The 115,343-nt window shown below is 72.5% G+C and carries 100 protein-coding genes and 3 tRNA genes (1 of these 103 running past the window's edge); 76 read left to right on the top strand and 27 right to left on the bottom strand.

Features of this window, described 5'->3' with window-relative positions:
* Positions 1-5: 5 nt before the first annotated feature.
* The gene (gene pabB, locus ACT3TZ_RS01570; RefSeq protein WP_444581633.1) at positions 6-2,021 is read left to right on the top strand and encodes an aminodeoxychorismate synthase component I; all 2,016 of its coding nucleotides are present in this window, start codon (positions 6-8) and stop codon (positions 2,019-2,021) included.
* Here pabB and ACT3TZ_RS01565 read toward each other — a convergent pair.
* The gene (locus ACT3TZ_RS01565) at positions 1,940-4,201 is read right to left on the bottom strand and encodes a bifunctional alpha,alpha-trehalose-phosphate synthase (UDP-forming)/trehalose-phosphatase (protein ID WP_444581632.1); all 2,262 of its coding nucleotides are present in this window, start codon (positions 4,199-4,201) and stop codon (positions 1,940-1,942) included. The two genes, pabB and ACT3TZ_RS01565, sit on opposite strands and share 82 nt — an antisense overlap.
* Before the next feature lie 288 nt (positions 4,202-4,489).
* On the opposite strand from ACT3TZ_RS01565, the gene lysA reads away from it, so the two are divergent.
* The 20 genes from lysA to ACT3TZ_RS01465 all read left to right on the top strand — a co-directional run bounded on the left by lysA (position 4,490) and on the right by ACT3TZ_RS01465 (position 25,099).
* A complete protein-coding gene (gene lysA, locus ACT3TZ_RS01560; RefSeq protein WP_444581631.1) occupies positions 4,490-5,905 on the top strand; it encodes a diaminopimelate decarboxylase in 1,416 nt (471 codons plus the stop codon).
* Between the two features lie 94 nt (positions 5,906-5,999).
* Positions 6,000-7,361: a homoserine dehydrogenase gene (locus ACT3TZ_RS01555; protein ID WP_444581630.1), complete on the top strand. Its 1,362-nt coding sequence runs from the start codon at positions 6,000-6,002 to the stop codon at positions 7,359-7,361.
* Between the two features lie 5 nt (positions 7,362-7,366).
* Positions 7,367-8,425 carry a threonine synthase gene (gene thrC / locus ACT3TZ_RS01550; protein ID WP_444581629.1) on the top strand — a complete coding sequence of 353 codons (1,059 nt, stop codon included), beginning with the start codon at positions 7,367-7,369 and terminating at the stop codon, positions 8,423-8,425.
* A gap of 19 nt (positions 8,426-8,444) precedes the next feature.
* Entirely contained in the window at positions 8,445-9,356 is a 912-nt protein-coding gene (gene thrB / locus ACT3TZ_RS01545; RefSeq protein WP_444581628.1) for a homoserine kinase, read from the top strand.
* Between the two features lie 411 nt (positions 9,357-9,767).
* The gene (gene rho / locus ACT3TZ_RS01540; RefSeq protein WP_444581627.1) at positions 9,768-11,867 is read left to right on the top strand and encodes a transcription termination factor Rho; all 2,100 of its coding nucleotides are present in this window, start codon (positions 9,768-9,770) and stop codon (positions 11,865-11,867) included.
* A 194-nt stretch (positions 11,868-12,061) separates the two neighbouring features.
* A complete protein-coding gene (gene rpmE / locus ACT3TZ_RS01535) occupies positions 12,062-12,280 on the top strand; it encodes a 50S ribosomal protein L31 (RefSeq protein ID WP_444581626.1) in 219 nt (72 codons plus the stop codon).
* Between the two features lie 96 nt (positions 12,281-12,376).
* On the top strand, positions 12,377-13,462 hold the full coding sequence (prfA, locus tag ACT3TZ_RS01530; RefSeq protein WP_444581625.1) for a peptide chain release factor 1: 1,086 nt from the start codon (positions 12,377-12,379) through the stop codon (positions 13,460-13,462).
* Positions 13,459-14,403: a N5-glutamine methyltransferase family protein gene (locus ACT3TZ_RS01525; RefSeq protein ID WP_444581624.1), complete on the top strand. Its 945-nt coding sequence runs from the start codon at positions 13,459-13,461 to the stop codon at positions 14,401-14,403. The genes prfA and ACT3TZ_RS01525 overlap by 4 nt, the downstream gene beginning before the upstream one ends.
* A 12-nt stretch (positions 14,404-14,415) precedes the next feature.
* Positions 14,416-15,540: an L-threonylcarbamoyladenylate synthase gene (locus tag ACT3TZ_RS01520; RefSeq protein WP_444581623.1), complete on the top strand. Its 1,125-nt coding sequence runs from the start codon at positions 14,416-14,418 to the stop codon at positions 15,538-15,540.
* Entirely contained in the window at positions 15,537-16,718 is a 1,182-nt protein-coding gene (locus ACT3TZ_RS01515; protein ID WP_444581622.1) for a glycosyltransferase family 4 protein, read from the top strand. The genes ACT3TZ_RS01520 and ACT3TZ_RS01515 overlap by 4 nt, the downstream gene beginning before the upstream one ends.
* Positions 16,715-17,413: a hypothetical protein gene (locus ACT3TZ_RS01510; RefSeq protein WP_444581621.1), complete on the top strand. Its 699-nt coding sequence runs from the start codon at positions 16,715-16,717 to the stop codon at positions 17,411-17,413. The genes ACT3TZ_RS01515 and ACT3TZ_RS01510 overlap by 4 nt, the downstream gene beginning before the upstream one ends.
* A 248-nt stretch (positions 17,414-17,661) precedes the next feature.
* Positions 17,662-18,450, top strand: a complete 789-nt coding sequence (gene atpB / locus ACT3TZ_RS01505) for a F0F1 ATP synthase subunit A (RefSeq protein WP_444581620.1) — start codon at positions 17,662-17,664, stop codon at positions 18,448-18,450.
* Between the two features lie 70 nt (positions 18,451-18,520).
* Entirely contained in the window at positions 18,521-18,751 is a 231-nt protein-coding gene (atpE, locus tag ACT3TZ_RS01500) for an ATP synthase F0 subunit C (protein ID WP_444581619.1), read from the top strand.
* Positions 18,752-18,762: 11 nt separating this feature from the next.
* Positions 18,763-19,308 carry a F0F1 ATP synthase subunit B gene (locus ACT3TZ_RS01495; protein WP_444581618.1) on the top strand — a complete coding sequence of 182 codons (546 nt, stop codon included), beginning with the start codon at positions 18,763-18,765 and terminating at the stop codon, positions 19,306-19,308.
* 28 nt (positions 19,309-19,336) lie between these two features.
* On the top strand, positions 19,337-20,152 hold the full coding sequence (locus ACT3TZ_RS01490; protein WP_444581617.1) for a F0F1 ATP synthase subunit delta: 816 nt from the start codon (positions 19,337-19,339) through the stop codon (positions 20,150-20,152).
* A gap of 83 nt (positions 20,153-20,235) precedes the next feature.
* Positions 20,236-21,861 carry a F0F1 ATP synthase subunit alpha gene (gene atpA / locus ACT3TZ_RS01485; RefSeq protein ID WP_444581616.1) on the top strand — a complete coding sequence of 542 codons (1,626 nt, stop codon included), beginning with the start codon at positions 20,236-20,238 and terminating at the stop codon, positions 21,859-21,861.
* Between the two features lie 62 nt (positions 21,862-21,923).
* Positions 21,924-22,835, top strand: coding sequence for a F0F1 ATP synthase subunit gamma (locus ACT3TZ_RS01480; RefSeq protein ID WP_444581615.1), 912 nt, complete (start codon positions 21,924-21,926; stop codon positions 22,833-22,835).
* A 59-nt stretch (positions 22,836-22,894) separates the two neighbouring features.
* The gene (gene atpD / locus ACT3TZ_RS01475; protein WP_444581614.1) at positions 22,895-24,370 is read left to right on the top strand and encodes a F0F1 ATP synthase subunit beta; all 1,476 of its coding nucleotides are present in this window, start codon (positions 22,895-22,897) and stop codon (positions 24,368-24,370) included.
* Complete coding sequence (locus tag ACT3TZ_RS01470) at positions 24,367-24,642, top strand: F0F1 ATP synthase subunit epsilon (protein WP_444581613.1); 276 nt, start codon at positions 24,367-24,369, stop codon at positions 24,640-24,642. Before atpD ends, ACT3TZ_RS01470 begins: the two co-directional genes overlap by 4 nt.
* Positions 24,643-24,658: 16 nt before the next feature.
* Positions 24,659-25,099 (top strand): DUF2550 family protein, encoded by a 441-nt coding sequence (locus ACT3TZ_RS01465; protein ID WP_444581612.1) that lies wholly within the window; start codon positions 24,659-24,661, stop codon positions 25,097-25,099.
* 37 nt (positions 25,100-25,136) lie between these two features.
* On the opposite strand, the gene ACT3TZ_RS01460 is transcribed toward ACT3TZ_RS01465, so the two are convergent.
* Both ACT3TZ_RS01460 and nucS read right to left on the bottom strand, forming a co-directional pair.
* Positions 25,137-26,369, bottom strand: coding sequence for an N-acetylglucosamine-6-phosphate deacetylase (locus ACT3TZ_RS01460; protein WP_444581611.1), 1,233 nt, complete (start codon positions 26,367-26,369; stop codon positions 25,137-25,139).
* Positions 26,370-26,476: 107 nt separating this feature from the next.
* Positions 26,477-27,184, bottom strand: a complete 708-nt coding sequence (nucS, locus tag ACT3TZ_RS01455; RefSeq protein ID WP_444581610.1) for an endonuclease NucS — start codon at positions 27,182-27,184, stop codon at positions 26,477-26,479.
* 177 nt (positions 27,185-27,361) lie between these two features.
* Between nucS and ACT3TZ_RS01450 the strand changes: the two genes are divergently transcribed.
* The 3 genes from ACT3TZ_RS01450 to ACT3TZ_RS01440 all read left to right on the top strand — a co-directional run bounded on the left by ACT3TZ_RS01450 (position 27,362) and on the right by ACT3TZ_RS01440 (position 30,553).
* Positions 27,362-28,492 carry a hypothetical protein gene (locus tag ACT3TZ_RS01450; RefSeq protein WP_444581609.1) on the top strand — a complete coding sequence of 377 codons (1,131 nt, stop codon included), beginning with the start codon at positions 27,362-27,364 and terminating at the stop codon, positions 28,490-28,492.
* Positions 28,489-29,586 carry a hypothetical protein gene (locus tag ACT3TZ_RS01445; RefSeq protein ID WP_444581608.1) on the top strand — a complete coding sequence of 366 codons (1,098 nt, stop codon included), beginning with the start codon at positions 28,489-28,491 and terminating at the stop codon, positions 29,584-29,586. Before ACT3TZ_RS01450 ends, ACT3TZ_RS01445 begins: the two co-directional genes overlap by 4 nt.
* Positions 29,587-29,665: 79 nt before the next feature.
* Positions 29,666-30,553: a tetratricopeptide repeat protein gene (locus tag ACT3TZ_RS01440; RefSeq protein WP_444581607.1), complete on the top strand. Its 888-nt coding sequence runs from the start codon at positions 29,666-29,668 to the stop codon at positions 30,551-30,553.
* 115 nt (positions 30,554-30,668) lie between these two features.
* On the opposite strand, the gene glgB is transcribed toward ACT3TZ_RS01440, so the two are convergent.
* From glgB to glgX, 3 genes are read right to left on the bottom strand one after another with little or no spacing between them, the layout of a single operon-like run.
* Entirely contained in the window at positions 30,669-32,900 is a 2,232-nt protein-coding gene (glgB, locus tag ACT3TZ_RS01435) for a 1,4-alpha-glucan branching protein GlgB (protein ID WP_444581606.1), read from the bottom strand.
* Entirely contained in the window at positions 32,893-34,989 is a 2,097-nt protein-coding gene (locus tag ACT3TZ_RS01430; protein WP_444581605.1) for a maltotransferase domain-containing protein, read from the bottom strand. The genes glgB and ACT3TZ_RS01430 overlap by 8 nt, the downstream gene beginning before the upstream one ends.
* Positions 34,989-37,295: a glycogen debranching protein GlgX gene (gene glgX, locus ACT3TZ_RS01425; protein ID WP_444581604.1), complete on the bottom strand. Its 2,307-nt coding sequence runs from the start codon at positions 37,293-37,295 to the stop codon at positions 34,989-34,991. The genes ACT3TZ_RS01430 and glgX overlap by 1 nt, the downstream gene beginning before the upstream one ends.
* A 250-nt stretch (positions 37,296-37,545) precedes the next feature.
* Between glgX and ACT3TZ_RS01420 the strand changes: the two genes are divergently transcribed.
* From ACT3TZ_RS01420 to ACT3TZ_RS01375, 10 genes are all read left to right on the top strand, one after another.
* Positions 37,546-38,604, top strand: a complete 1,059-nt coding sequence (locus ACT3TZ_RS01420) for an AAA family ATPase (protein WP_444581603.1) — start codon at positions 37,546-37,548, stop codon at positions 38,602-38,604.
* Between the two features lie 11 nt (positions 38,605-38,615).
* The gene (locus ACT3TZ_RS01415; protein WP_444581602.1) at positions 38,616-39,512 is read left to right on the top strand and encodes a DUF58 domain-containing protein; all 897 of its coding nucleotides are present in this window, start codon (positions 38,616-38,618) and stop codon (positions 39,510-39,512) included.
* Positions 39,499-39,972 (top strand): hypothetical protein, encoded by a 474-nt coding sequence (locus ACT3TZ_RS01410; RefSeq protein WP_444581601.1) that lies wholly within the window; start codon positions 39,499-39,501, stop codon positions 39,970-39,972. The genes ACT3TZ_RS01415 and ACT3TZ_RS01410 overlap by 14 nt, the downstream gene beginning before the upstream one ends.
* On the top strand, positions 39,963-40,985 hold the full coding sequence (locus tag ACT3TZ_RS01405; RefSeq protein WP_444581600.1) for a vWA domain-containing protein: 1,023 nt from the start codon (positions 39,963-39,965) through the stop codon (positions 40,983-40,985). The genes ACT3TZ_RS01410 and ACT3TZ_RS01405 overlap by 10 nt, the downstream gene beginning before the upstream one ends.
* On the top strand, positions 40,985-42,007 hold the full coding sequence (locus tag ACT3TZ_RS01400) for a vWA domain-containing protein (protein ID WP_444581599.1): 1,023 nt from the start codon (positions 40,985-40,987) through the stop codon (positions 42,005-42,007). The genes ACT3TZ_RS01405 and ACT3TZ_RS01400 overlap by 1 nt, the downstream gene beginning before the upstream one ends.
* The gene (locus tag ACT3TZ_RS01395; protein ID WP_444581598.1) at positions 42,004-42,969 is read left to right on the top strand and encodes a hypothetical protein; all 966 of its coding nucleotides are present in this window, start codon (positions 42,004-42,006) and stop codon (positions 42,967-42,969) included. The genes ACT3TZ_RS01400 and ACT3TZ_RS01395 overlap by 4 nt, the downstream gene beginning before the upstream one ends.
* The gene (locus ACT3TZ_RS01390; protein WP_444581597.1) at positions 42,966-44,174 is read left to right on the top strand and encodes a cysteine desulfurase family protein; all 1,209 of its coding nucleotides are present in this window, start codon (positions 42,966-42,968) and stop codon (positions 44,172-44,174) included. Before ACT3TZ_RS01395 ends, ACT3TZ_RS01390 begins: the two co-directional genes overlap by 4 nt.
* Positions 44,171-45,262: a tRNA 2-thiouridine(34) synthase MnmA gene (gene mnmA / locus ACT3TZ_RS01385; protein ID WP_444581596.1), complete on the top strand. Its 1,092-nt coding sequence runs from the start codon at positions 44,171-44,173 to the stop codon at positions 45,260-45,262. Before ACT3TZ_RS01390 ends, mnmA begins: the two co-directional genes overlap by 4 nt.
* Entirely contained in the window at positions 45,259-46,374 is a 1,116-nt protein-coding gene (locus ACT3TZ_RS01380; RefSeq protein WP_444581595.1) for a hypothetical protein, read from the top strand. Before mnmA ends, ACT3TZ_RS01380 begins: the two co-directional genes overlap by 4 nt.
* Before the next feature lie 194 nt (positions 46,375-46,568).
* Positions 46,569-46,928 (top strand): hypothetical protein, encoded by a 360-nt coding sequence (locus tag ACT3TZ_RS01375; RefSeq protein WP_444581594.1) that lies wholly within the window; start codon positions 46,569-46,571, stop codon positions 46,926-46,928.
* A gap of 118 nt (positions 46,929-47,046) precedes the next feature.
* On the opposite strand, the gene ACT3TZ_RS01370 is transcribed toward ACT3TZ_RS01375, so the two are convergent.
* Positions 47,047-47,541: a GNAT family N-acetyltransferase gene (locus tag ACT3TZ_RS01370; protein WP_444581593.1), complete on the bottom strand. Its 495-nt coding sequence runs from the start codon at positions 47,539-47,541 to the stop codon at positions 47,047-47,049.
* 119 nt (positions 47,542-47,660) lie between these two features.
* Here ACT3TZ_RS01370 and ligA point away from each other — a divergent pair, with 119 nt between their 5' ends.
* The gene (gene ligA, locus ACT3TZ_RS01365; protein ID WP_444581592.1) at positions 47,661-50,180 is read left to right on the top strand and encodes an NAD-dependent DNA ligase LigA; all 2,520 of its coding nucleotides are present in this window, start codon (positions 47,661-47,663) and stop codon (positions 50,178-50,180) included.
* 18 nt (positions 50,181-50,198) lie between these two features.
* Here ligA and ACT3TZ_RS01360 read toward each other — a convergent pair whose 3' ends face one another.
* The 5 genes from ACT3TZ_RS01360 to ACT3TZ_RS01340 form a co-directional block, all read right to left on the bottom strand.
* On the bottom strand, positions 50,199-53,930 hold the full coding sequence (locus tag ACT3TZ_RS01360; RefSeq protein ID WP_444581591.1) for a hypothetical protein: 3,732 nt from the start codon (positions 53,928-53,930) through the stop codon (positions 50,199-50,201).
* A gap of 64 nt (positions 53,931-53,994) precedes the next feature.
* On the bottom strand, positions 53,995-54,363 hold the full coding sequence (locus ACT3TZ_RS01355; protein ID WP_444581590.1) for a hypothetical protein: 369 nt from the start codon (positions 54,361-54,363) through the stop codon (positions 53,995-53,997).
* A 4-nt stretch (positions 54,364-54,367) separates the two neighbouring features.
* Positions 54,368-56,626: a RecQ family ATP-dependent DNA helicase gene (locus tag ACT3TZ_RS01350; protein ID WP_444581589.1), complete on the bottom strand. Its 2,259-nt coding sequence runs from the start codon at positions 56,624-56,626 to the stop codon at positions 54,368-54,370.
* Positions 56,605-57,459: a rhomboid-like protein gene (locus tag ACT3TZ_RS01345; RefSeq protein WP_444581588.1), complete on the bottom strand. Its 855-nt coding sequence runs from the start codon at positions 57,457-57,459 to the stop codon at positions 56,605-56,607. The genes ACT3TZ_RS01350 and ACT3TZ_RS01345 overlap by 22 nt, the downstream gene beginning before the upstream one ends.
* 58 nt (positions 57,460-57,517) lie before the next feature.
* Positions 57,518-57,745, bottom strand: coding sequence for a hypothetical protein (locus ACT3TZ_RS01340; protein ID WP_444581587.1), 228 nt, complete (start codon positions 57,743-57,745; stop codon positions 57,518-57,520).
* A 234-nt stretch (positions 57,746-57,979) separates the two neighbouring features.
* On the opposite strand from ACT3TZ_RS01340, the gene gatC reads away from it, so the two are divergent.
* The 4 genes from gatC to ACT3TZ_RS01320 all read left to right on the top strand — a co-directional run bounded on the left by gatC (position 57,980) and on the right by ACT3TZ_RS01320 (position 62,291).
* On the top strand, positions 57,980-58,279 hold the full coding sequence (gene gatC / locus ACT3TZ_RS01335; RefSeq protein ID WP_444581586.1) for an Asp-tRNA(Asn)/Glu-tRNA(Gln) amidotransferase subunit GatC: 300 nt from the start codon (positions 57,980-57,982) through the stop codon (positions 58,277-58,279).
* The gene (gene gatA / locus ACT3TZ_RS01330; RefSeq protein ID WP_444581585.1) at positions 58,276-59,781 is read left to right on the top strand and encodes an Asp-tRNA(Asn)/Glu-tRNA(Gln) amidotransferase subunit GatA; all 1,506 of its coding nucleotides are present in this window, start codon (positions 58,276-58,278) and stop codon (positions 59,779-59,781) included. The genes gatC and gatA overlap by 4 nt, the downstream gene beginning before the upstream one ends.
* Positions 59,727-61,289 carry an Asp-tRNA(Asn)/Glu-tRNA(Gln) amidotransferase subunit GatB gene (gatB, locus tag ACT3TZ_RS01325; RefSeq protein ID WP_444581584.1) on the top strand — a complete coding sequence of 521 codons (1,563 nt, stop codon included), beginning with the start codon at positions 59,727-59,729 and terminating at the stop codon, positions 61,287-61,289. Before gatA ends, gatB begins: the two co-directional genes overlap by 55 nt.
* A 219-nt stretch (positions 61,290-61,508) precedes the next feature.
* Positions 61,509-62,291: an acetoin reductase gene (locus ACT3TZ_RS01320; protein WP_444581583.1), complete on the top strand. Its 783-nt coding sequence runs from the start codon at positions 61,509-61,511 to the stop codon at positions 62,289-62,291.
* Positions 62,292-62,430: 139 nt separating this feature from the next.
* Here the strand turns inward: ACT3TZ_RS01320 and ACT3TZ_RS01315 are convergent, their stop codons facing one another.
* From ACT3TZ_RS01315 to ACT3TZ_RS01305, 3 genes are read right to left on the bottom strand one after another with little or no spacing between them, the layout of a single operon-like run.
* The gene (locus ACT3TZ_RS01315; protein ID WP_444581582.1) at positions 62,431-63,270 is read right to left on the bottom strand and encodes a transglutaminase family protein; all 840 of its coding nucleotides are present in this window, start codon (positions 63,268-63,270) and stop codon (positions 62,431-62,433) included.
* Between the two features lie 4 nt (positions 63,271-63,274).
* On the bottom strand, positions 63,275-64,195 hold the full coding sequence (locus tag ACT3TZ_RS01310; protein WP_444581581.1) for an alpha-E domain-containing protein: 921 nt from the start codon (positions 64,193-64,195) through the stop codon (positions 63,275-63,277).
* The gene (locus tag ACT3TZ_RS01305) at positions 64,189-65,844 is read right to left on the bottom strand and encodes a circularly permuted type 2 ATP-grasp protein (RefSeq protein ID WP_444581580.1); all 1,656 of its coding nucleotides are present in this window, start codon (positions 65,842-65,844) and stop codon (positions 64,189-64,191) included. The genes ACT3TZ_RS01310 and ACT3TZ_RS01305 overlap by 7 nt, the downstream gene beginning before the upstream one ends.
* Before the next feature lie 168 nt (positions 65,845-66,012).
* On the opposite strand from ACT3TZ_RS01305, the gene ACT3TZ_RS01300 reads away from it, so the two are divergent.
* Genes ACT3TZ_RS01300 through ACT3TZ_RS01290 form a run of 3 tightly spaced genes read left to right on the top strand, consistent with a single transcriptional unit; the run spans position 66,013 to position 67,300 of the window.
* Positions 66,013-66,186, top strand: a complete 174-nt coding sequence (locus ACT3TZ_RS01300) for a hypothetical protein (RefSeq protein WP_444581579.1) — start codon at positions 66,013-66,015, stop codon at positions 66,184-66,186.
* Positions 66,186-66,857, top strand: coding sequence for a hypothetical protein (locus ACT3TZ_RS01295; protein ID WP_444581578.1), 672 nt, complete (start codon positions 66,186-66,188; stop codon positions 66,855-66,857). Before ACT3TZ_RS01300 ends, ACT3TZ_RS01295 begins: the two co-directional genes overlap by 1 nt.
* On the top strand, positions 66,854-67,300 hold the full coding sequence (locus tag ACT3TZ_RS01290; protein WP_444581577.1) for a hypothetical protein: 447 nt from the start codon (positions 66,854-66,856) through the stop codon (positions 67,298-67,300). The genes ACT3TZ_RS01295 and ACT3TZ_RS01290 overlap by 4 nt, the downstream gene beginning before the upstream one ends.
* Positions 67,301-67,424: 124 nt before the next feature.
* On the opposite strand, the gene ACT3TZ_RS01285 is transcribed toward ACT3TZ_RS01290, so the two are convergent.
* Positions 67,425-68,294 (bottom strand): helix-turn-helix transcriptional regulator, encoded by an 870-nt coding sequence (locus tag ACT3TZ_RS01285; RefSeq protein WP_444581576.1) that lies wholly within the window; start codon positions 68,292-68,294, stop codon positions 67,425-67,427.
* Positions 68,295-68,371: 77 nt separating this feature from the next.
* On the opposite strand from ACT3TZ_RS01285, the gene ilvD reads away from it, so the two are divergent.
* The 8 genes from ilvD to cimA all read left to right on the top strand — a co-directional run bounded on the left by ilvD (position 68,372) and on the right by cimA (position 79,626).
* On the top strand, positions 68,372-70,204 hold the full coding sequence (gene ilvD / locus ACT3TZ_RS01280) for a dihydroxy-acid dehydratase (protein WP_444581575.1): 1,833 nt from the start codon (positions 68,372-68,374) through the stop codon (positions 70,202-70,204).
* 232 nt (positions 70,205-70,436) lie between these two features.
* Complete coding sequence (locus ACT3TZ_RS01275) at positions 70,437-72,194, top strand: acetolactate synthase large subunit (RefSeq protein ID WP_444581574.1); 1,758 nt, start codon at positions 70,437-70,439, stop codon at positions 72,192-72,194.
* A gap of 3 nt (positions 72,195-72,197) precedes the next feature.
* A complete protein-coding gene (ilvN, locus tag ACT3TZ_RS01270; protein ID WP_444581573.1) occupies positions 72,198-72,752 on the top strand; it encodes an acetolactate synthase small subunit in 555 nt (184 codons plus the stop codon).
* A gap of 97 nt (positions 72,753-72,849) precedes the next feature.
* On the top strand, positions 72,850-73,881 hold the full coding sequence (gene ilvC, locus ACT3TZ_RS01265; protein ID WP_444581572.1) for a ketol-acid reductoisomerase: 1,032 nt from the start codon (positions 72,850-72,852) through the stop codon (positions 73,879-73,881).
* 204 nt (positions 73,882-74,085) lie between these two features.
* A complete protein-coding gene (gene serA / locus ACT3TZ_RS01260; protein WP_444581571.1) occupies positions 74,086-75,690 on the top strand; it encodes a phosphoglycerate dehydrogenase in 1,605 nt (534 codons plus the stop codon).
* Between the two features lie 120 nt (positions 75,691-75,810).
* Positions 75,811-76,854, top strand: a complete 1,044-nt coding sequence (locus ACT3TZ_RS01255) for a 3-isopropylmalate dehydrogenase (protein WP_444581570.1) — start codon at positions 75,811-75,813, stop codon at positions 76,852-76,854.
* A 44-nt stretch (positions 76,855-76,898) separates the two neighbouring features.
* Entirely contained in the window at positions 76,899-77,996 is a 1,098-nt protein-coding gene (locus ACT3TZ_RS01250; RefSeq protein WP_444581569.1) for a branched-chain amino acid aminotransferase, read from the top strand.
* A gap of 10 nt (positions 77,997-78,006) precedes the next feature.
* On the top strand, positions 78,007-79,626 hold the full coding sequence (gene cimA, locus ACT3TZ_RS01245; protein ID WP_444581568.1) for a citramalate synthase: 1,620 nt from the start codon (positions 78,007-78,009) through the stop codon (positions 79,624-79,626).
* A 43-nt stretch (positions 79,627-79,669) separates the two neighbouring features.
* Here the strand turns inward: cimA and ACT3TZ_RS01240 are convergent, their stop codons facing one another.
* Positions 79,670-79,987 carry a putative quinol monooxygenase gene (locus tag ACT3TZ_RS01240; RefSeq protein WP_444581663.1) on the bottom strand — a complete coding sequence of 106 codons (318 nt, stop codon included), beginning with the start codon at positions 79,985-79,987 and terminating at the stop codon, positions 79,670-79,672.
* A 71-nt stretch (positions 79,988-80,058) separates the two neighbouring features.
* Between ACT3TZ_RS01240 and ACT3TZ_RS01235 the strand changes: the two genes are divergently transcribed.
* Positions 80,059-80,598: a glycine cleavage system protein R gene (locus tag ACT3TZ_RS01235; RefSeq protein ID WP_444581567.1), complete on the top strand. Its 540-nt coding sequence runs from the start codon at positions 80,059-80,061 to the stop codon at positions 80,596-80,598.
* 29 nt (positions 80,599-80,627) lie between these two features.
* Here the strand turns inward: ACT3TZ_RS01235 and ACT3TZ_RS01230 are convergent, their stop codons facing one another.
* From ACT3TZ_RS01230 to ACT3TZ_RS01220, 3 genes are all read right to left on the bottom strand, one after another.
* Positions 80,628-83,174, bottom strand: coding sequence for a DEAD/DEAH box helicase (locus tag ACT3TZ_RS01230; protein ID WP_444581566.1), 2,547 nt, complete (start codon positions 83,172-83,174; stop codon positions 80,628-80,630).
* Between the two features lie 61 nt (positions 83,175-83,235).
* A complete protein-coding gene (locus tag ACT3TZ_RS01225; RefSeq protein ID WP_444581565.1) occupies positions 83,236-83,760 on the bottom strand; it encodes a hypothetical protein in 525 nt (174 codons plus the stop codon).
* Between the two features lie 32 nt (positions 83,761-83,792).
* A complete protein-coding gene (locus ACT3TZ_RS01220; RefSeq protein ID WP_444581564.1) occupies positions 83,793-84,788 on the bottom strand; it encodes a 3-methyladenine DNA glycosylase in 996 nt (331 codons plus the stop codon).
* A 239-nt stretch (positions 84,789-85,027) separates the two neighbouring features.
* On the opposite strand from ACT3TZ_RS01220, the gene ACT3TZ_RS01215 reads away from it, so the two are divergent.
* The 8 genes from ACT3TZ_RS01215 to ACT3TZ_RS01180 all read left to right on the top strand — a co-directional run bounded on the left by ACT3TZ_RS01215 (position 85,028) and on the right by ACT3TZ_RS01180 (position 90,435).
* The gene (locus ACT3TZ_RS01215; RefSeq protein WP_444581563.1) at positions 85,028-85,780 is read left to right on the top strand and encodes a YceI family protein; all 753 of its coding nucleotides are present in this window, start codon (positions 85,028-85,030) and stop codon (positions 85,778-85,780) included.
* A 63-nt stretch (positions 85,781-85,843) separates the two neighbouring features.
* On the top strand, positions 85,844-86,620 hold the full coding sequence (locus ACT3TZ_RS01210) for a fumarylacetoacetate hydrolase family protein (RefSeq protein WP_444581562.1): 777 nt from the start codon (positions 85,844-85,846) through the stop codon (positions 86,618-86,620).
* A 68-nt stretch (positions 86,621-86,688) separates the two neighbouring features.
* Entirely contained in the window at positions 86,689-88,224 is a 1,536-nt protein-coding gene (gltX, locus tag ACT3TZ_RS01205; protein ID WP_444581561.1) for a glutamate--tRNA ligase, read from the top strand.
* Positions 88,225-88,298: 74 nt separating this feature from the next.
* Positions 88,299-89,030, top strand: a complete 732-nt coding sequence (locus ACT3TZ_RS01200) for an HAD family hydrolase (protein ID WP_444581560.1) — start codon at positions 88,299-88,301, stop codon at positions 89,028-89,030.
* Positions 89,031-89,099: 69 nt separating this feature from the next.
* Positions 89,100-89,171, top strand: a tRNA-Gln gene (locus ACT3TZ_RS01195).
* A gap of 36 nt (positions 89,172-89,207) precedes the next feature.
* Positions 89,208-89,280, top strand: a tRNA-Glu gene (locus ACT3TZ_RS01190).
* Positions 89,281-89,370: 90 nt separating this feature from the next.
* Positions 89,371-89,443: transfer RNA gene (locus tag ACT3TZ_RS01185), tRNA-Glu, on the top strand.
* A 122-nt stretch (positions 89,444-89,565) separates the two neighbouring features.
* On the top strand, positions 89,566-90,435 hold the full coding sequence (locus ACT3TZ_RS01180) for a universal stress protein (protein ID WP_444581559.1): 870 nt from the start codon (positions 89,566-89,568) through the stop codon (positions 90,433-90,435).
* A gap of 34 nt (positions 90,436-90,469) precedes the next feature.
* On the opposite strand, the gene ACT3TZ_RS01175 is transcribed toward ACT3TZ_RS01180, so the two are convergent.
* Both ACT3TZ_RS01175 and ACT3TZ_RS01170 read right to left on the bottom strand, forming a co-directional pair.
* Positions 90,470-92,101 (bottom strand): N-acyl-D-amino-acid deacylase family protein, encoded by a 1,632-nt coding sequence (locus ACT3TZ_RS01175; RefSeq protein ID WP_444581558.1) that lies wholly within the window; start codon positions 92,099-92,101, stop codon positions 90,470-90,472.
* A gap of 112 nt (positions 92,102-92,213) precedes the next feature.
* A complete protein-coding gene (locus ACT3TZ_RS01170; protein ID WP_444581557.1) occupies positions 92,214-92,960 on the bottom strand; it encodes an IclR family transcriptional regulator in 747 nt (248 codons plus the stop codon).
* Positions 92,961-93,153: 193 nt separating this feature from the next.
* Here ACT3TZ_RS01170 and leuC point away from each other — a divergent pair, with 193 nt between their 5' ends.
* The 7 genes from leuC to ACT3TZ_RS01135 all read left to right on the top strand — a co-directional run bounded on the left by leuC (position 93,154) and on the right by ACT3TZ_RS01135 (position 100,611).
* Complete coding sequence (leuC, locus tag ACT3TZ_RS01165) at positions 93,154-94,599, top strand: 3-isopropylmalate dehydratase large subunit (protein WP_444581556.1); 1,446 nt, start codon at positions 93,154-93,156, stop codon at positions 94,597-94,599.
* Positions 94,600-94,614: 15 nt separating this feature from the next.
* Positions 94,615-95,229, top strand: a complete 615-nt coding sequence (gene leuD, locus ACT3TZ_RS01160; protein ID WP_444581555.1) for a 3-isopropylmalate dehydratase small subunit — start codon at positions 94,615-94,617, stop codon at positions 95,227-95,229.
* A gap of 151 nt (positions 95,230-95,380) precedes the next feature.
* Positions 95,381-96,706 (top strand): UDP-N-acetylglucosamine 1-carboxyvinyltransferase, encoded by a 1,326-nt coding sequence (murA, locus tag ACT3TZ_RS01155; protein WP_444581554.1) that lies wholly within the window; start codon positions 95,381-95,383, stop codon positions 96,704-96,706.
* Positions 96,707-96,713: 7 nt separating this feature from the next.
* Complete coding sequence (locus tag ACT3TZ_RS01150; protein WP_444581553.1) at positions 96,714-97,289, top strand: hypothetical protein; 576 nt, start codon at positions 96,714-96,716, stop codon at positions 97,287-97,289.
* A 10-nt stretch (positions 97,290-97,299) separates the two neighbouring features.
* The gene (locus ACT3TZ_RS01145) at positions 97,300-98,334 is read left to right on the top strand and encodes an NAD(P)H-dependent glycerol-3-phosphate dehydrogenase (RefSeq protein WP_444581552.1); all 1,035 of its coding nucleotides are present in this window, start codon (positions 97,300-97,302) and stop codon (positions 98,332-98,334) included.
* A gap of 13 nt (positions 98,335-98,347) precedes the next feature.
* On the top strand, positions 98,348-99,463 hold the full coding sequence (locus ACT3TZ_RS01140) for a D-alanine--D-alanine ligase family protein (RefSeq protein WP_444581551.1): 1,116 nt from the start codon (positions 98,348-98,350) through the stop codon (positions 99,461-99,463).
* Positions 99,464-99,672: 209 nt separating this feature from the next.
* Positions 99,673-100,611 carry a hypothetical protein gene (locus ACT3TZ_RS01135; protein WP_444581550.1) on the top strand — a complete coding sequence of 313 codons (939 nt, stop codon included), beginning with the start codon at positions 99,673-99,675 and terminating at the stop codon, positions 100,609-100,611.
* A 33-nt stretch (positions 100,612-100,644) separates the two neighbouring features.
* Here the strand turns inward: ACT3TZ_RS01135 and ACT3TZ_RS01130 are convergent, their stop codons facing one another.
* Positions 100,645-101,151, bottom strand: coding sequence for a DUF3515 family protein (locus tag ACT3TZ_RS01130; protein ID WP_444581549.1), 507 nt, complete (start codon positions 101,149-101,151; stop codon positions 100,645-100,647).
* A gap of 92 nt (positions 101,152-101,243) precedes the next feature.
* Between ACT3TZ_RS01130 and ACT3TZ_RS01125 the strand changes: the two genes are divergently transcribed.
* Together ACT3TZ_RS01125 and thiL are read left to right on the top strand one after the other, a co-directional pair.
* Positions 101,244-101,636: a Fur family transcriptional regulator gene (locus ACT3TZ_RS01125; RefSeq protein ID WP_444581548.1), complete on the top strand. Its 393-nt coding sequence runs from the start codon at positions 101,244-101,246 to the stop codon at positions 101,634-101,636.
* A 357-nt stretch (positions 101,637-101,993) separates the two neighbouring features.
* Positions 101,994-102,977, top strand: a complete 984-nt coding sequence (thiL, locus tag ACT3TZ_RS01120) for a thiamine-phosphate kinase (RefSeq protein WP_444581547.1) — start codon at positions 101,994-101,996, stop codon at positions 102,975-102,977.
* 28 nt (positions 102,978-103,005) lie between these two features.
* Here the strand turns inward: thiL and ACT3TZ_RS01115 are convergent, their stop codons facing one another.
* Positions 103,006-105,252 (bottom strand): potassium transporter Kup, encoded by a 2,247-nt coding sequence (locus ACT3TZ_RS01115; RefSeq protein ID WP_444581546.1) that lies wholly within the window; start codon positions 105,250-105,252, stop codon positions 103,006-103,008.
* A 201-nt stretch (positions 105,253-105,453) separates the two neighbouring features.
* Between ACT3TZ_RS01115 and ACT3TZ_RS01110 the strand changes: the two genes are divergently transcribed.
* Positions 105,454-106,518: an NAD(P)-dependent alcohol dehydrogenase gene (locus tag ACT3TZ_RS01110; RefSeq protein WP_444581545.1), complete on the top strand. Its 1,065-nt coding sequence runs from the start codon at positions 105,454-105,456 to the stop codon at positions 106,516-106,518.
* Between the two features lie 106 nt (positions 106,519-106,624).
* Here the strand turns inward: ACT3TZ_RS01110 and ACT3TZ_RS01105 are convergent, their stop codons facing one another.
* Complete coding sequence (locus ACT3TZ_RS01105; RefSeq protein WP_444581544.1) at positions 106,625-107,359, bottom strand: HAD family hydrolase; 735 nt, start codon at positions 107,357-107,359, stop codon at positions 106,625-106,627.
* A 43-nt stretch (positions 107,360-107,402) separates the two neighbouring features.
* Entirely contained in the window at positions 107,403-107,597 is a 195-nt protein-coding gene (gene rpmB, locus ACT3TZ_RS01100) for a 50S ribosomal protein L28 (protein ID WP_444581543.1), read from the bottom strand.
* Between the two features lie 368 nt (positions 107,598-107,965).
* On the opposite strand from rpmB, the gene ACT3TZ_RS01095 reads away from it, so the two are divergent.
* The 7 genes from ACT3TZ_RS01095 (at position 107,966) to ACT3TZ_RS01065 (ending at position 114,524) form a co-directional block, all read left to right on the top strand.
* Positions 107,966-110,206, top strand: a complete 2,241-nt coding sequence (locus ACT3TZ_RS01095; RefSeq protein ID WP_444581542.1) for an ATP-dependent DNA helicase RecG — start codon at positions 107,966-107,968, stop codon at positions 110,204-110,206.
* 6 nt (positions 110,207-110,212) lie between these two features.
* On the top strand, positions 110,213-110,902 hold the full coding sequence (locus tag ACT3TZ_RS01090; RefSeq protein WP_444581541.1) for an RsmD family RNA methyltransferase: 690 nt from the start codon (positions 110,213-110,215) through the stop codon (positions 110,900-110,902).
* Entirely contained in the window at positions 110,899-111,414 is a 516-nt protein-coding gene (gene coaD, locus ACT3TZ_RS01085) for a pantetheine-phosphate adenylyltransferase (protein ID WP_444581540.1), read from the top strand. Before ACT3TZ_RS01090 ends, coaD begins: the two co-directional genes overlap by 4 nt.
* A gap of 39 nt (positions 111,415-111,453) precedes the next feature.
* On the top strand, positions 111,454-112,074 hold the full coding sequence (locus ACT3TZ_RS01080) for a YceD family protein (RefSeq protein ID WP_444581539.1): 621 nt from the start codon (positions 111,454-111,456) through the stop codon (positions 112,072-112,074).
* The gene (rnc, locus tag ACT3TZ_RS01075; RefSeq protein WP_444581538.1) at positions 112,071-112,823 is read left to right on the top strand and encodes a ribonuclease III; all 753 of its coding nucleotides are present in this window, start codon (positions 112,071-112,073) and stop codon (positions 112,821-112,823) included. Before ACT3TZ_RS01080 ends, rnc begins: the two co-directional genes overlap by 4 nt.
* Before the next feature lie 3 nt (positions 112,824-112,826).
* On the top strand, positions 112,827-113,792 hold the full coding sequence (gene mutM / locus ACT3TZ_RS01070) for a bifunctional DNA-formamidopyrimidine glycosylase/DNA-(apurinic or apyrimidinic site) lyase (RefSeq protein WP_444581537.1): 966 nt from the start codon (positions 112,827-112,829) through the stop codon (positions 113,790-113,792).
* 99 nt (positions 113,793-113,891) lie between these two features.
* Positions 113,892-114,524 carry a response regulator transcription factor gene (locus ACT3TZ_RS01065; protein WP_444581536.1) on the top strand — a complete coding sequence of 211 codons (633 nt, stop codon included), beginning with the start codon at positions 113,892-113,894 and terminating at the stop codon, positions 114,522-114,524.
* 12 nt (positions 114,525-114,536) lie between these two features.
* On the opposite strand, the gene ACT3TZ_RS01060 is transcribed toward ACT3TZ_RS01065, so the two are convergent.
* Positions 114,537-115,343 carry the 3' portion of a sensor histidine kinase gene (locus tag ACT3TZ_RS01060; protein WP_444581535.1) on the bottom strand. Its footprint extends 318 nt past the window's final position, so the window shows 807 of its 1,125 coding nt (coding positions 319-1,125); its start codon lies beyond the right edge, outside the window — the gene reads right to left on this strand; the stop codon is at positions 114,537-114,539.

Below are 115,343 nucleotides of genomic sequence, written 5' to 3'. Positions count from 1 at the left end.
GGTCGATGAGCGGGGCATCTCCGCAGGCGGTATCGGCACCCGTGGCGCGGTTCGACGATCTCAGGGCCGGGACCTCCCTCGTGTTCGGCAGTGTCCGTGAGCACCTCCTCGCCCACACGCCCGCGGAGGTCCTGCCCGTCCTGCGCGCCGCACAGGCCGCCTCCGAGGCTGGTCGATGGGTGGTCGGCGTCGTCACCTACGAGGCGGCGGCAGGGCTGGACCCCGATGCCCGCGTCCACGACCCCGTGCCCGGCCTGCCGCTGGTGCACCTCATGGTGTGCGAGGCGCCGGATGCCGAGCCGGTGCCCCTCGAGGAGCAGCGGCTCGGGACCTGGCACGCGGGGCCGTGGCGCGCGGACCTGACGCCGGCCGAGCACGCCGAGCGCGTGGCGCGCGTCCACGCGGCGATCGCCGCGGGCGACACCTACCAGGCCAACCTCACCACGCACCTGCGCACGCGGATCGACGGGGACCTCCGGCCCGCCTACCGCGACCTCGCGCGGCGCCAGCAGGGCGCCTTCTGCGCGCACCTCGACCTGGGGCGATGGCAGGTGCTCAGCGCGAGCCCCGAGTGCTTCGTGCGCTACGCGGACGGCACGATCAGCGCGGTGCCGATGAAGGGCACGGCCCCGCGCGGCCCGGACCCCGAGGCCGATCGTGCGGCGCGCGAGGCCCTGCGGCGCAGCGCCAAGGACCACGCCGAGAACGTCATGATCACCGATCTGCTGCGCAACGACCTCAGCATCGTCGCCGCGACGGGAACGGTCGAGGTCCCCGCGCTCCTGACGGTCGAGGAGTACCCGACGCTCTGGCAGCTCACCTCGACCGTGCGGGCGCGGCTGCGGGCCGACGTCGGGCTGCCCGAGATCCTGCGGGCGCTGTTCCCCTGCGGCTCGATCACGGGCGCCCCCAAGCTGTCGAGCATGGCGCTCCTGCGAGAGCTCGAGGCATCGCCGCGGGGGGTGTACTGCGGAGCCATCGGGTACCTGGCCCCGGGAGGCCGGACGGGCAGCTTCTCCGTCGCGATCCGCACCGTGCTGGTGGACACCCGCTCCGGCGACACGTCGTACGGGGTCGGGGGAGGGGTGACCTGGGCCTCGACGGCCCGCGGCGAGTACGAGGAGCTGCTGGTCAAGGCGCGGGTGCTCGGCGAGCTCGAGCCCGCGGCCGTGGGCCTGCTGGAGACCCTGGCGGTGGACGGCGGCGAGCCCCGCCATCTCCGCGCGCACGTCGAGCGCCTCCGCGCCTCCGCGCAGGAGCTCGGCATCCCGATGGACCCGGAGGCCGTCACCGCGGCGATCCGAGCTGAGGCCGCCGCCGTAGCGTCGCGGGGCGCGGAGCCGCCCGGAGCGATCACGGAGCGCGCCACGGCGGACGACGGCGTTCCGCGCCAGGACGCCGCCCCCGGCGCGGACGAGGAGCGGCTCGTGCGCGCCTGCCTGCACCCGGACGGTCGCCTCGAGGTGACGAGCCGCCCGGCGGGCACCCCTGCCGTGCCGGCGCGCCTGGCGATCGACGACGTGCCCGTGGATCCCGGCGCCCCCGCGGTGCGGCTCAAGACCACCGACCGGCGGCACTACGAGCAGGCGCGCGGCCGGCACCCGGCAGCCGACGACGTGGTCCTCCTGGGCCGCGACGGCCATGTCACCGAGACGAGCATCGCCAGCCTCGCCGTCCTGCTGGACGGCACCTGGTGGACGCCGCCGGTGGCCGACGGCTGCCTTCCGGGGGTCGGCAGGGCCCTGGCGCTCGCGGGCGGGCGCCTGCGGGAGCGGTCCATCACGGTCGCCGAGCTACGCGCCGCCGAGGCGGTCGCCGTGGTCAGCTCCGCCCGGGGATGGCGTTCCGCGGTGATCGTCGACCCTGCCATCGAGGTTGCTGCCGAGGCCGCCGTCGAGGCGCCGTCAGCGGGCGACCGGCGGCCGACCGACGGCGACGGTCACGACGGCGCGCCCTCGCGGCGGGCGTCGAGCACCGCCCGCAGCACGCGCTCGGCCTCCTCCGGACCCTCGACGCGGTAGCTCGCCGCGGTGTCCCCGCCGCCCACCTTGATCGCGACGTCGTGCTCCCCGGAGCGACCGAACACGGTCTCGTCGGTGACGTCGTCGCCCAGGTACAGCCAGGCGTCGGCCGCGCACGCCCGGGCCAGCGCCTCGATCGCGACGCCCTTGGAGGAGTCGACCACCGAGAACTCCACGACGGCCTTGCCGGGGGTGATCTTCGCCTCCGGCAGCGAGCGCGCGTACTCCAGCGCCGCCTCGGTCGCGTTGACGGCCCCGCGACCCTTGGCGCGACGGGTGTGCAGCACGGCGGCGGCTGGCTTGACCTCGACGTCGGCCCCGGGGTACTTCGTCGCGATCGTCTCCAGGGTGCGGGTGATCGAGGCGAGCAGGGAGGCACGCTCGGGGTTCATCGACAGCGAGGCCGCGTCGAGCATCCCCGCATCCATGGTCGAGGGGAGCGTGCCGATCTCCGCGCCGTGGCTGCCCACGAGCACCACCGAGCTCGGCATCTTGGTCTGGCGGTCGAGGTCTCCGAGCGCCCGCCCGGACACCAGCGCCACGCTCACACCCGGGAACTCGGAGAGGTCGCGCAGCGCGGCCAGCGAGCGCGGGCGGGCCTGGACCGCGTCACGGTCGGCCACGATCGGGGCGAGCACGCCGTCGAAGTCCGAGGCCACCAGGATCCGCGGGGTGCGCGCGAAGGCGCGCAGCGCGGCGTCCAGCGTCCCGGGCTCGGGGTCCTCGCCCTCGGGCAGCCGGATCACGGGAGCAGACGGCACCTGGGCGGGACGTCCCGTGCGCTCGAGGTCTGCGAGGAAGGCGGAGGCCCAGGCCTGCACGTCGTGGTCCAGAACCTGGCGGCGCAGGGAGCGCATGGCCTGCTCCTGCTCGTCCTCGGGCATCGACAGGGCCTGCAGGATCGCGGTCTTGAGCTCGTCGATGTCGTGGGGGTTGACGAGGATCGCTGCCCGCAGCTCGTCGGCGGCGCCCGCGAACTCCGAGAGCACCAGCACCCCGCGCTCGTCGGGCCGCGAGGCCACGTACTCCTTGGCCACGAGGTTCATGCCGTCGCGCAGCGCCGTCACGAGCACCACGTCGGCGGCACTGTAGAGCGCCGTCATCGCGGTGCGGTCGAAGGACCGGTGCATGTAGCTGATGGCGGGCCGGCCGATGGGGGCGTGGTCGCCGTTGATGCGGCCCACGGTCATCTCGACCTCGTCGCGCAGGTGCTTGTAGGCGTCGACCCGCTCGCGCGAGGGCGTCGCGATCTGGACCATGACGACGTCGCTGGGATCGATCGCGCCGTCGTGGAGCAGCTCGCCGTAGGCCTTGAGGCGGTGGCGGATCCCCTTGGTGTAGTCCAGGCGATCCACGCCGAGCACGATCTTGCGGGGGTGCCCGAGGTCGGCGCGCAGCTTCTCGGCGCGCTCGATCACCTCGTCCTCCTGCGCGAGCGCGTTGACGGCCTCGGTGTCGATGGAGATGGGGAACGTCTTGACGGTGACCTCGCGGGCGGGCTCCGAGCCGATGCCCGGGACCGTCACGACGTGCTGGTCGTTCTGGTAGCCCAGCAGCTGGCGCACGCAGGACAGGAAGTTCTGGCTGTCGCGCTCGCGCTGGAAGCCCAGCAGGTCCGCGCCGAGCAGCCCTCGCAGCACCTGGTTGCGCTTGGGCAGCTGCGCGAACAGCTCGAAGGGCGGGAAGGGGATGTGGTCGAAGAAGCCGATCCGCACATCGGGCCGCGCGGTGCGGATCATCTCGGGGACCAGCTGGAGCTGGTAGTCGTGCACCCAGATGGTGCCGCCCGGGGCGGTCACCGCCGCGGCCCGCCGCGCGAAGCGCTGGTTGACGGTCACGTACGCGTCCCACCAGGTGCGATGGAACTCCGGATCCGCGATCACGTCGTGGTACAGCGGCCAGAGCGTGCCGTTGGAGAAGCCCTCGTAGTACTTCTCGATCTCGTCGCCGCTCAGCGCGACCGGGTACAGCTGCATGCCGTCGGCGGCGAAGGGCTCGGCGGCCTCGCCCGGGGAGCCGGGCCAGCCCACCCAGGCACCGGAGTCCACGTCCCGCATGACGGACTCCATCGCGGTCACGAGGCCGCCGGGGCTGGTCACGGACTCGACGGTCCCGTCCTCACGGGTGCGCCGATCGACGGGCAGACGGTTGGCGACGACGACGAGATCGTGAACGGCCATGCGGGGCTCTCCTCGGGCAGGACGGCGGGGGCGGACGCGCTCGGCGAGTGCGCCACGAGGCTATCAAGCAGCGCAGGCGGGCCCGCACGCGCGGACCGTCCGGTCGTGCATGGGCGCGGGGGCGTCCCGGATGCTCCGGCCGGGCGGCGGCGTCGGTGCCCGTGCCGTGGACGCGCTGTTCGAGGGCACGGACGGTTCGCATAGGGTCGTCCGCGTCCCGTCGGTCCCGGGGGCGCGCAGCGCCCGACCCGCCCGCGCCACGGCCCCCCCGATCCCCAGGAGTTCCCCATGCGTGCCCACGAAGCCGGTGCCCTCCACGGCAACGACGCATCCCCGAGCTGGCTGCCCTACCCCCGCGACGTCAACGCCCTGCTCCCGGGCCTGTGGTCCCACACCACCGAGCGCGGCGGCGACGGCGCGCTCGAGGTCGGCGGCGTGAGCGTGCGCCGCATCGCCGAGGAGGTCGGCACACCCGCCCTCGTGGTCGACGAGGCCGACTTCCGTCATCGCGCCCGCGAGTTCCGCGACGCCTTCGCCCGGGCCTTCGCCCCGCTGGCCGGCGCCAGCATCTACTACGCCGGCAAGTCGTTCCTGGCCACCGGCGTCGTCCGCTGGGTCGAGGAGGACGGCCTGGGGCTGGACGTGTGCACCGGCGGCGAGCTGACCGTGGCCCTGCGGGCGGACTTCCCGCCCGCCCGCATCAACCTCCACGGCAACAACAAGTCCGACGATGAGATCCGCCGGGCGCTGCGCGTGGGCGTCGGACGCATCGTCATCGACTCCCTCGTCGAGATCGAGCAGGTCACCGGGATCGCCCGCGAGCTGGGTGTCGTCGCCCCCGTGATGATCCGGGTGACCACCGGGGTCGAGGCCCACACCCACGAGTTCATCGCAACCGCCCACGAGGACCAGAAGTTCGGCATCTCGATCCACTCCGGGGACGCCCTGGAGGCGGTGCGACGCGTCCTCGAGGTGCCCGATGCCCTGGACCTGGTGGGGCTGCACTCCCACATCGGCTCCCAGATCTTCGACGTCAGCGGCTTCGACGTCGCCGCGCGGAGGGTCCTGCGGTTCGTCCGCGACGTGCGCGACACCCTGGACCGCACGATCACGCTGCTGGACCTCGGCGGCGGGTTCGGCGTCATGTACAACTCCCAGCACACCCCCGCCGAGCCCGCGCACCTCGCACAGGGCATCGCCACGATCGTCGCCCAGGAGTGCGCCGAGCTCGATCTCGAGGCGCCGCACCTCGCCTTCGAGCCGGGCCGCGCGATCGCGGGTCCCTCGACCCAGACGCTCTACACGGTGGGCACCGTCAAGGACGTCGCCCTCGGCGGCACGCGGCACCGGGTGTACGTCTCGATCGACGGCGGGATGAGCGACAACATCCGCACCGCCCTGTACGACGCCGACTACTCCTGCCTGCTCGCCGGCCGCGTCTCGGACGCCGAGCCGACGGTCGTCCGCGTCGTCGGCAAGCACTGCGAGAGCGGGGACATCGTGGTCAAGGACGAGTACCTCCCGGCGGACGTGCACCGCGGGGACCTGGTCTCGGTGCCCGTGACCGGCGCGTACTGCTACTCGCTGGCCTCCAACTACAACCACGTGCCGCGCCCCCCGGTGATCGCCGTGTCCGACGGCCGGATCCACACCCTCATGCGCCGTGAGAGCGAGGACCACATGCTCGCCCTCGACGCCGGGTGAGATGCCCGACGCGCAAGGACATGTTGGGGCGGGCGCTGCCAGGCCCTCGGCTACCCTCGGTCGCGATGACCGACCCGGAAGGACATCTGTGGACATGAGCTCGACTGGACCCCTCGCCGCGAGCGGGCGACCGCCGCTGAAGGTGGCCGTCCTCGGAGCCGGCACCGTCGGCGTCGAGGTGCTGCGCCTGCTGACCACCCAGGCCGACGACCTCGCCCAGCGGGTCGGGGTCCCGCTGCAGGTGATCGGGATCAGCGTGCGCGACACGACGAAGGACCGCGGTCCCCACGTCGATCCCTCGCTCTACGTCCACGACGCCCACGCCCTCGTGCGCGAGGCGGACCTCGTGGTCGAGCTCATGGGCGGCATCGAGCCGGCCCGCACCCTGCTCCTGGAGAGCATGGCCCACGGCGCGAGCGTCGTCACCGCCAACAAGGCGCTGCTGGCCCAGGAGGGCGCCGAGCTCTACGAGACCGCCGATGCCGCGGGCGTCGACCTCCACTTCGAGGCCGCCGTGGCCGGGGCGATCCCGCTGGTGCGTCCGATCCGCGAATCCCTCGCGGGCGACCGCATCCAGCGGGTCCTCGGGATCGTCAACGGCACCACCAACTACATCCTCGACGCGATGACGCGCACCGGTGCGAGCTTCGAGGACGCCCTGGCGACGGCGCAGGACCTGGGCTACGCCGAGGCCGATCCCACCGCCGACGTCGAGGGGCTGGACGCCGCCGCCAAGGCCGCGATCCTCGCCTCCTTGGCCTTCCATTCCCGTGTGGCCCTGCAGGACGTCCACTGCGAGGGCATCACCTCGGTCTCGGCCGACGACATCGCCGCCGCGCGCCGTCTCGGGAGCGTCATCAAGCTGCTGTCGATCGTCGAGCGCGTCCCCGGCGAGGGCGAGGTGCCCGAGCGCGTCTCCGCGCGCGTCTACCCGGCGCTCGTGCCCACGTCCCACCCCCTGGCCTCGGTCGCCGAGGCCTACAACGCCGTCTTCGTCGAGGCCGATGCCGCTGGCTCCCTCATGTTCTACGGCCAGGGTGCCGGAGGTGCGCCCACCGCCTCGGCCGTCCTCGGCGACCTCGTGAGCGTGGCCCGCCAGAAGGTCCACGGCGGCAAGGGTCCGGGGGAGTCGCACTACGCCTCCCTGCCGATCGCCCCGCTCGAGGAGCTGCGCAACGGCTTCTACGTGGCGCTGACCGTCGACGACGAGCCGGGCGTCCTCGCCGACGTCGCGGGCACCCTGTCGCGCCACGGCATCTCGATCGCCACGATCCACCAGGAGCAGGAGCAGACCGACCCGTTCGAGGCGCAGGAGGAGGCCCCGGCGCCGCGAGCACGGATCGGGATCGTCACCCATCGCGCGCTCGAGTCCGCGATGTCCGGCGCCCTGTCCGACCTGTCCGCGCACGACGCCGTGGTCGGCGTCGACTCCGTCCTCCGCGTCGAAGGAGAATGACCCCCATGGCACATCAGTGGCGCGGCGTGATCGCCGAGTACCGCGAGCACCTCCCCTTCGAGGACTCCGACACCCTGCTGACCCTCGGCGAGGGCGGCACCCCCCTCGTGCACTCCGAGACCCTCAGCCGGAGCGTCGGCGCCGAGGTCCACGTGAAGGTCGAGGGGATGAACCCCACCGGCTCCTTCAAGGACCGCGGCATGGTCACGGCCATGTCCAAGGCCGTCAGCGAGGGCGCCACCACCGTGGTGTGCGCCTCGACCGGCAACACGAGCGCCTCGGCCGCCGCCTACGCGACGCGGGCCGGGATCCAGTGCGCCGTGCTGCTGCCCCAGGGGCGCATCGCCGCCGGCAAGCTCGCCCAGGCCATCGTCCACGGCGCCCAGCTCATCGCGGTCGACGGCAACTTCGACGACTGCCTCGAGATCGCGCGCAAGCTCGACGCCCAGTACCCCGTCGAGCTCGTCAACTCCGTGAACCCCTATCGCCTCCAGGGCCAGAAGACCGCCGCCTTCGAGGTGTGCGACGCGCTGGGGCGGGCTCCGGACGTGCACGTGCTCCCCGTGGGCAATGCCGGCAACATCTCCGCCTACTGGATGGGCTACTGCGAGTACGCCGAGCTGGGCATCACGAGCGCCCGCCCGGCGATGTGGGGCTTCCAGGCCGCCGGCGCGGCGCCGTTCGTCGCGGGTCGCCCGATCCCGGACCCCGAGACGATCGCGACCGCCATCCGGATCGGCGCTCCCGCCTCCTGGGACCTCGCCGTCGCCGCGCGCGACGACTCCGGCGGCCTCATCGACGCCGTGAGCGACGAGCAGATCCTCGACGCGCAGGCCCTGCTGGCCGCCGAGGTGGGCATCTTCGTCGAGCCCGCCTCCGCCGCGAGCGTCGCCGGGCTGCTGCAGCAGGCCGAGCGCGGGCTCGTGCCCCAGGGCGCGACGATCGCCGTGACCGTCACCGGCAACGGCCTCAAGGACATCGACACCGCGCTCTCGCGGCACGCCGTCACCCCCACGGTCATCGACGCGGACGTCAACGCCGCCGTCGAGGCCCTCGGTCTCTGAGGGGACCGGGCAGCCGCCGGTGAGGATCGCGCACACGCACGCACGGGTCGACGTCCCCGCCACGAGCGCCAACCTGGGGCCCGGCTTCGACGCCCTCGGGATGGCCCTCGGACTCCGGGACTCCGTCGAGATCGAGGCCGTCGCCGGCCGCACGGAGGTCGAGGTCACGGGGGAGGGGGCCGCCGACGTGCCGCGCGGCGAGGACCACCTCGTCGTCCGGGCGCTGCGCCACGGCCTGGACCACGTCGGCGCGCCGCAGTCCGGGATCCGGATGCGGTGCCGCAACGAGATCCCGCACGGCCGCGGTCTGGGATCGAGCGCCGCGGCGACCGTGGCCGGGCTCCTGCTGGCGCGCGGGCTCCTGGCCGATCCCGACGCCCTCGACGATCGCGCGGTCCTCGATCTCGCGACCGAGATGGAGGGCCACCCCGACAACGCCGCGCCCGCGCTCCTGGGCGGCGCCACCATCTCGTGGACCGACGAGGCCTCGGCGCACGCCGTGGTCCTCGACATCCCCGCGACCTCCTCGGTGGACCCCGTCGTGCTGCTGCCCGCCGCGGTCCTGTCGACCCGGACCGCGCGGACCCTGCTGCCCGCCTCGGTGCCCCATGCGGATGCCGCCTTCGAGGCGGGCCGCGCCGCCCTCCTGGTGCACGCGCTGACCCGCGACCCCTCCGTGCTCATGGCCGCCACCGAGGACCGCCTCCACCAGGAGTACCGGGCCCCGGCGATGCCCGAGAGCCTCGAGCTGGTCCGCGTGCTGCGCCAGGAGGGCTTCCCGGCGACGATCTCCGGCGCGGGTCCCTCGGTCCTCGTGCTGACCGGCGCCGACGACCGCCTGGTGCCGCTCGTGCGCCAGGTCGTCGCACGTCCCGAGGACTGGCGCGCCGCACGCGTGGGGCTCGACCGGCTCGGGGCCCGCCTGTGGTAGCGTGTGAGCGCGTCGCGGTGCATTCCGCGCACATCCTGATCCTGGCCCCGAGCGGCCGGAGCTGTCGCACGTCGGCACGCACCACACCAACTCGCGCAGTCGTCGAGCATTCCTGAGCTCCTCGAGCCGGATCCGGGACGTCGCACCGGTCGCTCCGAGACCTGCCCCCTGCGGGCATCGGGCCGCGGGGCCTCCAGGCTTCCCACCGTCGACGCGATCTCCTGCACGTCATGCCACCGGCCTCCGGTGCGCGATCCTCCGGGGTCGCGCGACCATCGGAGGCGGCGGACGGACGTCCGTGATCGCTCCACGCCCCGCCCTCGCAGGTCCCCGGACCACGGCGAGCGCGGCCGGAGACCACGACTCCCCACACCCCACGGGCCCCGCGAGGCCCGATAGGAAGGACACCGGGTGACCGACACCACCACCGCGGGCGAGCCCAGCTCGCTCGCCGCCAAGAAGCTTCCCGAGCTGCAGGCCATGGCCGCCGAGCTCGGCATCAAGGGGGCCCGCCGGCTCCGCAAGGGCGAGCTCGTCGAGGCGATCCGCAGCGGGGGCCGCAACGTCCCCGCCGCCGCGTCCGCCGCTGCTCCGGCCGCGTCCGCGGCATCCACGGCGCCCGCCCAGAGCGCGCCCACGCAGCCCGCCCTCGACGCCGGCGGCTCCGACCGCGGCGACCGCTGGGCGTCCTCCGCGGGGCGCACCGGCTCCTCGGACCGCACCGACGGCACCTCCTCGACGGGGCACGGCAGCTCCTCGGACCGTGCCGGCCGCGCGTCCTCGGAGGACGGCGACGGCCCGCGCTCCTCGGACCGTCAGGAGTCCGGCGACTCCCGGTCCGCGTCCCGCCAGGACGATCGCGCCGCCGAGCGCCCCCGCCACGAGATCCAGGGCGAGCGCCCGCGCCGGGTCGAGGACATCGCCCTCCCGGACCGTTCCGGAGAGGGCCGCGACGAGGACCGTCAGGGTTCCGGACGCCGCCAGGACCAGCGCGACGACGCGCAGCGCGAGGGCTCCTCCCGCCGCGACCGCGGCCGTGACGACAACCGCGACCGCGACGACTACCGCGGTCGCGACGACACCCGGGGTCGCGAGAACAGCCGTGACCGCGAGAGCCGTGACGACGGCTCCGACGACGGCGATGATCGTCGCAACCGCCGGTCGCGCAACCGTTCCCGCGACCGCAAGCGCCGCAACCGCTCCGGCGGTCAGGGCGAGGGCCAGGGCGGCGGCCAGAGCTCCCAGGGCAACGGCGGCCAGCACGACGGCCAGGGCCAGGACTCCGCGGACGACCAGCAGCGCGGCTCGGAGGCGCTCGTGAGCGTCGCCGGGATCCTGGACATCCGGGACAACAACGCCTACATCCGGACCACCGGCTACCTGCCGGCGCCGAGCGACGTCTACGTCACCCAGAACCAGATCCGGAAGTTCGGTCTGCGCAAGGGCGATGCGATCACCGGTCAGGTCCGGGCGCCCAAGGGCGATCCCGATCAGCTCCTGGAGTCCCAGAGCCAGCCGCTCTCGGCCCGCCAGCGCCGCAACAACCGCTCCAACAACAGCAACCCGAGCAAGTTCGCCGCCCTCGTGGACGTCGACACGGTCAACGGCATGACCCCCGAGCGTGCCCGCGGCCGCGTGGACTTCGCCAAGCTCACGCCGCTGTTCCCGGACGAGCGGCTGCGCCTGGAGACCTCGGCGACCGCGATCACCCCGCGCGTCATCGACCTCGTCTCGCCGATCGGCAAGGGCCAGCGCGGTCTCATCGTCGCGCCGCCCAAGACCGGCAAGACGATGATCCTGCAGCAGGTGGCCCAGGCCATCGCGATCAACAACCCCGAGGCCCACCTCATGGTCGTGCTCGTCGACGAGCGCCCCGAGGAGGTCACCGACATGCAGCGGACCGTCAAGGGCGAGGTCATCGCCTCGACCTTCGACCGTCCCGCGACCGAGCACACCATCGTCGCCGAGCTCGCGATCGAGCGTGCCAAGCGTCTCGTCGAGATGGGCAAGGACGTCGTGGTCATCCTCGACTCCATCACCCGTCTGGCCCGCGCGTACAACCTCGCGGCCCCGGCCTCCGGACGCATCCTGTCCGGCGGTGTCGACGCCTCGGCGCTGTACCCGCCCAAGCGGTTCTTCGGTGCGGCACGCAACATCGAGCACGGCGGCTCGCTGACCATCCTCGCCTCGGCGCTCATCGAGACCGGGTCGACGATGGACGAGGTGATCTTCCAGGAGTTCAAGGGCACCGGCAACATGGAGCTGCGCCTGTCGCGGACCCTCGCCGAGCGCCGCATCTTCCCGGCGGTGGACGTCAACGCGTCCAGCACCCGCCACGAGGAGGAGATCATGGCGCCCGAGGAGCTCGCCGTCATGTGGAAGCTCCGCCGCGTGCTGGGCACCCTCGAGCAGCAGCAGGCCCTCGAGCTGCTGCTGGAGCGCGTCAAGAAGACGCCCTCGAACGCCGAGTTCCTGATGTCGGTCCAGAAGACGACGCCCGGAGCCAGCTGATCATCGGCGGGGCCGGTGCGCGGGAATGCGCGCGGGCCCCGCGACGTTGCACCCCCTGTCGTCGCAGGATGTTGATCACCCTGCGGCCTCACCCCGCGTGCCGCGGTCTCTCGCCGTGGCACAATCGACGGCGGTTCTGGTTCACGGCGCCCGCCGGGCGTCGACCCAGCGACTGCGAGGAAAGAGAGAGTTCCATGAAGAGCGGCATTCACCCGGAGTACGTGGAGACCACGGTCACCTGCACCTGTGGCAACAGCTTCACGACCCGCAGCACCAAGACCGACGGCGTCATCAAGGCCGAGGTGTGCTCGGCCTGCCACCCGTTCTACACGGGCAAGCAGAAGATCCTGGACACCGGCGGCCGCGTGGCCCGCTTCCAGGCCCGCTACGGCAAGAAGGACGCCTCGAAGTAAGCTTCCATCTCGACGCCGACGGCCCCTCAGGGGTCGTCGGCGTCGTCGTCTCCACCGGCGTGCGACGGCGCGCCCTGATCCGGGAAGGCCCTCGCCGTGGACCTCGAGGCACTCGTCGCCGAGCATGCCGAGCTCGAACGGGAGATGGCCGACCCGACCCTGCACGACGACGCCGCGCGCGCCCGACGCGTGGGGCGCCGCTACGCGGAGCTGGCGCCGGTCATCGCCCTGCACCATGAGCTCTGCTCCGTCCGCGAGGACCTCGCCACCGCCCGGGAGCTGGGAGGCGAGGACCCCGACCTCGCCGCCGAGGCCGAGGAGCTCGAGACCCGCGGCACCCGGCTCGAGGCGCGCCTCGAGGAGCTCCTCATGCCCCGCGACGCCGACGACGCCCGGGACGTGATCCTCGAGGTCAAGGCCGGTGCCGGCGGCGAGGAATCGGCGCTGTTCGCGGCAGAGCTGGTCCGCATGTACCGCCAGTACGCCTCGTCGATGGGGTGGTCCACGCAGGTGCTGACCTCCGCGGACAGCGACCTCGGCGGCTTCAAGGACGCCGCCGTGTCGATCCGCTCGCGCGGTGCCGTGGCCCCTGCGGACGGCGTCTGGGCCCACCTGAAGTACGAGGGCGGCGTCCACCGGGTCCAGCGGGTCCCCGTGACGGAGTCCCAGGGCCGCATCCACACCTCCGCCGTCGGCGTGCTCGTGATGCCCGAGGCCGACGAGACCGACGAGGCAGGGCTGCTGGCCGAGGCGCTGGCCCCCGCCCACCTGCGGATCGACGTGTTCCGCTCCTCGGGGCCCGGCGGCCAGAGCGTCAACACGACGGATTCGGCCGTGCGGATCACCCACCTGCCCACCGGCATCGTCGTCTCGTGCCAGAACGAGAAGAGCCAGCTGCAGAACAAGGAGTCGGCGTTGCGGATCCTCCGCGCCCGGCTCCTCGAGGCCCGCCATGCCGAGCAGGAGGCCGAGGCGGCCGCGGCACGCCGTTCGCAGGTGCGCACGCTGGACCGCTCCGAGCGGATCCGCACCTACAACTTCCCCGAGAACCGGATCACCGACCACCGCACCGGGTTCAAGGCCAACCAGCTGGACCAGGTGCTCGCCGGCGAGCTGGGCCCCGTCATCGCCTCTGCCCAGGACGCCGACCGCGCGGCCGCGCTGGCCGGGGCCGGCGCATGACGTCCGGGCCCGCCGAACCGGAAGCGGACCTGCGGACCCGCCTGCGGGGCGCCCTCGCATCCACGACGGCGCGCCTCGCGGGCGTCGGCATCGAGTCCGCCAGCGTGGACGCGCGTGCGCTGATCTCCCGCGCCGCGCGCACCGAGCGGCCCCTCGTGCTCCTGGACGCGCTCCCCGAGGACTTCGACCGGGAGCTCGCCCGGCTCACGGAGCGTCGCGCCGCCCGCGAGCCCCTGCAGCTCGTGCTCGGCGAGGCGCCCTTCCGCCACCTCCTGCTGGCGGTCCGCGCGGGAGTGTTCACCCCGCGCCCGGAGACGGAGGTCGCGATCGACCTCGTGCTCGAGCACGCCCGCGGCGCGGAGGTGCGCGAGGTCCTCGACCTGTGCACGGGCGGCGGCGCCCTCGCCGCCGCCGTCCTCGACGAGCTCCCCGGGGCGCAGGTGATCGCCGTCGAGCTCGACCCCCAGGCTGCGGCCCTGGCCCGGGAGAACCTCGACCGTGCCGCGCGCCGGGACGGCGGTGGCGGGCCCGGTGGCCGTGGGTGCGTGCTCGAGGCCGATGTGACCGACGCCGGAGCGCTGGCAGGCCTGGGCCCGGTCGACGTCGTCGTCTCCAATCCTCCGTACATCCCCGCCGGCGCCGTGCCCCGGGACCCCGAGGTGACCACGTGGGATCCCGCACGTGCCCTCTACGGCGGGGGAGCGGACGGGCTGACGGTGCCTCGCGCGGTCCTCGCGCGGGCGGCGGAGCTGCTGCGCCCCGGCGGCCTGCTCGTCATGGAGCACGCCGACGTCCAGGGCGCCGCGACCCGCCGGATCGCCGAGGAGTCCGGCGCGTTCCTCGCGGTGCGCACCGCCATGGACCTCACCGGGCGCGACCGATTCCTCGTGGCACGTCGCGCCCCGCGGGTGTCCGGGGACGACCGAGCGGCCCGGAAGTGAGAAACTGAGGCCGTGAGCGTCTACGACACCCAGAGCGATGAGAACCGGGACGAGTCCCTGCAGGCGGCCCTCGACGCCGTGCGCGAGGGCAAGCTGATCGTCCTGCCCACCGACACCGTGTACGGGATCGGGGCCGACGCCTTCGACCCCGCCGCCGTGCAGTCCCTGCTGGACGCCAAGGGGCGGGGCCGCTCCGTGCCGCCGCCCGTGCTGGTCGGGGACCCCTCGGTGCTCCTGGCCCTGGCGGTGGACGTGCCCGACTACGCCGAGACCCTGGCCGAGACGTTCTGGCCCGGAGCCCTCACGCTGATCCTGCGCGCCCAGCCCACGCTCTCGTGGGACCTCGGCGAGACGCGCGGCACGGTGGCGCTGCGGATGCCCGACGATCCGGTGGCGCTGGACCTGCTGCGCCGCACCGGGCCCCTCGCCGTCTCGAGCGCCAACCGTCATGGCAAGCCCGCGGCGACGACCGTCGTGGACGCCGCCTCCCAGCTGGGCGACACGGTCGAGGTCTACCTCGACGGCGGGAAGGCCCGTCTCGGCACGTCCTCCACGATCGTGGACACGACCGTCGAGCCCGCCGAGATCCTCCGGGCGGGCGCCATCACCCGCGAGCAGATCATCGCGGCGGTGGGCGACATCTTCACCGAGCCCGAGCCCGAGCCCGAGGACGACGCCGTCGACTCCGGGGAGGAGACGCCGGAGGAGGTCGCCGCCGAGGCGGGGGACCTCGAGAACCCCGAGGACCCCGCCGCCCCGGCCGACCTCGACGCCGTCGACCCTGAGGCTCCTGCCGATGCGCCCGAGCTGGACCCCGAGGCCGCGGCGGACGCCCCGGCCGCGGATCCGGAGGCGCCGTCCGATGCCCCCGCCACGGAGTCCCCGGTGCCTGCGGCTCCCGTCGAGGTGCCGGCCAGCGAGAGCCCGGCAGCAGACACCACCACGAGTGACCCGGAGGATCCGGAGTCCACCGAGGCCGCGCATCTCGCCGAGCGTCCGGCGTCCGTCCCGGAGGCCGCCGGCGTGTCGGATGCCACGGACGCGAGCGCCCCGATGCCGTCCGTGGCGGCCACCGGTCCGTTGGCCCTGCCGAGCGAGTCGGACGCGGCGCCCAGCACGGAGGGCCGCATCGGGTGAGGGTCTACCTCTTCGTCCTGCTCGTCGCCGCCGCCGTCACGTACCTGTGCACGCCGGCGGCACGACTGCTCGCACGCCGGGCCGGGGCGATGACCGCCGTCCGCGACCGGGACGTCCACGATGCGGTGACCCCGCGACTGGGCGGGGTGGCGATGCTCGCGGGCGTCGTCGCGGCGATGCTGGTCGCCGGCCGCATCCCCTTCCTCGAGGGGCTGTTCCACGAGAGCAGGCAGGCCTGGGCCATCGTCTGCGCCGGGGCGATCGTGTGCCTCCTGGGCGCCGCCGACGACAAATGGGACCTCGACTGGATCACCAAGCTCGCCGGCCAGGCGATCGCCGCGCTCGTGCTGGCCTGGCAGGGCGTCCAGTTCACCTCGCTGCCCATCGGCGGGCAGCTCCTCCTGAGCTCTCCGATGCTGCTGGCGCTGACGGTGCTGGTGGTGCTGGTCTCGATGAACGCCGTGAACTTCGTCGACGGGCTCGACGGCCTGGCCGCCGGCGTGATGGCGATCGGGGGAGCGGCCTTCTTCGCGTACGCCTACCACCTGACCCGCAGCGCCAGCACCACCGACTACTCCTCGCTCGCGGCGCTGATCACCGCCGTGCTCATCGGGATCTGTCTCGGGTTCCTGCCCCACAACTTCACCCGGGCGCGCATCTTCATGGGGGACAGCGGCTCGATGCTGCTGGGGCTCTTGCTGGCGGCCGCGTCGATCACCGTGACCGGCAAGGTCGATCAGACCACGCTGTCCAGCCGGATCCTGTTCGCGCAGTTCCTGCCGATCCTGCTGCCCATCGGTGTCATGGCCATCCCGTTCCTCGACTTCGCGCTCGCGGTCGTGCGCCGGATCGGCGCCGGGAAGTCCCCCTTCCACGCCGATGCCATGCACCTGCACCACCGTCTGCTGGCCCTCGGCCACTCCAAGGCGTACACCGTCTGGATCATGTACACCTGGTCCCTCGTGGTGTGCATCGGTCTGCTCCTGCCGGTGTTCGTGCCCGCCCGCTACGCGATCGCCTTCGGAGCGATCGGCGTGCTCATCGGTGTGCTCATCACCTTGGACCCGGTGGGCCGGGCTCGCCGCAACCGCCCCGCCGCACGCCACCGGTCCACCGGCCCGGTGCCCGCCGGAACCCGGACCAGCCATCAGCCCCCCAGCGATCCAGGAGACGCATGAGCGCCGCCGACGAGAACCCCGACCACGCCGCGGGAGCCCCCGCGCCCCACGCCGACGCCGAGCCCGCCCCGAGCGCGCAGGCGCCGTCCGACCCCGCGACGAGGGTCCCTACGGGAGCCGCGGCCACGAGCGCGCGCCCGGAGGCGCAGGACGCGGGCGCGCCGACCCCCGAGCAGGGCGCACGGCCCGCGGCCGGGTCGCGGTACCGCGACCTCTCGAGCCCGGACGAGGACGAGCCGGAGGTCGGGTACCCCGACGTCGCGCCGGACCCCGTCGCGGCCCAGACGCACCGTCGGGGCATCGTCCGGGCCTACGTCGCCGCCGTCGTGGCGGGCATCGTCCTGGACGTCGTCGTGATCGCCGTGGCGCTCGTCGTGGGCGGCGGCGCACCGCTGGCCGCACTGCTCGGATCCGGCCTCGCCCTGATCATCTCCGTGCCCTCCCTGGTGCCGGTGCTGCTGGGCCTGGACAAGGGCATCGGGACCTTCGCCGTCGTGGTCCTGGGTGTCTGGCTCGTGAAGATGATCGTGCTGGTCGGCGGCGTGATCCTGGTGCGCGGCATCGAGGGCGTGCCGATGCCGTGGGTGGGGGTCGCGCTGCTCGCCGGAGGCCTCGCCTCGCTCATCACCGAAGCGGTCGTGCTGCTGCGGATCCGCACCGATCCGACTCCCTCCGTCGGTGCGGGGGAACTGTGAAGTTCTGGTAGGATCGACCACGGCGCACGTACCTCCGGGGAGCACTCCCGCGGTGGGTGCACCGCTCCCTCTCCCCCCTGGCGCCCCGCGCCGGATCCCGGACGGGGTGAGCGGCGCGTGGCCGATCGAGCGGCCCGTGCACCACGGCAGGATCCCTCACGGAACTGCCATGACCCAACCGGCCTCACCGCCTCGATCCACGGCGGACCGACAGACCAGGGGAGCTCGACCTGAACACCGCCGATCCCGTGCCCGTCCTCGCCGAGGGCGGCCTCGATTTCCACATCCCGAGCCTCTCGGAGTTCTTCCCGCCTCCGATCCTCTTCGCCGGAACGCCGTTCGAGTTCAACCGCGTCCAGCTGGTGCGTCTGATCATCCTCGCGGTCGTGCTGATCGTCATGTGCGTGATCGCCTCCCGGTCCAAGCTGGTGCCCGGTCGCATCCAGAGCATCGCCGAGCTCCTCATCGAGTTCGTCAACAACTCGATCATCAAGAACACGCTGGGCCTGCGCGAGGGCCGCAAGTACGCCCCCATGCTCATCACGATGTTCTTCCTGATCCTCGCGATGAACCTCGGCGGCGTGATCCCGGGCATGAACCTCGCCGGCACCTCCGTGATCGGCCTGCCGCTGCTGCTGGCGCTGTGGACGTTCGTCACCTACGTCTTCTTCGGCATCAGGAAGCACGGCTTCGCGGGATACCTCAAGCACGAGACGATGCCCCCCGGTGTCCCCAAGCCCATCTACCTGCTGCTGGTCCCGATCGAGTTCCTGCAGGTCGTGCTGATCCGCTGGGGCTCCCTGACCATCCGACTCCTGGCCAACATGGTCGCGGGCCACATCATGATGGTCGTCTTCATCGGCCTCTTCCAGGCGCTGCTGCTCTCGGGGACCTGGCTGATCGCCGTGTCGCCCTTCGCCGGCGCGTTGGCCATCGGGATCTACGGCTTCGAGATCTTCGTCGCCGCCCTCCAGGCCTTCATCTTCACGATGCTCTCCGCCGTCTACATCCAGATGGCCACCGCGGACGAGCACTGACCCTCCGTACCACCTCTGTGCAGGACCCCTGACCTGCCGGTCACAGACCGGCACAACGAAAGGAAACCCCTTGGACGCCACCCTCCTCGCCGACCTCAACGGCAACGTCGCGTCGATCGGCTACGGCCTCGCCGCGATCGGCCCCGGCATCGGCATCGGCATCATCGTGGGCAAGACCGCGGAGTCCATGGCCCGCCAGCCCGAGCTGCGCAGCCAGCTGCAGACCACCATGTTCATCGGCATCGCCTTCACCGAGATCCTGGCGCTGCTGGCCATCGTCACCGGTCTCATCTTCGGCTGAGGCATCCCTCCATGATTCTCGCCGAAGGAGAAGCGACGGTCCCGGGATACAAGCTGCTTATCCCGGCGGTTCCGGAGATCGTCTGGTCCCTGATCTTCCTCGTCATCTTCGCCGTCGTCTTCATGCGCTTCGTGCTCCCGCGGCTCAACGCCGTGCTGGACGAGCGCTCCGCGAAGATCGAGGGCGGCCTGCAGAAGGCGCAGGAGGTGCAGGAGGAGGCCGAGCGTCTGCGCTCGGACAACGAGCAGGAGCTCGCCGCCGCCCGCCAGGAGGCCGCAGGGATCCGGGAGAAGGCGCGCCAGGACGGCGCACGGATCGTCGAGGAGGCCAAGGCCCGAGCCGATGCCGAGTCCGAGCGCATCCTCGCCGCCGGTCGCCAGCACCTCAGGGCCGAGCGCCTCGCCGCGTCCACGCAGCTGCGCAGCGAGGTCGGCACGCTCGCGAGCGACCTCGCCTCGAAGATCGTGGGGGAGTCGCTCACGGATGACGAGCGCTCCAACCGTGTGATCGACCGCTTCCTGGCCGACCTCGAGTCGGCCCCGTCCACGTCCCGTTGACCCGAACGCCCCTCGAGGAGGAGCACTGATGCGAGGAACCTCTGCGGCCTCACTGCACGAGGTCGTCCGCGACGCGGAGACGTCCTTCCGCGGCTCGGCCGTGCCGCTCGAGCAGACGGCCGATGAGCTGTTCTCCGTCGCGCGCGCCATCGACGACAGCAACCAGCTGATCCGTCTGCTGTCCGACGGCGGCCGGCCCGCCGATGTCAAGCGCGCCGCGGCCCAGGAGCTGTTCGGCTCCCGCGTCAGCGCACCGGTGCTCGCCATCGTGCTCGACGTCGTCGCGCACCGCTGGTCCCAGCAGGTCGACATCATCGATGCCCTCGAGCGGCTGGGCTTCGTGGCCCTGCTGACGCGGGCGGAGAACGAGGGGCATCTCGAACGCGTCGAGGAGGAGCTGTTCCAGCTCTCCCGGCTCATCGAGACCACCCCCGCGCTGTCCACGGTCCTCGACGACGCCCGTGAGCGTCCTCTCGAGCGCGCCGCGATCATCAATCGGCTGCTCGTCGGGAAGGTCGACCCTGTCACCCTGCGCCTGGCGCGCCAGGCCGTCACCCGCTCCGAGGACGTCCGACCCGCGCGTCGGGTGCTGGACCTCGCCGAGTTCGCCTCCGAGCGGCGCCGGCGCCTGCTGGCCGTCGTCTCGACGGCCCGGCCCCTGAGCCCGGCCCAGACGGAGCGCCTCAGCGCCGTCCTGACCCGGATCTACGGCCGCGCCGTGCAGATCAACAGCGAGATCACCCCGGACGTCGTGGGCGGTCTGCGCATCCAGGTCGGCGACGACCTCTTCGATGCGACCGTCCTCGCGCGCCTGGCCAAGGCCCGCGAGCGCGTCGCCTCCTGACGCCCCGCGTCGGACCTCCCGCACCACCTGACCACCCACCCCGGGGATCCCCCCGGCACCTCGATAGGAAGCGAAGCACCGCGATGGCCGAGCTCACCATTTCCCCGGACGAGATCCGGCACGCCCTGGACACGGCGGTGTCCACCTACCAGACCGGCGCCCCCGACCGCGAGGAGGTCGGCCGCGTCAGCGAGGCCGCTGACGGCATCGCCCGCGTCGAGGGACTCCCCGACATCATGGCCAACGAGCTCGTGCGCTTCGAGGACGGGACCCTGGGCCTGGCCCTGAACCTCGACCTCCGCGAGGTCGGCTGCGTCGTGCTCGGCGACTTCTCCGGGATCGAGGAGGGCCAGGAGGTCCGCCGCACCGGAGAGGTCCTCTCCGTGCCCGTGGGTGACGCGTTCCTGGGTCGCGTGGTCGACCCCACCGGCGCGCCCATCGACGGCCTCGGCGAGATCGAGGCCACCGGCCGTCGCGCCCTCGAGCTCCAGGCCCCCACCGTCATGCAGCGCAAGAGCGTCAAGGAGCCCCTGCAGACGGGCCTCAAGGCCATCGACGCGATGATCCCGATCGGCCGCGGACAGCGCCAGCTCATCATCGGCGACCGCCAGACCGGCAAGACCACCATCGCCCTGGACACGATCCTGAACCAGAAGGCCAACTGGGATTCCGGCGATCCGACGAAGCAGGTCCGCTGCATCTACGTCGCGATCGGCCAGAAGGGCTCGACCATCGCCTCGGTGCGCGGAGCGCTCGAGGCCGGCGGCGCCCTGGACTACACGACCATCGTCGCGGCCCCCGCCTCGGACCCGGCCGGCTTCAAGTACATCGCCCCCTACGCGGGCTCGGCCATCGGCCAGCACTGGATGTACGAGGGCAAGCACGTCCTCATCGTCTTCGACGACCTCTCCAAGCAGGCCGAGGCCTACCGCGCCGTGTCCCTGCTGCTGCGTCGCCCGCCGGGCCGTGAGGCCTACCCCGGCGACGTCTTCTACCTGCACTCCCGCCTGCTCGAGCGCTGCGCCAAGCTCTCGGACGAGATGGGCGGCGGCTCGATGACGGGTCTGCCGATCATCGAGACCAAGGCCAACGACATCGGTGCGTTCATCCCCACCAACGTCATCTCGATCACCGACGGCCAGTGCTTCCTGCAGTCCGACCTCTTCAACGCCGACCAGCGACCCGCGGTCGACGTGGGCGTCTCGGTCTCCCGCGTCGGCGGCAGCGCCCAGATCAAGGCCATGAAGTCGGTCTCGGGCACGCTGAAGATCTCCCTGGCCCAGTACCGCGACCTGGAGTCCTTCGCGATGTTCGCCTCGGACCTCGACGCGGCCTCGCGTCAGCAGCTCAACCGCGGCGCCCGCCTGATGGAGCTGCTGCGTCAGCGCAACGGCCACCCCATGCCCGTCGAGGAGCAGGTCGTCGTGATCTGGGGCGGCACCAAGGGCAAGTTCGACGACATCGAGGTCGAGGACGTCCGCGACTTCCAGGACGTGCTGCTCGAGCACCTGCGCCACAACGGCGACGTGCTCTCGGCGATCCGGGAGACCGGCAAGTTCGAGTCCGCGACCGAGGAGGAGCTCTCGCGGATCCTCGCGGACGTCAAGCGCGACTACCTCGCCGGCAAGGGCGCAGAAGGCGCCGTGAACGACGAGGGCCGCCGCCTCGAGGACGGGCGCATCGAGCAGGAGAACATCGTCCGCAGCTGATCGCCACGCGGCGGCCCGCTCGGGCCGCCGCCGATCACCACCGCCGACGACGAGGGAGAGACATGGGAGCTCAGCAGAGGGAGTACAAGAAGCGGATCCGCTCCGCCAAGGGCATGCAGAAGATCTTCAAGGCCCAGGAGATGATCGCCGCCGCGCGCATCGCCAAGGCACATGCCCGGGTGACGGCCACGACGCCCTACGCCGACGCGATCACGCAGGCCATCGGAGCCGTCGCGACGCACAGCCACGATGCCGAGCACCCGTTCCTGGCCCAGGACCGCACCCGCACCGGTCGGGTGGGCGTCCTGCTCATCACCGGCGACCGCGGAATGGCGGGCTCGTACTCGTCCAACGCGATCCGCGAGGGCGAGCAGCTCGCGAACAGCCTGCGCGACGAGGGCAAGACGGTCGAGATGTACGTGGTCGGCCGCAAGGGCGACTCGTACTACCGGTTCCGCAACCGGCCCCCGGCGCAGTCCTGGACGCCGTACAAGGAGCAGGAGATCCCCGAGCTCGGCCGCGACATCGCGGACACGCTCAACGAGAAGCTCCTGTCCGAGGATGACGCCGTGCACCTCGACGAGCTGTACGTCGTCGGCACCCGGTTCCACAACCGCTTCCAGCAGAACACCCGCGTCTCGCGGCTGGTCCCGCTGGCCATGGTCAGCGGCGACGAGACGGTCCAGGGGACGTTCCCGCTGTACGAGTTCATCCCCGACGCCGAGACGGTGCTCGCGGACCTCATCCCGCGGTACGTCGAGTCGCGGATCATCAACACGCTCCTGCAGTCGATCGCCTCGGAGCACGCGGCGCGTCAGCGGGCCATGAAGACGGCCACCGACAACGCCGACACCCAGATCACCAAGTTCACCCGCCTCGCCAACTCCGCCCGTCAGGCCGAGATCACCCAGGAGATCACGGAGATCGTCGGCGGGTCCGACGCCCTGGCAGGGTCGGGACGCCACGACCGCTGACATCCCCGGGAGGTCGGCCGTCGTCCGCGCCCCCCACGAACCGTGAAGAGAGAGCACCCATGAGCACCATCGCCACCGAGAACCCGGAGACCGCCCAGTCCGGTGCGGGCACCGGTCGCGTCGCCCGCGTCACCGGCGCCGTCGTGGACATCGAGTTCCCCGCCGGCCAGATCCCGCGGATCAACAACGCGCTGACCTCCGAGATCGACCTCACCGGCGACGGCGAGCACCCGTTCACCCTGTACCTCGAGGTCGCCCAGCACCTCGGCGACGGCATGGTGCGCGCGATCGCCCTCAAGCCCACCGACGGCCTCGTCCGCGGCCAGGCCGTCACCGACCTCGGCGAGGCCATCTCCGTGCCCGTCGGCCAGGAGACCCTCGGCCACGTCTTCGACACCGTGGGCAACGTCCTGAACCTCGAGGAGGGCGAGCAGCTCGTCGTCTCCGAGCGCTGGCCGATCCACCGCAAGGCGCCCAACTTCGATCAGCTGGAGTCCAAGACCCAGATGTTCGAGACCGGCATCAAGTCGATCGACCTGCTCACCCCCTACGTGCAGGGCGGCAAGATCGGCCTGTTCGGCGGCGCGGGCGTGGGCAAGACGGTCCTCATCCAGGAGATGATCTACCGCGTGGCCAACAACCACGACGGCGTCTCCGTGTTCGCCGGCGTCGGGGAGCGCACCCGTGAGGGCTGGGACCTCATCGAGGAGATGACGGAATCCGGCGTCATCGAGAAGACGGCCCTCGTCTTCGGCCAGATGGACGAGCCGCCGGGCACGCGTCTGCGCGTGGCCCTCTCGGCGCTCACGATGGCGGAGTACTTCCGCGATGTGGCAGGCCAGGACGTGCTGCTGTTCATCGACAACATCTTCCGCTTCACCCAGGCCGGCTCGGAGGTCTCGACCCTGCTGGGCCGCATGCCCTCGGCCGTGGGCTACCAGCCCAACCTGGCCGACGAGATGGGCGCCCTGCAGGAGCGGATCACCTCGACGCGCGGGCACTCGATCACCTCGATGCAGGCCGTCTACGTCCCCGCCGACGACTACACCGACCCGGCGCCGGCGGCGACGTTCGCGCACCTCGACGCCACCACGGAGCTCTCCCGCGAGATCGCCTCGCGAGGCCTCTACCCGGCCATCGACCCGCTCGCCTCGAGCTCGCGGATCCTGGACCCGGCGTACGTGGGTCAGGAGCACTACGACGTCGCCGTGCGCGTCAAGCAGCTGCTCCAGCGCAACAAGGAGCTGCAGGACATCATCGCGATGCTCGGCGTCGACGAGCTGTCCGAGGAGGACAAGGTCACCGTGTCGCGGGCGCGCCGCATCCAGCAGTTCCTCTCGCAGAACACGCACATGGCCAAGCAGTTCACCGGGGTCGACGGCTCGGACGTGGCGCTGCGCGACACCATCGAGGGCTTCCGCGGGATCGCCGACGGCGAGTTCGACCACATCACCGAGCAGGCGTTCTTCAACGTCGGCGGCATCGACATGGTGCTGGAGAACTGGCACCGCATCCAGAAGGAGCTCGGGGAGTGAGCAGCCTCGACGTGACCTTCGTGACGCCGGAGAGCACGGTGTGGAACGGTCAGGCCGCCCAGGTCGTCGTGCCCGCCGCGGACGGCTCGCTGGGCATCCTGCCCAAGATGCAGCCGGTCCTGGCGATCCTCGGTGAGGGCGACGTGCGCGTCATCGGCGCCTCGGGCGAGGTGGACGTGTTCCGCATCGACGGCGGCTTCTGCTCCGTCGACGAGGACACGGTCACGATCGGGGTGGACCGCCTCGAGTCCGACGGCGCCTTCCAGCGCTGACGAGTAGCCTCAGCCCATGCAGCACGTGAGCGTCCCGGTCATCCTGGTGGTGATCGGGGCGCTCGTCGTCGTCCTGGCGGTGCTGTACACGACGCGTCAGTTCGTCGTGGCCCGCCGGCTCGGAGGGTTCGAGTGCTCCCTGTGGCGCCGCGGCGTCGTCGGCCGCGATGCCTGGCAGCTGGGGCTCATGCGCTACGGGCTGGACAGCCTGCGCTGGTACCGGGCGTTCTCCCTGCGGATCCGTCCCGAGGTCACGGTCCGGCGACGGGACATCGTGGATCTCGAACGTCGTACGGTCCCCGCCACGGTCGACGGGCTCGAGGACTACGAGCTGATCGACCTGCGCACCACCGACGGTGCGCGCACGCGTCTCCTGGTGGGACGCTCCTCCGCGGCGGGCCTGCTGGCCTGGCTGGAGGCGGCCCCGGCGGGGTCGGTCGTCCGCGGCATCGACTGAGACGGTCGCGCGGGGCAGTCCCGCGACATCGATCCGATCAGGCCTCCGGCGGCACCTCGGCCACGTCACGGCCCCCGCGCAGCACGCGGAGCGGATGCAGCGAGCGATCGGTCAGCAGCACGTCGGCGCGGAGCCCCGCGGTGAGGGCGCCGAGCTCGTCCTGCAGGCCCAGCACGCGGGCCGGGACCGCCGAGGCGGCGTGCACGGCCACGGCGAGGTCCACCCCGGCCTGCTCCACGGTGAAGCGCACCACGTCGACGAGATGTGCGGTGCCCCCGGCGATCGCGCCGCCGTCGGTCAGGGTCGCCACGCCGTCGGCGACGGTGACGTCGAGCGCCCCCAGGCGGTAGCGGCCGTCCGGCATGCCCGCGGCCGCCATGGCATCGGTGACCAGGACCGCGTGGCCGGGCCCGGCGATGTCCAGGACGTAGCGGACGGTCTCGGCGGCTGTGTGGACCCCGTCCCCGATCACCTCGACCACCATCTCGCCGCGGGAGGCGGCATCCAGGCACGCCAGCGCGGGCCCGGGGTCGCGGTGGTGGATCGGTCGCATGCCGTTGAACAGATGGGTCGCCGTCGGCACCGACGAGCGGGAGGGGAAGGCGCCCAGCGCCGCGAGGGCACGGGCGATCCCGTGCTCCGTCGTCGCGGCGCTCGCATCGGTGTGCCCGAACGAGGGCACCGCACCTCCGCGGGCGAGGGCCTCGAGGACGGCATCGGCCCCCGGCGTCTCCGGGGCCACGGTCATCGTCGCGATGGTCCCGCCCGACAGCGCGCACAGCTCGGTGACCAGCGAGGCGTCCCCGTCGATGATGTGCGCGGGGTTCTGGGCCCCGCGTCGTGCCGAGGAGATGAACGGGCCCTCGAGGTGCAGCGCCGCGATCTCCCCGGCCCGGACCAGCTCCGCGAGCATGCGGACGCGGGCGCGCAGCGTCTCGGGGGAGGCCGTGACGAGAGAGGAGACGAGGGAGGTGGTGCCGTGACGGCGGTGCTCGAGGACCGCCGTCATCGCGTCCTGGGGGTCGTCGCAGTCCGGGAAGGACACCCCGCCGCCGCCGTGGTTGTGGAGGTCCACGAGCCCGGGCAGGATCAGCCCGTCGTGCTCGACCACGGGCGCGCCGGGGGCCTCGGGCGCCGACGCCGCCGCGCCGCTCCAGATGATCCGATCGCCCCGGAGATGGACCTCGGCGGCCGGCACGACGCCGTGGGGGAGGACCGCGGTGCCACGGAGCACGAGGTCCGAGGTGGAGGACGTCTGAGGGATGTGCATGCTGGACCTCCGGTCGGCCCGCGCCCGGAGGCGCGGAGCCTGGATCGTCGTGGATCTCGGGATGGTGCGGGCAGGTCGAGGGCGCGGCGGACGCTGGAGGCGCGCGCTCAGAACAGTCGGGAGTCGGAGTCGTCGATCCCGCGCAGCGCGTCGTAGTCGAGGGTCACGCAGGCGATGCCGCGATCGGCCGCGAGCACCTTGGCCTGGGGCTTGATCGCCTGCGCCGCGAAGATGCCGCGCACGGGTGCCAGCAGCGGGTCACGGTTGAGGAGCTCCAGGTAGCGGGTCAGCTGCTCGACGCCGTCGATCTCGCCCCGGCGCTTGATCTCGATCGCGACGCTCGCGCCGTCGGCGTCCCGCGCCAGGATGTCGACCGGGCCGATCGCGGTGCCGTACTCGCGGCGCACCAGGCTCCACCCGGTGCCGAGCGTCTCGATGTTCGCAGCCAGGAGCTCCTGCAGGTGCGCCTCGACGCCGTCCTTGCGCAGCCCCGGGTCCACGCCGAGGGGATGCTGGGAGTCCTCGAGCACCTCGTGCAGCCGCACGCGCAGACGATCACCCGTCTTGTCGTGGGTGACGTCCCACTGCTCGGTCCAGGGCTCCTCGGCGTCCCGGGACGCCTCCTCGGCGGTGCGCTCGGTCGTGCGGACGGTGCACGGAGGACTCATCCAGTTCAGCGGCTTGTAGCTGCCGCCGTCGGAGTGGACGAGGACGCTCCCATCGGCCTTGAGGATCAGCAGGCGGGGAGCTAAGGGCAGGTGTGCGGTGAGCCGACCTGTGTAGTCGACGGCACAGCGGGCAACGACGAGACGCACGCCGACAGGCTACGTCATGCCCGCGGACGTCCCGCCGGGACGTCCGCCCCTGCGGTCCGGGACGCCGCCTGTCGCAGATGTCCGATCCTGCTGGGGTGCACAAGGTCACGGGCCCCGCGACGTGCAGGAACCTCCCGAGTAAGGTGGGTCCGTTCCCGTCCAGAAGGAGTAGGACCCGTGCGCAGACTTCTCGCCGTCGCACTCGTCGTCATCGGCCTCGGTGGCATCGGACTCGGCATCCTCGGTGCGACCGTGTGGGCGCCCGCGACCGAGCGCTCGGCCACCGTGACCCTCGAGGACCCCGGCGCCGCCGTGGTGATCGACCCCGGCGTTCTCTACGTCGGCGGCCACGAGGGCACCCTGACCGTCACCGGAGCCTCGGACGTGAGCCTCGTGCCCGCCACGCCCGGGGACATCGAGGCCTACCTCGGGACGGCGCACTACACCCGGGTCACGGGCGTCCCGGACTGGAGCACCCTGGCCACCGAGGACGTCCAGCCCACCGGCGACCCCACCGTCCCGGCGCCCACGGGCGCGGACCTGTGGCCCACCGTCATGACCTCGGCGAGCCCCTCGAAGACCCCGATCGCGGACCTCTGGGAGCTCGACGGCGGGGCGGACCCCGCTCAGCCCTATCGCGCGCTGCTCGTCATGACCGACGGGACGCAGCCGGGGGCACAGACCATCACGGTCACCTGGCCCGTCGAGGCGACCAACGCGTGGGTGCCCTACGCGACCGCGATCGGCGCGCTCCTGGCCGTCCTCGGCCTGATCCTCTTCGTCCTGGACTTCTCGAGCCGGCGGGCACGCCGCCGCCAGGCCGCCGAGGAGCTCGAGGAGGAGGCCGCGGCACGGGAGGCGGCCGTCGCACCGCCCGTCTCCGGCCGTCGCCGCCGTGAGCTCACGGCCGAGGAGAGCGCCGCCGCGGCCGTCGCCGCGACCGAGCCCGCGGAGCCGTCCACCGCCACGGGTCGCCATCGGGCCCTGACCGACGCGGACATCGCCGAGCACGCGCGACCCGCCGCCGACGTGTCCGGCGGCACGACGGTCGGCGCGGACACCACGGGGCCGATCGCCCCGATCACGGATGACCACACACGGCCGATCACCCCGATCGCGGACGACGCGACCCGGCCCCTCACCCGGATCCCCGACGACGCCACACGGCCGATCCCTGCCGTCGCCGACGATCCGGAGGCCCCGGGCGCTGAGGACCGCACGGAGCCGATCGCCCGCATCGAGGACGAGGCGCCGCGCCCGCCCCGCACCACCGACGACCACGACCCGGAGGAGCACCCGCACCGATGAGCCCCGTCGACCCGAACTCCGACGCCCGCCGCGTCCCCGCCGGCTCGCCCCTGGGCCGCCGGACCCTGCTGCTGGGCGGGGGAACCGCCGCCGCGGCGGCGCTGCTCGCCGCGTGCTCGGAGGAGCAGGCGCCGCCCGCGGTCCCCTCCGGCCCCAGCGCCACCGCGTCGCCGCCCGTGGTGGACTCCGGGCAGCTCGCGGATGTCGTCACCGACATCGTCGGCCTGCTCGACAAGGCCGATGCCGACCGCAACGCGCAGGAGCTGGCACCCCGCATCATCGGCTCCGCCGCCGAGTTCCGCACCCGTGCGTACGAGATCATCGCCGCCGTGCCCGAGTTCGCCGAGACCCTCGACAAGCCCTCGGCCACGGCGCTCGTGGTGCTGCCCTCGACCACCGACGCCTTCCCCCGGGACGCGATCGCCCTGGTGACCGACCAGAACTCCCAGGGCATCCACTACTTCATGGGCCTGCAGCAGGCCGATGCCCGCTCGCCGTACACGACGTGGGGCTGGGCCCGTCAGGCCGCCGACATCGAGCTGCCCCTGATCGAGGCGGACACCACCGGCGCCGCGGCGGTCGCGGTCGACGCCGACGATCTGCTCATGACCCCGAAGGACGCCTTCGCGCTCTACGCGGACGTGCTCTCCCGGGGCGACGACGCCGATCCGGAGGACCGCATCGCCCCGGACCCGTACCAGACGGAGATCCACACCAGCATCCAGGGCGAGCGCACGTCGCTGAACCAGAACGTCCCCGTCGACTCGCTCGCGACCATCCACGAGGCGTACACCGTGCAGGACGGGGAGTACCTGGGCCTGCGCACCGCGGACGGCGGTGCGGTCGTGCTGGGATCCCTCCGCTCGAGCCGTGTCCTGCGGACCGTCAACGGGGCGACCGTGACGATCGGCGACACCACCGCCGACGGCAAGCCGCTCACCGAGGTCCGCCTCGCGGGCAAGACCACCTTCACCACGGAGTTCATCCGCGACTACGGTGAGATCGTCGCGCTGTACATCCCGCTCGCCGAGGCCGGCGGCCGGATTCAGCCGATCGGCGTCACCCGCTCCCTGCTGGGCGCCCGTGGGACCTGATCCCCGCCGTGTCCACGCGGGGGCCGGATGTCCCCAGTCCCGCCCCGATCATCGCCCGCACCCCGAGAGGACCGAGCTCATGTCCGACCCCTACGGCGTCATCGACCTGGCGTCCCTGAAGCACGATCCCGCGCGGGACGACGCCCCGCGGGGCACCCATGAGGTGACCGTCACCGAGCAGGAGCTCGAGGACGTCATCGCCGCGTCCAGCACCGTCGCGACGCTCCTGGTGGTCTCGAGCTCCCGGGTCCCCGAGGGGCCGCAGTTCCTCGCGACGCTGCGCCGGCTCGTCGACGCCCAGGCCGGTGCGCTGCGCCTGGCCACCGTCGACGCCGACACCCAGCCCCGCGTCGCCGGGGCGCTGCGGGTCCAGAACCTGCCCACCGTGCTCCTGCTCGTCAAGGGCCAGCTGCAGCCGCTGTTCGAGGGGATCGTCCCGGACGCGGAGCTGGGGCCCGTCATCGACCAGGTCGTGCAGCTCGCCCGCCAGCAGGGCCTGGGCACCGACGGCGTCGACGACCCGGCGGACGGGGAGGCTCCCGAGGAGGAACCGCTCTCGCCGCTGCAGCAGGAGGCGTACGACGCGATCGAGCGCGGGGACCTGCCCGGTGCGGTCTCGGCGTACGAGAAGCTCCTGGCCGAGAACCCCGCCGACGACGAGGCACGGGCCGGCATGGCCACCGTCCAGCTCATGAGCCGGACCCAGGACGCGGACCTCGATGCCGCGCGGGCGGCGGCCGCCGAGCGTCCGGCCGATCTGGACGCCCAGCTCCTGGTGGCCGACCTCGACGTGCTCGGCGGTCATGTCGACGACGCGTTCGCGCGCCTGCTGGCGCTGCTGCGCGGCGCCGATGCCGAGACCCGGGACAGCGTGCGATCGCGCCTGCTGGACCTCTTCGAGGTCGTCGGCGCCCACGACCCGCGGGTGGCGGCGGCGCGCCGACGGATGGCGAACCTGCTGTTCTGACGGCAGCTCCCCCGAGCATGCAGGAGGGGCACGGACGCATCGGCGTCCGTGCCCCTCCTGCATCCGGGACGGTCGCGCCACGGCGGTGGACCGCGGCGCGACCGACCTCCTGGTCTCAGGCCTCGTGCGCTCCCCGAGCGGTCGTGCGCTCGGGCGCCAGCACGATCGCCCCGAGCGGCGGGAGGGAGAGCCGCACCGAGTGCTCGCGGCCGTGCATCGGCACCTTCTCGGCATCGACCCGCCCGAGATTGCCGACGTTCGAGCCGCCGTAGGCGGGGGAGTCGGAGTTGAGCACCTCGATCCAGGTCCCGCCCTCGGGCAGCGGCACCCGGTAGCCGTGCCACGGCTGAGGGGAGAAGTTGATGATCACGGCCACCGGATCTCCCGCGCGGTCCTGGCGCAGGAAGGCGATCGTGTCGTGGCCGGCGTCGTCACCGATCAGCCAGGCGAAGCCCGAGGGATCCTGATCCAGCTCGAAGAGCGCCGGGTGCGAGCGCTGCAGGACGTTGAGGTCGCGCACGTAGGTCTGGACCCCCTGGTGCAGGGGGTACTCCAGCAGCCACCACGGCAGCCCCGTCTCCTCGGACCACTCGGTGCCCTGGGCGAACTCGGTGCCCATGAAGATGAGCTGCTTGCCGGGGTGGGTCCACTGCAGGGCGAGGTAGGCGCGCAGCGTGGCCGCCTGCTGCCAGTCGTCCCCGGGCGCCTTGCGCAGCAGGGACTTCTTGCCGTGGACGACCTCGTCGTGGCTGATCGGGAGGACGAAGTTCTCGGAGTACTGGTAGACCATCGAGAAGGTCAGCTCGCCGTGGTGGTACTGGCGGTGCAGGGGGTCCTCGGAGATGTACTCGAGGGTGTCGTGCATCCAGCCCATGTTCCACTTGAACCCGAAGCCGAGCCCGCCCTGATCGGTGGGTCGCGTGACGCCGGGGAAGGACGTCGACTCCTCGGCGATCATCGTGATGCCGGGTGCCCGCTTGTACGCGGTGGCGTTGACCTCCTGGAGGAAGGCGATCGCCTCGAGGTTCTCCCGGCCCCCGAACTCGTTGGGGATCCACTGGCCCTCCTCCCTCGAGTAGTCGAGGTAGAGCATCGAGGCGACCGCGTCGACCCGCAGGCCGTCGACGTGGAACTCCTCGATCCAGTAGACCGCGTTGGCCACGAGGAAGTTGCGCACCTCGTGGCGGCCCAGGTCGAAGATGTACGTGCCCCAGTCGGGGTGCTCGCCGCGGCGGGGATCGGCGTGCTCGTACAGGGGCGCGCCGTCGAAGCGCCCGAGGGCGAAGGCGTCCTTGGGGAAGTGCGCGGGCACCCAGTCGACGATCACGCCGATGTCGGCGCGGTGCAGGGTGTCGATGAGGTGGCGCAGCTCGTCGGGGCTCCCCAGGCGCGAGGTCGGCGCGTAGTACCCCGAGACCTGGTAGCCCCAGGAGCCGCCGAAGGGGTGCTCGGCCACCGGCATGAACTCGACGTGGGTGAACCCGAGCTCGGAGACGTAGGCGACCAGCTCGTCGGCCAGCTGCACGTAATCCAGGCCGGGACGCCAGCTCGCGAGGTGCACCTCGTAGATCGACAGGGGGGAGGTCACCGCGTCCCGCTGGGCGCGATCGGCCAGCCAGACGTCGTCGCCCCAGGTGTAGTCCGAGGTCGTGACGACGGATCCGGTCGCAGGCGGCACCTCCGCGAGCCGCGCGAGCGGATCGGCCTTGTCCCGCCAGACGCCGTCGGCGCCGAGGATCCGGTACTTGTAGACCGCGCCGTCGCCGACGCCGGGCACGAAGATCTCCCAGACGCCGGAGGCGCCGAGGCTGCGCATCGCGGTGCTCCGGCCGTCCCAGCCGTCGAAGCCGCCGACCACCTGCACGGCGTGGGCATCGGGCGCCCAGACCGCGAAGCTGGTGCCGTCGACCCCGTCGACGGTCCGCACGTGGGAACCCAGGGCCTTCCACAGCTCCTCGTGGCGACCCTCCCGGATCAGGTGCAGGTCCAGCTCACCGAGGGTGGGCCAGAAGCGGTACGGGTCCTCGAGCTCGACGGGCGTCGCGCCCTCGGTCCAGGTGACCCGCACCCGGTACGCGGGCAGCGCGTCGCCCGGCACCGTCGCGACCCAGATGCCGTTGTACTCGTGGGCCGCGGGCACGGCGGCGCCGTCCGGGAGCACGATGTCGACGGCCCGGGCCAGGGGCTTGAGGGTGCGCACGGTGACGGCGCCGCGGTAGGCGTGGGCCCCGAGGACGGTGTGGGGATCGTGGTAGGAGCCGGTGGCGACCGCGCCCAGCTCGTGCTCGCTCAGGGGCAGGCGGGCGGGCGACACGTCGGGGGCGGGGGTGGTGCCGGGATCAGACATGGAGGCTCTCCTCGGGATGGACGATGCGCAGGACGTGGGCAGGGCGCGAGGCGGGATCCAGGATGACCACGGGGTGGGCGTCCCAGGTCCATCGCTCACCCGTCAGGAGATCCTCGACCTCGAAGGACTCCGTGCCGGGGGCGAGGCCCAGGGCCTCGAGATCGAGGTCGAGCGTGGCGCCGGCCCCGCGGTCGTGGGCGGTCACCGAGGCGACCAGGACGGTGTCGGGACGCCCCGTGCCGGTCGCCGCGGCGTCCAGGTGCTTGGAGAAGACCAGCACCTGGTCGTCATCGGCCTCGTGGAACGAGATGTCGGTGAGCTGCTGCAGCGCCGGGTGATCGCGACGGATCTCGTTCAGACGGGTCAGCAGGGGCTCGAGGGAGGTGCCGGCCCGGACCGCGCCCGCGTAGTCCCGGGGGTGGTACTCGTACTTCTCGTTGTCGATCTGCTCCTCGGCGCCCGGCCGCGGCACGTCCTCGACGAGCTCGTAGCCGGAGTAGATGCCCCAGGTGGGAACGAGGGTGGCGGCGAGGATCGCCCGCAGGCGGAAGGCGCTGCGGCCGCCGGAGCTCATGAAGGGCGTGAGGATGTCGTGCGTCGTGGGCCAGAAGCTCGGGCGCATGTACGGCGCGGACTCGACGAGCTCCTCGAGGTACTCGCGCAGCTCCTCGGCGGTGTGGCGCCACGTGTAGTACGTGTACGACTGGTGGAAGCCGACCTTGCCCAGGGTGTGCATCATCGTGGGGCGGGTGAACGCCTCGGCGAGGAACACGACCTCGGGATGGGTGCGGGAGAACTCCGCGAGCAGCTGCTCCCAGAAGCGGACCGGCTTGGTGTGGGGGTTGTCGACGCGGAACAGGGTGACGCCGTGGCGCACCCAGTGCTCGAGCACGTCTCGCACCGCCCGGTAGAGGCCCGCGTAGTCGGTGTCGAAGCTCAGGGGGTAGATGTCCTGGTACTTCTTGGGCGGGTTCTCGGCGTAGGCGATGGTGCCGTCGGCGCGGACCTCGAACCACTCGGGGTGCTCGGCGACCCACGGATGGTCGGGCGAGCACTGCAGCGCGACGTCGAGCGCCACCTCGAGACCGAGGTCATGGGCGTGGGCGACGAAGGCGTCGAAGTCCGTGATCGTGCCGAGGTCCGGATGGATCGCGTCATGGCCCCCGGCGGCGGAGCCGATCGCGTAGGGGGAGCCGGGGTCCCCGGGCCGCACGTCCAGGGTGTTGTTGCGGCCCTTGCGGAAGGTCGTGCCGATGGGGCTGATGGGCGTCAGGTAGGCGACGTCGAAGCCCATGGCGGCGATCCGGTCGAGCCCCTCGGCGGCGGTGCGCAGGGTGCCGGAGATCCAGCCCCCGTGCTCGGGATCGAAGCGCGCGCCCTCCGAGCGCGGGAAGAACTCGTACCAGGAGCCGTACAGGGCGCGCGGGCGCTGGACGACGAGGGCATGGGGCCCGGAGACCGTGACCCCGTCCCGCAGCGGGCGCCGGGTGAGCGCCTCGCGCAGGTCCTCGGCGATCGCCGGGGCCAGGCGTGCCTCCGGCGACAGCGCGTGATTGCGCAGCGCATCGATCGCGGCGCGGACCCGGGGGCCGTCCTGCGCGGGCCGGGTGCCGGCGGCGATCTCGTCGAGCACCCGGGAGAGCACCTGGACGCCCTCGACGAGCACGAGGTCCACGTCGATGCCGGCGGGAACCTTGATCTCGGCCACGTGGGCCCAGGTCGCGTACGGGGCGGAGAAGGCCTCGATCCGGAAGGACCAGGCGCCCTCGGCGTCGGGGCGCACGGACCCCTCCCACAGATCGAGGCCGGGGTTGGTCGAGCGCAGCGGCTCGCGACCGCGCTCGGTCCCTGCGGGGTCCAGCAGGACGACCTGGACGCCCATCGCGTCGTGGCCCTCGCGGAAGGCGTTGACGCGCACGGGGACGGTCTCGCCCACGGTGGCGCGGGCGGGGAAGCGGCCGCCGTCGACCACGGGCTCGACGGCCATGATCGGGATCCGGCCGACGCCTCCGGAGAGCGAGAGCGCCTCCCCGGTCCTCTCGGCGACGACGGGTGCGGCGGGTCGGGACGGGGTCGCGCTCACGGACATCAGGTCTCCTGACTGGACGGGAGGTTCGGCGTCCTCAGCGTAGAGGATCGACCGGTCCCGGCGCGCGGCCCGTCGGCCCCGATCGCCGGGGGCAGCTCGAGCACGAGGACGGTGCGGGCGGGTGCCTCGACGGCCGCGGCGGACGCCGGATCCGGGGCGGTGGCCAGGATCGGTGCCTCGGCCTCGGCCGGTGCCGAGGAGAAGAGAACGGTGGGGGCGCCGGTGGTCCAGGGGGCGCCGGGCAGGCGCACCGTGACGGGGGCGTCGGCACCGTTGACGACCAGGAGCAGGTGCTCGGCTCCGGGATCCCCGGGGCGCAGCATCTGCAGGGTGTGCCGTCGCGGATCGAACCAGTCCTCGTGGCGCAGGGGCTCGCCCTCCGCGCCGAACCACGCGACCTGGTCGCTGGCCGGGGCCGACGGGTCCGCATCGCGCAGGAAGGTGCCCGGGCGCAGCCGCGGCAGACGATGGCGCAGGGCCAGCAGGTCCCGCGTCGTGGCCAGCAGCGCCTCCTGCTCCTCGTCGAGGTCCCAGTGGACCCAGGAGATCTCGTTGTCCTGGCAGTAGGCGTTGTTGTTGCCGCGCTGGGTGCGGCCGAACTCGTCGCCCGCGGTGAGCATCGGGGTGCCCGCGGCCAGCAGCAGCGTCGAGAGGATCCCGCGGGCGGTGCGCAGGCGCTCGGCGCGGATCCCGGGAGCGGCCGGGTCCGCGTCGGAGACCTCGCCCTCATGGCCGTGGTTCCACGAGCGGTTGTCGTCCGTGCCGTCGCGGTTGTGCTCGCCGTTGGCCTCGTTGTGCTTGACGTCGTAGGTGGTGAGGTCCCGCAGGGTGAAGCCGTCGTGCGCCGTGACGTAGTTGATGCCGGCCCACGGCGCGCGGAGGTGGCGTCCGGGGGAGATGTCCTGGGGGTCGTGGCGGGTGAGCAGGTCGGCGCTGCCCGCGAGGCGGGTGGCCACGTTGCGCACGCCGCCCACGTCGAGGCTCCCGGTGCGGGCGCGGCGCGCGGGATCGGCCAGCCAGAAGCTGCGGACGTCGTCGCGGAAGGCGTCGTTCCACTCGGCGAAGGGGGGCGGGAAGGATCCCGTCTGCCAGCCGTAGCCGCCGACGTCCCAGGGCTCGGCGATGAGCTTGACGTGACGCAGCACGGGGTCGGTGGTCATCGCGCGCAGGAGCGGATGGTCGGGGCGGAAGCCGCGGTCGTCGCGCCCGAGCGTCGCCGCGAGGTCGAAGCGGAACCCGTCGACGTGATAGGTCGTGACCCAGTGCCGCAGGGAGTCCAGCACGAGGTCCATGACGTGGACCGACCGCATGTCCAGCGTCGCCCCGGTCCCCGTGAAGTCCTCGTAGTCGCCCTGGTCCATCCAGTAGAACTCCCGGGCGTCGAGCCCCCGCAGCGAGAGGGAGGGGCCGTCGGCGCCGCCCTCGGCGGTGTGGTTGTAGACCACGTCCAGGATCACCTCGAGGCCCGCGGCGTGCAGGCCGCGCACCATCGAGCGCACCTCGTCGACGACGGCCTGGGGTCCCGCCTGCTGGGCGGCGTCCGTCGCCAGCGCCGGGTCCGGGGCGAAGAACGACAGGGTCGAGTACCCCCAGTAATTGGTCAGGCCCATCCGCGCCAGATGGGCCTCGTCCATCGCCGCGTGGATCGGCAGGAGCTCGACGCTCGTGATCCCGAGGTCGCGCAGGTACGAGGTCACCGCCGGATGCTCCAGGCCCGCGTAGGTCCCGCACAGCGCCGCGGGCACCTCCGGGTGCAGCGCCGTGAGCCCCCGCACGTGCGCCTCGTACAGCACGGTGTCCGGCCACGGGACGCGCGGGGGGACATCGCCCTCCCACGCGAAGCGGTCGTCGGCGACGACGGACCACACCGCCACGTCCGCGTCGTCGTCCCGGTCGATCCGCAGCGGGCCGTCGTGGGCCGGACGCAGCAGCGCGTCCACCTCGTGGGCGAACATCGCCGAGTGCAGCGAGGAGGCGTGCGAGACGGCGCCGGCCCGCGGGTCCAGCAGCAGCCGGGCAGGGTTGGCGACCTTGCCCGCCACCGGGTCCCAGGGCCCCTCGACGCGCAGGCCGTAGCGGGTGCCGGGGGTCATGTCGCGCACCTCGTCCCACCACATGCCGCCGGAGAAGCGGCGCAGCCGCACCCGCTGCTCGGCGCCGCCGCGCAGGATGCACAGGTCCACCGCGTGGGCGCGCGGCGCCACCACGCCGAACGTCCCCCGACCGCTCGCGTCGACGTGGAGCCCCGGGGACGCCGGGGCGTCCACGCGGAGGCGGGAGGGGGAGGGGAGGGGGAGGTCTGGCACCGACACATCGTGCCACCGTCGCGGGGCAGGGCGTCACCCGGGCCCGCCCGTGGCCGTGGGATCGGCCCGTCCGGCACGCCGCCCGGTGCCCTGGGCCGCCATCGCCAGGCACCGGAGGCTAGGATCGTCGGGCGGACGTCCGGCACCGTGCCCGGGGCCCGCGCATTCCACAGGGCCCAGCGGTCCACCGGCACGGCCCCGCGCCGTGCCTCCGCACACGAGACGCCGAACCACGGGAGCAGGGGCACACATGAGTCAGCCGAGCCAGGCGCGCCGCAACGAGTCCGGCGGTGCAGGGGAGCGGTTCACACCGTCTGCCCCTGCGCTGGCCCCCCAGGACCTCGAGCGCTCCCGCGCCGTGGTCGGCGCGATCACCCAGGTCTTCGGCTCGCGGGTCGTCGGCCAGGAGAACCTGCGGCTGACCCTGCTGGCATCGCTCGCCGCCGGCGGCCACGTGCTGCTCGAGTCGGTCCCGGGTCTGGCCAAGACGACGGCCGCCTCGGCGCTGGCCTCGGCGATCGGTGGCAGCTTCCACCGGATCCAGTGCACCCCGGACCTGATGCCCAACGACATCATCGGCACGCAGATCTTCAACTACGGCTCCGGCACGTTCACCACGCAGCTGGGCCCCGTGCACGCCAACATCGTCCTCCTGGACGAGATCAACCGCTCGAGCGCCAAGACGCAGTCGGCGATGCTCGAGGCGATGCAGGAGCGGCAGACGTCCATCGGCGGCGAGGTGCACCCCCTGCCGGATCCCTTCATGGTGCTCGCGACGCAGAACCCCATCGAGGAGGAGGGCACCTACGTCCTCCCCGAGGCGCAGATGGACCGCTTCCTCATCAAGGAGATCCTGACCTACCCGCGCCCGGCCGAGGAGCACGAGATCCTCGACCGCTCGACCGCCGGTCGCCTCGCGGCGCCCAAGACCGCCCCGCAGGCCTCCGTGTCGCTGGACGACGTGCGCTTCCTCCAGGACGCCGTCGACCGCGTGTACGTCGATCCCGCCGTCAAGCGCTACATCGTCGACCTCGTCTTCACCACCCGTGGCTCTGGACCCCGGCCCGTCCCCCACCTCACCCAGTCCGTGCGGGTCGGAGCGAGCCCCCGCGGCTCCCTCGCGCTCATGCGGATCGGCCAGGCGCACGCCCTCATCCAGGGCCGCGACTACGTGACCCCCGACGACGTCCGCGCCATGCGCTACGGGGTGCTGCGCCACCGCCTGGTCCTGACCTTCGACGCGCTGGCCGGCGGCGTCGAGCCCGAGACGATCATCGACGCGGTCTTCCGCGCCGTGCCCATGCCCTGAGCGGCGTCCCCATGGCCACCTCGCTCATGACCCGGGTCAAGGCCCAGGTCGACCTGCACACCTCGCGCCGCGCGCGAGGTCTCATCCAGGGGCGCGGCCGGTCGATGTTCAAGGGCAGCGGCGAGGACTTCGACGACCTGAAGTTCTACCAGCCCGGGGACCGCATCTCCGACATCGACTGGAAGGCGACCGCGCGGTCCGGCGAACCGCTGATCCGCCAGTTCAACGAGGAGAGGGTGCGGCACCTCTCCATCGTCGCGGACACCTCCGACGCGATGGCGGCGACCGCCGCCGACGGCACCTCCAAGCGGGACGCGATGGTGCTGGCCGCCGGCCTGGTGTGCTTCCTGGCCCAGGGCAACGGCGATCTCGTCTCCCTCGTCGCCGGCGGCGAGCGGCGACCGCTGCAGCTGCCCTCGCGCTCCTCGGACGGCCACCTCGAGCTCCTCCTGCGCACGATCCAGCAGTCGGCCGTGATCGGCGCCCCGGCACCGGACTCGGCGTGGCTCCTCGAGCGCGCGTTCCGGGTCACGATGCGCCCGACCCTCATGACGATCGTGACCGACGAGGCCCACCCCACCCCGGACGACCACTCCCTGCTGCGACGCCTGACCACACGGCACGACCTGCTGGTCATCCGGATCGCCGACGCCGATCCCCTGCTGCCCGGCGACCTGGACCACGACGTCGTCGACGTCAACGCCCCGCGCGAGGTCTCGTCGATGTCCCGCACCTCCGCGAAGGTCCGGCGCGACGTCGAGGCCTACCGGGCCGCGCGCCGGGACGCCGTCACCCAGATGCTCGACAGCCTCCACATCACCCACGTGCTCACCCAGGGGGCCACCACCGTCGTGGACGACATGATCTCGACCCTGCGCCGGAGGGAGTACCGCCGTGCTCGTCGCTGAGGGACCCCAGATCATCGACCCGCCGCAGTACTCGATCGCCTGGCTGATCCTGGCCGTGCTGTGCGTGATCGTCATCGTCGTGCTCGTCGTGGCGACCCTGCGGATCACGCGCGGGGTGGTCGAGCGCTCGGCGTACACGGGGCGCCCCACGGACGTCGAGGGCCTCAAGGCCGAGTTCCTGCGGGCGACCAACACCGTGGGCTCGCGCTTCGACGCCGGAGATCTCGACGCCCGCGACGCCCATCGCGAGCTCACCGCGGTGATGCGGCGGTTCGTCCGGCGCACCACCGGCCACGACGTCACGAGCCAGGACGTCACGACGCTCCTGGCCGACGACCGCACGCGGGACGTGGGCCGGCTCATCGCCGACCTGTACGAGCCCGAGTTCGCCCGGGAGAGCGATCGTGCGCTCGAGACCTCGCTGCAGCGGGCCCGGGAGGTGATCCGCACATGGTCATGATCCTGTGGTGGGTCACCCTCGTGCTCCTCGTCGCCGGGATCGCGGTCTGGGGCATCTCGTTCTGGAACCGACGCTCCGTGCGCCGCAGCCCCGTCGTCGTCGCCAACTCCGAGTTCCTGGACCGCATCCCCAGCTTCTCGCGCACGCAGGGGCTGGCCCGCCTCCTGCGGGTGCTGCTCGTGGTCGTCGCGGTGCTGGGTCTCGTCGGCTCCTCGGTCCTCGCGGGCCGGGTCGCGACCGAACGGATCCAGACACCCACGTTCGCGACCCGCGACATCGTGCTGTGCCTGGACGTGTCCGGGTCGATGTACGAGTACGACACGGAGATCCTCAAGACCTTCGCCGAGCTCACCGACTCCTTCGAGGGCGAGCGCGTGGCGCTGTCGATCTTCAACTCGACGTCCCGCACGGTCTTCCCGCTGACCAACGACTACGACCTGGTCAAGCGGGAGCTCGCCGCGGGCTCCGAGGCGATCGACTTCGACGAGCAGGGATACCGCGCCGGGTCACGCGACTACTCCGACGACAAGGTGCGCCAGTACGTCGACTTCATCCAGGGCACCCGCGGCGTCGACGACCAGGCCTCGATCGTGCCCGACGGGGTCGCCGCGTGCGGCCAGCTCTTCGATCAGGGGGCCGAGGACCGCAGCCGCTCGGTGATCCTGGCGACCGACAACGAGGTCAACGGCGAGCCGATCTTCTCCCTCGACGAGGCGGCCGCCTCCCTCGAGCGGCGGGACGCCACCTTGTACACGTTCTATCCCGGGGCGTACGAGTGCGCCCGCACCTGCGCCGACGAGCTCGAGAAGGTCACGGCCGACCACGGCGGGCACTTCTACTCCTCGAGCGACCCGGATGCCATCCCGAGCATCCTCGCGAGCATCCAGCGCGAGCAGGCCCAGGAGATGGGCGCGACGCCGACCGTCCTGCGGACCGACCAGCCCCTCGTCGCCTTCCTGCTCACCTTCGCCGCGCTCGTGGGGATCGTGCTCGTCGGCTGGAGGTCCCGCTGATGTACGCCGCGTTCCTGATCCCCTGGTGGGCCATCGTGCTGCTGCTGGGACCCCTCGTCGCGCTGTGCGCCGTGCTCCTCGTACGGCGCGGCGGCGAACGGCTCACCTGGCTGCGGCGCCTGGCGATGGTGCTGCTGCTGGTCGTGGTCGCGATCCGACCGGCGACGCCGCTCGAAGCCGACCAGACCCAGCGCATGAACGCCAACGTCTTCTTCGTGGTCGACCGCACCGGGTCGATGAACGCCGAGGACTACGACGGCGAGCAGCCGCGCCTGGAGGGCGTGAAGTCGGACATGCGCCAGATCATGGCGATGACCGAGGGGTCCCGCTACGGGATCATCGGCTTCGACTCGACGGCCGCCGAGCAGCTGCCGCTGACCACCGACGCCGGGGCCGCGAACGCCTGGATCGACACCCTGACCACCGAGTCCACCGCCACCTCGCGCGGCTCGAACGTCGACCGACCGCTGGACGCGCTGACCCGGGCGGTCTCCGAGGCCAAGCGGGAGGACCCGGAGTCCTCAGTGCTCGTGTACGTCCTGTCCGACGGCGAGAACACCGACGGGGTGCAGTCCCAGACCTTCAGCGGGGCCTCGCAGTTCATCGACGGCGGGGCCGTGCTCGGCTTCGGCACCACCGCGGGCGGGCCGATGAAGGTCACCGGCGGCACCGACGACGGCGCGTACATCACCGACTCCTCGGGCGCGCAGGGCCTGTCGCACATCGACGAGCCCACGCTCGAGGGCATCGCGAACCAGCTGGGCGTCCAGTACCTCCACCGCACCGCTCCCGGCGGGGACCTCACGTCCACGATGAACGGGATCACCCTGCGGTCGATCCCGACGTCCAGCACGTCCCGGACCCCGTCGTTCACCGACTGGTACTGGATCGCGGCGATCCCGCTGGGCATCCTGTTCGTGTGGGAGCTCGGCGCGGTGACCTACCGCTTGCCCCGCAAGGTCGAGCGCGACGACTTCACCCGGCCCGACCGCAGCACGACGATCGAGGAGGAGACGAGATGACCACCACCCTCCCGCCCGCACCGCAGGCGCCGACCCCCACGGGTCCCACCTCCGACGCGCTCGTCCAGGACGAGCCGCGCCGCGGTCGCGACTTCGGCATCGACCGCAGGAGGCTCCGCCGCCTGCGGCTGATCGTCTTCGCGATCCTCGCCCTGCCGATCCTCGCCCTGTGCCTGCTCGTGGTGCGCTTCGTGTCCATGCCGCTGACGCAGGCGTGGCACGACGACGCCTATGCCGACAAGGACTTCACCACCGCGAGCGAGCGCCTGGGACCCGTCGAGTCCATCAACTGGTTCGAGCCCTACCTCCCCCACCTCACCCACGGCACCGACCTGCTGCAGGCGGGCGACGACGCCGGCGCCGAGAAGGAGCTGCGCGTCGCGCTGGAGACCTGGCAGGGCTCCAGCGACCTCAACCAGCCCGCGCACGCCGAGTGCAAGATCCTCAACAACCTCGCCATCTCCATCGAACGTCAGGCCGATCGGATCGCGGATCCCGCCGCCCGCGGCGACCGCCTGTTCGAGGCCGAGACGCTCCTGGCACCGTGCGCCGGCGGCGGTGGCGGCGGAGAGGGCGACGGCCAGGGCGGCGGGGGCCAGGGCGAGGAGCAGGGCGAGGGCCAGGGCAACGGCAACGAGGACGAGGGCACGACCGGCGGCAACGGCGAACGGATCCAGGACAAGCGCGAGGAGGCCGACCGCGAGGCCGGCAAGGATCCCTCCGCGCGCGGCACCGATCCGGGCCCGGAGGAGCAGCAGAACCCCTCGCAGGACCCCAGCAACTCCCCGCAGCACGAGGACCCCTCCGGGAGCGGGCCCACGCAGGAGGCCCCCACCGAGGGCGACAGCGAGGAGCAGAAGAAGCAGGAGGAGCTCGAGGAGCGCAACGAGTCCGCCAATCAGGGCGGCGACGGCGACAACTCCACGGGCGGAGCGCCGCAGAACCCCGACAAGCCGTGGTGACCGCGCCACCGGACCGGGCCTACCTCGATCACGCCGCGACCGCGCCGCTGCGCCCGGCGGCCCGTGACGCCTTCCTCGCGGCCTCGGACACCCTCGGCAACCCGTCCTCGACCCACACCGCGGGCCGGCGTGCCCGCGCCGTGCTGGATGACGCGGTCGAGTCGATCGCCGCGGACCTGGGCGTCCCGACCGGGTGGATCGTCCTGACCTCCGGCGGCACCGAGGCCGACGACCTCGCCCTGCGCGGCGGCGCCCGGGGCGTCCGCGATCGGGAGCCCCAGCGCGATCGGGTCCTCGTGTGCGCGACCGATCATCCTGCGGTGCTCGAGACCGCGGCCGCCCTCGACCCGATCGCCCAGGGCGCTCTCGCCCCGGTGGACCGCAACGGGATCCTCGACTCCGAGGCGCTGGATGCGCTGCTGGCCCCGGGCACGACGAGCATCCTCAGCGCGGCGCTCGTCAACAACGAGACCGGCGTCGTCCAGGACCTCGCGGACCTCGCGGACCGTGCGCACCGTCATGGCGCCCTGATCCACAGCGACGCCGTCCAGGGGATCGGCCACACGGCCCTCCCGGACCTCCGCGCGCTCGACCTCGTCAGCCTCTCGGGCCACAAGCTCGGCGCGCCGGTGGGGATCGGCGTGCTCGTGGCCCGTCACGGGCTGCCGCTGGCCCCCGTCACGCATGGCGGCGGGCAGGGCCGTGGCATCCGCTCGGGGACCCTCCCGGCGGCGCTCGCCGCGGCCCTCGCGGCCGCCCTGCACGAGACGGTCTCGGCGGCCGCGACGGAGCGGCCGCGTCTGCGGGGCCTCTCCGCGCGGCTGCGGGCGGGCGTGCTCGCGAGCGATCCCGGGGTCCGGGCGACGGTCGACGCCCGGACGGCGACCGCTGATCACATCGTCCACGTGCTCGTCCCCGGCACGGAGGCGGAGACGCTGCTGTTCCTGCTGGACCAGGCGGGTGTCGACGCCTCGGCGGGATCGGCGTGCACCGCCGGGGTGACGCAGGACAGCCGGGTGCTCGCCGCGATGGGGGTCCCCGCCGAGGACGCCCGCGGCGCGCTGCGCCTGTCCCTGGGGTGGACCAGCACGGAGGGAGACGTCGCGCGCGTGCTCGATGTGCTCCCCGAGGTCGTGGCCCGGGCGCGCGCGGTCGACGCCGGGACCCGCTCCCGGCGTGCGCAGCGGGCGGGGGCGGTCGCATGAAGGTGCTGGCCGCCATGAGCGGCGGCGTGGACTCCGCCGTCGCCGCCGCGCGCGCCGTGGACGCCGGCCACGAGGTCGTGGGCGTGCACATGGCGCTGTCGCGCTCCCGTGCCCAGAGCCGCACGGGCTCCCGGGGCTGCTGCACCGTCGAGGACGCCTCGGACGCCCGCCGCGCGGCCGACCGCATCGGCATCCCGTACTACGTGTGGGACCTGTCCGAGGACTTCCACGACCTCGTCGTCGAGGACTTCCTCTCCGAGTACGCCGCGGGCCGCACCCCCAACCCCTGCGTGCGCTGCAACGAGCGCATCAAGTTCGCCTCCCTCATGGACCGGGCGCGCCTGCTGGGCTTCGATGCGGTGTGCACCGGGCATTACGCGCGCGTGGGCACCGACGGGCCCGACGGCGGGGCCTCCCTGCACCGCTCCCGCAACGACGCCAAGGACCAGAGCTACGTGCTCGCCGTGATGGGGCCCGAGGCCGCCGCGCGGGCGCTCTTCCCCCTCGGCGAGTTCGCCGACAAGCAGGCCGTGCGCGACGAGGCCCGAGCGCGCGGCCTGGGCGTCTCGACCAAGCCCGACAGCTACGACATCTGCTTCGTGGCCGACGGCGACACCCGCGGGTTCCTCGAGCGGCACCTGGGCTCGGCGCCCGGGGAGATCGTCGACGCCGACGGGACGGTGCTCGGCGAGCACGCCGGGACCCACGGCTTCACCATCGGCCAGCGCAAGGGCCTGGGGCTCTCCCGGCCCGCGCCCGACGGTGCGCCGCGGTACGTCCTCGACGTCGATCCCGGCGCCCGGCAGGTGGTCGTCGGCGCCGCCGAGCTGCTGTCGACCCGGGTCCTCGTGGCCCGTGACGTCGTCTCCTTCGAGGCCGTGGAGGCCGGACGCACCGTCGGCGCCCAGATCCGGGCCCATGGCGAGGCGGTCCCGGGCCGTGTCCGCGCCGTCCCCGGGCGCGGCACGGGCGACCTCCTGGAGGTCGAGCTCGAGCGCCCGATCCGCGGGGTGGCCCCCGGACAGACCCTGGTCCTCTACGACGGGGACCGGGTCCTGGCCGCCGCGACCCTCGAGAGGCGCGCATGAGCACGACGCTGCTGAGCATCACGGGGGACGGCACGTTCCGCGCGTCGCGGCCCGGCCCGGCACAGGGCCCCGCCGACGACGCCGAGGGGCAGCGGCTGCAGGCCCTCGAGCGGTTGCGATCGCTGTTGGGCGACGACCTCGAGGACGGGATCGCCACCGGTCTCTACCTCCCCAGCGCGCTGGGCACCGAGCCCGCCGACCACCTGCTGCCGGCCTCGCTCTCCCTGCTCGCCGGGACCACCGGTGACCTCGTCTCCTACGGCTGGCGGGTGGGGCCGGGCGCGAGCCGGGCGTGGCTGCGCGCCCGGGAGCTGCGCGAGCGCACCGTCGAGGACGCGCGCTTCGCGCTGCTCGGGTACGACGGCCCGCTCCGGCTGACGGTGCTGGGACCGGCGACCCTCTCGGCCGCCTCGTTCGTGGCGAACGGGGAGCGCACGCTCGCCGATGCCGGGGCCCGCCGGGACCTGCCCGTGCTGCTGGGCGAAGGCCTCGCCGCGTACGCCGCGGCCGTCCGCGAGAGGGTCCCCGGTGCACGTCCGGGGGTGCTCGTGCGCGAGGACGCCCTCGGCGCCGTCGTCGGCGGGCGGATTCCCACGCCCTCGGGGCGCGACCGGTACCGGGCCCTCGCCCTGCCCGAGCTCGGGGAGCTGCAGGCCACCCTGCTCGAGGCGCTCGCCGCATCCGGCGGGATCGCCCGGGAGGACGTGACCTTCGCGGTCGGCGGACGCGACGGGACCCTGGGGACGGCGCTCACGGCAGGCGCGGCACGGATCGCCGTCGCGCCGTCCGCGCTCGGTGACCTCTCCGATGCCGCGGGCCGCCGCGCCTGGGAGTCCCTGGCGCAGGCGCGCGAGGGCGGCACGGCGATCGAGCTGGTCCTGGACGCGTCGAGGCCGGATCGTGACCTGGACCGCGTCACCTCCATCTGGGGCCGGATCGGCTACGCCCCCGCCGATCTCGCGGGGCTCACCTGGCAGGCTCATGCGGTCTCCGCAGGGTCCGCCCGGCGCGACCCCTCGGCCCCGCCACCTGCGGATTCACTGCTCACGGAGGCGGCGATCGCGAGCCTGCTGCGACGCGCGCCGGGCTGGGTCGAGGCGTTGACCGCCTGATCCGCTCGGGGAACCTGCAGGGTTCCGCCGACGTGAGCCGGGTCGCGGCAGGCGTGAACATCGTGTGTTCGTCCGTGACGCCGCCGCGCGGCCGTCGTACCGTGGAGTGACGGCGGAGGTCCTCGGACCCACGTCGTCGCGGCCATCGATGGGGCTGTCTGCGCAGCAACGAACCCCCACGAAGGAGCCCCATCATGGAACGCACCGAACTCGACCGATACTTCGCCGAGCAGCTCGCCGCCGGACACCACCCCGTCGCGGCCATCGAGATCTCCGCTCCGCTGCCCGCCGTCCGCGACGCCGTGTACGCCGGCATGTCCCGCCTCGCGGGCAGCTACGCACACCGCCACGAGAACGGCGCGCTGGACTTCTCCCACCAGCCCGTCTCGGGCGTCCAGGTGCTGTCCGTCGGGCGCCACAGCGTGGCCGACATCAAGGCCGCCGTCCGCTCCTCGCGGGCGCTGCGCGCCGGCGTGGTCGTCATCGACGATCTCTCCGAGCCCGAGCTGACGCGCTTCCTGGACCACTTCGTCCAGGCGCCCATGTTCGTCTGAGCAGGGCCCTGCACAGGCTATGGGGCGTCCGGTGACGTGAGCACCGGATCGCCGTCCCGACCTCGGGCGCGCTCCCCTCGCGGGGAGCGCGCCCGAGGTGCGTCCGGGGCCGGGCCGATCAGAGCTCGCGGAGCATCGTGACCCGTGCGCCGTGCCGGAAGAGGTCCGCCTGCTCCTCGGCCTCGACGAGGGCGCGATGCAGGGGCGTGTCGGGATCCGGCATGATCCGGAACCCTCGCCGTGCGTACAGCGGGGCGTTGAACGGGATGTCGGCATAGGTGCGCAGGGTGATGCTGCGGTGCCCCAGTGCGCGCGCCGTGTCGCACGCCGCCTCGATCAGCGCCGTCCCCACACCCTGCCCGTGATGCGACGGCAGCACGGCCAGCTGTTCGAGATGAGCCTCCGGGCCCCGGACGAGGACGTGCGCGAACCCGACGACGGCCGTCCCGTCGACCGCCGCGAGCACGAAGCCCGGCTCGGTCGCCCGCTGCTCGCCGGTGGGGGCGCGCTCGTCGCCGAAGGGGCGGGGACCCAGCAGCGGCTCGAAGGTGCGATCGGCCGCCTCCTCGATCTCCTGCAGCGCCGCGAGGTCCGCGGGGCTCGCCGGGCGCACGGTCGCAGCGGAGGGAGCGGAGGGCACAGAGGGCATGGGGGACTCGGAGGGCTCGGGGGACGGCACCCGGGAAGTCTGGCACGCCCTGCTTCGTCGCACCGGTGGGAGATGATGTCCGGGTGACCGACCACGACCGCCCCCAGCCCGATCCCGACGCCCCGGCCGACGACGAGGCACCGGCGTCGTCGCGTCCCGCCGCGGCCCGGACCGACGATGCCACCGGCTCCGCGCAGGAGCGGATCGCTGAGCTCACCGCACGGATCGAGCAGGCCCGCGCCGAGTACTACGAGCAGGACGCGCCCACGCTCACCGACGGCGAGTACGACCTCCTCGAGAACGAGCTGCGCGACCTCGAGGCCCGCAACCCCCAGCTGGCCCGTGCCGATTCGCCCACCCGCACGGTCGGCGGCGGGGTCTCGGCAGGCTTCGCCCCGGTCGAGCACCTCGAGCGGATGCTCAGCCTGGACAACGCCTTCAGCCTCGAGGAGGTGGACGCGTGGGCCGCCCGCGTGCACGCCGGTCTCGGCGAGGGCGCCGAGGTCGCATGGCTCACCGAGCTGAAGATCGACGGGCTCGCGATCGACCTCGTCTACGAGCAGGGCCGCCTGGTGCGCGGCGTGACCCGGGGCGACGGCCGGGTGGGGGAGGACGTCACCGCCAACGTGCGCACCATCGCCAACGTCCCCGAACGCCTGGACACGGAGGATCCGCCCGCGGTGCTCGAGGTGCGCGGCGAGGTGTTCTACCCCTCCGCGGCCTTCGAGGAGCTCAACGCCCAGCGGCGGGAGGCCGGGCTCGCGGAGTTCGCGAACCCGCGCAACACCGCGGCAGGCTCCCTGCGGCAGAAGGATCCCGCGATCACCGCCTCGCGCGCCCTGCAGGTGTACGTCCACGGGATCGGCGCGCACGAGGGCGTGACCCTGGCCTCGCAGTCCGAGGTCTACGCGCAGCTCGCCGCCTGGGGGCTGCCCACGTCCCCCCATACGCGGGTGCTGCACGACCTCGCGGGCGTCCGCGCCTTCATCACCGATCGTGGCGAGCACCGCCACGACGTCGAGCACGAGATCGACGGGATCGTCATCAAGGTCGATGCCTTCGCCCAGCAGCGCCGGCTCGGCTCGACCTCCCGCGCCCCGCGCTGGGCGATCGCCTTCAAGTACCCGCCCGAGGAGGTCACCACCGAGCTCCTGGACATCCAGGTCCACGTGGGGCGCACCGGACGGGTCACGCCCTTCGGCGTTCTCGAACCGGTCAGGGTCGCGGGGTCCACCGTCGAGTTCGCGACGCTGCACAACCAGTTCGACGTCGAGCGCAAGGGCGTGCTGATCGGCGACACGATCATCCTGCGCAAGGCGGGGGACGTCATCCCGGAGATCCTGGGCCCGGTCGAGGCGCTCCGCGACGGGACCCAGCGCCCCTTCGTGATGCCCGAGCTGTGCCCGGCCTGCGGCACCCCCATCCGCCCCGAGAAGGAGGGCGACAAGGACTGGCGCTGCCCCAATCAGCGCTCCTGCCCGGCCCAGGTGACCGGGCGGATCGCGCACGCCGCCGGTCGCGGGGCCTTCGACATCGAGTCCCTCGGCGAGGAGAGCGCGGTCGCGCTGACCGACCCGGATCTGCGCCGCCCCGAGGCGCTCGCCGCGCTGCGGGCGGGCCATAGCCTCTACCTGCCGCTGCGGGAGGCGGCCGATGCCCGGCTCGCGCAGTTCGTCGTGCTCAAGAACGGGGAGGAGGTCGAAGGGACCGACGGGGTGCCGCTGCTGCGGATCACCGACGAGGCCGATCCCCTGCTCCCCGCGCTCCAGGAGCCCGTCGTCACCACGGGCACCAACCTGTTCGACCTCACCGCGGACGAGTTGCGGGACGTCATCGTCTACCAGCCGGAGAAGCGCGATGGCGAGGCCACGGGCGACTGGCGCATCCAGCCCGCCTTCTGGTCCCGCGGGACGATCCGGCACTACAAGCGCGAGGAGAGCTGGCGGCGCACCAAGGCGCCCTCGCCGCTGAAGACGACGGAGGTGCTCGTCGACGAGCTCGCCAAGGCCCGGGAGCAGCCGCTGTGGCGTGTGCTCGTGGCCCTGTCGATCCGCCATGTCGGGCCCACCGCCGCGCGGTCCCTGGCCACCGCCTACGGGTCGATGGACGCGATCCGCGAGGCCGACGTCGAGACCCTCGCGGGCACCGACGGCGTGGGCCCCGTGATCGCCGAGGCGGTCCGCGACTGGTTCGCGGTCGACTGGCACGAGGAGATCGTCCGCGGCTGGGAGGCCTCCGGCGTCCGCATGGCCGACGACGTCGCCGAGGGCTTCGTCCGCACGCTCGAAGGCCTGACGGTGGTGGTCACAGGTGGTCTCGACGGCTTCACCCGGGACGGTGCGAAGGAGGCGATCATCTCCCGTGGCGGCAAGGCCGCGGGATCGGTCTCCAAGAAGACGGACTTCGTCGTGATCGGGGAGAACGCCGGCTCCAAGGCGGACAAGGCCCGCGACCTGGGCCTGAGGATCCTCGACGAGGCCGGCTTCGCGGAGCTGCTCGCCGGGGGTGCCGAGGCCGTGGCGCTCTCCGGGACCGAGGGCGAGGCCGATGACGACACCGTCGGTCCGGAGGAGGAACCCGAGGGGTCGGCGCCGGAGCACTAGGCCACGGACATCGGCCGATCACCTCGCGGGCACCTCGGGGGCCGGGCCACTCTCGCTGTCGAGGCGGGCCGTGAGTGCTCGAGCTGCTCGGACGGCGGCCGACGTGCCTCCGCGCGCGGCGAGCGAACGGACCCCGGGCAGCGTCGCGCGCCCGGCCGCGAGGGCGGATGCGAGGAGTTCGTCGAGGGCCACGACGGCCTCCGCGATGCCCGGTGGGACCCTCCTGGCCGTGGCTCCGTACCCGGCGATGTCATCCAGGAGCGGCCATGCCACGGGCGCCAGGCCGTCGGAGGACAGATCCCGCAGAACCCGGGCCAGAGACGCGAGACGGGCGGGCGTCGTCTCCCACCCCAGATACCGCAACGACGCGACACCGGGTCGCAGGAGCCCGCGGTCCCAGGCATCGAGCACAGCACCCCAGGCAGCCTCCTCGTCCTGGGACGCCGGATCACGCAGTGCGCCGATCATCGCCATGGCGCCGGCCGGACCGAACGGTTCGGCGCGTCGCGCCAGCTGCGTCATGACGGAGGCCCGACCCCAGAAGTCCTCGGAGCCCAGGCGGAATGTCGGCACCTCGACCCACCACGGACTCGGATCGTCGGGGTCCACCAATCCTGCATGACGCAGTGTCCGAGGTCGCAGCCCCGCCGCGGTGGTCGCGCCTGGCTGGACGCCGATGCGCCAGAATCCCCGCCCCCCGTCCTCGAGGGGAGGCTCGATGAGCGGCTCGTCGGCGATCGCCGCCGCGAGCGCCCCGGCCGTGAGGTCTGGCACCTTGTCGGCACCGCAGATGACGGGGACGTCGAGCTCCCGCAGGCGGACGGCCAGGTCGTGGTCCGGTGCGCGGAGGTCGAGTCGCCGCAGGGCCAGGTGGAGGTCGCTGCGCAGCACGACCCCTCCAGCTCGCTGCAGGCTCTCGAGCCGGGCCACGAGGTCCTCGGGATCCAGGCGATGATCGACCCACGTGGGGGTCGAGACCAGCTCGGTGACCTGGTCCAGATGCTCTGCCAGCTCTCCGACCCGGTCGTGCCGTGGCGTGTACGGGGTGCTGTGCAGCGCAGGGACCAGGTCGAGGCCGTGCACGGGGGTCTCCTCATGGATCCCGGCCAGCTCCTGCAGCACCGCGGCACGGGCCGTGGCATCAGCCCGGACGAGGCCTGCGAGGAACCGCTCCGACGTCGGATTGGCCGTCCACGGACCATCGGCCTGCAGCTCCTGGGCGAGCTCGAGGATCCCGGAGGCGGAGGTCGGAGGCGCCTCCAGACGGGGGACCGTCCACACCGCGGGCGTCGGAGGCCACGGGACGAGGACCTCGTCCGGGCGCTCCTGCACCGGGGGAGGAGATCCCGGGAGCGCCCACGCCTCGCGGATCAGCCGGACCTCCGTCTCCGACAGACGGGCGGCGTCCAGCTCCGCGAGGGCGAGCGCGCACGCGTCCAGGATGTCGGCGGGGGGGACGGGCCGCGCGGCCATCGCGCGGAGGAGTCGGGAGCGGGCCCCGTCCGTGCGGCACACCTGGGCGACGGCCAGGAGATCCGGCAGATGCCGCTGGGGTCCCGCCGCCAGGGGGACGGCCAGCAGGCTCACGAGCTGCCCCGTGCCGTCCATGAGCACCGGGATCAGGACGTCGGCGTGCTCGGCGAGCTCATCCGTGGTCACGGCGAGGTCCTGGATCAGGAGACGGGACCAGCCGAGGCGGTCGCCGGGTCGTCGTGCCCGGTCGATGCCGATGAAACAGATCCGCACGAGGTCGTCACGGCGCAACAGGTCCGCATCGAGCAGAAGCCGCAGCGCAGGGATCAGGGGACCGGTCGCGGGTACGCGCTCGCGGGCGCAGAGCTCCGCGTGCTCGACGGCACGGCGCGTCAGGACCTCCCGCCGGACGGGCACCTCGGCACGAGCGGTGTCCCAGAGCCAGCGGTCATCGCCGAAGGCAGCGCACACCAGGGCGATCCAATCCTTGAGGTACTCGCGTGCCGCGGGGACGGGGACGTCGAGCTCGTCGACGAGCACGCAGCACAGCTCGGCGCACCACGACGGCTCGTGCTCGAATTCACGACGGGTGGTCCGCACCAGCTCGGTCAGGACGTCCTCCGCGAAACCCGGGCCATGGGCATGGAGGAGCGCGATGCGCGTGCTCATCGGGAGCTCTCTGAGGTACCCGATCAGCTCCGCCGTGCGCGGCACGCCGACACCTGCCCGGATCGCCGCGAGGGCCACGGCGTCCTCGTCGATGCCCTCGAAGACGGCACGGGTCGTCGTCGCTCCCTCTCCGAGCTCGACCCATTCCCACCAGGAACCCCGCTCCAAGCCGTCCACGAGGATCCTGCGCTGGGCGGCGGCGCCGAGGTCGCGCGCCACGAGCTCTGCCAGGGGACGGCCGTGCCAGCCCAGCTCCTCGAGCACGGCGATCGCCGTGCTCAGGGCGGCGGATCGTGTCGTCATCGGCCGCGCTCGCCGATGCCGACCGCCAGCACGTGGACGCACGGGCCGTGGGACGCGCCGTAGCGTCGGGACCAGGCGCATGAGCAGACGGTGCCGCGGACCGTGTACGGACCCTGGGCATCGCCCGCGTCGACCTTTCGCGCCTCCCCGTCCGCCGTGACGGCGCCACCGTCGGCGAGCCGACGCGCGGCGGCCGCGCGTCCGGTCGCGAGGGCGTCCTCGCCGGTGTCGGCGGGGAGCTCCCGGTGGAAGTGCGCGCCGTCGTGGTTGTCCCAGCCGATCCGTCCCCGCCCCCGCGAGGACCCGGAGGCCGTCCCGGACACGGGCCTCCTCGAGTCCCGTGGACCCGGTGAGCCGCACGGGATCCACGACGGGCTCGAAGGCGAGGACCACGGCCAGGAGGTCGGCGTCCCGGACGGCGCGCGGGTCGGTGAGCGCCGCGAGGATCCGGGGGTCCCGGCCGCCGCCGCTCCACCGCTGCTCGGCCAGGGTCAGGGTGAAACGCGCCCCCGGCAGCTCCAGCTCCACCGCGACGGGGCCGGGAGCGCCGCCCGGCATCGCGTGGACCGTCATCGAGCGGATGTGCAGGAGCAGCCGGGTCAGTGCGGCGAGGCGACCGGGGAAGTGCACCACCACCCCTCCGGCGGTGGGTCGGCGCGTCTCGCCGAGCTCGCCGCCGGCGCGCTGGACCCAGCGCACCCGATCGGCGCGACGCATCGCGGAGGTGAGCTCCCTGCGGGCGGCGACCGCGCCGACGAGCAGCACAGGACGCAGGGACTCCTGGGCCATCGTGAGGGTCCCTAGGGCAGGGACCCACGACGGGGGCATCTCCACGCGACGCTCGATGAACGCGCCGTCACCGGTGACGACCCGGAGCTCCTCGGCGGCGACGTCCAGATGGAGCAGTCCGTCCCCGCGCACCGCCAGCAGTCCAGTCCGAAGGGCGTCGCCGATGTCGACGTTCGTGGTGCCGAAGCCGATCTCGCCGCCGTCGACCCCGAAGGCCAGCAGGTCCAGGCGTGCATGGACGCTGCCGCACGCGGAGAAGGTCTCGATCCGCAGCCGATCGCCCTGTGCGGTGAGCACCGGGTCCTTGAGAGCCGAGGGCGTGCGGGTCGTGTAGCGGGTCGCGGTGATGTCGGCGAGGACCAGGAGCGCCCGTGCGAGCACCTCCGGTCGGGTGCTGACGCCGTGGAAGAAGCTGGGGAGCGCCACGGGTCCTCGCGGTGTGAGCGCAGGGGCGATGTCCAGGGACAGCCCGGTGCCGGTCACCCGTGATCCGGAGGCGAAGCCGCGGAGGGTCATGCGCGCACCGTAGTAGGCCCGGGTCGAGGCGTTGACCACGACCCGACGGTGCGCAGCAGTGGCGTCACGAGAGGCCGCGATGGTGTGCCCAGCGCGCCGATGCCGCGGAGGCGGCGCCGCTGATCAGCGCATCGAGCTCGGGCGTCCGGGGGACCGCGAAGGACACGTAGCCGCCGCGGCCGCCGGCGACGGGGCGTCCGTAGGCCTTGCTCGCGAGGGAATCGTCGGGAAGCAGGCGCACCGTGATGCTGGTGAGGCGGAACGTCTCCCCGCGGCGTTCGTCGGTCCACTGGAGATCCTCCGGCACGGAGACGTTCACCGCGAGGGCGCTGAGCCGGACGGCCTCGTCCGCCACGCAACCGCCCGGGGCGCCCGAGCGTGCGTCCTCGTCGTCGTGCGGGCCCTGCGGCTCGTGCAGTTCGCGTGCGGTCATGTGGTCAGCCCTTCTGCGCCAGGGCCAGGGGGAGGACCGGCCCGGATCCTGCTCGACGCAGGGCGCGCGCCGCGATGGTCATCGTCCAGCGGGTGTCGATCTCGTCGTCGACCAGCAGGATGGGGGCGCCGTCCAACGCCTCGAGGCGTATGCGCAGGGCGTCCGGCACCACGAAGCGGTCCCACAGGGCCGCCACCCGGAACGCCCCGTTGCGCGCGCCGTGCAATGGGGCGGCGCCCGGGGCGAGGTCGAGGGAGCCCAGGTCCCCGAGCCGCCCCACCCGGGCGATCCCCTGGGCGAGGGACGACACCAGGTACGGACGGGTGGTGGAGGGAACGGCGATCACCGCCCGCGGCCGCACCTCCCAGTCCCACTGCGCGAGCACGTCGACGATGCGGGTGCCCAGACGGGCGGGCACCTCGGCGTCCACGGGGCGGCCCTCCTCGTCGGTGGTCAACACCGACCGGAGGATCCCGGACCACCCCAGATCCGTCAGCCGCGCGACGACCCGCCCTTCCTCGGCCCGCTCGGGGACGGCGATCCGCCCCGAGACGGTGCCGCCGCTCTCAGAGCGGACGTCGAGGGTGTCCAGGCCGGTGGGCCACTGGGCGCGCGCGGCGATGGGGACTCCCACGCGCGCCAGCAGTGCGTCGACCTCGTCCAGGGCGGGTGGGTCCCCGGGGAAGCCACCGATCTCCTCGGTGCCTGGGGCCTCGTCTCGCGGCGTTCCGGGAGCACCCGGGTCCGGGTACCAGGCGCCCGCGCACACGTCGCAGCGCCCGCAGGGCACGGCCGTCTCGTCGTCGAGCTGCCGTGCGAGGAACACCATCCGGCAGGTGTCCGGTGCGTGATCGCCCGTCCCCAGACGCTCGTACCCGAGCATCGCCTGCTGCTCGTCCCGGCGGGCCCGGGCCACGTTCTCGTAGCGCTGGGCGTCGTAGGTCCACGGCCGGCCCGTCGCGATCCATCCGCCCTGGACGGCCTCGACCGCGCCGTCGACGGCGAGCACCTTGAGCAGCAGCTCGAGTGCGGAGCGACGCACATCCACCCGCGACTCCAGAGCGGGGGTCGACAGCGGCTGCCCGCTCCGACCCAGCGCTTCGAGCACCTGGCGCGCGGACTCCTCACTGGGCATGGACGCCGTCGCGAAGTAGTCCCAGATCGCCCGGTCCTCACGGCCGGGCAGCAGCAGCACGTCGGCGCTGTCGGTGGCGCGACCGGCGCGACCCACCTGCTGGTAGTAGGCGACGGGGGAGCTGGGGGCCCCGAGATGGATCACGAAGCCGAGATCCGGCTTGTCGAAGCCCATCCCGAGGGCGCTCGTGGCCGCGAGGGCCTTGACCTCGTTGTGGCGCAGGGCCTCCTCGAGCTCCGCGCGCTCCTCCGCATCGGTGCGCCCGGTGTATGCGCGGACCCGCCGCCCGGGGCGGTCGAGGAGCCGTGCGAGGTCTTCGGCGGCCGAGACCGTCAGGGTGTAGATGATGCCCGACCCCTCAAAGGCGTCGAGGTGCCGCGCGAGGTAGCGCAGGCGGTCGCTGTCCTCGGAGAGCGTCAGGGAGCCCAGGCGCAGGGAGTCCCGGGTCAGCGGGCCACGCAGCGTGAGGACGTCCTGGCCGCCCGCGCCGAGCTGCTCGGCGACGTCGGCGACGACGCGGGAGTTGGCGGTCGCCGTCGTCGCGAGCACGGGGACCTCCGGCCCCAGGCGGGCCACGAGGTCCCGCAGGCGCCGGTAGTCCGGGCGGAAGTCGTGCCCCCAGTCGGAGATGCAGTGCGCCTCGTCGATCACCAGGAGCCCCGAGCGCTCGATGAGCCGGGGCAGCTGCTCCTCGCGGAACCGCGGGTTGACCAGGCGCTCGGGGGAGACCAGCAGCACGTCGACGGAGTCCTCGGCCAGGCGCTGCTCGATCTCGCGCCATGCGGTGGGGTTGGCGGAGTTGATGGCCTCGGCCCGCACTCCCGCGCGTGCGGCCGCGGCGACCTGGTCGCGCATGAGCGCCAGCAGCGGGGAGATGATGAGCGCCGGGCCGCTGCCGCGCCGCCTCTGCAGCAGGGCCGCCAGGAAGTACACCGCGGACTTCCCCCACCCCGTGCGCTGGACGACGAGGGCACGGCGGTGCTCGAGCACGAGGGCGGAGATCGCCTCGAACTGTCCCGGATGGAACACCGCCGCGGGGTTGCCGGTGAGGTCCCGCAGGCCCTCGAGGGCCTCGTCCAGGAGGGCAGGATCTGCAGGAGGCGGGGTCAGCTGCGCGTCGTCGGCCATGCCCCCGAGTCTTGCAGAGGGGTCGGACCCTCGAGGACCGCCCCGGGGTCCGCTCGTCGGCGATCGGCCGTCGCCGGGCGCCACAGCGACCACAGGCTCCGGCCCGCGCCCTCCCGCGCATGGACGTGGGGACTGCGGGCCAGGAGCAGGCCCACGAGCACCCCGATGACGACGGCGATCGCATGACCCCGTGCGGTGTAGCCGGTGCCCTCGATCACGCCGTACACGACGACGCCGGCGAGGCCCGCCACCAGGAGCACCCGCGAGATGCCCCGCACCCGATGGACCAGGACGGCGGCCAGGGCGAAGAACCCGTAGCTCGCGCCCGTGTCGGTGACGGTCCACAGCGACGCGGGGGCGTGGAGGAAGCGGATGTGCAGGTAGATGTCGAGGGCGGTCACGGCGGTCGCCCCGAGATGGCCCAGGGCGAAGACGCCGATCGTCCGGGCGGACCCGAGCCACCGCTCGACGGGCGCCACGAACGCCGAGAACGCGACGATCCACACCAGCAGCTCGGTGCGCGTCACGAAGAACGCCGAACGGATGAGCACCCGGACGGGATCGGTCGTCAGGTGCGCGAGGTTGGTCGACTGGGCCGTCAGGAACGCCTCGAGGGGGACCTCCGGCATGCCCAGCAGGACCCACGTCGTCACCGTCAGGACGGCGAGGTACGCGAAGGTGGCCGGGGCGCTCGCGACGTACCAGCGCACGGATGCGCCGTACCGCTGCCAGGCGCGCGACAGGGGAGCGGTGGCGCGGCCGTCGGTGACCAGCGAGAGGACGAGGACGAGCGCACCGACCAGCAGGAGGATCGCCAGCGCATGACGGATCATCCCCGCAGACTAGGAGCGAGGCCGCAGGGAAGAACGCAGGGGAGAGGAGCTGTCGCCGTCAGTGCGCGGCGGGCGACTCCGCATCCCCGGTGTCGTCGTCCGTCCGGGCCCGGCGCAGACGGTCGGCCGTGCGCTCGCCGTCGTGCATCGGGTGCTCCTTGGTGGCCAGGGCGTCGCGCATGCGACGCTCCAACAGCTGGGCCTCCCGGATCCGGGGGTCCTCCGACAGCTCCTCCCGGTCGTGCGGGTCGTGGCTGGAGAAGTCGATGCTCGGGTCCACGGTCATGGTGGCCTCCTGTCTCGGGCACGGGTCGGCGTCGTCGGCGACCGTGCGGATGGCGCGTCGTGAGCATCCCACCGTACCGCCGGGAGCGCTCCGCGGTCGAGAGAACGAGGAACGTCGCCCCCGGACGGGCCGTCCGGCCCGTGTCCCGCCACCTGCATCGATCGGGTCTGCAGGGAGTGCGACCGGTGCGCCCGGCGGCATCGGGTGCCGGGCCCGGGCGCTACCATCGGAGACATGCCAGCGATCGGACGAGATGACGTCGCACGCCTCGCCGACCTCGCACGGATCCAGCTCACCGATGACGAGATCTCCCGGTTCGCCGGCGAGTTCGACGCCATCATGGATGCTGTCGCCTCCGTGTCCGAGGTCGCCACCGAGGACGTGCCCGCCACGAGCCACCCCCTGCCCATGACCAATGTGTTCCGTGCCGACGAGGTGCAGCCCACCCTCACGCAGGCCGAGGCGCTTTCCGGGGCGCCCGCCGCCGAGGACGGCCGCTTCGGCGTGCCCCAGATCCTGGGGGAGGAGGCATGAGCGTGGACATCCGCAGCTCCGCCGCCGCGATGGCGGCGGCCCTGCGCACAGGGGAGGTCGGCTCCGAGGAGCTGACGCGCGCGCACCTGGCCCGCATCGACGAGGTCGACGGCGAGCTCAACGCCTTCCTGCACGTCAGCGACGACGAGGCGATCGCCACCTCGCGCGACGTCGACGCGCGGCGGGCCCGCGGCGAGGAGCTGCACCCCCTGGCGGGCGTGCCCATCGCCGTCAAGGACGTGGTCGTCACCCGCGGGATGCCCACCACGGCGGGCTCCCGGATCCTCCAGGGATGGGTGCCGCCGTACGACGCGACCCTCGTCGAGAAGCTCCGTGCAGCCGGCCTGCCGATCCTCGGCAAGACCAACATGGACGAGTTCGCGATGGGCTCCTCCACCGAGACGAGCGCCTACGGCCCCACCCGCAACCCCTGGGACACCGACCGGATCCCGGGAGGCTCGGGGGGCGGCAGCGCCGCGGCCGTCGCCGCCTTCGAGGCGCCGCTGGCGATCGGCACCGACACCGGCGGCTCGATCCGCCAGCCCGGCGCCGTCACCGGCACCGTGGGCGTCAAGCCCACCTACGGCTCGGTGTCCCGCTACGGGCTCATCGCGATGGCCAGCTCCCTGGACCAGGCGGGACCCGTCACCCGCACCGTCGAGGACTCCGCGCTGCTGCACGAGCTCATCGCCGGGCACGACCCCCGCGACTCGACCTCGCTGACGGACCCCTTCGCCTCCTTCACCGAGGCCGCCCGCTCCCGCGACGTGCGCGGCCTGCGGATCGGGGTCATCGAGGAGCTCGAGGGCGAGGGCTTCGCGCCCGAGGTCCAGGCCCGCTTCACCGAGTCCCTCGCGGCCCTGGAGAAGGCCGGCGCCGAGATCGTCCGGGTCTCCTGCCCCCATCTCGAGTACGCCCTGGGCGCCTACTACCTGATCATGCCCTCGGAGGCCTCGAGCAACCTCGCCAAGTTCGACGGCATGCGCTTCGGCCTGCGGGTGGTCCCCGAGGACCACCCCACCGCCGAGCGCGTCATGGCCGCCACCCGCGGCCAGGGCTTCGGCGCCGAGGTCAAGCGCCGCATCCTGCTGGGCACCTATGCCCTGTCGGCCGGCTACTACGACGCCTACTACGGCAGCGCCCAGAAGGTCCGCACCCTCGTGCAGGACGACTTCGCCGCCGCCTTCGCGAAGGTCGATGTGCTGGCCTCCCCGACGGCACCCACGGTCGCCTTCCGGATCGGCGAGAAGACCGACGACCCGCTGGCCATGTACATGAACGACATCGCCACGATCCCCGCGAACCTCGCCGGGATCCCCGGCATCTCGGTGCCCTCGGGCCTGGCCGAGGACTCCCTGCCCGCCGCCGTCCAATTCCTGGCGCCTGCGCTCGCGGACGACCGCCTGTACCGCGTGGGCGGCGCCCTCGAGGCGCTGCTCGAGGAGTCATGGGGCGGCCCGCTCCTGGACCGCGCCCCCCAGCTGAAGGGAGTCTCCCTGTGAGCTCTGTGGAAAACCTCGTCGACTACGACGACGCGATCGCCCGCTACGACCCGGTGCTGGGCATCGAGGTCCACGTCGAGCTGGGCACCGCCACCAAGATGTTCGACGGCGCCCCCAACGTGTTCGCCGCCGAGCCCAACACCGCCATCACGCCGGTGTCCCTGGGCCTGCCGGGCACCCTGCCGGTCGTCAACGGCAAGGCCGTCGAGTACGCGATCAGGATCGGCCTGGCCCTGAACTGCTCGATCGCCGAGACCTGCCGCTTCTCGCGCAAGCAGTACTTCTACCCCGACCTCACCAAGAACTTCCAGACCTCGCAGTACGACGAGCCGATCGCCTACGACGGCTGGGTCGACGTCGAGCTGGACGACGGCGAGATCGTGCGCGTGGACATCGAGCGCGCCCACATGGAGGAGGACGCCGGCAAGTCCACCCACCTGGGCGGCGCGACCGGACGCATCCAGGGTGCGACGCACTCCCTGGTCGACTACAACCGCGCGGGCGTGCCCCTCGTGGAGATCGTCACCCGCCCGATCCCGGGCACGGGTGCCCGGGCCCCGGAGGTCGCGGCGGCCTACGTCCGCACCCTGCGGGACATCTTCCGTGCCCTCGACGTCTCCGAGGCACGGATGGAGCGCGGCAACGTCCGCGCCGACGTGAACATCTCCCTGCGGGCCGATCCGAGCGCGCCGCTGGGCACCCGCACCGAGACCAAGAACGTCAACTCGTTCCGGGCTGTCGACCGGACCGTCCGCTTCGAGATCTCCCGCCAGGCCGGGATCCTCGACGAGGGCGGGTCCGTGATCCAGGAGACCCGGCACTTCCACGAGGAGGACGGCACCACGAGCGCCGGACGCGTGAAGTCCGACGCCGAGGACTACCGCTACTTCCCCGAGCCCGACCTCGTGCCCGTCGCCCCCGCGCGGGAATGGGTCGAGGAGCTGCGGGCGACGCTCCCCGAGCTGCCCACGGCCCGTCGGCGCCGTCTGCGCGAGGCGTGGGGATACAGCGATCTCGAGATGCGTGACGTCCTCAACGCCGACGCCCTGGACCTCATCGAGGCCACCGTCACCGCCGGGGCGAGCGCCCAGAGCGCCCGCAAGTGGTGGATGGGCGAGCTGGCCCGCATCGCCCGCGAGCAGGCCGTCACCCTCGACGACCTCGCGGTCACCCCGGCGCAGGTCGCCGAGCTCCAGGGGCTCGTCGATGCGAAGAAGATCAACGACAAGATCGCCCGCACCGTCCTGTCCACGGTCCTGTCCGGAGGCGGCGACCCCGCCGCGATCGTCGAGGCCGAGGGCCTCGCGGTCGTGTCGGACGACTCGGTGCTCACGGCGGCCGTCGACCAGGCCCTCGCGGACAACCCCGACGTGGTCGAGAAGATCCGCGGAGGGAAGGTCCAGGCCATCGGCGCCCTCATCGGCCCGATCATGAAGGCCACCCGCGGGCAGGCCGACGCCGGCCGCGTGCGCGAGATCATCCTCGAGAAGCTGGACGTCCAGGCCTGACCCCGGGTCCCGCGCGATGCGCAGACCCTGTTCCCGCACCCGGTGATCGCGCCGGGCACCCCCCCCAGGTGCCCGGCGCGATCGCCGTCTGAGACGGGAAGAACATCCGAGGGCTGGTCAGGCGGTGTCCGCGACCTCGCGGACGGGACTACGCTCGAGAGCGAATCAGCACACGATCTGCACAACTCAGGGGCGTCGAGGCCCCGAAGGAGACAAGACATGACGAACAGCAAGGTCGCCCTCGTCACCGGCGCCGGTCAGGGCATCGGGCGCGCCATCGCCCTCAAGCTCGCCGCCGACGGCTTCGACATCGCCGTCGCGGACCTCTCGTTCCAGCAGGAGAAGGGCGAGGGCGTCGTCCGCGAGATCGAGGCCCTCGGTCGCAAGGCCGTCTTCGTGACCGCCGACGTGTCGAGCAAGGACGAGATCACGGCAGCTGTCGACACGGCGGCCGAGAAGCTCGGCAGCTTCGACGTGATCGTCAACAACGCCGGGATCGCCCAGGTCAAGCCGATCTCCGAGATCACCGGCGAGGAGCTCGACAAGATCTTCCGCATCAACGTGAACTCGGTGGTCTTCGGCATCCAGGCCGCCGTCGCCAAGTTCGACGAGCTCGGCGTCAAGGGCCGCATCATCAACGCCGCCTCGATCGCCGCGATCCAGGGTTTCCCGATCCTCGGTGCATACTCGGCCTCGAAGTTCGCCGTCCGCGGCATCACGCAGGCCGCCGCGCAGGAGCTCGCCCCCAAGGGCCACACCGTCAACGCCTATGCCCCCGGCATCGTGGGCACCGGCATGTGGGATCTCATCGACGAGCGCCTCTCGGAGATCAACGGCAAGCCCCGCGGCCAGAACCTGCAGGAGAACGTCGACTCGATCGCCCTGGGCCGCATCGAGAAGCCCGAGGACGTCGCGGGTGTCGTCTCGTTCTTCGCCTCGGACAACGCCGGGTACGTCACCGGCCAGGTGCTCCTGGTCGACGGCGGCATGCTCTACAACTGATCGATCGACAGCACGCACGGACCGGCGTCGACGCCGGTCATCGCCACGGGGCGTCCGCATCCAGCGGGCGCCCCGTCCGCGTCTCCACGGATCCGCCTCCCCGCGATTGACCGGACAGGCATGTCATCGTTCCCGCGGCTCAGCGCAGGCGGGTCATCTCCACCTCGACGAACATGTCCGAGGACGCCTCGCCCATGAACATGCCCTGCAGCGGCGCGACGTCGCCGTACTCCCGGCCCACCCCCACCTGCACGTGCATCTCGCCCGGCACGGTGGCGTTCGTCGGGTCGTAGCCGTGCCAGGTGCCGTCCCACCACTGCACCCAGGCGTGGGACTCGCCCACCACCGGCGTGCCCACCGGGGCGTCCTTGTCCGGGAGGATGTAGCCCGAGACGTAGCGGGCGGGGATCCCGAGGTGGCGCAGCGCCCCGATCATCACGTGCGCCATGTCCTGGCAGACGCCCTTGCCGGCCGACCAGCTCCGGGCCGCCGTCGAGGTGACGTCGGTGGAGCCGGTCTCGTACGTCATCTCGTCGTGGATCATCTCGCCGACGGCGGTGCCGCAGGCGTCGATGGTCCGCGACGCGCGGGCGATCTCCGCGACCCGGGCCACGAGGTCCTCCGCCGGGTCCGTCATCCGGGACTCCACGAGGTACTCGTTCCACCGATCCGCGAAGGCCGCGGCCTCCGGGATCGTCATGTCGGTGCCCGCCGGCTGGGGGCGGACGACATCCAGGCTCGTGTCCACGCGCACGGACATCTCCTCGTGCGGCTCGTGCAGCTCGAAGGCGGTGACCTGCGTGCCCCAGTAGTCGATGTAGCTGTAGGACCACGGGTGGGGCGAGATCGAGATCGCGCGCTCGCGGATGAGCTGCTGATCGGAGTACTGGGGCGCCATGCGGATGGCGTTGAAGGAGTCCGTGACCTTCCCGGTGTACCGGTAGCCGGTGGTGTGGACGATCCGGAGCGTGCTGGTCATCGGGTCACCTCTCGCGCCACTGGGAGACCAGGGCGCCCTCGAAGTAGCGGGTGTTCAGGGCCTGCGTCGCGCGACGGCACACGTCGCGCAGGCGGTGCGTGACCCCGGCGAGATCGGCGACCGCCTCCGTGGGCTCCAGATACTCGATGTTCGAGCTCGCACGGCCCAGCAGCCGCTGGGCGTCGTCCTCGAACCCGGTGCGCCGCGGATTGGGGTCCAGCGCCGCGAGAGCTTCGCGCGCCTCGCCGAGGCAGTGCACCACCGAGCGCGGGAACAGCCGATCGCGCAGCAGGAAGTCGGTCGCGGCGGCGAGGGAGTCGTCGCGCCCCCGGGTGGTCACGAACGCCTGCTGAGCGCTGCAGGCCCGCAGCAGCAGCTGATGGGACGTGGCCCGCGAGGGCACGGCCGTGGTCGCCGACAGGATCCGGGCCGTCATGTCGATCCGCTCGATGGAGCGTCCGGCGATGAGGAAGTGCCAGGCCTGGTCGCGGGTCATCGTCTCGTCGAGCGTGCCGATGATCATCGCGCAGAAGTCGTGCACGTCGCGGCACGCCAGGGCCGGCCGGATGGTGGCCAGCCGTCCCGAGGTCACCCGGTGGTAGCTGCGGTTGATGACCTCCCAGGTGGGCACCGACAGCACCTCACGGGCCCGGCGTGCGGACTCCCTGCACAGGGTGAGCGAGGAGACCATCGACAGCGGCGAGTTCGGGTCCATGCCCAGCACGGACCACACCTCGTCCGGGGTGGGGGTGGAGGACAGGCCCGCTCCCAGGGCATGGCACAGCTCGACGCCGAAAGGGTGGGCACCGGCGCTGGACCTGTCCGAACCCAGGTCCAGGTTCACCTCGAGGACGCGGGCGACGTCCGAGGCGCGCTCGACGTAGCGTCCGATCCAGAACATCGACTCCGCGATCCGGCTCAGCATGTCGATCCCTCCTGCGTGGTGCCGCGGGGCGCCGGCCCCGAGGGCGTGCTCGCGCCGTCCCGGACGGGATGGGCCCTCTTCCAGGGGGCTCTCCGGCCCTGCTGCTGCTGTTGCTGCTGCGCGCCGGCGGCGTCGACCTCGGAGATCTCCGGGGCCACGATGTTGACCTCGTGCTCGACGAGGGTCCCGGCCTCGTCGTCCGCCTCGGCGGACGTCTCGCCCTGCAGGATCCAGGTGTCCTTGGAGGCGCCGCCCTGGGAGGAGTTGACGATGAACTGGCCCTCCCCGCGGGCCACCCGGGTCAGCCCGCCGGGCAGGACCCACATGCTCTGGCCGTCGTTGACGACGAAGGGCCGCAGGTCCACGTGGCGCGGACGCAGGGTCCCCTCGATCACCGTGGGCACCGTCGAGAGCTGGATGAGCGGCTGGGCGATGAACCCGCGGGGGTCGGACAGGACGTGCTCGCGGACCTGTTCGAGCTCCTCGGCGTCGCAATGGGGGCCGATCACGATCCCCTTGCCTCCGGATCCGTCCACGGGCTTGACGACCAGCTCGGCGAGGCGGTCCATGACCTCCTCGCGCTGCTCGGGATCCTCGAGGCGCCAGGTGTCCACGTTGGGGATCAGCGGCTCCTCGCCCAGGTAGTATCGCGTCAGCGCCGGCAGGTAGGAGTAGAGGAGCTTGTCGTCGGCCACGCCGTTGCCGATCGCGTTGGCGATGGTGACGGTGCCGTTGGCCTGGGCCGACACGAGGCCCGCGCACCCCAGCATCGAGTCGTGCCGGAAGTGCACCGGGTCCAGGAACTCATCGTCGACACGACGGTAGATGACGTCGACGGGCTGCAGTCCGCTGGTGTCCCGCAGGTACACGCGCCCCTGACGGGCCACGAGGTCCCGCCCCTCGACGAGGGGGACGCCCATCGTCCGGGCCAGCAGGGAGTGCTCGAAGTAGGCGGAGTTGAAGACGCCGGGGCTCATGACCACGACGTTGGGGTCGCTGACACCGGGCGGGGCGCTCGCGGCCAGGGCCGCGCGCAGCCGTGCCGGGTACTCGTCGACCGGCGCCATGGCGTACCGCCGCACGGCCTCGGGCAGCGCGGCGGTGATCGCCTGGCGGTTGGTCAGGACGTAGGAGACGCCCGAGGGGATCCGGACGTTGTCCTCGAGGACCCGCAGGGTGCCCTCGCCGTCCCGCACCAGGTCGATCCCGGCGACGTGGATCCGCACCCCGGTGGGCGGCTGGTAGCCGGCGACCTCGCGGATGAAGTTGTGGGACGTCGTCACGAGCGCCCGCGGGATGACGCCGTCGTCGAACAGCTGGCCTGCGCCGTAGACGTCGGCGAGGAAGCGCTCGAGGACGGTGACCCGCTGCTTCAGCCCCTGCTCGACCCGCTCCCATTCCGCGGCCTGGATCAGGCGCGGGATGATGTCGACGGGGAAGGGCTCCTCCCGTCCGGAGAAGTCGAAGGTGACGCCCGTGTCGAGGTACCGGGTGCCCAGGTAGGCGTCGCGCGCGGCGAGCTCCTGGGCCCCGAGCCCGTCGAAGACCTGGGTCATCGTCCGGTACTGCGGGCGGATCCCGTCGGGGCCCACCATCTCGTCGAAGGTGCCCGTGCCCGACGGCGGGTAGTGGGCCAGCAGATCGTCCATGGGGGCATGGTGCTCGATCCGGGGCCGCAGGTCCACCTGCACCCGGTGCCGAGTCGAAACCGTGACCCGGCGAGATCTTCCCCGAGGACGTCGGCGGCCCGACGATCTGCCTCAGTGCACGACCCGTCCGGGCCGCCGTCCGGGCCCCGTCCGAGAGGCTGCCCGTCGATGCGCTGGATCCTGCGGATCGTGTTCCTGGCTTTGAGCGCCCTGCTCGCACTGTGGGCGTGGGAGGGCCTGTTCCTCGTCGACCGGCACGACACCCTCATCCCGCTGGCGACGGGCGGGGACGGCGGGTACGTGGTGATGATCGTCGCCGGGATCGCCTGGGGTTTCTGCTGATGACGCCGGGGGCCGACGTCCTGGGGGTGGGCCGCGCCGGTGGTGCGGGCGTCCTGAGCGCGCTGCGCGCAGGCGGCGCGGGGGATCCCCGGATGACCGAGGTCGCGGTGGGGACCGTCCGTGAGGCGCGCGAGACCGGGATGAGCATCAACGACGTCCCGATGTACGAGATCATCCTGGACGTCGCCCCGACCGAGGAACCGAGCTTCATCGCGTCCATCCGCCGGCTCGTGCGGCCGGTCGATGCACCGGCGATGGTGCCCGGGGCGGTCCTGCCCGTCCGGTTCGACCCGGCTCGGCGCGATGCGATCGACCTGGCGGACATGCACGACCCGACGGTGGCCGAGGCCTTCCTGCGGTGGCGCGTGGCCAAGGGTCTCCTCCACCCGGACCTCGTCGACGCGCGGCTGCACGGGACCCGGGTCCCGGCGAGCGTCCTCGCGGTGCGGCCGACGGGACGTCGTGCCCACAGACAGGTGGAGCTGGAGGTCGACCTGCTCATCCCGCCCGCGCAGGGACGGCCCTCCCGCGAGGCCACGACCCTCGTGTTCGTGTATCCCCAGGCGCTGTCCTTGGTGCAGGTGGGTTCCCCCGTCACCGCCCTGTACCGTCCGGCCCGTCCGGAGGTCGTCGCGATGACCCTGGAGCCCGTGGCGGAGGGGGCATCGTGACCGAGCGCCTGATGGACGACCTGATCTGGCTCGTGAACTTCCCGGCCACGCACGGCTTCGTCATGTTCTTCATCGCGGGTTTCGCGATGGCGGGCCTGATGGCCCGCTCCTTCCGCAATCCCGCGCGGGGGTCCCGGCGGCTGCGGGAGCTGCGAAGCGCGCACGGGGATCCTCCCGCTCCCGGTGACGGGGTGCGGATCGCGGCGGGAACGGTGCAGATGTGGGGGTACCAGGTCCTGGCCGTCGTGATCCTGGCCGGCGCCGTGATCGGCGTCCTGAGCTCGATCATGGGGCCGATCACCGCCCCCGACATCCGGGACCACGGCGTCTCCGCGACCGGGACCGTCGACGGCGACGAGGTGACGTTCACGACCGCCGACGGCGTGGTCTGCACACTGCCGTTCGATGCGATGGCCCCGCCCCAGCTGCCCCGGGACGGATAGGTGAGCTCGACCGGTGAGGTCGAGGTGAGGTACCTCCCCGGACACCCCCAGGCCTATGTCGTGATCGCCATCGACCCCTTCGCGCGCGACTGAGCGGCGCGGATCCTCGGAGCACGCCGCCCCGTCACCGTGCCAGGCGCGAGAGCCTCGCCGCAGTGCCCTCCGCCGCGGGCCGGGCGGCTGTGTCCGTGTCCGTGTCCTCGTCCACGGGGAGATAGGCGATCAGGCGCAGCTCGGGGGCGTCCTGGGGGACGAGGTTGACCTGCTCGAAGGCCAGCTCGCCCACCCGCGGGTGGCAGAACCGGCGCCGCCGGGAGCCGAAGCGCTCGATCGCGTGCTCGTCCCAGGCCCGGGTGAACTCGGGGCTCACATCCCGCAGATGGCGCACGAGCCGCACGTGCTCGGTGCCTCCCATACGGCCCCCCGCCTCGGAGCGGTACTCCGCGAGGAACTGGCGGCTGGTGAGCTCCCAGTCCGGGAGCATCGCGCGCACGAACGGGTCGGTGAACACGAACTGCAGGAGGTTGCGCTGGGTGGGATCCGCCTCCAGCACCCCGGGGAACAGCCCCTCGTAGGGCCGGTTCCAGGCGGCGATGTCCCAGTGCGCCGTCAGCGCGAAGGCGGGGGAGGGGGCCAGGGCGTCCAGAAGGTGCTGGACGTGCGGGGGCACCGGGGCCGGTGCGGCGAGCACCGGGCGCGGGCGCGGCGCGAGGCCCACGAGGCCCAGCACGTAGTCGTGCTCGGCCTCGGTCAGGTGCAGGTTCAGGGCCACCGCGTCGATCACCTGGCGCGAGGGGTTGATGTCGCGGCCCTGCTCGAGCCAGGTGTACCAGGTGACCGAGACCCCGGAGAGGAACGCGATCTCCTCCCGTCGCAGCCCCGTCGTGCGGCCCCGTCCCAGCGGCGGCAGATCGTGGTCGGAGCGATCGGCCGCGGTGCGCTTGGAGCGGAGGAAGGCGCCGAGCTCGGAGCGGACGGCGGGATCGGTCGGCATGTGCGAAACCTATCATTCCCACTACTAGTATTCGCTCTGTCTTGGTGGACGCTCGCGCCGTGTGGTGGCATAGCACCATGCCCCCACTGCGTTCACGAACCTCCACCCACGGCCGCAACATGGCCGGGGCCCGCGCCCTGTGGCGCGCCACCGGCATGGAGTCCTCGGACTTCGGCAAGCCGATCATCGCCATCGCGAACTCCTACACCCAGTTCGTGCCCGGCCACGTGCACCTCAAGAACATGGGCGACCTCGTCGCCGGTGCCGTCAAGGAGGCCGGCGGGATCGCCCGGGAGTTCAACACCATCGCCGTCGACGACGGCATCGCGATGGGCCACGGGGGCATGCTCTACTCCCTGCCCAGCCGCGACGTGATCGCCGACAGCGTCGAGTACATGGCCAACGCCCATTGCGCCGACGCGCTCGTGTGCATCTCCAACTGCGACAAGATCACCCCGGGCATGCTCATGGCCGCGATGCGCCTGAACATCCCCGCGGTCTTCGTCTCCGGCGGGCCGATGGAGTCCGGCGAGCCCGTCGAGGGTGTCGTCGAGCACCGCCTGGACCTCGTGGACGCGATCTCGATCTCCGCCGACGACTCGGTCACCGACGCCCAGCTCGCCGAGATCGAGGAGAACGCGTGCCCCACGTGCGGCTCCTGCTCGGGCATGTTCACCGCCAACTCGATGAACTGCCTCACCGAGGCGCTGGGCCTCTCGCTGCCCGGCAACGGCACGACGCTGGCCACCCACGCCTTCCGCAAGGAGCTGTTCCTGCGCGCGGGCCGCACCGTCGTGGACCTGTGCAAGCGCTACTACGGGGACGACGACGAGGGGGCGCTGCCGCGCAACATCGCCACCAAGGCGGCCTTTGCCAACGCCATGAGCCTGGACGTCGCGATGGGCGGGTCGACCAACACCGTGCTGCACATCCTCGCGGCAGCGATCGAGGGGGAGATCGACTTCGGCCTCGAGGACATCGACCGGCTCTCGCGCTCGGTGCCGTGCCTGTCCAAGGTCGCCCCCAACGGCACCGCGCACATCGAGGACGTCCACCGCGCCGGCGGCATCCCGGCGATCCTGGGCGAGCTGGACCGCGGCGGGCTGCTGGACCACACCGTCCACGCCGTGCACTCGCCGGACCTGGACTCCTGGCTCTCGGACTGGGACATCCGCAGCGGCCGCGCCACCAAGGAGGCCGAGGCCTTCTTCCACGCCGCCCCGGGCGGCGTGCGCACCACCCAGGCGTTCTCGACCACGAACATGTGGAAGGAGCTCGACACCGACGCCGAGACCGGCGTGATCCGCGCCGTGCCCCACGCCTTCACCAAGGACGGCGGTCTGTGCGTGCTCAAGGGCAACCTGGCCACCGAGGGCGCCGTCATCAAGACCGCAGGCATCACCGAGGACCTCTTCCACTTCGAGGGCACCGCGGTCGTCTGCGAGTCCCAGGAGGAGGCGGTCCAGAAGATCCTCGACAAGACCGTCAAGGCCGGGGACATCGTCGTGATCCGCTTCGAGGGCCCCCAGGGCGGCCCCGGCATGCAGGAGATGCTCTACCCGACCTCGTTCCTGAAGGGGCGGGGCCTGGGCAAGTCCTGCGCGCTCATCACCGACGGCCGCTTCTCCGGCGGCACCAGCGGCGTCTCGATCGGCCACATCTCCCCGGAGGCGGCCGAGGGCGGCCTCATCGGACTCGTCGAGAACGGCGACCACATCGTCATCGACGTCGACAAGCGCCTGCTGCAGCTCGATGTGCCCGACGAGGAGATCGCCCGCCGCCGCGAGGCCAAGGGCCCGCTGCCGTGGCGCCCCGTCGCGCGGGAGCGTCAGGTGACCCAGGCGCTCAAGGTGTACGCGCACCTCGTGCGCTCGGCCACCTACGGCGCGACGCGCCGCCCGCTGGACTGAGCCGTCCGATCCGGCCGTCTCAGCGCGTGGACTGCCTGCGGAACCCGGGGTGGGATGGGTAGTGTGTGCCGCATGCGGACGAACCTTCTCGTAATCCCCGAGCGCGGCTGACGCCCGTCCGGTCCGTACGAGACGTCCCGCGCACCCTCCAGAGCCTCAGGGCCGGGGGGTTTTTTCGTGCCCGGCCCCGGGCGCACCCTGCACGCACCATCCGACCGACGAAGGAGAACCGATGACGGCCCCTCGTGTCACCGGCGCACAGTCGCTGATCACGTCCCTCGAACACGCCGGGGCGGACGTCGTCTTCGGTCTTCCCGGCGGCGCGATCCTCCCCACCTACGACCCGCTGCTGGACGCCGAGCACCTGCGGCACATCCTGGTGCGCCACGAGCAGGGCGCCGGCCACGCGGCCAGCGGCTACGCGCACGCCACCGGCAAGGTGGGCGTGTGCCTGGCCACCTCGGGCCCGGGCGCCACCAACCTCATCACCGCGATCGCCGACGCCCAGATGGACTCGATCCCCATGGTCGCGATCACCGGCCAGGTGGGCTCCTCCTTCATCGGCACCGACGCCTTCCAGGAGGCGGACATCGTCGGGATGACCATGCCCGTCACCAAGCACAACTTCCTGGTCACCGACCCCGACGACATCCCGCGGACCATCAAGCAGGCGTTCCACATCGCCTCGACGGGCCGTCCCGGGGTGGTCCTGGTGGACGTCACCAAGGATGCCCAGCAGGCCGCGACCACCTTCGAGTGGCCCGAGACGCTGGACCTGCCCGGGTACCGCCCGGGCGCGCGTCCTCACCACAAGCAGATCCGCGAGGCCGTGAACCTGCTGCTGGCCGCCAAGCGCCCCGTGTTCCTGCTCGGTGGTGGCGTGATCCGCGGCCGCGCGAGCACCGAGGTCCGCGAGCTCATCGACCTCGCCGGCGCGCCCTTCGTCACCACCCTCATGGCGCGCGGCGCCCTGCCGGACTCCCACCCGTCCCAGCTGGGCATGCCCGGCATGCACGGCTCGGTCGCGGCGGTCTCGGCGCTGCAGCGGGCGGACCTCATCATCAACATCGGGGCCCGCTTCGACGACCGCGTGACCGGGCGCCTGGACTCCTTCGCGCCGCACGCGACCGTGGTCCACGCCGACATCGACCCCGCGGAGATCTCCAAGAACCGCGAGGCCGACGTGCCGATCGTGGGGGAGGCCCGCGACGTCGCGACCGCGCTCACGGTCGAGCTGCGCGCGCGCCTGGCCGAGAGCGACGACCGCGACTACGAGTCCTGGTGGCAGACCCTGGACGCCCTGCGCCAGAACTACCCGATGGGCTGGACGGAGACGGCCGACGGCTACACCGCGCCGCAGAAGGTGATCCGTCGCCTCGGCGAGATCTCCGGTCCCGAGTCGATCTTCGTCTCCGGGGTGGGCCAGCACCAGATGTGGTCTGCGCAGTTCATCGGCTACGAGCACCCCAACACCTGGATCAACTCCGGGGGGCTGGGCACGATGGGCTACTCCGTCCCGGCCGCGATGGGCGCCAAGGTCGGCATGCCCGACCGCACCGTCTGGGCCATCGACGGCGACGGCTGCTTCCAGATGACCAACCAGGAGCTCGCGACCTGCGCGATCAACGACATCCCGATCAAGGTCGCGATCATCAACAACTCCTCGCTCGGCATGGTGCGCCAGTGGCAGAACCTGTTCTACGACAAGCGCTACTCCAACACCGACCTGAACACGGGCCACGGCACCCGCCGGATCCCCGACTTCGTCAAGCTCGCCGACGCCTACGGCTGCGCCGGGCTGCGCTGCGAGCGGGACGAGGACATCGACGCGACGATCGAGAAGGCGATGGAGATCGACGATCGGCCGGTGGTCGTGGACTTCACCGTCAGCGCCGACGCCATGGTGTGGCCGATGGTCCCCTCCGGCGTCTCCAACGACGAGATCCAGATCGCCCAGAACATGACCCCCGAATGGGAGAGGGACATCTGAGCCATGACCACCACCTCGAACTCCTCGTCCGTGCAGGCCGCGAGCCTGCCCAACACCCACACCCTCTCGGTGCTGGTGGAGAACAAGCCCGGCGTCCTCACCCGCGTCGCAGCCCTGTTCGCCCGGCGCGGGTACAACATCTCCTCGCTCGCCGTGGGACCCACGGAGCATCCGGAGATCTCCCGCATCACCGTCGCGGTCGACGTCGACCAGCAGCCGCTCGAGCAGATCACCAAGCAGCTCAACAAGCTCATCAACGTGCTCAAGATCGTGCAGCTCGAACCGCGGCAGACCGTCGTGCGCGAGCTCGTGCTGGTCAAGGTCAAGGCCGACAACGCGACCCGCACCTCGGTGCTGGAGATCGTCCAGATGTTCCGGGCCAAGGTGGTCGACGCCTCCGCGGAGGCCGTCACCGTCGAGGCCACCGGCACCGAGGACAAGCTGCGCGCCCTGCTGGGCATGCTCGAGCCCTTCGGCATCCGGGAGATCGTGAAGTCCGGGGCCGTGGCGATCTCACGCGGGAGCCGATCGATCACCGATCGGACCCTGCTGCCCTGAGCCCGACACCGTCCCGGCACTCGGGACGGCTTCTCACCAGACAAGACGGCCGCGGCTACACTGTCCCGGTCACCCCACCCAATGAAGGAGCACCCTCGTGGCAGACATGTTCTACGACGACGACGCCGATCTGTCGATCATCCAGTCCAAGAAGGTCGCGGTCATCGGCTTCGGCTCGCAGGGACACGCGCACGCGCTGTCGCTGCGCGACTCCGGGGTCGACGTCCGCATCGGCCTCAAGGAGGGTTCGTCCTCGCGCGTCAAGGCCGAGGAGCAGGGCCTGGTCGTCGGCACCCCCGCCGAGGTCTCGGCCTGGGCCGACGTCGTCATGATCCTCGCGCCGGACCAGCATCAGCGCACGATCTACGCCGAGGAGATCCGCGACCACCTCGAGGCCGGCAACGCCCTCTTCTTCGCCCACGGCCTGAACATCCGCTACGGCTTCATCGAGGTGCCCGAGGGCGTCGACGTCTGCATGGTCGCCCCCAAGGGCCCGGGCCACGTCGTCCGCCGCGAGTACGTCGCCGGGCGCGGCGTGCCCGTGATCGTCGCCGTCGAGCAGGACGCCACCGGCCAGGCCTGGCCGCTGGCCCTGTCCTACGCCAAGGCGATCGGCGGCCTCCGCGCCGGCGGCATCCGCACCACCTTCACCGAGGAGACCGAGACCGACCTCTTCGGCGAGCAGGCCGTGCTGTGCGGCGGCGTGAGCCACCTGGTCCAGGCGGGCTTCGAGACCCTCACCGAGGCCGGCTACCAGCCGGAGATCGCCTACTTCGAGGTGCTCCACGAGCTCAAGCTCATCGTCGACCTCATGATCGAGGGCGGCATCTCCAAGCAGCGCTGGTCGATCTCGGACACCGCGGAGTTCGGCGACTACGTCTCCGGCCCCCGGGTCGTGGACGCGCACGTCAAGGAGTCCATGAAGGCCGTCCTGACAGACATCCAGGACGGGACCTTCGCCCAGCGGTTCATCGAGGACCAGGACGCCGGCGCGCCGGAGTTCCAGAAGCTCCGCGAGGCCGAGGCCGGGCACCCCATCGAGGGCGTCGGCAAGAAGCTGCGCAGCCTGTTCTCCTGGAACAAGGAGAGCCTGGACGACGACTACACCGAGGGCAGCGCCGCGCGCTGACCCGCCCAGACCCGGGCCCACCCTCCGTGCGATCCACGGGACGGGCCCGCCCGCAGGGTGGTCGCGCCGAACCGGCGCGACCGCCCCGCACTCCCGGACGGCCCGGACCGGCCACCGCGCGTCGGTGGCCCCGATAGGCTCGTCCGGAGTCCGCAACGGCGCGGGCGCGCCCTCGCAGTCCCATCCCCATCCCGGAGGAAACCCGTGCCCCGTCCCGTCGTCCTGATCGCCGAGGAGCTGTCCCCTGCCACCGTCGAGGTGCTGGGCCCCGACGTCGAGATCCGTCATGTGGACGGCACCGACCGTCCCGCCCTGCTCGAGGCCGTGCACGGCGCCGACGCGCTGCTCGTGCGCTCGGCCACCACGGTCGACGCCGAGGTGTTCGCCGCCGCGCCGCAGCTCAAGGTCGTGGCCCGCGCCGGCGTGGGCCTGGACAACGTCGACGTCCCCGAGGCGACCACCGCGGGCGTCATGGTCATCAACGCCCCCACCTCGAACATCGTCTCCGCCGCGGAGCTCGCGATCGCCCTGATCCTCGCGAGCCTGCGCAACCTCGGCCGGGCCGACGCCTCTGTCAAGGCCGGCCGCTGGGAGCGCAAGCAGCTCACCGGCACCGAGCTGCTCGAGAAGACCGTCGGCATCGTCGGCTTCGGCCGGATCGGTCAGCTCGTCGCCGAGCGCCTGCGGCCCTTCGGCGTGGAGCTGCTCGCCTACGACCCGTACGTCAACCATGCGCGCGCCGCCGACCTCGGGGCCCGCGTCGTGGACCTCGACGAGCTCATGCGCACCGCGGACGTGGTGACCGTGCACATGCCGCGCACCCCGGAGACCATCGGCCTCATCGGCGCCGAGCAGTTCGCCGTGGCCAAGCCGACCCTCCACGTCGTCAACGCCGCGCGCGGCGGGCTCATCGACGAGACGGCGCTCTACGAGGCACTGACGACCGGCCAGATCGCCGGTGCCGCGCTGGACGTCTACTCCTCGGAGCCGCCCGCGACGTCCGAGACCGCCTCGCCGCTGCTCGGGCTCGACAGCGTGACCCTGACCCCGCACCTCGGCGCCTCGACCGCCGAGGCGCAGGAGAAGGCCGGCACCGCCGTGGCGCGCTCCGTGCGCCTGGCCCTGGACGGAGAGCTGGTCCCCGACGCCGTCAACGTCGCCGGAGGCGCCATCGACGCCGACGTCCGCCCGGGCATCGCCCTCGCGGATCGGCTGGGGCAGGTCTTCACGGCGCTCGCGGGGGAGTCGCCCCAGCTGCTCGAGGTCGTCGTGCGGGGCGAGATCTCCGATCGCGACGTCACCGCCATCAAGCTCTCGGCGCTGCGCGGCGTGTTCCGCCCGATCGTCACCGAACAGGTCAGCTACGTCAACGCCCCGGTCCTGGCCGAGGAGCGCGGGATCCGCGTCGAGCTCGTCACCGACCCCGACGGGGACCGCTTCCGCAACGTCGTCCAGATCCGCGGGACCCTCCGCGACGGGCGCGTGGTCTCCGTCTCCGGGACGCTGTCCGGTGTCGACCAGACCCACAAGCTCGTCGAGCTCTCGGGCTTCGAGGTCGACACCCCCCTGTCCGATCATCTGCTGATCATCCGCTACGAGGACCGACCGGGCCTCGTGGGCACCTACGGCGTGCTGCTCGGCGAGGCGGGCATCAACATCGCCGGCATGGTCGTGGCGCGTCCGGGTGAGCGCGGCAGCGAGGCCCTCGTGATCCTCGACACCGATCAGGCCGTCCCGCAGGAGCTCGCCGATCGGATCGGCGAGCAGATCGGCGCCCATCGCTGCCTGAGCGTCGACGTCGTCTACTGATCCGTCCACGCACCGACGACCATCCGAACCGTTGAGCACCATCGGCACGACCCGGGAGGCCGGCCCCGTCGGCGGGCCTCCCGCACCGACATCACGCACCCCACCGAAGGGATCGCACGCATGACCACCCTGAAGCTCGCCGTCATCGAGGGCGACGGGATCGGCCACGAGGTCGTCCCCGAGGGCCTGAAGGTCCTGCGCGCCGCCCTGCAGGGCAGCGACGTCACCGTCGAGACCACCGACTTCGACCTCGGAGCGGGCCGCTGGCACCGCACGGGGGAGTGCCTCACCGAGGCGGACACGTCCGCCCTCGCCGAGCACGACGCGATCCTGCTGGGCGCGGTCGGGGACCCCGACGTGCCCTCCGGCGTCCTCGAGCGCGGCCTGCTGCTGAAGCTCCGCTTCGGCTTCGACCACTTCGTGAACCTGCGTCCCACCCGGCTCGTGCCCGGCGTCGCCTCGCCGCTGGCCGATCCCGGCGAGGTCGACTTCCTCGTCGTGCGCGAGGGCACCGAGGGCCCGTACGTCGGCAACGGCGGCTCCCTGCGCACCGGCACGCCCCATGAGGTCGCCACCGAGGTCAGCCTCAACACCGCCTTCGGCATCGAGCGGGTCGTGCGGTACGCCTTCGCGCAGGCCGAGCGCCGCCGCAAGCACCTGACCCTCGTGCACAAGCACAACGTCCTGGTCCACGCGGGGCACCTGTGGCGCCGCATCGTCGACGAGGTCGCCGCCGAGCACCCCGACGTCACCGTGGACTACGCCCACGTCGACGCCGCGACCATCCACCTCGTCACCGATCCGTCCCGCTACGACGTGATCGTCACGGACAACCTGTTCGGCGACATCCTCACCGACCTCGCGGCCGCCATCGGCGGCGGGATCGGCCTCGCGGCCAGCGGCAACGTGAACCCCACCGGCGCGTTCCCGTCCATGTTCGAGCCCGTCCACGGCTCCGCCCCGGACATCGCCGGCACGGGGCTGGCGGACCCGACGGCGACCGTCCTGTCCGTGGCCCTGCTGCTGGACCACCTGGGTCACGCCGAGGCCGCCGCGCGGGTCCGCGCCGCGGTCGACGCCGACCTCGCCGCGCGCGGCGACGGGCCTGCCCGCTCCACCTCCGAGATCGGCACGGCCCTGGCCGCAGCGGTCTCGGCATCCTGACGTCCCACCGATCCACACCACCCCACCCTCACCAGGAGGCCCCCGTGTCCGCGCTCTCGTTCCCCCAGGCCGATACCGCCCGTCGCGTCGCCGAGGACGAGCGCGCAGGCATTCTCGCCGCGCCCGGCTTCGGTGACTTCTTCACCGACTTCATGGTCCACGCGCGGTGGACCCCGACGACCGGCTGGGCGGGAGGGGAGACGATCCCCTTCGGCCCGCTGTCGCTGAGCCCGGCCACCGCGGTGCTCCACTACGCCCAGGAGATCTTCGAGGGCCTCAAGGCCTTCCGCCACGCCGACGGCTCCGTCTGGACCTTCCGTCCCGGGAAGAACGCGGAGCGCATGCAGCGCTCGGCGCGGCGCCTGGCCCTGCCCGAGCTGCCCACCGAGGACTTCCTCGCCTCGCTGCGCGCGGTCGTCACCGCGGACGAGCCGTGGGTGCCGACCCCCGAGGGCACCTCGGAGGGCTCGCTGTACCTGCGCCCGTTCATGTTCGCCTCCGAGGAGTTCCTGGGTGTCCGCGCCTCCCACACCGTGGACTACTACGTCATCGCCTCCCCGGCCGGCGACTACTTCCCGCGCGGCGTGCGTCCCCTCGTGGTCTGGGTCTCGGACACGTACGCGCGCGCCGGGGCCGGCGGCACGGGTGCCGCCAAGTGCGGCGGCAACTACGCCTCCTCCCTGCTGGGCAAAGACGAGGCCGCCGAGCACGGCGCCGACGAGGTCATGTTCCTGGACTCCGAGACCCACACGGCGATCGACGAGCTCTCGGGCATGAACGTCTTCGTCATCACGAAGGACGGCCGGATCATCACCCCGTCCCTGACGGGCTCGATCCTCGAGGGCGTCACCCGCGATGCCGTGCTGCGCCTGGCCGCCGACCGCGGTCTCACGCCCTCCGAGGGACGCCTGGTGCTCACCGATGTCCTGCGTGACCTCGCCGACGGCGAGATCGTCGAGATGTTCGCGTGCGGCACCGCCGCGGTGATCACCCCCATCGGGGAGCTGCGCACCCCCGCGGGTGCCCAGCCGGTCGCCGACGGAGGCGCGGGGGAGCACACCCTCGCCCTGCGCCGGGAGCTCACCGACATCCAGTACGGGCGGGCCGAGGACCGCCACGGCTGGCTGACACGTCTGGTCTGAGGCACCCCGGATGACCGCCCCGCATCCACGCTTCGACCTCTACGACACGACCCTGCGCGACGGCTCCCAGCAGGAGGGCCTGACCCTCTCGGTCGCCGACAAGCTCGCCGTCGCCCGCCTGCTCGACGAGCTGGGCGTGACGTACATCGAGGGAGGCTGGCCCGGTGCCGTGCCCCGTGACACCGAGTTCTTCGCGCGCGCCCGCACCGAGCTGACCCTGCGCGGCGCGCGCCTGGCCGCCTTCGGCGCCACCCGCAAGGCCGGGCGCGCGGTGACGGAGGACCCGCAGGTCCAGGCGCTGCTGGACTCTGCGGCGCCGACCGTCACCCTCGTGGCCAAGTCCCACATCCGTCACGTGACCGGGGCCCTGCGCACCACCGGCGAGGAGAACCTGGCGATGGTGAGGGAGACGGTCGCCCACCTCGTCGCCCACGGCCGTGAGGTGTTCGTGGACGCCGAGCACTTCTTCGACGGGTTCCGCGCCGATCCCGCCTACGCGACCTCCGTGGTCGTCGCCGCCTCCGAGGCCGGTGCCGAGGCCGTCGTGCTGTGCGACACCAACGGCGGCATGCTGCCCCACGACGTCGCCGAGATCGTCGCCGACCTGCGCGCACGGCTCGACGCCACGGGCACCACGGTGCGCCTGGGCGCCCACACCCACGACGACTCCGGGTGCGCCGTCGCCAACGCGCTGACGGCCGTCCGGGGCGGGATCACGCATGTCCAGGGCTGCGTCAACGGCTACGGGGAGCGCACCGGCAACGCCGACCTCGTGACCATGCTCGCCGACCTCCAGCTGAAGATGGGCATCGAGCTCGTGGATCCTGCCACCCTCGCCGAGTCCACCCGGATCGCCCACGCGATCGGCGAGATCGTCAACATGCCGGCCGCCGCGCGGGCCCCGTACGTCGGCGCCAGCGCCTTCGCCCACAAGGCGGGGCTGCACGCCTCGGCGATCCGCGTCGACCCGGACCTCTACCAGCACATCGACCCACGGGCCGTGGGCAACGACATGCGCATGATCATCTCCGACATGGCCGGGCGCGCCTCGATCGAGCTCAAGGGCCGCGAGCTGGGCTTCGACCTCGCGGACTCCCCGGAGGTGCTGGGACGCCTGGCCGAGCGCGTCAAGGCCCGCGAGGCCGAGGGGTACTCCTACGAGGCCGCCGACGCCTCCTTCGAGCTGCTGCTGCTCGAGGAGCTGGGCCGCGCACCCCGCTACTTCGACGTGGAGGCATGGCGGGCCAGCTCCCAGCTGCTGCGCGACGGCACCCTGGAATCCGAGGCGACCGTGCGGATCACGGGCCCCGACGGCGCCGAGACCGAGGGGCGGTCCGTCTCGATCGCCGAGGGCAACGGCCCCGTCAACGCCCTGGACCTCGCGCTCCGCTCGGGGCTGCGAGAGCGCTATCCCCTCATCGACGACTTCGAGCTGCTGGACTTCAAGGTGCGGATCCTCGACGCTCACCGCGGCACGGACGCCACCACGCGCGTGCTGGTGCGCACGGCGGCGCCCGGGCGGGAGTTCCACACCGTGGGCGTGGGACCCAACGTCATCGAGGCCTCCTGGGAGGCGATCGCGGCGGCCTTCACCTACGGGCTGTACGCGGCGGGCGCCGAACCCGCCTGAGCGGCAGGGCGGGGACTCCGCCGGGAGGCCCCGCGACCGGCGCTCAGATCCGCAGCTCGCCCATCTCCTCCCAGCCCTCGCCGTCGACCTGACGGGACACGATCCTGGGCGTCGCCGTGAGGTGGGGGCGCATGGCCTCCAGGCCCGCGGCGAAGTGGTCGGAGCTCACGTGGGGTCCGGCGCCCTCGTCGGTGAACGCCTCGACGAGCACGAACTCCTGCGGGTCCTCCAGGCTGCGCGACCACTCGAACCAGAGGTTGCCCTCCTCGGCGCGGGTGGACTCGGTGAACTCCCGGACGATCTCGGGCCAGCGCTCGGCGCTGTCGGGGCGGACGGGGAACTTCACGACGATCAGGTACACGGGCATGCCTCCTGGGCTCGGGGTGCGGATGCTTCCCCACCAGCATCCCACTGCCCACTAGGGTGGCGGCCATGACGAAGCTCGTGCTCACGGCGATCGGCGACGATCGCGAAGGTCTGGTCTCCGCGCTGTCGACGGTGGTCGACGACCACGGCGGCAACTGGCTCGACGCGGAGTTCGCGCGGCTGGCCGCGAAGTTCGCGGGGATCGTGCTGGTGGACGTCCCCGACGAGGGCGTGGATGCCTTCTCCGGGGCGGTCGCGGCGCTGGAGGCCCAGGTGGGATGGCGCATCGACGTCACCCCCGCCGCCGAGACCGGCGGCCCCGGGGTGCACGTCCCCGCGACGTCCGCACCGCTGCGCCTGTACCTTGTGGGTCTGGACCGCCCCGGGACCGTCCGCGAGGTGACCACCGCGCTGGCGGAGCAGAAGGTCACCATCGATCGCTTCCACTCCTGGACCAGCGATGCCCCCGAGGGCGGCGGGCTGCTGTTCGAGGTCGACGCGACGGTGCGGCTGGGCGAGGGCACCGACGAGGCGGATCTCCGCACGGCGCTCGAGACGATCGCCGGCGAGCTCATGGTCGACCTGGACCTCGACGCGGAGGTCTGACCCCGCAGGTCCGGCGGCGACGGCCAGCGTCAGTCCTCGCCGAGCGGCCCCACGTGGGTGATGGCGAGCACGGGCTCTCCGGCCTCGTCGGTCGCCTCGAGGTCCAGCTCGGCCTCGATGCCCCAGTCGTGGTTGCCCTCGGGGTCGTCCAGCGCCTGGCGGATCCGCCAGACCTTCGACTCCTCGGTGATCTGCAGCAGCTGTGGTGAGCGCGCCAGGCCGTCGATCCCGACGTTGTCGTACGTGTCGTAGTAGGCGTCCATCGCGGTGGCCCAGCGTGCGCGATCCCAGCCGGAGGCGCCGTCCAGCTCGGCCAGGCGTGCCTCCCGCTCGAAGGCGAAGTGCTCGACCCGCTGCCACATGGCCGCGCGCACCATCTGGCGCAGCACCGCCGTCTGGGCGGACAGGGAACGCGGTGTCGAGGGACGCACCTCGCTCGCGGCGTCGGTGTCGTCCTCGGGGTGGGCCAGCGCCTCCCACTCGTCGAGCAGCGAGGAGTCGATGCCCCGCACCAGCACGCCGAGCCACTCCATGATGTCCTCGACCTCCTCGGTGCGCAGGTCCTGGGGGAGCGTGCGGCGCATCGTCTGGAAGGCATCGGAGAGGTAGCGCAGCACGATCCCCTCGGACCGCGTGAGGTCGTAGCGGCGCACGAACTCGCTGAACGTCTGCCCGGTCTCGTACATCTCCCGCACCACGGACTTCGGCGAGAGATCGTCGGGGCGCACCCACGGATGGGTGCCCGCGTAGATCGTGAGCGCCGCGGTCAGCTCCTCCTCCAGCGGCCGGGGCCAGGTGACCTCGTCCAGGAGCGCCATCCGCTCCGTGTACTCGACGCCGTCGGCCTTGAGCTCGGCCAGCAGCTCTCCGCGGGCGGTGTTCTGCTGGGCCAGGAGGATCTGCCGGGGGTCCTCGAGGATCGCCTCGAGGATCGAGACGGTGTCCATCGACACGGTCTCGGACTCCTCGTCGAGGGTGTCGATCATCGCGATCGCGAACGGCGCCAGCGGCTGGTTCATCGTGAAGTCGAGCTGGAGGTCCTCGGTCAGCACGATCCGCCGGCCCAGGTGGTCGGGCCGGTCCAGGACCTCCACGATGTCGGCGTCGCGCAGGCCGCGGAAGGTCTCGGCGGCCTCGCGGACCAGGCGCAGCTTCTGCGTCGTGGTCTGGTGCGAGGTCATGATGAGGTGGCGCGCCGAGGCGACGGCGTCCCCGGGACGGGCGATGAGCGCCAACAGCATCGAGGCGGTGATCCGCAGGTGGGGGCGCAGGGTCTCCGGGGGGTTCTCCACCAGGCGGTCGAGGTTCGCCTCGCTCCAGGACACGGCGCCGTCGGGCACCCGGGGCTTGGGCTCCTTCTTGCGCTTCTTGGCGGAGTTGGGCGTCACGCCCTGCTTCTCCCGGTTGGCCTTGCGGGCCTGCTCGCGGGCGAACTCGATGGTCCACTCGGGCGCCTGGACGACGACGTGGCCCACGGTGTCGAACCCGGCGCGGCCCGCGCGCCCCGCGATCTGGTGGAACTCCCGGGCGTTGAGCAGGCGCGAGCGCCGACCGTCGAACTTCGCCAGGCCTGTCAGCAGCACCGTGCGGATCGGCACGTTGATCCCGACCCCCAGGGTGTCCGTCCCGCAGATCACCTTGAGCAGCCCCGACTGGGCCAGGCGCTCCACGAGCCGCCGGTACTTGGGCAGCATGCCCGCGTGGTGCACGCCGATGCCCTGGCGCACGAGGCGCGAGAGCGTCGTGCCGAAGCCCTTGGAGAACCGGAAGTCGCCGATCAGCTCCCGGATCCGCGTCTTCTCCGCGTCGGTGAGGATCTCCGTGCCCTGGAGCGCCTGGGCGCGGTCCAGGGCATCCTTCTGGGTGAAGTGGACGATGTAGACCGGGGCGTCCTTCTCGTCGAGGATCCGCGAGATCGTGTCCTCGACGGGATCCAGCGACCACCGGTAGTCCAGGGGCACGGGCCGCGGGGCGTCGTCGATGACGGTGACCTCACGATCCGTGCGCTCGGTGAGGTCCTCGACGAAGGGAGTGACGTCTCCGAGGGTCGCGCTCATGAGCACGAACTGGCAGTCGGGCAGCTCCACGAGCGGCACCTGCCAGGCCCAGCCGCGCTGGGGATCGCCGTAGAAGTGGAACTCGTCCATCACCGCGAGGCCCACGTCGCTCGTGGGACCGTCGCGCAGGGCGTGGTTGGCCAGGATCTCGGCGGTGCACACGATGATCGGGGCGTCGTGGTTGACGGAGCTGTCGCCCGTCATCATCCCCACGTTGTCCGCGCCGAACATCGCGACCAGATCGAAGAACTTCTCGCTGACGAGCGCCTTGATCGGGGCGGTGTAGTAGGCCGTCTCCCCCCGGGCGATCGCGGCGAAGATCGCCGCGTAGCCGATGGTGGTCTTGCCCGAGCCGGTGGGGGTCGCGGCGATCACGTGATCGCCGGCGGCCAGCGCCAGCAGCGCCTCCTCCTGATGGGGGTAGAGCGTGCGGCTGATCTCCTCCTGGGCCGTGAGGAAGGCATCGACCACGGCGTCCTCGGTGGCGACGGCGGGCAGGTGGTCGGCGAGGGAGGGCATGGGGGCAAGTCTGCCAGCAGGGGCCGACGTCCCGGGACGGAGGTCGGGGCCGCCGAGGACCTCAGCGGCCGCGATGACCCCGAAGGAACCGCACGTGGGCGTCGATCGCGGCCCGCGTCGGACGCGCCGGGGTCATGAGGTCCGGGCCGTGGTCCCGGGTGCGCTCGCCGCGGCGCATCGCCGAGCGCGCCTCGGTGATCGGCGATCCGAGTCGACGCCCGTCGTGCAGCGCCAGGAGCGTCTGCCCGCGTTGCGACCAGCCGGTGTCGACGGCGACCACCGCGATCTGCGGCCATCCGATGCGATGCGTCCGCACGAAGGAGCGGAGCACCACCCCCGCGGTCGTCACGGTGAAGCGCAGTCGCTGGGTCAGCAGGGCCACCAGCACCGCGATCGCGATCGCGGAGGACGCCGACATCGTGCACATCGCGAGGCGGATCGCGGGAGCACCGTCGTCGGACGCGGTGCTCGCGACGGTCAGCGCCGTCAGTCCCGCCACGAGGAGGGCACCGAAGCCGAGCAGCACGGCACGGAACCACGGTGCGGGACGCGCGACGTAGAGGACCTCCGGTGCGGCATCGTGCATGGGTGCTCCTCTTCCGTGGTCGTCGGTATGTGTCATGCCGGAGGGACGACGTCGCAGTCCGCACGGCCACGTGCTCCGACGCCGAACGGGACGAGCTGCACCAGGATCCTCCGGCGCAGCGCGTCCGCGTCCGCGGCCAGCGCGCGCTGGCGGCGCACGTACTCCGCCTTGCCCGCAGGCGTCTCGATCGGCACGACGCCGTGGCCGAGGTGGGTCACGTCGTAGGGGCTCGCCTCCATGTCGAGCACCCGGGTGCGGAGCGCGTGCTCGAAGCAGTCCAGCACCAGGTCCGAGGAGACGATCGGCGTGAGCTTCATCGACCACTTGTACAGATCCATGCCCACGTGCAGGCAGGCGGGATTGTCGAGCTCGGCCTGACGTGCGCGCGTGGGCTCCAGGGCATTGCGCGGACGGGCGGTGGGGGTGAAGAACCGGTAGGCGTCGAGATGGGAGCACACCAGGCGCTCACGCTCGATCACCTCGTCGGTCTCGCGCTGGCTCAGCCGGAGGGGGAGGTCCTCGTGGCGGCGCGCTCCCGGAGCCAGCCCGTGGACCATCGCCCACTCGTGGAGGCCGAAGCAGCCGAACTGCGGGGTCCGGTGCGCGAGCGTGGAGCGGTCCAGGAGACGGTGCACGAAGGCGAGCGCGTCGCCGCGCTCGGCGAGGTAGCGCCGCACGTCGGCACGCCGTAGCACGCGGTGCTCGTCCGGGGTGTCGAGGTACCAGCTGCGGGTCCCGTCGGGCTGGAGGTCCCCGTGCGGCGCGTGATCGGGGACCGGATCGGCGGCCGCGTCGTAGCTGATCCCTGCCCCGGGGTGCCATCGCCGGAGTCGGGCGGGGGAGAAGGGGTAGTACGTGAACAGGAAGTCCTCGACCTGATGCTTCTCACCCCGTGCCCGGCGGGCGCGGTGCGCCGCCGTCAGGGCCTCCGCTCGGGCCTCGTGCGCGATGCGTGCCGCACGGGCGGTGGGCGCGTCGAGCACCCTGGGCGTCGTGTCCGTCCGCGGACCGGGCAGGTCCTCGTCCATCGTCAGTGCCCTCCTCGCGGCATCGTCCACCGGTGGTCCCGGCGGGTCCCGGAGGACATCGTCCCACCTCGCAGGCGACGTCGTGTCGTGGAATCGGTGCGCGACCTGCACGTGTCCGATGTACGGTGAAGCTCCCGAACCCCCTGTGGGATCGGGCACCGGGGCTCTCGGGCGTCGTGCGTGTCGCAGCGCATGGCCCGCCCCGCACCACACCACGAACCGAAGAAGGTGCCCACGCGATGACCGACGTCGACAACTCCCAGCTCTCGGGGACATGGACACTGGACCCGTCCCACTCCCGGATCGGTTTCAACTCCCGCCACGCGATGGTCACCAAGGTCCGCGGTGCGTTCAACGACATCTCCGGGCGTGCGGTGCTGGACCTCGAGGACGCCGATGCCTCGCACGTCGAGGTGGACGTGCGGATGGACAGCATCGACACCCGTGCCGCCCAGCGGGATGAGCACCTGCGCAGCGCCGACTTCTTCGATGTGGCCCAGTACCCGCTGATGACCTTCCGCTCGACCCATGTCGAGGAGGTCGACGACAACGGCTTCATCGTCACCGGCGACCTCACGATCCGCGACACCACCCGCACCATGAGCATCCCCCTGAGCTTCGTGGGCCTGGCCGAGGACCCCTTCGGCAACCTGCGCGCGGGCTTCGAGGGCACCCGTCGCATCGACCGCCGTGACTGGGGCGTCAGCTGGAACACCCCCCTGGACAAGGGCGGGCTGCTCGTCAGCGACAAGATCGTCCTCGAGTTCGAGCTCTCGCTCATCAAGGACCCGGTCGCGGCCGATGCCGCGACGGAGACCTCGGCGGACAGCGACGACGAGCTCATCGACTCCGCCCCGCTGACCTCGGACGCCGAGCACGGGGATGCCGCCGCCGAGGCCTCGCACGAGGAGTTCTCCGCGTACGCACCCCCGAGCTCGACCGAGGGCGAGAACGCGGAGCACGGCGACGGCCACGAGGAGCACCGCGGCTGACCCCGGACGTCGCGGGGCCTCACGGTCCGTGGCCCCGGCTCCGGACCGCCTAGACTCGACGGCATGCGCATCGCCCGATTCACCACCGGCGAGGATCCCCAGTACGGCATCGTCCAGCCCCGCGAGGGCCAGGAGATGGTCTACGCGATCACCGGGGACCCCCTCTACACCGAGATCCGCCCCACCGGCACCGTGCTCCCGCTCGCGGACGTGCGGCTGCTGGCCCCCGTGATCCCACGCTCGAAGGTGGTGTGCGTCGGGCGCAACTATGCCGCGCACGCTGCGGAGCTGGGCAACGAGGTGCCCGAGGAGGCGCTGTTCTTCCTCAAGCCCAACACGGCCGTGGTGGGCCCCGGTGACCCCGTCGCCATCCCGGGCTACAGCCAGGAGGTCTCCCTCGAGGCCGAGCTCGCCGTCGTCATGCGCACGATGGCCAAGGACCTCGACCCCGAGCAGGTGCGCTCGACGATCCTCGGCTACACCTGCGCCAACGACTTCACCGCCCGGGACGCCCAGCGTGCCGAGAAGCAGTGGTTCCGCGCCAAGGCCTTCGACACCTCGTGCCCGCTGGGACCGTGGATCGAGACGGATCTCGACGTCGCGGACCTCGCGATCAGGTCCTTCGTCGACGGCGAGAGCGCCCAGGACGGCACCACCGCGGACATGCTGCGCTCGATCCCCGACCTCATCTCCGAGATCTCTCACGTCACCACCCTTCTGCCCGGCGACGTCGTGCTGACCGGCACCCCGGCCGGCGTCCGCACCGTGGCCGAGGGCTCGACCGTCAGCGTCGAGATCGAGGGGATCGGCACCCTCACCAACCCCGTCGTGCGGCGCTGACACCCCCGCGATCCGCCGACCACCACATTGCTGCGACGACCCCCTCCACGACCTCAGGAGCACCTCCCGTGACCACAGCCCCCAGCACGCCCGCGACCGCTGCCGCCTCCGCGGACGGGACCGAGGAGGTGCGGGTCCGCTTCTGCCCGAGCCCGACCGGCACCCCGCACATCGGGATGGTCCGCACCGCCCTGTACAACTGGGCGCACGCCCGGCACTTCGGCGGAACCCTCGTGTTCCGCATCGAGGACACCGACGCCGCCCGCGACAGCGAGGAGTCCTACCACCAGCTGCTCGACGCGATGCGCTGGCTCGGGATCGACTGGGACGAGGGTGTCGAGGTCGGCGGGCCCGACGGGCCCTACCGCCAGTCCGAGCGCGGGGAGATCTACGCCGACGTCATCGAGCGGCTGAAGGTCGCCGGGCACATCTACGAGTCCTATGTGACCGCGGAGGAGACCAAGGAGCGTCATCTCGCGGCGGGACGCGACCCGCAGCTGGGCTACGACAACTCCGATCGCGACCTCAGCGAGGAGCAGAAGGCCGCCTACCGGGCCGCGGGCCGCGAGCCGGTGTGGCGGCTGCGGATGCCCGACGAGGACATCACCTTCACCGACGTCGTGCGGGGCGACATCACCTTCAAGGCCGGCTCCACGCCGGACTTCGTGGTGGTCCGCGCCAATGGCAAGCCGCTGTACACGCTCGTCAACCCCGTGGACGATGCCCTGATGCGGATCACCCATGTGCTGCGCGGGGAGGACCTGCTCTCCTCGACGCCGCGGCAGGTGGCGCTCTACCACGCGCTCATCGACATCGGCCTGGCCGAGAGGGTGCCCGTCTTCGGACACCTGCCCTACGTCCTGGGCGAGGGCAACAAGAAGCTCTCCAAGCGCGATCCCGAGTCCAACCTCTTCCACTACCGCGATGACGGGTTCCTGCCCGAGGGCATGGTCAACTACATCGCCCTGCTGGGCTGGGGCTACAGCGCCGACCAGGACGTCTTCACCCGCGAGCAGCTCGTGGAGCGCTTCGACGCGGCCGACGTCAACCCCAATCCCGCCCACGTGGACCGCAAGAAGGCCACGGCCATCAACGCCGACCACATGCGCATGCTCGCTCCCGAGGACTTCACCGAGCGTCTGGTGCCGGTGCTCCAGCGCGCCGGGATCGTCCTCGACCCGATCACGGCGCGCGAGCACGCACTGCTGGTCGCTGCGACCCCGCTGGTCCAGCCCCGGATGAACCTGCTGTCCGAGGCGCCGGACATGCTGCGCTTCCTCTTCGTCGAGGACGCCGAGCTCGCGGTCGCCGAGGATGCGCTGAAGAAGCTGGGCGACGACCCGGTGGCGGTGCTCGACCGCGCCGTGACCGAGGTCGAGGCGGTCGATGCGACGGAGTTCGCCGCCGCCGAGCTCGAGCGGCGGCTGCGGGAGGCGATCGTCGAGGACATGGGCATCAAGCCCCGCCTGGCCTTCGGACCGCTGCGCAGCGCCGTCTCGGGACGTCGGATCTCCCCGCCGCTGTTCGAGTCCATGGAGCTCCTGGGCAAGGAGTCCTCGCTCGCCCGTCTGCGCGCCCTGCGCGAGCGCCTCGCGGCCTCCTGAGCCCGCGACGAGTCGTGGACCCGACGGCGTCGGCGACCTCGCCCCGGACCGCGGTGCCCGTATGCAGGCCGTGCGTGCGCGGCGTGCTCTTCGACATCGACCACACGCTCGTGGACACGGCCGCGGCCTTCGAGGCGGCGCTCGGGGCGAGTCTGCTGCCCCTGCTGCCGCCCGATGCCGACCCGATCGCGCTCGCGCTGCAGTGGGGGCACGACGCGGGCGGCTGGTACCGCGCCTATACCCGGGGTGAGCTGGGCTACCTCGCCCAGCGTCGGCGCCGGATGGACGAGGTGCTGCTCGATCACGGGGGAGCGGCCCTGGACGACGCGGGGTTCGCCCGCGCCACGGAGCTCTTCGACCGAGCCTTCGCCGCGAGCTGGCGCCCCTTCCCGGACGCGGTCGAGATCGTCGCCCGACTCGCCGCCGCCGGTGTGCCGCTCGGCGCGGTGTCCAATGCGGGCGGGGCGATGCAGCGGTGCAAGCTCGCCGCGGTCGGGTTCGCGACCCTCGTGCCCCTGCTGGTCACGATGGACACCTTCGGCGTCGGCAAGCCGGACCCGAGGGTGTTCGTGGAGGGAGCGCGCCTGCTGGGCGTGCAGCCCGACGAGGTCGCCTATGTGGGCGACGAGCCCGACATCGATGCCGACGCCGCCACGCGCGCGGGGCTGGTGGGGGTGCATCTGCGCCGGGCGGGTGACCTCCGTTTCGGTTCCTGCCCGTCTGACCAGCGAGAACACCTCGAGGTGGGAGACCTCACAGCCCTCACGGACGTTCTCGCTTTGCCCTGCCCGGGGGGCACCCGATAGAGTCTTACCTCGGTACGGCCTCGATGCGCGGCGCACTCCGGTGCTCGAACATCATGGTTGATACCCCCTTGGGGTATGGTGTAATTGGCAACACGGCTGATTCTGGTTCAGTTGTTCTTGGTTCGAGTCCAGGTACCCCAGCGCTCGTCCCCCGCCTCGGCGGGGGGTGCGGCCCGCGCCCCGTTCGTCTAGCGGCCCAGGACGCCGCCCTCTCACGGCGGTAACACCGGTTCAAATCCGGTACGGGGTACGAGTGGACCAGTGGTCCACCTCGAGGTCACGACGTCGTCAACCGTGGCCTCGGTCCGGTCCTCACGGACCTGATCCTCCTGGATCATCCGCCCCGTTCGTCTAGCGGCCCAGGACGCCGCCCTCTCACGGCGGTAACACCGGTTCAAATCCGGTACGGGGTACGAGAAGGAGCCGGCGCCATCAGGTGCCGGCTCCTCGCACATCCGGGGTCCTTTTCGATGGATGAGCCTCTTCCGGGACCTTCGGCGAGACGCAGGTCACAGCGCACCGGTACGATCCGGTCATGGAGACCACCGACCCCCGGCCCGCATCCTCCGAGACCCCCCTCCCCGCCCTGACGGACCGCCCCCGTGTGGTCGTCGGCATCGCCGACACCGACGAGTCCGACCGCGCCGTGACCTGGGGCGCGGACCATGCACGACGCATCGGCGGGACTCTCCACCTCGTCCACGCCTTCGTCTGGCCGCTCATGAACGTCGACGTCGAGCCGGTGCCGGGGATCGCGGGCTCGGGCCTGCGCGCCGCGACCGAGCACCTCGTGGCCCACGCCGTCGAGGTCGCACGGACCCAGTCCCCGGGCCTGCCCGTCACCAGCAGCGTCGTCGACGGCCGCGGGGTCGACGTGCTCCTGGCCGCCTCCCAGGGGGCCGAGGTGCTGGCCGTGGGCAGTCGCGGCCTGGGGCGAGTGCTGGCGCTCGTCATGGGGTCCACGAGCCTCGCCCTCGCGCGCAACGCCCACTGCCCCGTCGTCGTCGTGCGCGGGGAGGAGCTCACCGACGGGCCGATCGGCGTGTCCTACGAGGCGACCGATCTGGGCACCCAGGCCCTCCGCCGCGCAGGGGACCTCGCCGCCCTGCACGGCACCGAGGTGCACGTGGTGGTCGGGATCGCCGCACCCCAGGCCGAGCACGGGCGGATCGTCGACCAGGCCCGGGCGCTGATCGCGGCGGACCACCCCGAGGTGCGCGTCGAGCCGTCCGCCGTCACCTCCGCGCGCGACGCGCGACAGCTGATCCGGGCGAGCGAGGGTGACCGGATGGTGGTCGTCGCCGCGCGCAGCGCGGGCGCCGCCTCGGCCTCCTCGCAGACGGTCGCCGTCGTCCAGCACGCGCGCACCCCGATCTGGATCGAGAGGCCCCTCGGGGCACGCTGAGCCGAGGGGCCCCTCGCACCCGGGACCTGAGCCGTCACCCGCGCGAGCGCAGCACCTGTCCCGTGCGGGCGCCCGTGGGGGTGCCCTCGATGGCGGCGGGCGTGCCGCCCACGATCACCGCGGAGATCCCGGCCGGGTACCGATGGGGCTCGAGATAGGTCGCGCGGTCCTCGAGGGTGTCCGGGTCCAGGAGCACGAGATCGGCGACCGCGCCGGGCACGATCGTCCCGCGGTCGGGGATGCGGACGCGCGCGGCCGGGGCGCTCGTGCAGCGTCGGACCGCATCGGCCGGATCCTCCCAGTGCTCGGACAGGTAGCGCGGGAAGCAGCCGTAGCTGCGCGGGTGGGTCGCCTCGCGGCCCGTGGGCCCCTCGGGATCCATCGCCGAGCCGTCCGAGGCCACGACGCACGCCTCGTGGTGCAGCACCTCCTCGAGGACCTCGCGGCTGCGGCCGTGGGTGACCATCTGCACGGCCGTGCCGTGGGCGGCGAGGACGTCGAGGATCACGTCGATCCCCTCCTGGCCGGTGGACCCGGCGACGTCGGCCACCGTGCGGCGGGCGATCGCCGGATCGGGGCAGGCCGCGATCATGATCTCCTCGTCCGTGGTGGCAGAGCCCGGGGGCGCCACCATCTGCGCCCGTGCGAGCGAGCGGCTCGCGGGATCCCGCAGGCGCTCGATCATCGCGGCGTTGCCGCCGGACTGCACCCACCCCGGCAGGAGCTGGGACAGGGGAGCGTTCCCCGCGAGGTAGGGGTACATGTCCACCCAGACGTCCAGGCCGCGCGCACGGGCCTCGTCGATCCGCGCCAGGACGCGGGCCATCGAGGCCCAGTTGCGGCGCCCCACGGACTGCAGGTGGGAGATCTGGGTGCGGCAACCGGTCCGCTCGGCGATCCGGATCGCCTGCTCGACGCTGTCCTCGAGCTCGTCGATGTAGTCGCGCACGTGCCAGGCGAAGAGAGAGTCCGTCTCCGCGGCGACCTCGCCAAGGGCCACGAGCTCGGACTCGTCCACGAAGCACAGCGGGGCGTAGACCAGGCCCGTCGAGATGCCCACCGCACCGTCGGCGATCGCGGCGCGCGCGAGGTCGGCGATCCGGGCGACCTGCTCGGGTGTGGAGGGGACGTCGGCCAGCCCCGTGACGGCCGCGTGCAGCGGGATATGGGCCACGAACGCCCCCACGTTCAGTGCCGGATGCACCTCGGCGACCGCGTCGAGATAGTCGGTCAGCCGCGGGAAGTCCGCGACCACGGCGGGGTCCCGGTCGAGGTAGGAGTTGACACCGCGCAGCGCCGGCAGCGGGATCGCGCCGAGCGGGGCCATCCCCAGACCGCAGTTGCCCACGATCTCCGTGGTCACGCCCTGCAGGAGCTTCGAGTGGCCCACGGGATCGGACAGGAGCGTGAGGTCGGAATGGGTGTGGATGTCCACGAAGCCCGGGGTCAGCGCGAGGCCGGAGGCATCGACCACGATCTCCTCCGCCGCCGGGTCCGCCGCGGCCGCCGGGTCGAGGATCCGGCCGCGGCGGACGACCACGTCGCGGATCGTCCCGGGCGCCCCCGTGCCGTCGAGGACGAGCGCACCCGTGATGCGCACGGGTGCCTCGGGGGAGCCGAGGGCGGCGCGGAGGGCGTCGGCGAGCGGGGACGGTGGCTGGTTCATCGTTCTCCTCAGGGGTGCGGCGGGTCATGGGCGGCCTCGCCTGCGGACAGGTCCACGCCGCGTGGACGCAACGGTCAACGAGATGCCCCGCGTGTCCACGGGATGTGAGCGGTCAGACCGCCGCGCGGCGCAGCACCTCGGTGAGATGGTTGGCCGAGGAGATCACCGAGGCCGCGTGCAGGCGCCCCGGCTGCCGGGTGATGCGCTCGATGGGGCCCGAGACGCTGAGCGCCGCGACGACCCGGCCGTTGGGGCCGCGCACGGGCGCCGACACCGAGCCGACGCCGCTCTCCCGCTCGCCGATCGACTGGGCCCAGCCGCGCCGACGCACGGCCGAGAGCATGGTGGCGGTGAAGCGCGCGCCGTGCAACCCGCGGTGGAGGCGGTCGGGCTCCTCCCAGGCCAGGAGGATCTGGGCCGCGGATCCCGCCTTCATGGTCAGGGTCGCGCCGAGCGGGACGGAGTCGCGCAGGCCGATCGGACGCTCGGCAGCGGCCACGCAGATCCGGTGCTCGCCCTGGCGGCGGTAGAGCTGTGCCGATTCGCCCGTGTGGTCGCGCAGCGCCGCGAGCACAGGGCCCGCGGCCGCCAGCAGGCGGTCCTCGCCGGCCGCCGCGGCGAGCTCACCCAGACGCGCGCCCAGGACGAACCGTCCCTGCATGTCCCGTGCGACCAGGCGGTGGTGCTCGAGGGCGACGGCGAGGCGGTGCGCGGTGGGCCGCGCGAGCCCGGTGGACTGCACCAGCTGCGCGAGGGTGGCGGGCCCGGCCTCGAGGGCGCCGAGCACGGTCGCGGCCTTGTCCAGGACCCCGACCCCGCTTCCGCCCTGATCCGAGTCGTCGGTCTGGATGTCGTTCATGCCTTGATCTTCGCGTCTTGAACGATGAGACGCAAGTGCATCGCAGTGTGGACACGCCGACCATGGACGGGCACGGTTCGCCCCGCGCGTCCCGGGGAGCACCCCGGAGGCGGTCTCCGGGGTGCCACAGCGATCACAGGACGTCACGGCGGAGACCCCGCCCGCGACGTCCCGCACGAAGGAGATGACGGGGATGGCGAGCACGCTCGCGGAGAAGGTCTGGGCCGATCACGTGGTGCGCCACGGCGAGGGCAACGAGCCCGATCTCCTCTACATCGACCTCCAGCTCCTGCACGAGGTGACGAGCCCCCAGGCCTTCGACGGCCTGCGTCAGGAGAACCGCCCCCTGCGGCGCCTGGACCAGACCATCGCGACCGAGGACCACAACACCCCGACGATCGACATCGACAAGCCGATCGCCGACCTCACGAGCCGGACCCAGATCGACACCCTGCGTCGCAACGCCGAGGAGTTCGGCGTGCGCATCCACTCCCTGGGCGACAAGGAGCAGGGGATCGTGCACGTCGTCGGCCCGCAGCTCGGGCTCACGATGCCGGGCATCACCGTCGTCTGCGGCGATTCGCACACGTCCACCCACGGGGCCTTCGGCGCGCTGGCCTTCGGGATCGGCACGAGCGAGGTCGAGCACGTGCTGGCCACCCAGACGCTCCCGCTCAAGCCCTTCCGCACCATGTCCATCACCGTCGACGGCACCCTGCGGTCCGGCGTCACCGCCAAGGACATCATCCTGGCCGTGATCGCGCAGATCGGCACCGGCGGGGGAGCGGGCTATGTGCTGGAGTACCGCGGCGAGGCCATCCGCTCCCTCTCCATGGAGGGGCGCATGACGATCTGCAACATGTCGATCGAGGCCGGTGCCCGTGCCGGCATGATCGCGCCGGACGAGACGACCTTCGAGTACGTCCAGGGCCGCCCGCACGCCCCCCGCGGCGAGGACTGGGACGAGGCCGTCGCCTACTGGCGCACACTGCGCACCGATGACGACGCGACCTTCGACGCCGAGGTCCACATCGACGCCGACGAGCTCGAGCCCTTCGTCACCTGGGGCACCAACCCCGGTCAGGGCCTGCCGCTGTCGGCGACGGTCCCGGCGCCCGAGGACTTCACCGACGACACCTCGCGGGTCGCCGCCGAGAACGCCCTGCGGTACATGGACCTCGTCCCCGGCACGCCGCTGAAGGACATCCGCGTCGACACGGTCTTCATGGGCTCGTGCACCAACGGACGCATCGAGGACCTGCGGGCCTTCGTCGACGTGATCCGCGGACGCCGCAAGCACCCGGACGTGCGCGTCATGGTCGTCCCGGGCTCGGCCCGGGTGCGCCTGCAGGCCGAGAAGGAGGGCCTGGACCGCGACATCCTCGAGTTCGGCGCCGAGTGGCGTCAGGCCGGGTGCTCGATGTGCCTGGGCATGAACCCCGATCAGCTCGCCCCCGGGGAGCGTGCCGCCTCGACGTCCAACCGCAACTTCGAGGGACGCCAGGGCAAGGGCGGCCGCACGCACCTCGTGTCCCCGGTGGTCGCCGCCGCGACCGCCGTGCGCGGGACCCTCGCCTCGCCGGGCGACCTCGCGGACCCCGCCCTGGACGCCGTCCCCGCCGCCCGTGCGACGGCCTGACCCGAGGAGCCACCTGTGCACGCCTTCACCACCCACACCGGGATCGGCGTCCCGCTGCGCCGCAGCAACGTCGACACCGACCAGATCATCCCCGCCGTCTACCTCAAGCGCGTCACCAAGACGGGCTTCGAGGACGGCCTCTTCTCCGCCTGGCGCACCGACCCCGAGTTCGTGCTCAACCGCGAGCCGTACTCCCGGGGCAGCGTCCTGGTGGCCGGACCCGACTTCGGCACCGGCAGCTCGCGCGAGCACGCCGTCTGGGCCCTGCGCGACTACGGCTTCCAGGCGGTCCTCGCGAGCCGCTTCGCCGACATCTTCCGGGGCAACGCCGGCAAGCAGGGCCTCGTCGCGGCGCAGCTGGCCCAGGACGACATCGAGCAGCTCTGGAAGATCCTCGAGGAGCACCCCGGCACCGAGGTGACCGTGGACCTCGTCGAGCGGCAGGTGCGGGCGGCCGATGCCGTGCTGCGGTTCGACATCGACGACTACACGCGCTGGCGGATCATGGAGGGCCTGGACGACATCGGCCTCACCCTGCGCCACGAGGACGACATCGACGCCTTCGAGGCCACGCGGCCCCGCTGGATGCCCCGCACCCTCCCGGTGCGGACGGCGGACACGGAGTCCTGAGCACCCGGTCGCACGTGACCGGCACGATCCTCCCGAGAGGGCACGCCCGTCGTGCGCACCCCAGGGACGCCGGGCACCGCTCCGGTATGGTGAGCAGGTCCGTGCCGACCCTGGGCGCGGGCCGTCAGATCCAGGACCCGGCAAGGACACCATGACCTCACCCAGCTCGATCTTCCATGTCCGCGGCGGTCGCCCCCTGCAGGGGGAGATCACCGTGCGCGGCGCCAAGAACCTCGTCTCCAAGGCGATGGTGGCGGCTCTCCTCGGGGACGAGCCGAGCGTGCTGCACTCGGTGCCGGACATCCGCGACGTGCAGATCGTGGGAGACCTCCTGGCGATCCACGGCGTCAAGATCGATCGCGACGTCGAGGCCGGCGAGATCCGCATGGACCCCTCGAACGTCGAGCGCGCGCACGTCGTGGACATCGACGCCCACGCGGGCAGCTCGCGCATCCCGATCCTGTTCTGCGGGCCCCTCCTGCACCGCCTCGGCGAGGCGATCATCCCCGACCTCGGCGGCTGCCGGATCGGCGATCGCCCGATCAACTACCACCTCGACGTGCTGCGCAACTTCGGCGCCGTCGTCGACAAGCGCGAGATGGGCATCTACATCACGGCCCCGAGCGGCCTGCGCGGCGCCAAGATCCACCTCGAGTACCCCAGCGTCGGCGCGACCGAGCAGGTCCTGCTGACGGCCGTGCGCGCCGAGGGCATCACCGAGCTGACCAATGCCGCCGTCGAGCCGGAGATCGAGGACCTCATCGACGTGCTGCAGAAGATGGGCGCTCTCATCTCGGTGCAGACGGACCGCACCATCACGATCGAGGGCGTCGAGCGCCTGGGCGGCTACGCCCACGTGGCGCTGCCGGACCGCATCGAGGCCGCGAGCTGGGCCTGCGCCGCGCTCGTGACCCAGGGCGACGTCTTCGTCCGCGGAGCCCAGCAGAAGCCCATGTCCACGTTCCTCAACGTCATGCGCAAGGTCGGTGCGGGCATGGACATCCGGGACGACGGGATCCGCTTCTTCCACCCGGGTACGCCGCTGCGCTCCGTGGCCGTCGAGACCGACGTCCACCCCGGGTTCATGACCGATTGGCAGCAGCCGCTCATCGTGGCGCTGACCCAGGCCGAGGGCATCTCGATCGTCCACGAGACGGTGTACGAGAACCGGCTCGGCTTCACCGAGGCGCTCAACCAGATGGGCGCGCGGATCCAGGTGTACCGCGAGTGCCTGGGCGGCTCGCGCTGCCGGTTCGGCCGCCGCAACTTCAACCACTCCGCCGTCATCTCCGGCCCCAAGGCGCTGCACGCCGCGGAGATCACCGTGCCCGACCTCCGGGGTGGGTTCTCCTATCTCATCGCGGCGCTCGGAGCCGAGGGCGTCTCGCAGATCCACGGCATCGACCTCATCGACCGCGGCTACGAGAGCTTCCGCAGCAAGCTCTCGGCGCTCGGGGCCGACTACTGGGAGGACTGAGCGCCCCATGACCGAGCAGATCCCACTCGACGAGGGACACGATGTGGTCCCCACCCCGGCGACCTCCCTCGCCCTGCGGGACATCCCCGTGCCCGACTACTGCGACGTGGTCATCGTCCCGACGCGCGGCGTCACGGAGTCCGATCCCCGGGTGTGGGCCGAGGCGATCTTCTCCCACGAGAACGTGCCGCTGACCAAGCGGGGGATCACGGCGCTGCGGGACGAGGCCGTGCGGCTGTTCGACATGGTGCCCCCGCCCGCCAAGGAGTACGTGACCGACGAGGTGCGGGGCGCCGAGGCGCTGATCGTCGACGACGACGAGAACCTCCGGATCCGGATCGGGGTGGCCCTGCTGCCCGGGGGACGGCTCCTGCAGGTCACCACCGCCGTCCAGTTCCTCTCCCTCCGCGGTCGGATCGCCTTCGCGCCGCGACGGGTGCTGCACGCCGCGGCCGTCAACACGCTCGCGCGACGTGCCCCGACCACCATCCGCCGGCGCGGCGTGGCCGACGGCGAGATCCCGCGCCGGGGGATCGTCGGCCAGGCCGCGCGCCGCGCCCTGTCCCGCGGCCCCCGGCACTGATCCGCACCCGATGACGAGCCACGCGCGCACCGGCGGCCGTCGGATCGCCGTGCTCGGCGCCGGGAGCTGGGGCACCACGTTCGCGCTCGTGCTCGCCCGTGCGGGCGCCGACGTGACGCTGTGGGCTCGCCGGCCCGAGGTGGTGCAGGACATCACCGAGCACCACCGCAACACGGCGTACCTCGGCGAACGGGAGCTGCCCGCCGCGCTCACCGCGACCGCCGATGCCCAGGAGGCCCTTGAGGGCGCCGACGGCGTCGTGCTGGCCGTGCCCGCCCAGACGCTCGCGCAGAACCTCGCCGGGCTCCGTGCCGGCTCCCCGGGGGCCGCCGCGCTGCCGGACGTCCCGGTGCTGTCCCTCATCAAGGGGATCGAACGGGGCAGCGACCGCCGGATGAGCCAGGTGATCATCGAGGACGGCGGCGTGGACACCGCGAAGGTCGCCGTGCTGTCGGGCCCCAACCTCTCCGCGGAGATCGCCGCCGAGGAGCCGTGCGCCGCGGTCGTCGCCGCTCACGACGAGGCCCTCGCCCACGAGATCGCCCTGTGGTGCGCGGGCCCCGCCTTCCGCGCCTACACGTCCACCGACGTCGTCGGCGTCGAGATCGCCGGGGCCGTCAAGAACGTCATCGCCATCGCCGTGGGGGCCGCGGCGGGCCTGGGCCTCGGCGACAACGCCCGCGCCAGCCTCATCACCCGCGGCCTCGCCGAGATCACCCGGCTGGGCACGGCACTCGGCGCGGACCCCCAGACCTTCGCGGGACTCGCCGGGCTGGGCGATCTCGTGGCCACGTGCGCCTCGCCGCTCTCGCGCAACCACCGGCTCGGCGCCGCGCTCGGCTCCGGGCTGGACGTCGAGGCGGCGACCGCCGCGGTGGGGCAGACCGCCGAGGGCGTGCCCACCGCGCGGGCGGTCGCCTCGCTCGCGGGCAGGCTGGGGATCGACATGCCCATCACCGCGGGGGTCGTCGACGTCGTGGACCACGGGCGGGACATCCGCGAGGTCACGGCGGCACTGCTTGCGCGGTCGGTGCGGCCGGAGTGATTAGGGTCTATCCATGACCACGACCGTCGCCCTCCTGTTCGGCGGCCGCAGCGGCGAGCACGGCATCTCGTGCGTCACCGCGGGCGGCTTCCTCTCCGCGATCGACCGGGACGCCTACGACGTCGTGGCCGTCGGCATCACCCGCGAGGGCCGGTACGTCCTGGCCTCGACCGACCCCGAGGACTGGAAGCTCCGCGACGGGCGCGCCCCCGAGGTCCCCGCGGACGGCGTCGAGGTGCTGCTGCCCGCCGCGGTGCACCGCCCCGGCACGCGCAGCCTCCTGCGCACCGTGCGCGACGGACGGGTCGAGCCGCTCGCCGAGATCGACGTCGTGCTGCCGCTGCTCCACGGCCCCTACGGCGAGGACGGCACCGTCCAGGGCCTGCTGGACCTCCTGGACATCCCGTACGTCGGCTCGGGGGTCCTGGCGTCGGCGACCTGCATGGACAAGACCGCCACCAAGGCGGCTCTCGAGACCGCCGGGATCCGCACCGCGAAGGGTCTGACCATCCGCGAGGACGCATGGGCCGCGGACCCCGAGGGCGTGGCGCGGCGGGTGCAGGACGCGGTGACGCTGCCCTGGTTCGTCAAACCCGCCCGGGCCGGGTCGAGCCTGGGCGTCTCCCGGGTCACCGACCCCTCCCAGCTCGAGCAGGCGCTCAAGACGGCGTTCGCGGAGGATCCCAGGATCCTCGTGGAGCAGGCCGTGGTGGGCCGCGAGGTCGAGTGCGGCGTGCTGGACGCCCGCCCGGGCGGCGCGGTGCGCACCACCGTCCCCGGCGAGGTGGTGGTGGGGGACGATCTCGACTTCTACGACTACGAGTCGAAGTACTTCGGCAAGGGCACCGTCGAGATCCAGGTCCCCGCGCGGCTGCCCGAGCCGGCGATCGCCGCGGTGCGCGAGGTCGCGGCCCGCGCCTTCCGCGCGCTGGGCCTCGAAGGTCTGGCCCGGGTCGACGTGTTCGTGACCGAGGCCGGCGAGGTGATCGTCAACGAGGTCAACACGATGCCCGGCTTCACCCCGTTCTCGATGTACCCCGTCCTGTGGGAGTCGATGGGGCTCGCCTACCCCGACCTCATCGCCGAGCTCATCGAGCTGGCGCGGGCGCGGCGCATCGGCCTGCGCTGACCGGCACGCCGGGTCTCCCTCCGGCGTCGCACCGCCGGAGGTGCCGGATCAGGGTCGCTGCCGGTGGCGGGCGCAGCCGGATCCTGGGCGCCGTCGGATCACGGGCGCTGTCGGGCCAGAGGCGCCCGGGTCCGTGTGTGCCGCGTCCGTCGGACCCAGCCCATAGGGTGAGGGACATCACGACGGAGGGGAGCGCGGGGAGCATGGAGATGCGGGGCACAGCTGACGCCACGGGCGAGGGAGGTGCCGGGCGCACGATCCTGGCGCGGGCATGCGCGGGGCTCGTGATCCTGCTCGGCGCGGTCGCCGGGTGCGGTCTGGCGGAGCCTCCTGGGCGAGTCACCGCGGGTGGGGAGTCCTCGTCGGACGGCGGTGGGGCCTCGGGCGACGGCGGCGACTCGTCGAAGGCTCCTCCGAACCAGCAGGCGCCCGTGGGCACCCGGAGCGGCGAGCACGAGGGATGTGACGTCGTGGTCGCCCAGGGGTCCACCGACTGCCGCACCGCGAACGAGATCGTCTCGGACTACGAGAACACCGAGGACATCGCCCCGGGCGGGCGTCCTGGCAGCCCCGAGACGGTGCAGGGCTGGGCCTGCGAGCCGATCCTCTACGCCAAGATGGGCTACGAGCCCGACACCTACAGCTCCTGGTGCCAGAAGGACGGCGTCGCGCTCATGACGATCGACGCGCGGGCCGTGCTCCCGGCCCAGGGATCGATCCGCAAGCCGACCGACGTCGCCACCGAGGGCGGCGGCGCCCGGGAGGTCATCTGGGGCTTCACGAGCCCGAGCGGCTCCTGGTACTGCGGGCTCGTGGACAACCCGCAGCCGGAGGACGGCGTCCCCTCCGGGGCGTACTGCTACGTGATCGACTCCACGGGCATCCCGGGCACGGACGTCGAGCAGCCGGGAGGCCGCGGCACGGCCACGGCCATCAGCATCATCGACGGCGGCGCCGCCGAGGCCTACTACTCCGGGGACTGGGCCCTGAACTACATCGACGGACGGACCCCCCTGACCCTGGCCTACGGCGAGGTGCTCTACGCGCGCGGCGGAGCCTGCACGGTCGACCAGGCGGCCGGCGTGACGTGCACCTACGGGGGACATGCGTTCACGGTGTCCACGGTCCACGGCTACACCGCGACGTGATGATCGGGCGGCGGGCCCGGCGCCCGGCGCAGCTCAGGCGGAGTCGCCGGGTCCCAGGCACTCCTGGGTCGCCGGGATCGCCGAGACGGTCCGCGTCATGTCGAGCACGGCCGCCGAGGGCTGATCGGGCGCGGCGGACCGCGGGACGGTCACGTCGATCGCCGGGACCCGGCCGAAGGTCGTGAAGGTGACGAGCCCGTCCTTCTCGTGGACGATCCAGTCGACCGAGATGCCGGTGGCATCGGCGATCCGTGTGCACAGGTCCGTGGTGGGCCCGGGCGGCGTGACGCCGCAGCGCAGGACGATGGTGTCCGCCCCGGTCCCCCAGGCGATCGTCCCTTGGCTCGACGTCTCCTGGCGCGGCTGACCCAGCAGGTCGTCCGGTGCGTTCTGGATGATCGGGGCGCAGGCGGGGTCGGCGGCGTCGGGCCCGGGCGGCACGGTGACGGCCCCGCAGGCGGACAGGATCCCGGCGGCGCAGATCCCCGCCGCGAGCGCCGCGGCCCTGCGACGGTGCGGAGCGGGCGATGGGGGGATCACCGGACGAGCCTAGCGCGCATTCTCGCCCGTCCCTCGCCTGCCCGGGCCCGCGCGAACTTGTGATCCGGTGACGGCCGGATCAGACTCGCTGCATGTCGACCGTCCAGACGAGAAGGGTGCGTGCTGCCCTCGAGCATCTCGGGCACGCCACCAACAGCGAGCTGCACGCGGAGCTGGGCGATGTCCTGCCCGAGCTGTCGCTGACCTCCCTGCACCGGATCACGGCACGGCTCCTCGAGCGCGGCGAGATCGGCTCCGTCCCGCACGATGGGCGCGGCGCCATCTTCGATGCGCGTGCGGAGACGCACGACCACTTCGTCTGCCGGGTCTGCGGCATCGTGGTCGACATCGAGATCCCCGCGGAGGCTCGTGAGGCGATCCAGGAGCAGCTCGGCACGCATCTCGTGGACGACGGCCTGGTGGTGCGGGGGACCTGCGCGATCTGCCGTGAGGTCCCGAGAGCCGGAGAACCGCCCGCTCCCTAGGTGCGAATGATTGACGAAGGTGAACGATTCGCACTAGGGTGCCGCCATCAGGGCCCATCGTGGAGTCATCGCCGTCCGCGGCGGGCCGCAGGCATCGCCGCAGCTCTCCTGGGCGGATCCGTGCTCGGGATCGTGGCCCTCGTCGCCGTCGGCCTGCTCCTGGTGACCGTGGGCACGGCGGACGTCTGTCCCCTCGGGGTGCCCTTCGGAGGACCCTTCCGCGGTCGCGACGCGCGGAGCTCCCGGCCCTGATCCGGGCAGGCCGGGGTGCGCTCCGGAACCGAGGTCCCCGACCGGCCCAGGCGGGAGGTCCGGCCTGGGCCCGTCGGAACCGGTGCCGTCTGGCAGAGTGACCTCGTGACCAGGATCGCCCACCTCACCGAGTCCGGGCTGCTGACCCGCATCGTCCCCGCCCTGACCCGGCCCCCTGCCGTCGAGGTGGGACCCGGCGATGACGCGGCCGTCGTCCGGCTGGCCTCACCCCGGGTGGTCGTCACCACCGACACCCTCACCCAGGACCACGACTTCCTGCTGCGCGCCACCACCGGGGCGCGCATCGGGCGCAAGGCGGCCGTGCAGAACCTCGCCGACATCGCCGCGATGGGAGCACATCCCGTGGCCCTCGTGGTCAGCGTGAGCGCCCCCGGCAGCACGGAGGTCGCATTCCTCGAAGACCTGAGCGCGGGGCTGGCCGCGCGCGCCGAGCGCGACGGCGCGAGCGTGGTCGGCGGGGACCTCGGGGCGGCGGACGCCCTCTCGGTGACGGTCACCGCCCTCGGTCAGCTCCGGGAGGGGCAGGCGCCGATCCTGCGCTCGGGAGCACGCGCCGGGGACGTGCTCGCCGTCGGCAGCCCGTCGCTGGGGCGTTCGGCGGCGGGTCTGGCCTGGATCCTCGCCGAGCGTGACCGCGAGACGGGCGCGCGGGACCTCGTCGCCTGGCACGACGCCCCGGACCCCGACCTCTCCCTCGGCTGGACCGCCGCCCGGCGCGCCGACGGCACGGCGATCGCGACCGCCATGCTCGACATCTCGGACGGGCTGGTGCGGGACGGGCGCCGGCTCGCGACGGCATCGGGCGTGACGATCGATCTCGAGCGCGATGTGCTCGCCCACGACGTGGCGCAGCTCGCGGACGCCGGCGCCGCGCTGGGAGCGGACCCGTGGACCTGGGTGCTGCACGGCGGGGAGGAGCACGCGATGCTCGCGACCTTCCCGGCCGACGAGGTCCCGCCGGGCTTCCGGCGGATCGGGACCTGTGGGGCCCTGGCCGACGGTGCCGGGGCGGAGGTGCTGCTGGACGGCGGGCGCATCGAGGGCGCCGGATTCGACCACTTCGCCTGAGGTCGCCGAGCGGTCCGGGGACGCGGGATCACAGCTCCGCCTCGGCCCCCATCACGGTCGTGCGGTTCTGCGGCAGGTGCAGCACCTGGGTGCGGTTGGCGGAGAACTTCTCGAGCAGGCGGAACAGGCCCTTCTGCCACCGCGGCATGCACCGGTCCTGACCGGGCTCGATGCGGAACACCGAGAGCATGTAGAACGCCTCGTCCGGATCGATGTCCAGCTCCTTGGAGCAGCCCACCGCGAGGCGCAGCGCCCGGGGGATGTCCTGGGAGTCGTTGAAGCCGATCCGGTACATCACGTGCACGATCCCGTCGGAGTCGTCACCGAGGTCCGAGACGCTGACCCGGGCCTCGCGGCGCACGTGGGGCACGCCGATGCTCTTGACGGTGATGATCACGACGTGCTCGTGGACCACCTGGTTGTACTCGACGTTGGTGCGCAGGGCCAGGGGAGTGGTGGTCGGGTCCCCATGGGGGTAGACGGCCAGGCCCGGGACGCGCGGCAGGTTCTTGGCGTGGACGGCCCTCACGAACTCGTCGATCGGCCCCTCCATCTCCCGGCGGCGGCCGAACATGATCTTCGAGCCCCGCTTCCAGGTGAACATCAGCGTCATCGCGATGCCGGCGATCACCAGCGGCAGCCAGCCGCCCGAGGCGATCTTGACGACGTTCGCCCCGAACAGGGCGAGCTCCACGCCGCCGATGACGACGGCCATGAGCACGACCCGCCACAGCGGCCAGGCCCAGACGCGCAGCGCCAGCAGCAGGAACAGCGAGAGCTCCAGCAGCAGGGTGCCGGTCACCGACAGGCCGTAGGCCGAGGCCAGCGACTCCGAGGACCCGAACGTCAGGACGAGCGCCAGGACGCCCAGGAAAAGGATGACGTTGACGACCGGCACATAGATCTGCCCGCCGTGGTGCCGGGAGGTCTGCATGATCCGCAGGCGCGGCAGGAGCGAGGACCGGATGGCCTGGCGCGACACCGAGAAGGCGCCGGAGATGACCGCCTGGGAGGCGATCACGGTCGCGAGGGTCGCGAGCACGACCAGCGGGATCCGCGCCCAGTCCGGGGCCAGGTGGAAGAACGGGTTGTCGACGGTCCGCGGGTCCTTCAGGATCATCGCGCCCTGGCCGTAGTAGCACAGCAGGAGGCTCGGCAGGATCAGCGTGAACCAGGCCAGCGCGATCGGACGGCGGCCGAAGTGGCCCATGTCGGCATAGAGCGCCTCGGCGCCCGTGACGGCGAGGACGACGGCGCCCATCGCGATGAAGGCGACGATCGGATGATCCAGCGCGAAGGCCAGCGCGTAGGTGGGGGAGACGGCCCGCAGGATCGACGGCTCGGCGATCAGATGCGGCAGGCCGAGCACGGCGATCACCACGAACCACAGCATCATCACGGGCCCGAAGGCCTTGCCGATCGTCCCCGTGCCCCAGCGCTGGACGAGGAACAGCAGGGTGAGGACCACGACCGCCGCGGGGACGACGTAGGTCGCCAGTGACTGCTCGATCACCTCGAGGCCCTCGAAGGCCGACAGCACGGAGATCGCCGGGGTGATGAGCGAGTCCCCGTAGAAGAGGGCCGCCCCGATCACCGCGAGGATCACGGCGATCCCCGCCTGGTGGGACGTGGGACCGAGCTTGCGGCGGATGAGCGCCGCGAGGGAGAGGATGCCGCCCTCGCCCTGGTTGTCGGCGCGCATGATGACGCCGACGTAGGTGAAGGACACGATGAGCATGAGGCACCACGTCACCATGGAGATGACGCCCAGGACGTCGCTCTCGGTCGGGGCGACGGCGTTGTGGTGGACGCTGAACACGGTCTGCAGGGAGTAGAGGGGGCTCGTCCCGATGTCGCCGAACACGACGCCCATCGCTCCGAGCATCAGGGCCGCGACGGGGCGTCGACGGCGCGGACGGCCGTCGGGGCCCAGCACGGGCTTGCCCGCCGTGTTGGTCTCGGTGCCGCCGTCGACCTCGAGCGGTGGGAGGTCGCACACCGCGTGGTGCTGGACCAGGGCGTCGTGGGCCGGAGAGCCGGGGGTCGAGTGCCCTGTGGCGTTCGTCCCTTCGCGCGTTCCCGCGGTCGCCCGGTCGTGCGGGCCGGCATGGGGCGGCTCGGCGGCTCCCGGTGCCGTCGGCGAGGGGTCCGAGGATGCGTCGTCCGGGAGGTCGGCGTCCGCGGCTGCGGTGTCGGAGGGGGAGGGGAGGGGGGTGCCGTCGGCGGTCGGGTCCTGGGGCCCGGGGGTCGTGGCGCTGCCCGAGTTCTCGGTCACGACGGATGATCATGCCACCGCCGCCCCTCGCGCGGAGGCAGCGCGCCGATGATCCGTGGCACATGGTGTCGGTGGGCGGGGTGCCGTGGACGACGGCGATCGGCCGTGGTCCGGACCGAGAGGTCCCCAGGGTGGTCAGGAGCTCGTCGGGCCCGCGCCGTACAGTGGCGGTGTATCGACGTCACCCGAGGAGGAGACCTCATGCCCTTCACCGTCAAGGCGCTCCAGAAGACAGGACCGGATCAGCCGTTCCGCGTCGCCGAGATCGAGCGGCGGGACCCGCGTGCCGATGATGTCGTCATCGACATCAGGGCCGCCGGGATCTGCCACAGCGACATCCACACGATCCGCAACGAATGGGGCCAGGCGCACTTCCCCCTGACCGTCGGCCACGAGATCGCGGGCGTCGTCTCCGCGGTCGGCGAGGCCGTGACCGACTGGAAGGTCGGCGACCGGGTGGGCGTGGGCTGCATGGTCGACTCGTGCGGCGAGTGCGAGCAGTGCCGCGCCGGGCAGGAGCAGGACTGCCTGAACGGCAATGTGGGCACCTACAACTCCCAGGACGTCGACGGCAGCATCACCCAGGGCGGGTACGCCCAGAAGGTCGTCGTCTCCGAGCGTTTCGTGTGCCGCATCCCCGATGCGCTCGACTTCGACATCGCCGCCCCGCTGCTGTGCGCCGGGATCACGACCTACGCGCCGCTGGCCCGATGGGGCGCGGGTCCGGGCAGGAAGGTCGCCGTGCTGGGCCTCGGCGGGCTCGGCCACATGGGCGTCCAGATCGCCGCCGCCCAGGGCGCCGACGTCACCGTGCTGTCCCGCTCGCTCAAGAAGGAGCAGCTCGCGATCGACCTGGGGGCCGCGCGCATGCTGTCCACGTCCGAGGACGGGTTCTTCGCGGACCACCGGGGGGAGTTCGACCTCATCCTCAACACGATCAGCGCCGACGTCCCGCTCGAGAAGTACCTCTCGCTGCTCAAGCCCCACGGCGTCATGGCCGTCGTCGGCCTTCCGCCGAGCGCGCAGCCGCTGCACTTCCGCTCGATCATCGGCGGCGCCAAGGTCATCGCGGGCTCGAACATCGGCGGCATCGCCGAGACGCAGGAGATGCTCGACTTCTGCGCCGAGCACGGTTTCGGTGCCCAGATCGAGACCGTCGGGATCGACGAGGTGGACGCGACGTACGACCGTGTGGTCGACGGCGAGGTGTACTTCCGTGCCGTGATCGACACGTCCACCTTCGAGGGCGCGCCCGTCGCCGTCTGACCACGCGCACGAGATCACAGCGGTGAGGGGCTGTCGATACGATCGACAGCCCCTCACCGCTGTTCGGCGGGGATCAGGGTCATGCCGAGCGGCTCCGAGCCGGGCGTCAGGGCCGGTGGAGCACGGCCGTCCAGCCGAAGGCGCGGGCTCCCTCGACGTGCGAGCGGCTGTCGTCGAAGAAGGCGACGCCGTCTCGGGGCACCGGGCGGCCGAGCACCTGCTCGATGCGGCGGTGGGCCGCGACGAAGGCCTCGCGGTCGGGCTTGGCGGCGCCCAGCTCCGCGGAGTTCAGGAGATGGGTGCCATCAGGACCGGTGAGGTCGTCCAGGCCGAGCTCGGAGACCTCCTCCCGCACACGATCCGTGCCGTTGGTGAACACGAAGACGGGGATCCCGCGGTCCCGGGCCTCGCGGAGCGCGGACACGACGTCGGCGTCGACCCGAGCGGGGGTCGCCGCCCAGGTGTCGACGGCCCACCGGGCATCGTGCGCGCTGACGCCCAGGGCGACGAGGTCGTGCTGGGCGCGGGACCGCCACTGCGCATGGGTGGCGCGACCGCGGGTCACCTCGTGCAGCAGGGGGTTGCCGAGCACGGCGCGGAAGATCTCCTGCGGCGGAAGGCCGATGCGTCGGGCCAGGCGGGTCCACAGCGCGGGGTCGAACACGCGCAGCACGCCGTCGAGATCGCTCACGACGACCTCGGGCGCCAGGTCGCGGATGGTCGCGGAGTCCAGGCGGTGCGACGGCACGGACGCCGGGCTCGCGCCGGGCGCCCGCGGGGCCTCGCCGTGCGACGACGGAACGGGCCCCTCCATGGCGGAGGGGCCCGTTCCGGGTGTCACGATGATCGTCCTCGAACCGGCGCGCAGGGCGCGGACGCGGCGATCAGGCGTTGATCTGCTGGACCTTGCCGGCCTTGAGGCACGAGGTGCAGACGCTGAGGCGCGTGGGGGTGCCGCCGATGGTGGTGCGCACGGTCTGGATGTTGGGGTTCCAGCGGCGCGAGGTGCGGCGGTGCGAATGGGACACGCTCTTGCCGAAGCTCGGGCCCTTGGCGCAGAGGTCACACGTAGAAGCCACGATGTTCTCCTGAGAAGTCGGTTCCTGGGGTTCGGCCCCGCGACCCGTGGTCCGTGAGGACCGCGGCGGCATCTCGTCGACACCGCGTACGGACACGGTGTGCGGCGGGCACCGTCGGTGACCCAGGGTCTCCGGCGCGCAAGGCAACTGAAGGATCATATCTCATCGTCGCGGAGGGTCGCGGCGTGGGCGCCGTCGGGTCCTGTGGAACCGACCACAGCCTCGCGGTGCACGGCGGGCGTCGTCGGTCGGAGGTCGATGGCACGATGAGACCGTCCCGCCGTCCACCCTCCCACGACGTCCCCACGACCGTCCCTGACCTGCCCACGACGAGCCCGCCCGCACGGCGAGGATCCACGGAGGTGACCATGACCGAGCGTCCGGCAGCCGGCGCCGTCCCGTCGACCCGAGGCCCCGTCGCGCTCGGGGAGATCCTGTCGGCCCCCGAGCTCGCCGCGGTGCGGAAGCTCGGCGCCCACGATCTCGGGGAGATGCTGCGCATCCCGCCGCGCCGGTACGTCGTCCCCGGGCCGCTCCGCACCCTCCAGGAGCTCCACGAGGGAGAGGAGATCTCCGCGGTGGTCACGGTCGAGGGCGTCCGCGAGCGCTCCATGAGGAATCGTCCCGGGAGCATCCTCCTGGTGACGGTCGGCGACGGCACCGACCAGCTCACGCTCACCTTCTTCCTCGCCCGCCCGCACCTGGTGCAGTGGCACCGGACGCGACTGGTCCTCGGAGCGCGGATCCGCGTCTCCGGGACGGTCGGTCTGCATCGCGAGGAGCGGCAGATCGTCCACCCGGACTACCTCGTCCTCGGCGACGGCGAGGGGGAGGTCACCCTCGCCGAGGCCATGCGCCCCCTACCCGTGTATCCCCTGCGCGGCAGCGTCAAGCTCAAGGGCATGCGTCATGCCTTCGCGTCCGCGCTCGAGCACGTCGAGGAGGTCCCCGATGTCGTGCCCGCCGAGGTGCTCGCCGCCCGGCACCTCTCGCCGCTGCCCGTGGCCCTGCGCGGGATCCACGCGCCGAGCACCGAGCAGGAGATCGCGCCCGGCATGGGGCACCTCGCCTTCGAGGAGGCCTTCGTCCTGCAGACGATCTTCGCGCAGCGCCGCGCGGCCGACGAGCTCACCGCGGCGCCGGCGCTGCGCGCCGACGGGCCTTTGCAGGTGCTCCTCGAGGGGCGTCTGCCGTTCACGCCCACCGCCGGGCAGGACGAGGTCGGCTCCCGGATCGCCGAGCTGGTCTCGCGCGACACCCCCACCAGCGTGCTCCTCCAGGGCGACGTCGGCTCGGGCAAGACGCTCGTCGCCCTCCGGGCCATGCTCCGGGCCGTGGACTCCGGGTACCAGGCGGCGCTCCTGGCTCCCACCGAGGTCCTCGCCGAGCAGCACGCCCGCACCATCGGGGACCTCCTCGGCGGCCTCGGGCGCGCCGGACGCCTCGACGCCGAGCCGGAGGCGACCGCCGTCCGCCTGCTGACGGGATCCCAGCGCGTCCAGGACCGGCGCGAGACCCTGCTGGACGTGACCTCGGGAGCCGCCGGGATCGTCGTCGGCACCCACGCCCTGCTCACCGAGAGCGTCGAGTTCGCGGCCCTCGGGCTCGTGGTGATCGACGAGCAGCACCGCTTCGGGGTGGACCACCGGCGCCGCCTCCGCAGCCGTGGGGCCGAGGGCACGAGTCCCCACGTGATCGTCATGACCGCGACCCCGATCCCGCGCAGCGCGGCGCTGGCGGTGGTGGGGGACCTCGACGTGCTCACCCTGCACGAGTCCCCGGCGCGTCGGGCCGGAGTGGTCAGCCATGTGGTCCCGGAGCAGAGCCAGGTCTGGGTGCGCCGCATGTGGCAGCGCGTCCGTGAGGAGATCGACGCCGGGCACCGTGCCTTCGTCGTGTGCGCGCGGATCGACGAGGACGGCGGGACGGGCCGCTCCGAGGGCAGCGGTCTCCAGGACGCGGGCCCCGAGCCGCCCGAGGACCGGGACCTGCTGCCCGCGCCGCGCGGTGTCGAGCAGACCGCCGCGGCCCTGCGCGCCGACCCCGTCCTGGCGGGGGTGCGGATCGGCACCCTCCACGGCCGGATGCCCGGCCCGGAGAAGCAGCGGGCCATGGAGCAGCTCGCCGCCGGGGAGCTCGACCTGCTGGTGGCCACCACGGTCATCGAGGTGGGGGTCGACGTCCCGGACGCCACCGCCCTCGTGGTGCTGGACGCCGAGCGCTTCGGCGTCTCCCAGCTCCATCAGCTCCGCGGCCGGGTGGGCCGCGGGGAGCACCCGGGGATCGCGTTCTTCGACACCCGTCTGACCCCGGGGACGGAGCCCGTGGAGCATCTGACCCGGGTCGCCGCGACGACGGACGGCTTCGCGCTGGCCCAGCTCGACCTCGAGCGGCGCGGGGTCGGGGACCTCGTCGGGACCGAGCAGTCGGGTCTGCACCGCACCCTGCGTCACCTCGACGTGCTGCGAGATGTCAGGATGATCGAGGACGCGCGCACCGCGGCGCTCGCGGTCGTCGCCGCCGACCCCGATCTCGACCGCCACCCCGCGCTCGCCGCGGCGGTCGACCGCCGCCTGCAGGACGCCGATCCGGACGTCGAGAGGAGCTGAGGGACCATGCCGCGCATCATCGCCGGTGCCCTGGGAGGCCGCACCGTCCCCGGGCCGCCCGGGTCCCGCACCCGCCCCACCAGCGACCGCGTCCGCGAAGCGGTGTTCTCCCGTCTGCAGGGCTGGGAGGCCCTCGCCGGGCGTCGGGTGCTCGACCTCTACGCCGGGACCGGCGCGCTGGCCTTCGAGGCGCTGTCCCGCGGAGCGGAATCCGCCGTGCTCGTCGAGGCGCACGCCCGCACCGCCCAGCAGATCACCCGCACGGCCGGTGACCTCGGTCTCGCGGGGAGGGCCGATGTCCGCTGCGCCCAGGTCGAGACCGTGGTCCCGAGGCTCGTCGACGAGGTGCTCGCCGCCGGGGCGGCGGCCTTCGGCCTCGTGCTCATCGACCCGCCCTACGACGTCCCGACACCGCGGATCGAGCAGCTGGTCGCCACCTTGGCCCCGGCGCTGTCCGAGGACGCCGTGGTCGTCATCGAGCGGTCCTCGCGCACCGATCCGCCGCGCTGGCCCGCGGGGTTCGCCGACGACGGCGACCGCACCTACGGGGAGACGCGCATCCACTACGGCGGTCCCCTCGCGGCGCAGCAGGCCACGGCGCCGGCCACTGTTCCGACCTCCGAGTCGGCGACAGCCCCCGCCTCCGGGCCCGCCACCGAGACCCGACTGTCGACCGACCCGGGGGAGAACCCATGAGCACCGTCGTCCTGCCCGGATCCTTCGATCCCTTCACGCTGGGGCACCTGGACCTCGTGCGTCGCGCCGCGGCGCTGGCGGACCGGGTGATCGTGGCCGTCTCCCACAACCCCGCCAAGTCCGGGCTGCTGGATCTGGACGCCCGCCGCGCGGTCATCGAGGAGACGCTCGCCGCGACCGACGGCGACCCGACGCTCCGCGACCGCGTCGAGGTCCGTCCCCTGCCGCGCGGGCTCCTCGTCGACTTCTGCCGCGAGGTGGGAGCCGGGGCGGTCGTGCGCGGGTTCCGCTCCCAGGCGGACCTCGCCTACGAGGAGTCGATGGCGCGCATGAACGCCCACCTCGCGGGGATCGACACCGTCTTCCTGCTCACCGATGCGGCACTGGCCCACATCTCCTCCTCGCTCGTGCGGGAGGTCGCGGCCCTGGGAGGTGACGTGGACGACATGCTCCCGCCCTCCGCACGCGTCGCGCTGTCCGCCGCGCTCGCCGAGCGCGAACACCGGGGCTGAGACCGCAGGCGGCAGGACCCGGAGCCGTATCCTGGCCGGGTGAGCGACACCGCGACCCCCACCCACCTGCCCGACCTCCGGTTCGACGCCGTCGACCTCATCGGCCGTCCCGGCGCCCACCGCGACATCTCCCGCACCGTGACCGTCGATGCGCCCGACGGCGCCCCGGCCGCCCTGTGGATCCCCGCGGGCACCGAGCTGGCCCTCGAGGGCTCCCTCGAGTCCGTCGTCGAGGGCATCTATGCGGGCGGGAACGCCAGCACCCATGTCGCCGGCGAGTGCTCCCGGTGCCTCGACCCGATCGAGCAGGACCTCGACGTCCGCTTCGACGAGCTCTTCACGTACCCCGAGAAGGTCCCCCACGACATGTCCGAGGAGGACCGCGAGGAGGTCGTCCTGCTCGAGGGCGACGCCGTGGACCTCGGCCCCCTCGTCTACGACGCGCTCGTGCTCGCGATCCCCTCGCGTCCTCTGTGCCGGCCTGACTGCCCGGGGCTGTGCGCCCAGTGCGGCGCCCGGCTCGAGGACGACCCCGACCACCACCACGACGTCATCGACGACCGCTTCGCCGCGCTCGCCAGCTTCTTCGAGGAGCCCGGCACCGAGGACCAGGAGGTGCCGGGGTCCGATCCGCGCGGCGCCTCCGGGTCGGACCGGTGAACCGCCGCAAGGGCGGACGGGAGGCGGCGGACCCCGCCGCGCTCCTCGCGCGGCTGCCGCTCACGGAGGAGCAGGGCAACCAGCTCCGGGCCACCGGCCTGCTGGAGCTCGCACTGACCCACCGGTCCTTCGCCTACGAGCACGAGGGCACCCCGCACAACGAGCGCCTGGAGTTCCTGGGCGACTCGGTGCTCGGCCTCGCCGTCACCGAGGAGCTCTACGCCCAGCACCCGACGCTGGCCGAGGGGGACCTCGCGACGCGCCGCGCCGCGATCGTCAACACCCGCGCCCTCGCGCTGATCGGCCACCGGCTCGAGCTGGGATCGTTCGTGCGTCTGGGACGCGGCGAGGACCTCTCGGGCGGCCGCGAGAAGTCCTCGATCCTCGCCGACACCATGGAGGCGGTCATCGGCGCCGTCCATCTGGCGCTCGGCGAGCAGGCCTCCCGCGCGTACGTCCTGGCCGTGATGGCCCCGCTGCTGGACTCCGACGAGATGCTCGAGGCGGGCTACGACTTCAAGACCCGCCTGCAGGAGATCGCCGCGGCGTCGGGCACCGTCCCGGTGTACGTGATCGAGTCCACCGGCCCCGAGCACGCCAAGGTCTACGCGGCGACCGCCTCGGTCGAGGGCGTCGTCACCGCGACCGGGCAGGGCGGCTCCAAGAAGGACGCGGAGCTCGCCGCCGCGCAGGGCGCCGTCCGCGCCGTCCTCGCCGAGCGCGGCGAGTCCCTGCTGCCCCGAGGCTGAGGCGTGCCCGAGCTCCCCGAGGTCGAGGTGGTCCGTCGCGGGCTGATCCCGCACGTCACCGGCCGCACCATCGTGGCCACCGAGGTCCTCGACGCCCGTACGGTGCGCCGCCAGGAGGGCGGCCCGACGGCCTTCTCCGCGCTGCTCGACGGTGCCCGGATCGGCCCGCTCGTACGGCGTGGCAAGTTCCTGTGGTGGCGCCTGCTGGACGCCGACGGCTCCGATGCCGGGCATGCGCTGGTCACCCACCTGGGGATGAGCGGGCAGCTGCGCGTGCGCTCGCCCGCGCTGGAGTCGGTGAGCACCGCCGGTGCGGCCCACGAGGGCCCCACCTCCGATCCGTTGCGCCACCGTCGGGCGAGCCTCATGCTGGACGACGGCACCGTCGTCGACTTCCTCGACCAGCGGCTGTTCGGCGGGCTCTGGCTCTCGCCCCTGGTCGCTGCCCCGGACGGACATGCGGCGGGGGAGGGCAGCCCCGATGCGCTGCTGCCCGCCTCGGCCGCGCACATCGCGCGGGACGTGCTGGACCCGGCGACGGACCTGCCGCGCCTTGCCCGCTCGCTGCGCACCCGCCGAGCGCCGATCAAGAGCCTCCTGCTTGCCCAGGACCTCGTCAGCGGGATCGGCAACATCTACGCCGACGAGGCGCTGTGGGCGGCCCGTGCCCACCACGACACTCCCGGTGAGGATCTGTCCCAGGTGCGCGCGAGACGCATCCTCGAGGCGTGCCGGGAGGTCATGCTCCGTGCCCTGGAGGTCGGCGGGACGAGCTTCGATGCGCTGTATGTCAACGTCGACGGGCGCAGCGGGTACTTCGCGCGCTCGCTCGCCGCGTACGGGCGCGAGGGCCTGCCCTGCCCGCGCTGCAGCACGTCCATCCGGCGCGTGCAGAGGCAGGGGCGGTCCTGCTTCTCGTGCCCCCGCTGTCAGCGCGGTCCGAGGACGCACGCAGGGCTGCCCGGATAGCATCGAGCCCAGCACGGCCGGCAGCCGCCGCAGTCCGGCCGATGCTCCTCCGCCGCCGCGCCCCCGCGAGTCCTCCCTCCGAACCACGAGGTCACCCCCATGAGCCACCCGTCCGAGCCCCAGCGACCCGTCGTCCGGGTCATGATCGTCGACGACCACGAGATCGTGCGTCGAGGGATCGTCACCCTCATCGACGCCCACCCCACCCTCACGGTGGTGGGCGAGGCCGCGAGCGTCGAGGAGGCCACGCGTCGCCTCCCGGCGATCCGCCCGGACGTCCTGGTGGTGGACCTGCAGCTGCCCGACGGCACCGGGATCGACGTCATGCGGCGCGCCCGGGAGGTGGCCCCGGAGCAGACGATGCTGGTGCTCACGTCCTTCGACGACGAGTCCGCGCGGGCGGAGTCCCGCGCCGCCGGTGCCCGCGGGATGGTGCTGAAGTCCGCACGGTCCAAGGACATCGTCGAGGCGATCGAGCAGGTCGCGGCGGGGCGCACCGTGTGGCCGCTGGAGGTCGAGCACGACGAGGGGGAGGAGCTGTCCCCGACGGACCGCCGGATCGTCGCCCTGATCGGCGACGGCTGCACCAATCGGCAGATCGCCGAGCAGCTCGGCGTGGCCGAGAAGACCGTCAAGAACCGCATCACGACGATCCTGCACACGCTGGGCCTGCAACGCCGCACCCAGGTCGCGGCTCGCGAGGCAGCACGGCGGCGCGCCGACTGGAAGTAGCCCCCGGGCCGCTCAGCGAGCGGGGAGCGTGGCCCGCCACGAGATCATCGTCCCGCGGTCCAGCGGGATCGCATCCACCCAGCCCCGGTGACGGCGGGCGCGGCTGGACATGTTGGCCAGGCCGCTGCGACGGGTGACGCTCGGGTCGATGCCGCGCCCGTTGTCGGAGACGTCCACCTGCACGACGCGGTCCACCCCCTCGGAGACGACGGACACCGCGACGGCCACGGCCGTCGCGTGGGCGTGCCGGGCGGCATTGGCGAGGGCCTCGCGGACGACGGCCACCACGTCCTCGGCGATCTCCTCGGGGACCTCGGAGTCGAAGCCCTGCACATCGCTCGGCAGACGCAAGGTCGGGGCGAACCCGAGGCCCGCGATCGCCAGGCCCGCCTCGTGGCGCAGCTGCTCGCTGAGCGTCGCGCTCGGGCGTTCGCGGCGCAGGGACTGCACGATCTGACGGATCTGCGCGACGGCCCGCTCCAGACCGCCCACGGACGTCTCGACCGACCGCACGAGACCGGGGGAGACCCCGACCGCGCCCGCGGAGTCCGCGAGGGCCCGCTGCAGGGACTCCAGCTCCATGCCCACCCCGAACAGCTCCTGGATCGCAAGGTCGTGGAGGTCCCGGGCGATCCGCCCGCGCTCGTCGTCGAGCTCCTCGGAGCCGCCCGCGTGCGCGCCGACGAGGGCCAGTCCCAGCAGGGCGGCGATCCCCTCGCCGCGCTCGCGGTCCACGGCCGTGAAGGCGATGGGCAGGTCCCGCACGAGGATGAGGGCACCCATGCCCTGCTCGCCGATGTCGACGGCGCGGGTCAGCAC

This window comes from Brachybacterium sp. AOP25-B2-12, assembly GCF_052378625.1.
In the GTDB taxonomy this organism is placed as follows: domain Bacteria; phylum Actinomycetota; class Actinomycetes; order Actinomycetales; family Dermabacteraceae; genus Brachybacterium.
This window is presented reverse-complemented; position numbering and strand designations above follow the sequence as displayed.

Coding starts and splice junctions, on each gene's coding strand:
- pabB (WP_444581633.1), top strand. CDS start 6: ATGAGCGGGGCATCTCCGCAGGCGGTATCGGCACCCGTGGCGCGGTTC.
- ACT3TZ_RS01565 (WP_444581632.1), bottom strand. CDS start 4,201: ATGGCCGTTCACGATCTCGTCGTCGTCGCCAACCGTCTGCCCGTCGAT.
- lysA (WP_444581631.1), top strand. CDS start 4,490: ATGCGTGCCCACGAAGCCGGTGCCCTCCACGGCAACGACGCATCCCCG.
- ACT3TZ_RS01555 (WP_444581630.1), top strand. CDS start 6,000: ATGAGCTCGACTGGACCCCTCGCCGCGAGCGGGCGACCGCCGCTGAAG.
- thrC (WP_444581629.1), top strand. CDS start 7,367: ATGGCACATCAGTGGCGCGGCGTGATCGCCGAGTACCGCGAGCACCTC.
- rpmE (WP_444581626.1), top strand. CDS start 12,062: ATGAAGAGCGGCATTCACCCGGAGTACGTGGAGACCACGGTCACCTGC.
- ACT3TZ_RS01525 (WP_444581624.1), top strand. CDS start 13,459: ATGACGTCCGGGCCCGCCGAACCGGAAGCGGACCTGCGGACCCGCCTG.
- ACT3TZ_RS01510 (WP_444581621.1), top strand. CDS start 16,715: ATGAGCGCCGCCGACGAGAACCCCGACCACGCCGCGGGAGCCCCCGCG.
- ACT3TZ_RS01495 (WP_444581618.1), top strand. CDS start 18,763: ATGATTCTCGCCGAAGGAGAAGCGACGGTCCCGGGATACAAGCTGCTT.
- ACT3TZ_RS01490 (WP_444581617.1), top strand. CDS start 19,337: ATGCGAGGAACCTCTGCGGCCTCACTGCACGAGGTCGTCCGCGACGCG.
- atpA (WP_444581616.1), top strand. CDS start 20,236: ATGGCCGAGCTCACCATTTCCCCGGACGAGATCCGGCACGCCCTGGAC.
- ACT3TZ_RS01480 (WP_444581615.1), top strand. CDS start 21,924: ATGGGAGCTCAGCAGAGGGAGTACAAGAAGCGGATCCGCTCCGCCAAG.
- atpD (WP_444581614.1), top strand. CDS start 22,895: ATGAGCACCATCGCCACCGAGAACCCGGAGACCGCCCAGTCCGGTGCG.
- ACT3TZ_RS01465 (WP_444581612.1), top strand. CDS start 24,659: ATGCAGCACGTGAGCGTCCCGGTCATCCTGGTGGTGATCGGGGCGCTC.
- ACT3TZ_RS01460 (WP_444581611.1), bottom strand. CDS start 26,369: ATGCACATCCCTCAGACGTCCTCCACCTCGGACCTCGTGCTCCGTGGC.
- ACT3TZ_RS01445 (WP_444581608.1), top strand. CDS start 28,489: ATGAGCCCCGTCGACCCGAACTCCGACGCCCGCCGCGTCCCCGCCGGC.
- ACT3TZ_RS01440 (WP_444581607.1), top strand. CDS start 29,666: ATGTCCGACCCCTACGGCGTCATCGACCTGGCGTCCCTGAAGCACGAT.
- glgB (WP_444581606.1), bottom strand. CDS start 32,900: ATGTCTGATCCCGGCACCACCCCCGCCCCCGACGTGTCGCCCGCCCGC.
- ACT3TZ_RS01430 (WP_444581605.1), bottom strand. CDS start 34,989: ATGTCCGTGAGCGCGACCCCGTCCCGACCCGCCGCACCCGTCGTCGCC.
- ACT3TZ_RS01420 (WP_444581603.1), top strand. CDS start 37,546: ATGAGTCAGCCGAGCCAGGCGCGCCGCAACGAGTCCGGCGGTGCAGGG.
- ACT3TZ_RS01415 (WP_444581602.1), top strand. CDS start 38,616: ATGGCCACCTCGCTCATGACCCGGGTCAAGGCCCAGGTCGACCTGCAC.
- ACT3TZ_RS01405 (WP_444581600.1), top strand. CDS start 39,963: ATGGTCATGATCCTGTGGTGGGTCACCCTCGTGCTCCTCGTCGCCGGG.
- ACT3TZ_RS01400 (WP_444581599.1), top strand. CDS start 40,985: ATGTACGCCGCGTTCCTGATCCCCTGGTGGGCCATCGTGCTGCTGCTG.
- ACT3TZ_RS01395 (WP_444581598.1), top strand. CDS start 42,004: ATGACCACCACCCTCCCGCCCGCACCGCAGGCGCCGACCCCCACGGGT.
- mnmA (WP_444581596.1), top strand. CDS start 44,171: ATGAAGGTGCTGGCCGCCATGAGCGGCGGCGTGGACTCCGCCGTCGCC.
- ACT3TZ_RS01380 (WP_444581595.1), top strand. CDS start 45,259: ATGAGCACGACGCTGCTGAGCATCACGGGGGACGGCACGTTCCGCGCG.
- ACT3TZ_RS01375 (WP_444581594.1), top strand. CDS start 46,569: ATGGAACGCACCGAACTCGACCGATACTTCGCCGAGCAGCTCGCCGCC.
- ACT3TZ_RS01360 (WP_444581591.1), bottom strand. CDS start 53,930: ATGACCCTCCGCGGCTTCGCCTCCGGATCACGGGTGACCGGCACCGGG.
- ACT3TZ_RS01355 (WP_444581590.1), bottom strand. CDS start 54,363: ATGACCGCACGCGAACTGCACGAGCCGCAGGGCCCGCACGACGACGAG.
- ACT3TZ_RS01350 (WP_444581589.1), bottom strand. CDS start 56,626: ATGGCCGACGACGCGCAGCTGACCCCGCCTCCTGCAGATCCTGCCCTC.
- ACT3TZ_RS01345 (WP_444581588.1), bottom strand. CDS start 57,459: ATGATCCGTCATGCGCTGGCGATCCTCCTGCTGGTCGGTGCGCTCGTC.
- ACT3TZ_RS01340 (WP_444581587.1), bottom strand. CDS start 57,745: ATGACCGTGGACCCGAGCATCGACTTCTCCAGCCACGACCCGCACGAC.
- gatC (WP_444581586.1), top strand. CDS start 57,980: ATGCCAGCGATCGGACGAGATGACGTCGCACGCCTCGCCGACCTCGCA.
- gatA (WP_444581585.1), top strand. CDS start 58,276: ATGAGCGTGGACATCCGCAGCTCCGCCGCCGCGATGGCGGCGGCCCTG.
- gatB (WP_444581584.1), top strand. CDS start 59,727: ATGGGGCGGCCCGCTCCTGGACCGCGCCCCCCAGCTGAAGGGAGTCTC.
- ACT3TZ_RS01320 (WP_444581583.1), top strand. CDS start 61,509: ATGACGAACAGCAAGGTCGCCCTCGTCACCGGCGCCGGTCAGGGCATC.
- ACT3TZ_RS01315 (WP_444581582.1), bottom strand. CDS start 63,270: ATGACCAGCACGCTCCGGATCGTCCACACCACCGGCTACCGGTACACC.
- ACT3TZ_RS01310 (WP_444581581.1), bottom strand. CDS start 64,195: ATGCTGAGCCGGATCGCGGAGTCGATGTTCTGGATCGGACGCTACGTC.
- ACT3TZ_RS01305 (WP_444581580.1), bottom strand. CDS start 65,844: ATGGACGATCTGCTGGCCCACTACCCGCCGTCGGGCACGGGCACCTTC.
- ACT3TZ_RS01300 (WP_444581579.1), top strand. CDS start 66,013: ATGCGCTGGATCCTGCGGATCGTGTTCCTGGCTTTGAGCGCCCTGCTC.
- ACT3TZ_RS01295 (WP_444581578.1), top strand. CDS start 66,186: ATGACGCCGGGGGCCGACGTCCTGGGGGTGGGCCGCGCCGGTGGTGCG.
- ACT3TZ_RS01285 (WP_444581576.1), bottom strand. CDS start 68,294: ATGCCGACCGATCCCGCCGTCCGCTCCGAGCTCGGCGCCTTCCTCCGC.
- ilvD (WP_444581575.1), top strand. CDS start 68,372: ATGCCCCCACTGCGTTCACGAACCTCCACCCACGGCCGCAACATGGCC.
- ACT3TZ_RS01275 (WP_444581574.1), top strand. CDS start 70,437: ATGACGGCCCCTCGTGTCACCGGCGCACAGTCGCTGATCACGTCCCTC.
- ilvN (WP_444581573.1), top strand. CDS start 72,198: ATGACCACCACCTCGAACTCCTCGTCCGTGCAGGCCGCGAGCCTGCCC.
- ACT3TZ_RS01255 (WP_444581570.1), top strand. CDS start 75,811: ATGACCACCCTGAAGCTCGCCGTCATCGAGGGCGACGGGATCGGCCAC.
- cimA (WP_444581568.1), top strand. CDS start 78,007: ATGACCGCCCCGCATCCACGCTTCGACCTCTACGACACGACCCTGCGC.
- ACT3TZ_RS01235 (WP_444581567.1), top strand. CDS start 80,059: ATGACGAAGCTCGTGCTCACGGCGATCGGCGACGATCGCGAAGGTCTG.
- ACT3TZ_RS01230 (WP_444581566.1), bottom strand. CDS start 83,174: ATGCCCTCCCTCGCCGACCACCTGCCCGCCGTCGCCACCGAGGACGCC.
- ACT3TZ_RS01225 (WP_444581565.1), bottom strand. CDS start 83,760: ATGCACGATGCCGCACCGGAGGTCCTCTACGTCGCGCGTCCCGCACCG.
- ACT3TZ_RS01220 (WP_444581564.1), bottom strand. CDS start 84,788: ATGGACGAGGACCTGCCCGGTCCGCGGACGGACACGACGCCCAGGGTG.
- ACT3TZ_RS01215 (WP_444581563.1), top strand. CDS start 85,028: ATGACCGACGTCGACAACTCCCAGCTCTCGGGGACATGGACACTGGAC.
- ACT3TZ_RS01210 (WP_444581562.1), top strand. CDS start 85,844: ATGCGCATCGCCCGATTCACCACCGGCGAGGATCCCCAGTACGGCATC.
- ACT3TZ_RS01180 (WP_444581559.1), top strand. CDS start 89,566: ATGGAGACCACCGACCCCCGGCCCGCATCCTCCGAGACCCCCCTCCCC.
- ACT3TZ_RS01175 (WP_444581558.1), bottom strand. CDS start 92,101: ATGAACCAGCCACCGTCCCCGCTCGCCGACGCCCTCCGCGCCGCCCTC.
- ACT3TZ_RS01170 (WP_444581557.1), bottom strand. CDS start 92,960: ATGAACGACATCCAGACCGACGACTCGGATCAGGGCGGAAGCGGGGTC.
- leuC (WP_444581556.1), top strand. CDS start 93,154: ATGGCGAGCACGCTCGCGGAGAAGGTCTGGGCCGATCACGTGGTGCGC.
- murA (WP_444581554.1), top strand. CDS start 95,381: ATGACCTCACCCAGCTCGATCTTCCATGTCCGCGGCGGTCGCCCCCTG.
- ACT3TZ_RS01150 (WP_444581553.1), top strand. CDS start 96,714: ATGACCGAGCAGATCCCACTCGACGAGGGACACGATGTGGTCCCCACC.
- ACT3TZ_RS01145 (WP_444581552.1), top strand. CDS start 97,300: ATGACGAGCCACGCGCGCACCGGCGGCCGTCGGATCGCCGTGCTCGGC.
- ACT3TZ_RS01140 (WP_444581551.1), top strand. CDS start 98,348: ATGACCACGACCGTCGCCCTCCTGTTCGGCGGCCGCAGCGGCGAGCAC.
- ACT3TZ_RS01135 (WP_444581550.1), top strand. CDS start 99,673: ATGCGGGGCACAGCTGACGCCACGGGCGAGGGAGGTGCCGGGCGCACG.
- ACT3TZ_RS01125 (WP_444581548.1), top strand. CDS start 101,244: ATGTCGACCGTCCAGACGAGAAGGGTGCGTGCTGCCCTCGAGCATCTC.
- ACT3TZ_RS01110 (WP_444581545.1), top strand. CDS start 105,454: ATGCCCTTCACCGTCAAGGCGCTCCAGAAGACAGGACCGGATCAGCCG.
- ACT3TZ_RS01095 (WP_444581542.1), top strand. CDS start 107,966: ATGACCGAGCGTCCGGCAGCCGGCGCCGTCCCGTCGACCCGAGGCCCC.
- ACT3TZ_RS01090 (WP_444581541.1), top strand. CDS start 110,213: ATGCCGCGCATCATCGCCGGTGCCCTGGGAGGCCGCACCGTCCCCGGG.
- coaD (WP_444581540.1), top strand. CDS start 110,899: ATGAGCACCGTCGTCCTGCCCGGATCCTTCGATCCCTTCACGCTGGGG.
- ACT3TZ_RS01065 (WP_444581536.1), top strand. CDS start 113,892: ATGAGCCACCCGTCCGAGCCCCAGCGACCCGTCGTCCGGGTCATGATC.